At 35.8% G+C, this 115,343-nt stretch carries 105 protein-coding genes, 1 pseudogene and 1 riboswitch (2 of these 107 cut by a window edge); of the genes and pseudogenes, 33 read left to right on the top strand and 73 right to left on the bottom strand.

Features of this window, described 5'->3' with window-relative positions; translation table 11 throughout:
* Positions 1–37 carry the final stretch of a small, acid-soluble spore protein, H family gene (locus MKX83_RS13135; protein WP_341055756.1) on the top strand. 155 nt of this gene lie to the left of the window's left edge, so the window shows 37 of its 192 coding nt (coding positions 156–192); its start codon lies off the left edge, out of view; the stop codon is at positions 35–37.
* On the opposite strand, the gene MKX83_RS13140 is transcribed toward MKX83_RS13135, so the two are convergent.
* Positions 34–363 (bottom strand): DUF3889 domain-containing protein, encoded by a 330-nt coding sequence (locus MKX83_RS13140; RefSeq protein ID WP_095373126.1) that lies wholly within the window; start codon positions 361–363, stop codon positions 34–36. The genes MKX83_RS13135 and MKX83_RS13140 overlap by 4 nt on opposite strands.
* 869 nt (positions 364–1,232) lie before the next feature.
* On the opposite strand from MKX83_RS13140, the gene qoxA reads away from it, so the two are divergent.
* From qoxA to qoxD, 4 genes are read left to right on the top strand one after another with little or no spacing between them, the layout of a single operon-like run.
* Positions 1,233–2,147: a cytochrome aa3 quinol oxidase subunit II gene (gene qoxA / locus MKX83_RS13145; RefSeq protein WP_095373125.1), complete on the top strand. Its 915-nt coding sequence runs from the start codon at positions 1,233–1,235 to the stop codon at positions 2,145–2,147.
* 44 nt (positions 2,148–2,191) lie between these two features.
* Positions 2,192–4,138, top strand: a complete 1,947-nt coding sequence (gene qoxB / locus MKX83_RS13150; RefSeq protein ID WP_307313633.1) for a cytochrome aa3 quinol oxidase subunit I — start codon at positions 2,192–2,194, stop codon at positions 4,136–4,138.
* Complete coding sequence (qoxC, locus tag MKX83_RS13155; protein ID WP_095373124.1) at positions 4,138–4,734, top strand: cytochrome aa3 quinol oxidase subunit III; 597 nt, start codon at positions 4,138–4,140, stop codon at positions 4,732–4,734. The genes qoxB and qoxC overlap by 1 nt, the downstream gene beginning before the upstream one ends.
* Before the next feature lie 2 nt (positions 4,735–4,736).
* Positions 4,737–5,027, top strand: coding sequence for a cytochrome aa3 quinol oxidase subunit IV (qoxD, locus tag MKX83_RS13160; protein WP_341058629.1), 291 nt, complete (start codon positions 4,737–4,739; stop codon positions 5,025–5,027).
* 31 nt (positions 5,028–5,058) lie between these two features.
* On the opposite strand, the gene MKX83_RS13165 is transcribed toward qoxD, so the two are convergent.
* Positions 5,059–5,331, bottom strand: a complete 273-nt coding sequence (locus tag MKX83_RS13165; protein ID WP_341055757.1) for a hypothetical protein — start codon at positions 5,329–5,331, stop codon at positions 5,059–5,061.
* Positions 5,332–5,668: 337 nt separating this feature from the next.
* On the opposite strand from MKX83_RS13165, the gene MKX83_RS13170 reads away from it, so the two are divergent.
* Complete coding sequence (locus MKX83_RS13170) at positions 5,669–7,366, top strand: AAA family ATPase (RefSeq protein WP_341055758.1); 1,698 nt, start codon at positions 5,669–5,671, stop codon at positions 7,364–7,366.
* Positions 7,367–7,925: 559 nt separating this feature from the next.
* Positions 7,926–8,783, top strand: coding sequence for an ATP-binding protein (locus tag MKX83_RS13175; RefSeq protein ID WP_180316964.1), 858 nt, complete (start codon positions 7,926–7,928; stop codon positions 8,781–8,783).
* A 180-nt stretch (positions 8,784–8,963) separates the two neighbouring features.
* On the opposite strand, the gene MKX83_RS13180 is transcribed toward MKX83_RS13175, so the two are convergent.
* The 10 genes from MKX83_RS13180 to MKX83_RS13225 all read right to left on the bottom strand — a co-directional run bounded on the left by MKX83_RS13180 (position 8,964) and on the right by MKX83_RS13225 (position 19,076).
* Positions 8,964–9,743: a divergent polysaccharide deacetylase family protein gene (locus MKX83_RS13180; RefSeq protein WP_095373121.1), complete on the bottom strand. Its 780-nt coding sequence runs from the start codon at positions 9,741–9,743 to the stop codon at positions 8,964–8,966.
* A 57-nt stretch (positions 9,744–9,800) separates the two neighbouring features.
* Positions 9,801–10,880, bottom strand: a complete 1,080-nt coding sequence (locus tag MKX83_RS13185; protein WP_095373120.1) for a YkvI family membrane protein — start codon at positions 10,878–10,880, stop codon at positions 9,801–9,803.
* An 89-nt stretch (positions 10,881–10,969) separates the two neighbouring features.
* Positions 10,970–12,076 (bottom strand): o-succinylbenzoate synthase, encoded by a 1,107-nt coding sequence (gene menC, locus MKX83_RS13190; protein WP_095373119.1) that lies wholly within the window; start codon positions 12,074–12,076, stop codon positions 10,970–10,972.
* Complete coding sequence (locus tag MKX83_RS13195) at positions 12,073–12,909, bottom strand: GNAT family N-acetyltransferase (protein ID WP_341055760.1); 837 nt, start codon at positions 12,907–12,909, stop codon at positions 12,073–12,075. The genes menC and MKX83_RS13195 overlap by 4 nt, the downstream gene beginning before the upstream one ends.
* 3 nt (positions 12,910–12,912) lie before the next feature.
* On the bottom strand, positions 12,913–14,049 hold the full coding sequence (locus MKX83_RS13200; protein WP_341055761.1) for a M20 peptidase aminoacylase family protein: 1,137 nt from the start codon (positions 14,047–14,049) through the stop codon (positions 12,913–12,915).
* A gap of 12 nt (positions 14,050–14,061) precedes the next feature.
* The gene (locus MKX83_RS13205) at positions 14,062–14,907 is read right to left on the bottom strand and encodes a MurR/RpiR family transcriptional regulator (RefSeq protein WP_341055762.1); all 846 of its coding nucleotides are present in this window, start codon (positions 14,905–14,907) and stop codon (positions 14,062–14,064) included.
* Between the two features lie 396 nt (positions 14,908–15,303).
* Complete coding sequence (locus tag MKX83_RS13210) at positions 15,304–16,380, bottom strand: ABC transporter substrate-binding protein (protein ID WP_341055763.1); 1,077 nt, start codon at positions 16,378–16,380, stop codon at positions 15,304–15,306.
* Positions 16,377–17,177 carry an ABC transporter permease gene (locus tag MKX83_RS13215; protein ID WP_095373115.1) on the bottom strand — a complete coding sequence of 267 codons (801 nt, stop codon included), beginning with the start codon at positions 17,175–17,177 and terminating at the stop codon, positions 16,377–16,379. The genes MKX83_RS13210 and MKX83_RS13215 overlap by 4 nt, the downstream gene beginning before the upstream one ends.
* Positions 17,174–17,980 (bottom strand): ABC transporter permease, encoded by an 807-nt coding sequence (locus tag MKX83_RS13220; protein ID WP_095373114.1) that lies wholly within the window; start codon positions 17,978–17,980, stop codon positions 17,174–17,176. Before MKX83_RS13220 ends, MKX83_RS13215 begins: the two co-directional genes overlap by 4 nt.
* Positions 17,970–19,076, bottom strand: a complete 1,107-nt coding sequence (locus MKX83_RS13225) for an ABC transporter ATP-binding protein (RefSeq protein ID WP_095373113.1) — start codon at positions 19,074–19,076, stop codon at positions 17,970–17,972. The genes MKX83_RS13220 and MKX83_RS13225 overlap by 11 nt, the downstream gene beginning before the upstream one ends.
* Before the next feature lie 153 nt (positions 19,077–19,229).
* Between MKX83_RS13225 and MKX83_RS13230 the strand changes: the two genes are divergently transcribed.
* Both MKX83_RS13230 and MKX83_RS13235 read left to right on the top strand, forming a co-directional pair.
* The gene (locus MKX83_RS13230; RefSeq protein WP_341055766.1) at positions 19,230–20,306 is read left to right on the top strand and encodes an endospore germination permease; all 1,077 of its coding nucleotides are present in this window, start codon (positions 19,230–19,232) and stop codon (positions 20,304–20,306) included.
* A gap of 5 nt (positions 20,307–20,311) precedes the next feature.
* Entirely contained in the window at positions 20,312–21,760 is a 1,449-nt protein-coding gene (locus tag MKX83_RS13235; protein WP_341055768.1) for a spore germination protein, read from the top strand.
* Between the two features lie 287 nt (positions 21,761–22,047).
* Here MKX83_RS13235 and MKX83_RS13240 read toward each other — a convergent pair whose 3' ends face one another.
* Positions 22,048–23,175 (bottom strand): metallophosphoesterase, encoded by a 1,128-nt coding sequence (locus MKX83_RS13240; protein ID WP_341055769.1) that lies wholly within the window; start codon positions 23,173–23,175, stop codon positions 22,048–22,050.
* A 234-nt stretch (positions 23,176–23,409) separates the two neighbouring features.
* On the opposite strand from MKX83_RS13240, the gene MKX83_RS13245 reads away from it, so the two are divergent.
* The 4 genes from MKX83_RS13245 (at position 23,410) to MKX83_RS13255 (ending at position 26,073) form a co-directional block, all read left to right on the top strand.
* Positions 23,410–23,724, top strand: coding sequence for a hypothetical protein (locus tag MKX83_RS13245; protein ID WP_224936638.1), 315 nt, complete (start codon positions 23,410–23,412; stop codon positions 23,722–23,724).
* A 43-nt stretch (positions 23,725–23,767) separates the two neighbouring features.
* The gene (locus MKX83_RS13250; protein ID WP_224936639.1) at positions 23,768–24,787 is read left to right on the top strand and encodes an AI-2E family transporter; all 1,020 of its coding nucleotides are present in this window, start codon (positions 23,768–23,770) and stop codon (positions 24,785–24,787) included.
* A gap of 108 nt (positions 24,788–24,895) precedes the next feature.
* Positions 24,896–25,225 (top strand): transposase, encoded by a 330-nt coding sequence (locus MKX83_RS24655; RefSeq protein ID WP_251161713.1) that lies wholly within the window; start codon positions 24,896–24,898, stop codon positions 25,223–25,225.
* A complete protein-coding gene (locus MKX83_RS13255; RefSeq protein ID WP_373370910.1) occupies positions 25,222–26,073 on the top strand; it encodes an IS3 family transposase in 852 nt (283 codons plus the stop codon). Before MKX83_RS24655 ends, MKX83_RS13255 begins: the two co-directional genes overlap by 4 nt.
* A gap of 262 nt (positions 26,074–26,335) precedes the next feature.
* Here the strand turns inward: MKX83_RS13255 and sipW are convergent, their stop codons facing one another.
* From sipW to MKX83_RS13280, 5 genes are all read right to left on the bottom strand, one after another.
* The gene (gene sipW, locus MKX83_RS13260; protein WP_328198016.1) at positions 26,336–26,884 is read right to left on the bottom strand and encodes a signal peptidase I SipW; all 549 of its coding nucleotides are present in this window, start codon (positions 26,882–26,884) and stop codon (positions 26,336–26,338) included.
* On the bottom strand, positions 26,885–27,316 hold the full coding sequence (locus MKX83_RS13265; RefSeq protein ID WP_095373106.1) for a hypothetical protein: 432 nt from the start codon (positions 27,314–27,316) through the stop codon (positions 26,885–26,887).
* Between the two features lie 61 nt (positions 27,317–27,377).
* Positions 27,378–28,961, bottom strand: coding sequence for a M4 family metallopeptidase (locus tag MKX83_RS13270; protein WP_341055774.1), 1,584 nt, complete (start codon positions 28,959–28,961; stop codon positions 27,378–27,380).
* Between the two features lie 31 nt (positions 28,962–28,992).
* Positions 28,993–29,583, bottom strand: coding sequence for a CalY family protein (locus MKX83_RS13275; RefSeq protein ID WP_307313603.1), 591 nt, complete (start codon positions 29,581–29,583; stop codon positions 28,993–28,995).
* A 473-nt stretch (positions 29,584–30,056) separates the two neighbouring features.
* Complete coding sequence (locus MKX83_RS13280) at positions 30,057–31,016, bottom strand: MBL fold metallo-hydrolase (protein ID WP_328198013.1); 960 nt, start codon at positions 31,014–31,016, stop codon at positions 30,057–30,059.
* Between the two features lie 191 nt (positions 31,017–31,207).
* On the opposite strand from MKX83_RS13280, the gene MKX83_RS13285 reads away from it, so the two are divergent.
* Entirely contained in the window at positions 31,208–31,837 is a 630-nt protein-coding gene (locus tag MKX83_RS13285; protein ID WP_328198011.1) for a helix-turn-helix transcriptional regulator, read from the top strand.
* Between the two features lie 306 nt (positions 31,838–32,143).
* Here the strand turns inward: MKX83_RS13285 and MKX83_RS13290 are convergent, their stop codons facing one another.
* Positions 32,144–32,755 carry a superoxide dismutase gene (locus MKX83_RS13290; RefSeq protein ID WP_095373101.1) on the bottom strand — a complete coding sequence of 204 codons (612 nt, stop codon included), beginning with the start codon at positions 32,753–32,755 and terminating at the stop codon, positions 32,144–32,146.
* Positions 32,756–33,174: 419 nt separating this feature from the next.
* Between MKX83_RS13290 and MKX83_RS13295 the strand changes: the two genes are divergently transcribed.
* The gene (locus MKX83_RS13295; RefSeq protein ID WP_341055778.1) at positions 33,175–33,792 is read left to right on the top strand and encodes an NUDIX hydrolase; all 618 of its coding nucleotides are present in this window, start codon (positions 33,175–33,177) and stop codon (positions 33,790–33,792) included.
* A gap of 45 nt (positions 33,793–33,837) precedes the next feature.
* On the opposite strand, the gene trhO is transcribed toward MKX83_RS13295, so the two are convergent.
* The 6 genes from trhO to MKX83_RS13325 all read right to left on the bottom strand — a co-directional run bounded on the left by trhO (position 33,838) and on the right by MKX83_RS13325 (position 38,427).
* The gene (trhO, locus tag MKX83_RS13300; RefSeq protein WP_341055779.1) at positions 33,838–34,800 is read right to left on the bottom strand and encodes an oxygen-dependent tRNA uridine(34) hydroxylase TrhO; all 963 of its coding nucleotides are present in this window, start codon (positions 34,798–34,800) and stop codon (positions 33,838–33,840) included.
* A gap of 13 nt (positions 34,801–34,813) precedes the next feature.
* Positions 34,814–35,077, bottom strand: a complete 264-nt coding sequence (locus tag MKX83_RS13305) for a DUF1450 domain-containing protein (protein WP_095373098.1) — start codon at positions 35,075–35,077, stop codon at positions 34,814–34,816.
* Between the two features lie 92 nt (positions 35,078–35,169).
* On the bottom strand, positions 35,170–36,225 hold the full coding sequence (locus tag MKX83_RS13310) for an undecaprenyldiphospho-muramoylpentapeptide beta-N-acetylglucosaminyltransferase (protein WP_412728597.1): 1,056 nt from the start codon (positions 36,223–36,225) through the stop codon (positions 35,170–35,172).
* 47 nt (positions 36,226–36,272) lie between these two features.
* Positions 36,273–36,641, bottom strand: a complete 369-nt coding sequence (locus MKX83_RS13315) for a DUF4363 family protein (protein ID WP_307313588.1) — start codon at positions 36,639–36,641, stop codon at positions 36,273–36,275.
* Entirely contained in the window at positions 36,642–37,370 is a 729-nt protein-coding gene (locus MKX83_RS13320) for a DUF421 domain-containing protein (protein WP_095373096.1), read from the bottom strand.
* A 301-nt stretch (positions 37,371–37,671) separates the two neighbouring features.
* A complete protein-coding gene (locus MKX83_RS13325; RefSeq protein ID WP_341055780.1) occupies positions 37,672–38,427 on the bottom strand; it encodes an exodeoxyribonuclease III in 756 nt (251 codons plus the stop codon).
* A gap of 117 nt (positions 38,428–38,544) precedes the next feature.
* Between MKX83_RS13325 and MKX83_RS13330 the strand changes: the two genes are divergently transcribed.
* A complete protein-coding gene (locus MKX83_RS13330; protein ID WP_251161722.1) occupies positions 38,545–38,985 on the top strand; it encodes an OsmC family protein in 441 nt (146 codons plus the stop codon).
* A 54-nt stretch (positions 38,986–39,039) separates the two neighbouring features.
* Here the strand turns inward: MKX83_RS13330 and MKX83_RS13335 are convergent, their stop codons facing one another.
* Positions 39,040–39,909, bottom strand: a complete 870-nt coding sequence (locus MKX83_RS13335) for a LysR family transcriptional regulator (protein WP_224938343.1) — start codon at positions 39,907–39,909, stop codon at positions 39,040–39,042.
* A 116-nt stretch (positions 39,910–40,025) separates the two neighbouring features.
* On the opposite strand from MKX83_RS13335, the gene MKX83_RS13340 reads away from it, so the two are divergent.
* Positions 40,026–40,940, top strand: coding sequence for a DMT family transporter (locus MKX83_RS13340; protein WP_341055784.1), 915 nt, complete (start codon positions 40,026–40,028; stop codon positions 40,938–40,940).
* Positions 40,941–40,976: 36 nt separating this feature from the next.
* Positions 40,977–41,407 (top strand): annotated as a pseudogene (locus MKX83_RS13345) (terpene synthase).
* A 77-nt stretch (positions 41,408–41,484) separates the two neighbouring features.
* Here the strand turns inward: MKX83_RS13345 and MKX83_RS13350 are convergent.
* The 8 genes from MKX83_RS13350 to MKX83_RS13385 form a co-directional block, all read right to left on the bottom strand.
* Complete coding sequence (locus MKX83_RS13350) at positions 41,485–42,759, bottom strand: MFS transporter (protein ID WP_251161725.1); 1,275 nt, start codon at positions 42,757–42,759, stop codon at positions 41,485–41,487.
* Between the two features lie 161 nt (positions 42,760–42,920).
* Positions 42,921–45,293: a xanthine dehydrogenase family protein molybdopterin-binding subunit gene (locus MKX83_RS13355; protein WP_341055785.1), complete on the bottom strand. Its 2,373-nt coding sequence runs from the start codon at positions 45,291–45,293 to the stop codon at positions 42,921–42,923.
* Between the two features lie 14 nt (positions 45,294–45,307).
* Positions 45,308–45,781, bottom strand: coding sequence for a (2Fe-2S)-binding protein (locus MKX83_RS13360; RefSeq protein ID WP_095373088.1), 474 nt, complete (start codon positions 45,779–45,781; stop codon positions 45,308–45,310).
* Positions 45,774–46,667 carry an FAD binding domain-containing protein gene (locus tag MKX83_RS13365; protein ID WP_341055787.1) on the bottom strand — a complete coding sequence of 298 codons (894 nt, stop codon included), beginning with the start codon at positions 46,665–46,667 and terminating at the stop codon, positions 45,774–45,776. The genes MKX83_RS13360 and MKX83_RS13365 overlap by 8 nt, the downstream gene beginning before the upstream one ends.
* 18 nt (positions 46,668–46,685) lie before the next feature.
* Positions 46,686–47,135 (bottom strand): SRPBCC family protein, encoded by a 450-nt coding sequence (locus tag MKX83_RS13370; RefSeq protein ID WP_095373086.1) that lies wholly within the window; start codon positions 47,133–47,135, stop codon positions 46,686–46,688.
* A gap of 195 nt (positions 47,136–47,330) precedes the next feature.
* Positions 47,331–47,954: a nucleotidyltransferase family protein gene (locus MKX83_RS13375; RefSeq protein ID WP_095373085.1), complete on the bottom strand. Its 624-nt coding sequence runs from the start codon at positions 47,952–47,954 to the stop codon at positions 47,331–47,333.
* The gene (locus tag MKX83_RS13380) at positions 47,926–48,723 is read right to left on the bottom strand and encodes an XdhC family protein (RefSeq protein WP_322909451.1); all 798 of its coding nucleotides are present in this window, start codon (positions 48,721–48,723) and stop codon (positions 47,926–47,928) included. The genes MKX83_RS13375 and MKX83_RS13380 overlap by 29 nt, the downstream gene beginning before the upstream one ends.
* Positions 48,698–49,078, bottom strand: a complete 381-nt coding sequence (locus MKX83_RS13385; RefSeq protein ID WP_307313562.1) for an XdhC family protein — start codon at positions 49,076–49,078, stop codon at positions 48,698–48,700. Before MKX83_RS13385 ends, MKX83_RS13380 begins: the two co-directional genes overlap by 26 nt.
* Before the next feature lie 188 nt (positions 49,079–49,266).
* Here MKX83_RS13385 and MKX83_RS13390 point away from each other — a divergent pair, with 188 nt between their 5' ends.
* Positions 49,267–50,040: a class I SAM-dependent methyltransferase gene (locus tag MKX83_RS13390; RefSeq protein WP_341055789.1), complete on the top strand. Its 774-nt coding sequence runs from the start codon at positions 49,267–49,269 to the stop codon at positions 50,038–50,040.
* Positions 50,041–50,328: 288 nt separating this feature from the next.
* Here the strand turns inward: MKX83_RS13390 and MKX83_RS13395 are convergent, their stop codons facing one another.
* Positions 50,329–51,054 (bottom strand): AAA family ATPase, encoded by a 726-nt coding sequence (locus MKX83_RS13395; RefSeq protein ID WP_341055790.1) that lies wholly within the window; start codon positions 51,052–51,054, stop codon positions 50,329–50,331.
* Between the two features lie 124 nt (positions 51,055–51,178).
* On the opposite strand from MKX83_RS13395, the gene MKX83_RS13400 reads away from it, so the two are divergent.
* The 5 genes from MKX83_RS13400 (at position 51,179) to MKX83_RS13420 (ending at position 56,664) form a co-directional block, all read left to right on the top strand.
* Positions 51,179–52,243: an AbrB family transcriptional regulator gene (locus MKX83_RS13400; RefSeq protein WP_095373081.1), complete on the top strand. Its 1,065-nt coding sequence runs from the start codon at positions 51,179–51,181 to the stop codon at positions 52,241–52,243.
* 290 nt (positions 52,244–52,533) lie between these two features.
* Positions 52,534–53,481, top strand: coding sequence for a MerR family transcriptional regulator (locus MKX83_RS13405; RefSeq protein WP_224938355.1), 948 nt, complete (start codon positions 52,534–52,536; stop codon positions 53,479–53,481).
* Between the two features lie 46 nt (positions 53,482–53,527).
* A complete protein-coding gene (locus MKX83_RS13410; protein ID WP_224938356.1) occupies positions 53,528–53,692 on the top strand; it encodes a hypothetical protein in 165 nt (54 codons plus the stop codon).
* Between the two features lie 616 nt (positions 53,693–54,308).
* Positions 54,309–55,439 carry a CAP domain-containing protein gene (locus MKX83_RS13415; RefSeq protein ID WP_341055794.1) on the top strand — a complete coding sequence of 377 codons (1,131 nt, stop codon included), beginning with the start codon at positions 54,309–54,311 and terminating at the stop codon, positions 55,437–55,439.
* Between the two features lie 217 nt (positions 55,440–55,656).
* Complete coding sequence (locus tag MKX83_RS13420) at positions 55,657–56,664, top strand: LLM class flavin-dependent oxidoreductase (protein WP_095373080.1); 1,008 nt, start codon at positions 55,657–55,659, stop codon at positions 56,662–56,664.
* A gap of 159 nt (positions 56,665–56,823) precedes the next feature.
* Here the strand turns inward: MKX83_RS13420 and MKX83_RS13425 are convergent, their stop codons facing one another.
* Positions 56,824–57,393 carry a DUF1836 domain-containing protein gene (locus MKX83_RS13425; RefSeq protein WP_341055799.1) on the bottom strand — a complete coding sequence of 190 codons (570 nt, stop codon included), beginning with the start codon at positions 57,391–57,393 and terminating at the stop codon, positions 56,824–56,826.
* 132 nt (positions 57,394–57,525) lie between these two features.
* Here MKX83_RS13425 and trhA (MKX83_RS13430) point away from each other — a divergent pair, with 132 nt between their 5' ends.
* Positions 57,526–58,173, top strand: a complete 648-nt coding sequence (gene trhA / locus MKX83_RS13430; protein WP_445293185.1) for a PAQR family membrane homeostasis protein TrhA — start codon at positions 57,526–57,528, stop codon at positions 58,171–58,173.
* A 96-nt stretch (positions 58,174–58,269) separates the two neighbouring features.
* Here the strand turns inward: trhA (MKX83_RS13430) and MKX83_RS13435 are convergent, their stop codons facing one another.
* Complete coding sequence (locus MKX83_RS13435) at positions 58,270–59,700, bottom strand: aldehyde dehydrogenase (protein WP_224938501.1); 1,431 nt, start codon at positions 59,698–59,700, stop codon at positions 58,270–58,272.
* 24 nt (positions 59,701–59,724) lie between these two features.
* Between MKX83_RS13435 and MKX83_RS13440 the strand changes: the two genes are divergently transcribed.
* The gene (locus tag MKX83_RS13440; protein WP_341055801.1) at positions 59,725–60,399 is read left to right on the top strand and encodes a lysoplasmalogenase; all 675 of its coding nucleotides are present in this window, start codon (positions 59,725–59,727) and stop codon (positions 60,397–60,399) included.
* A 140-nt stretch (positions 60,400–60,539) separates the two neighbouring features.
* Entirely contained in the window at positions 60,540–60,689 is a 150-nt protein-coding gene (locus MKX83_RS13445; RefSeq protein WP_251161736.1) for a hypothetical protein, read from the top strand.
* 50 nt (positions 60,690–60,739) lie between these two features.
* On the opposite strand, the gene MKX83_RS13450 is transcribed toward MKX83_RS13445, so the two are convergent.
* From MKX83_RS13450 to MKX83_RS13465, 4 genes are read right to left on the bottom strand one after another with little or no spacing between them, the layout of a single operon-like run.
* On the bottom strand, positions 60,740–61,423 hold the full coding sequence (locus tag MKX83_RS13450) for an ABC transporter permease (RefSeq protein WP_341055806.1): 684 nt from the start codon (positions 61,421–61,423) through the stop codon (positions 60,740–60,742).
* Between the two features lie 12 nt (positions 61,424–61,435).
* A complete protein-coding gene (locus tag MKX83_RS13455; RefSeq protein WP_224938502.1) occupies positions 61,436–62,335 on the bottom strand; it encodes an osmoprotectant ABC transporter substrate-binding protein in 900 nt (299 codons plus the stop codon).
* Positions 62,336–62,372: 37 nt separating this feature from the next.
* Positions 62,373–63,026, bottom strand: a complete 654-nt coding sequence (locus tag MKX83_RS13460) for an ABC transporter permease (RefSeq protein ID WP_341055807.1) — start codon at positions 63,024–63,026, stop codon at positions 62,373–62,375.
* 15 nt (positions 63,027–63,041) lie between these two features.
* Positions 63,042–64,181, bottom strand: coding sequence for a betaine/proline/choline family ABC transporter ATP-binding protein (locus MKX83_RS13465; RefSeq protein WP_341055808.1), 1,140 nt, complete (start codon positions 64,179–64,181; stop codon positions 63,042–63,044).
* Between the two features lie 306 nt (positions 64,182–64,487).
* Between MKX83_RS13465 and MKX83_RS13470 the strand changes: the two genes are divergently transcribed.
* Entirely contained in the window at positions 64,488–65,015 is a 528-nt protein-coding gene (locus MKX83_RS13470) for a GbsR/MarR family transcriptional regulator (protein ID WP_233435238.1), read from the top strand.
* Positions 65,016–65,132: 117 nt separating this feature from the next.
* Positions 65,133–66,155, top strand: a complete 1,023-nt coding sequence (locus MKX83_RS13475; RefSeq protein ID WP_307313543.1) for a DUF1646 family protein — start codon at positions 65,133–65,135, stop codon at positions 66,153–66,155.
* A 301-nt stretch (positions 66,156–66,456) separates the two neighbouring features.
* Here MKX83_RS13475 and MKX83_RS13480 read toward each other — a convergent pair whose 3' ends face one another.
* Both MKX83_RS13480 and MKX83_RS13485 read right to left on the bottom strand, forming a co-directional pair.
* Positions 66,457–67,515, bottom strand: coding sequence for a DmpA family aminopeptidase (locus MKX83_RS13480; RefSeq protein ID WP_340978542.1), 1,059 nt, complete (start codon positions 67,513–67,515; stop codon positions 66,457–66,459).
* A gap of 49 nt (positions 67,516–67,564) precedes the next feature.
* Complete coding sequence (locus MKX83_RS13485; RefSeq protein WP_224938368.1) at positions 67,565–67,765, bottom strand: IDEAL domain-containing protein; 201 nt, start codon at positions 67,763–67,765, stop codon at positions 67,565–67,567.
* Between the two features lie 253 nt (positions 67,766–68,018).
* On the opposite strand from MKX83_RS13485, the gene MKX83_RS13490 reads away from it, so the two are divergent.
* Positions 68,019–69,197, top strand: a complete 1,179-nt coding sequence (locus tag MKX83_RS13490; protein ID WP_307313540.1) for an MFS transporter — start codon at positions 68,019–68,021, stop codon at positions 69,195–69,197.
* A gap of 158 nt (positions 69,198–69,355) precedes the next feature.
* On the opposite strand, the gene MKX83_RS13495 is transcribed toward MKX83_RS13490, so the two are convergent.
* The 23 genes from MKX83_RS13495 to MKX83_RS13605 all read right to left on the bottom strand — a co-directional run bounded on the left by MKX83_RS13495 (position 69,356) and on the right by MKX83_RS13605 (position 102,417).
* Positions 69,356–70,330 carry a bile acid:sodium symporter family protein gene (locus tag MKX83_RS13495; RefSeq protein WP_307313538.1) on the bottom strand — a complete coding sequence of 325 codons (975 nt, stop codon included), beginning with the start codon at positions 70,328–70,330 and terminating at the stop codon, positions 69,356–69,358.
* 119 nt (positions 70,331–70,449) lie between these two features.
* A complete protein-coding gene (locus MKX83_RS13500; RefSeq protein WP_095373069.1) occupies positions 70,450–70,737 on the bottom strand; it encodes a DUF3219 family protein in 288 nt (95 codons plus the stop codon).
* A gap of 230 nt (positions 70,738–70,967) precedes the next feature.
* Positions 70,968–72,320, bottom strand: coding sequence for an aspartate aminotransferase family protein (locus tag MKX83_RS13505; RefSeq protein ID WP_307313536.1), 1,353 nt, complete (start codon positions 72,318–72,320; stop codon positions 70,968–70,970).
* A gap of 16 nt (positions 72,321–72,336) precedes the next feature.
* Positions 72,337–73,803: a CoA-acylating methylmalonate-semialdehyde dehydrogenase gene (locus tag MKX83_RS13510; RefSeq protein WP_095373067.1), complete on the bottom strand. Its 1,467-nt coding sequence runs from the start codon at positions 73,801–73,803 to the stop codon at positions 72,337–72,339.
* A 210-nt stretch (positions 73,804–74,013) separates the two neighbouring features.
* Positions 74,014–75,597, bottom strand: a complete 1,584-nt coding sequence (locus tag MKX83_RS13515) for a PucR family transcriptional regulator (RefSeq protein WP_095373066.1) — start codon at positions 75,595–75,597, stop codon at positions 74,014–74,016.
* Positions 75,598–75,848: 251 nt separating this feature from the next.
* Entirely contained in the window at positions 75,849–76,532 is a 684-nt protein-coding gene (locus MKX83_RS13520) for a 4'-phosphopantetheinyl transferase family protein (protein ID WP_307313531.1), read from the bottom strand.
* Between the two features lie 20 nt (positions 76,533–76,552).
* The gene (locus tag MKX83_RS13525; RefSeq protein ID WP_095373064.1) at positions 76,553–77,941 is read right to left on the bottom strand and encodes a DHA2 family efflux MFS transporter permease subunit; all 1,389 of its coding nucleotides are present in this window, start codon (positions 77,939–77,941) and stop codon (positions 76,553–76,555) included.
* Positions 77,941–78,153, bottom strand: a complete 213-nt coding sequence (locus MKX83_RS13530; protein WP_095373063.1) for an MbtH family protein — start codon at positions 78,151–78,153, stop codon at positions 77,941–77,943. The genes MKX83_RS13525 and MKX83_RS13530 overlap by 1 nt, the downstream gene beginning before the upstream one ends.
* Positions 78,150–85,256 carry an amino acid adenylation domain-containing protein gene (locus tag MKX83_RS13535; RefSeq protein WP_341055826.1) on the bottom strand — a complete coding sequence of 2,369 codons (7,107 nt, stop codon included), beginning with the start codon at positions 85,254–85,256 and terminating at the stop codon, positions 78,150–78,152. The genes MKX83_RS13530 and MKX83_RS13535 overlap by 4 nt, the downstream gene beginning before the upstream one ends.
* Positions 85,257–85,271: 15 nt before the next feature.
* A complete protein-coding gene (locus tag MKX83_RS13540) occupies positions 85,272–86,156 on the bottom strand; it encodes an isochorismatase family protein (protein ID WP_341055829.1) in 885 nt (294 codons plus the stop codon).
* Between the two features lie 15 nt (positions 86,157–86,171).
* Positions 86,172–87,788, bottom strand: a complete 1,617-nt coding sequence (locus tag MKX83_RS13545) for a (2,3-dihydroxybenzoyl)adenylate synthase (RefSeq protein WP_322909463.1) — start codon at positions 87,786–87,788, stop codon at positions 86,172–86,174.
* A gap of 20 nt (positions 87,789–87,808) precedes the next feature.
* Positions 87,809–88,969, bottom strand: coding sequence for an isochorismate synthase (locus MKX83_RS13550; protein WP_095373059.1), 1,161 nt, complete (start codon positions 88,967–88,969; stop codon positions 87,809–87,811).
* A 21-nt stretch (positions 88,970–88,990) separates the two neighbouring features.
* Positions 88,991–89,764, bottom strand: coding sequence for a 2,3-dihydro-2,3-dihydroxybenzoate dehydrogenase (locus MKX83_RS13555; RefSeq protein WP_095373058.1), 774 nt, complete (start codon positions 89,762–89,764; stop codon positions 88,991–88,993).
* 444 nt (positions 89,765–90,208) lie between these two features.
* Positions 90,209–91,438, bottom strand: coding sequence for a Zn-dependent hydrolase (locus MKX83_RS13560; protein WP_341055833.1), 1,230 nt, complete (start codon positions 91,436–91,438; stop codon positions 90,209–90,211).
* 21 nt (positions 91,439–91,459) lie between these two features.
* Entirely contained in the window at positions 91,460–91,672 is a 213-nt protein-coding gene (locus tag MKX83_RS13565; RefSeq protein ID WP_095373056.1) for a hypothetical protein, read from the bottom strand.
* 13 nt (positions 91,673–91,685) lie between these two features.
* Positions 91,686–93,158, bottom strand: coding sequence for an NCS1 family transporter (locus MKX83_RS13570; RefSeq protein WP_224938384.1), 1,473 nt, complete (start codon positions 93,156–93,158; stop codon positions 91,686–91,688).
* A gap of 92 nt (positions 93,159–93,250) precedes the next feature.
* Complete coding sequence (gene hydA, locus MKX83_RS13575; RefSeq protein WP_224938385.1) at positions 93,251–94,660, bottom strand: dihydropyrimidinase; 1,410 nt, start codon at positions 94,658–94,660, stop codon at positions 93,251–93,253.
* A 24-nt stretch (positions 94,661–94,684) separates the two neighbouring features.
* On the bottom strand, positions 94,685–95,971 hold the full coding sequence (preA, locus tag MKX83_RS13580) for an NAD-dependent dihydropyrimidine dehydrogenase subunit PreA (protein ID WP_224938386.1): 1,287 nt from the start codon (positions 95,969–95,971) through the stop codon (positions 94,685–94,687).
* Positions 95,972–95,990: 19 nt separating this feature from the next.
* Positions 95,991–97,358, bottom strand: a complete 1,368-nt coding sequence (locus tag MKX83_RS13585; RefSeq protein ID WP_341055840.1) for an NAD(P)-dependent oxidoreductase — start codon at positions 97,356–97,358, stop codon at positions 95,991–95,993.
* A 704-nt stretch (positions 97,359–98,062) separates the two neighbouring features.
* The gene (locus tag MKX83_RS13590) at positions 98,063–98,461 is read right to left on the bottom strand and encodes a VOC family protein (protein ID WP_095373052.1); all 399 of its coding nucleotides are present in this window, start codon (positions 98,459–98,461) and stop codon (positions 98,063–98,065) included.
* Positions 98,462–98,753: 292 nt separating this feature from the next.
* Positions 98,754–100,640, bottom strand: coding sequence for a molecular chaperone HtpG (gene htpG, locus MKX83_RS13595; RefSeq protein WP_341055843.1), 1,887 nt, complete (start codon positions 100,638–100,640; stop codon positions 98,754–98,756).
* Positions 100,641–100,752: 112 nt separating this feature from the next.
* Complete coding sequence (locus MKX83_RS13600) at positions 100,753–101,538, bottom strand: SDR family oxidoreductase (protein WP_095373050.1); 786 nt, start codon at positions 101,536–101,538, stop codon at positions 100,753–100,755.
* A 12-nt stretch (positions 101,539–101,550) separates the two neighbouring features.
* Complete coding sequence (locus MKX83_RS13605) at positions 101,551–102,417, bottom strand: MurR/RpiR family transcriptional regulator (RefSeq protein WP_341055849.1); 867 nt, start codon at positions 102,415–102,417, stop codon at positions 101,551–101,553.
* Between the two features lie 223 nt (positions 102,418–102,640).
* Here MKX83_RS13605 and MKX83_RS13610 point away from each other — a divergent pair, with 223 nt between their 5' ends.
* Both MKX83_RS13610 and MKX83_RS13615 read left to right on the top strand, forming a co-directional pair.
* Complete coding sequence (locus MKX83_RS13610) at positions 102,641–104,017, top strand: aspartate aminotransferase family protein (protein ID WP_307313509.1); 1,377 nt, start codon at positions 102,641–102,643, stop codon at positions 104,015–104,017.
* 346 nt (positions 104,018–104,363) lie between these two features.
* Entirely contained in the window at positions 104,364–104,534 is a 171-nt protein-coding gene (locus MKX83_RS13615) for an aspartyl-phosphate phosphatase Spo0E family protein (protein WP_095373048.1), read from the top strand.
* A gap of 43 nt (positions 104,535–104,577) precedes the next feature.
* Here MKX83_RS13615 and MKX83_RS13620 read toward each other — a convergent pair whose 3' ends face one another.
* The 4 genes from MKX83_RS13620 to tenA form a co-directional block, all read right to left on the bottom strand.
* On the bottom strand, positions 104,578–105,393 hold the full coding sequence (locus tag MKX83_RS13620; RefSeq protein ID WP_224938395.1) for an ATP-grasp domain-containing protein: 816 nt from the start codon (positions 105,391–105,393) through the stop codon (positions 104,578–104,580).
* A 590-nt stretch (positions 105,394–105,983) separates the two neighbouring features.
* Complete coding sequence (locus MKX83_RS13625; RefSeq protein WP_307313502.1) at positions 105,984–108,116, bottom strand: peptidoglycan D,D-transpeptidase FtsI family protein; 2,133 nt, start codon at positions 108,114–108,116, stop codon at positions 105,984–105,986.
* A gap of 298 nt (positions 108,117–108,414) precedes the next feature.
* Entirely contained in the window at positions 108,415–109,695 is a 1,281-nt protein-coding gene (locus MKX83_RS13630) for an MFS transporter (protein WP_341055860.1), read from the bottom strand.
* Positions 109,696–109,995: 300 nt separating this feature from the next.
* Positions 109,996–110,685, bottom strand: a complete 690-nt coding sequence (gene tenA, locus MKX83_RS13635) for a thiaminase II (protein WP_095373668.1) — start codon at positions 110,683–110,685, stop codon at positions 109,996–109,998.
* A 122-nt stretch (positions 110,686–110,807) separates the two neighbouring features.
* Positions 110,808–110,917, bottom strand: a riboswitch (TPP riboswitch).
* A 336-nt stretch (positions 110,918–111,253) separates the two neighbouring features.
* Between tenA and trhA (MKX83_RS13640) the strand changes: the two genes are divergently transcribed.
* Entirely contained in the window at positions 111,254–111,889 is a 636-nt protein-coding gene (gene trhA, locus MKX83_RS13640) for a PAQR family membrane homeostasis protein TrhA (protein ID WP_307313496.1), read from the top strand.
* Between the two features lie 122 nt (positions 111,890–112,011).
* Here the strand turns inward: trhA (MKX83_RS13640) and MKX83_RS13645 are convergent, their stop codons facing one another.
* From MKX83_RS13645 to MKX83_RS13655, 3 genes are all read right to left on the bottom strand, one after another.
* Complete coding sequence (locus tag MKX83_RS13645) at positions 112,012–112,758, bottom strand: GNAT family N-acetyltransferase (RefSeq protein WP_095373044.1); 747 nt, start codon at positions 112,756–112,758, stop codon at positions 112,012–112,014.
* A gap of 137 nt (positions 112,759–112,895) precedes the next feature.
* Entirely contained in the window at positions 112,896–114,383 is a 1,488-nt protein-coding gene (locus MKX83_RS13650) for an AbgT family transporter (protein ID WP_095373667.1), read from the bottom strand.
* A gap of 345 nt (positions 114,384–114,728) precedes the next feature.
* On the bottom strand, positions 114,729–115,343 hold the end of the coding sequence (locus tag MKX83_RS13655; RefSeq protein ID WP_095373043.1) for a hypothetical protein. Its footprint extends 708 nt past the window's final position; the window shows 615 of its 1,323 coding nt (coding positions 709–1,323); its start codon lies off the right edge, out of view; its stop codon occupies positions 114,729–114,731.

The following is a 115,343-nucleotide window of genomic DNA, read 5'->3' on the forward strand; positions in this document are numbered from 1 at the left end:
ACTCGCACAATTAATAGAAGAAAATACAATACGTTAACGGTCCGTTTTTTTCGTTAAAATACGGACGATTTTCTCCGAATCTTTATCATATTCAATAAACACATAGAGCCCATATTCTATCTCCTGTTGACGCATCCAAAGTTTAAACTTTTCTATTTCTGTCTCATCCTTTACTTCTTTTCCAAGATGCTGATAATCAACAATATCTGCTGATGGGTATTTTTCCTTTGCGATCATCATCGCTTCTTTACCCCATTTCGCATAAGAAGGTGCATCATAAACGGCAAAGCTTGTTTGAGGGCTTGAAATAAATATATAGCTAAACAACACTATGACAATTGAGAGAAACACTCTTTTCTCCATTTTCTCCTCACCTCTTCACTTTTATTTTTTGATGGAAATATTTATAGTTTTACTATCTTTTCAATGTTTATTCTTTATGAAAGTTTTTTTGGAAAATGGGTTATATAATGAAAGAAAAATTCAAAGCAAAACTTGCTAGTGCAAAAGTAAATATCAATAGATAAAGAAAAGCGGGCAAGTTAATGGTTAAAACTTGCCCGCTTTTCTTTATCTATTGTTCCATTAACCCTTATATCGTAAATGTCAACATAGCCTTTAAAAAATATAAGAAAATGTTCATTATTATTTCATTTGATTAGTTTTAGTTATGATTATTTTAATAAAAGTAATCGTACAACATCTAAAACAAAAAGTGGAAGACATAAAGGCCTATTTTGTTCTCTCAAGTAAATCATCTATTTCAATTATTTCTATTAAATGATGAATATCATCAGTCGGGTTATATACACCGTCTAAAAATTGATCAATATCAAATTTCTTTAACAAGATAACCCTCCTCTTTTTTCATCCGTTTCAAAACCATTCGAAGACTTCACACTTTTTTTGTGGGTACTGTTAGTCAAATACGCAATATCATTTATATTAATATAATAAATACAGAAGCAACCTTTAAAATTTATTGAACGATACAATATTCATTTTTCAGTTTTTTCTTAAAATAGAGTATTTAAATAATATTATTTTTTCTTTTTACTTTCAGTTTCATGAACATTTTGTGACCAAATTCATCATTTGTTCATGAACATTTTGTGACACCTATCACATTCAATTGTTTTTAACCATTTATGATACTAACATAGGGTTACAGGCGTGATATTCACGTTCAAATAAAACAATAGATTTTTAGAAAGATAGAAAGGGGTACATCAATGAAATTGAAAAGGGCTCTTTTATTGGCTATAGTTGCCATTGCCGCTGTACTTGCTGGGTGTGAACCACTTACTGTTCTAAATCCTAAAGGTCCACAGGCCGAAGTCCAGGCTAACGATATTATGATGTCCATATGGTTAATGTCTGGCATTGTTATTGTAGTTTTTGCAATGCTTGCATATATGCTCATTAAATTTCGTTCATCTAAACAAGGAAAAGATTATGAACCACCTCACATCGAGGGAAATAAATGGGTGGAGGCAGTTTGTGTCGGAATACCTGTACTAATTGTTGCTTATCTATCATTTGTTTCTGTCCAAAGTAACTATAAAGTTGAAGCAACACCACCAGGGTATGAAGATAAGGAGCCATTAGTTGTATATGCATCATCATCTAACTGGAAATGGCACTTCAGCTATCCTGAAGAAGATATTGAAACAGTAAATTACTTATATATACCTACAGATCGAGCACTTGAATTTAAACTTTACTCATTCGGTCCAATTACCAGCTTCTGGATTCCACAACTTGGCGGACAGAAATATGCAATGGCCGATATGGTAACAACATTACATTTAGCTGCTGATCATCCTGGTGAATTCATGGGTAGAAATGCAAACTTCAGCGGAAAAGGTTTTGCTGAAAATACGTTTGATGTAACAGCAATGTCTCCAGTTGAATTTGAGGAATGGGTAGATGAAGTTCATCAAACAGCTGATCCAATTACTGAAGATAAATTTGAAGAGTTACTAGAGCCAGGTCACTTAGGTAAGATGACATTTACTGGCACTCATTTAGACTTTAGCCCAGCACCTGAAGGGCATGAACATCATCAATCAAATGATGAAGATTCAGAAGAAAATCATGAAAATCATGATGAGCACGAAGGTCACACTGACCACAGTAGCCATTAATTAGATGAAGTGTCTATTGACATCTTCTGAAAGGAGTATACAGGATGGAGTTCTTTGAACGTTTTGCCATACCACATCCAAGTCCAGCTATTTATGCTTCAATGGTAGCAATTGCAATTGTTTCTATTGCCATTGTAGTTGGGATAACATATTTTAAAAAATGGGGTTATTTATGGCGTGAATGGTTAACAACTGTTGACCATAAACGATTAGGTATTATGTATATTATTGCAGCGATCCTCATGCTATTCCGAGGAGGCGCTGACGCAATTATGATGCGTGCGCAATTATCAGCACCTGAGAACAAATTGCTTGATGCACAGCATTATAACGAGATATTCACTACACATGGTGTTGTTATGATTCTCTTCATGGCTATGCCATTTATTATCGGGTTTATGAACTTTGTTGTTCCACTGCAAATTGGGGCTCGCGATGTTGCGTTCCCACGTCTTAATGCACTTAGCTTCTGGTTATTCTTTGCCGGTGCAATGTTATTTAATATCTCTTTCGTTATCGGAGGATCACCAGATGCGGGTTGGACATCTTACTTCCCGTTAGCAGATAATGAATTTAGTACCTCTGTCGGTACGAACTATTATATGATTGCGATACAGATTGCCGGTCTAGGTACATTAGCAACAGGTATCAACTTTATGACGACAATCTTGAAAATGCGTGCTCCAGGCATGACATTAATGAAAATGCCAATGTTTACTTGGTCAGCATTAATTACGAACGTTATTATCGTATTTGCTTTCCCTGTATTAACAGTTGCGCTTGCAATGGGTACATTAGATCGTTTATTCGGTACACATTTCTTTGCATCAACAAATGGCGGTATGGATATGTTATGGGCCAACCTTTTCTGGGTTTGGGGACACCCTGAAGTATATATCTTAATCTTGCCTGCATTCGGTATTTACAGTGAGGTAATCTCTACTTTCGCTAGACGTAACCTATATGGTTATAAATCAATGGTTGCTTCAATGGTAATCATTTCACTATTATCATTCGTTGTATGGGTTCACCACTTCTTTACAATGGGTCAAGGCGCTTTCGTTAACAGTATTTTCTCTATTACAACGATGGCAATAGCAGTACCTACCGGTGTAAAAATATTCAACTGGTTGTTAACACTGTATAAAGGTAAAATCGTGATGACAACGCCAATGCTTTACTCAATGTTGTTTATCCCACTTTTCACACTTGGTGGTGTAACAGGGGTTATGCTTGGTATGTCAGCAGCTGACTATCAATACCATAATACAATGTTCTTAGTTGCTCACTTCCATATGGTAATCATTCCTGGGGTTGTGTTCGCAATGCTAGCTGCCCTTTATTACTACTGGCCAAAAATGTTCGGCTTCATGTTAAATGATCGTCTTGGTAAAATCGGCGCATGGATTATTGCGATTGGTACATTAGTTGCCTTTATGCCAATGTTCATCTCTGGTTTAGATGGTCAAGCTAGACGTATGTACACTTATTCTGAAGCAAGTGGATTTGGTATTTGGAATATGATTTCTATGGTTGGCGCCCTTATGTTAGCAGCTGGATTTGCGTTAATCGTTTATAATATTTACTATAGTTTCCGTTATGCACCAAGAGATATTGGATCAGATCCTTGGGATGCACGTACACTTGAATGGGCTACACATACGCCAGTTCCTGAGTATAATTTTGCAACTATGCCTAAGATCGATTCCTATGAAACATTCTGGGATTCAAAGAAAAAAGGCACACCGTTATTCCCAGATAAAATTGAAAAGATTCACATGCCGAACAACAGTGGTATTCCATTCATTATGGGAATTATCTTCTTCATGTGGGGATTCTCGTTCGTCTTTGCAATGTGGATTCCGTTAATTATTTGTACACTAGGTATTTTCGCTTGTATGGCTTATCAATCATTTGAAAATGATCATGGAAGATATATTTCTATTGAAGAAATAGAAGAAACAGAAAAAGAATTGGGAGGTAAAAGATAATGAAGATTGATCACTCTCTCCCTCTTGAGTACAGTACTGATGAAAATCGCTTAAAGATTCTTGGCTTCTGGATTTTCCTCGGTGCGGAAGTTATGTTATTTGCAACATTATTTGCATCTTACTTTATTTTGTCAGGTGGTACAGGTGATGGCCCATCGGGTGCTGAAATTTTTGAAATCACACCTGTATTAATTGAAACACTCGTTCTATTAACAAGTAGTTTCACAATTGGCCTCATGGTTCACGCGATGAGACTTGGTCGCCAAAAAGCAATGATGGGATTCTTTATTGCAACAATCGTACTTGGGGCTATCTTCCTCGGTGTTGAAATTTATGAATTCGTTCATTATGTTCATGTTGGCGCAGGACTACAAACAAGTGCATTTAGTGCAATCCTATTAACCACTTTAGGAACACACGGCGCGCACGTAACTTTCGGGTTATTCTGGGGAACATGTATCCTAATTCAAGTAAAGAAATATGGCTTAACACCAAGAACAACGAATAAGTCATTTATCTTCTCTCTTTACTGGCACTTCCTAGACGTTGTTTGGATCTTCATCTTCAGCTTCGTCTATCTGAAAGGAATGATGTAATGATGAAAGAATTATTCCCGATGAAACAAGTGATGGGATTTATCTTTTCACTCGTGCTAACAGCTGTTGCCCTAATGGTTTACTTCTTTGATATGTCATTTGCAGTTGGAATGACAATCTTAATTGTAACTGCTTTTATTCAAGCAGGGCTACAATTAGTACTATTCATGCATGCTGGTGAATCAGAAGATAAAAACGCCATCTATATTACAATTTACTATGGTGTATTAATTGCAATCTTCACCATTCTTGGTTCCCTACTAACAATGGTTTGGACTTACCAAATTCAATAAATAAAAAAGGAGCGTCCTCTTTCGGGCGCTCCTACTTTGTTTTAATAGATGTTGCTGTTACTTTTGCTAATGTATCTAGTTTAGATTTTCTTCTACCTGTCTTTTCTAATACTTCCTCTGTAGCTACAAAAAAGACGCCCATTAAAAAGACAAAAATGGCTCCCATTACCGTACCAATACCAATACCAGTTAACGTACTGGAAACGTTTCCAAAGAATCCGATCGAAAAGATGATGATTCCGGCAATCAATAATGTACCTCCATAATACTTAACTGCTTTTAACATATCTTTTGATGTATTCATTTCCATCATCCTCCTTTTCATCCATTATCCACCCTGTTCACAATTATGTCAATATTTTTTCGCGAATTTGACAAAATTATCTCTTTTTTCGGGTTGACTTTTCGATTAATTAGTTATTTTTTATTATATTATGCAAATAATTATAGTTTGATTTTACTTTTAGCCTTATTTTTGACAAAAATAACGGTTTCACCACTTATTTTCTTCACAAATTATGCATTATATTCCTATGTTAACAACGTTTTATACTAAAAATAGCTTTTCTCTCCCTTTATAATGGACATATATTTACATTACCAAAACATGTTTGATATTAATTTTTTTGGGGGTTATAAATTTGTCACATAAAATAAAACGTGCAACTCTCATTCTTATATCACTGTTATTTATGTTAGCTATTTTTATCACCTATTATTTGATGAATAAACCAACCACTCATACAATCCCCTTCTCTCAATTAGAAGCCAATATACAAAATTATTCCCAAGCTGACATTGAAATGAAGGAATATAAAAACGGAAAAATAGAAGTGGTAATAGACGAGAAAAAATTTATTTCTCATATCACACCTAATAGTGATAAAGTTGAAAACCTTGTCGCTACTTATCCAATAGAATATAAATATTCTGCGACTAACTCATATAGTATATGGATTATTATTGCTTTCTTATCATTATTAATTGCAACAGTTATTTATTTGTTTAAATCAGGAAAAATGGGTGCAACCAATCAACTAAAACAATCTGTATCTAAAGCGAAACCGCTCCCCTCGACAACATTAAATGATGTTGGAGGCTTGCAACCAGAAATGAAGGATGAATTATTACAAACCATATCATCCTTAAAGTCGCCAGCTAAAGCAGTAGAATTAGGGATTAAGCCTCCTAAAGGGATTCTTCTTTATGGCCCTCCTGGCACTGGTAAAACATTGCTTGCACAAGCAATAGCTAAGGAATTAAATGCGCAATTTTACTCTTCAAGTGGTTCTGCTTTTAATGAAATGTTTGTTGGTATTGGTGCTGCAAGGGTACGTTCACTTTTTCAAAATGCCCGCAAGAATCAACCTGCTGTTATTTTTATTGACGAGGTAGATGCTTTAGCAGGCAAAAGAAAGCCTCATGGCGGGGAAGAAAGTGAAAAAACATTAACGGAATTACTCGTTCAATTAGATGGTGGGCTATCAAATGATGGTATTTTATTTATTGCAGCAACGAACAGAAAAGATATGCTAGATGATGCCTTTCTTCGACCAGGCAGAATTGACTTCAGCTTTCATATTCAGTTACCTGATTTGAAAGGAAGAAAAGAAATCATTGATATTCATGCAAAAAATCGACAACTTGCCAGTGATGTCTCAGCTTCACTTACTGTTTTAGCTGAATCAACATCCGGTTTTTCTGGAGCTGATCTCCATTCTCTGTTTGAAACAGCAAGTAGAAAAGCAATACTCAATAATCATAAAGAAATTACAAAAGATGATCTCAATTTTGCATTGGACCGAACTATACTAGGAAATAGCAGCCTACCTTTACAAGATGTAAATATTAAGCGAAGAGTAGCCATCCATGAAGCGGGCCATGCCCTCATTGCAGCTGTGACAAAACCGGGTTCAGTTAGAAAAGCGACCATTATTCCTCGTGGCCAAGCATTGGGTTATGTTGCACCTATTCAAAAAGAACTCCATTTATCTACTTTTAGCGAACTGCTTGATCAAGTGGCAATGATTTTAGGTGGAGGAGTAGCAGAAAGACAACTATTAGGAGAGCATAGTATCGGTGTTAGCGGGGATGTCCAACAAGCAAAGCAACTATTAGAACAGATGGTTGAAAACGGTCTCTTAGAAGATGGATTCACCCTTTCTTTTGAATCAAAGCGTAAAGACGAATTATTACAATCACTTTATTTTCAAGCATTAAAACGAGCAGAGTCCTTACTACTCGAACATAGTAAGGCACATGCAGACATTGTTCACGCCCTCATGTCTTATGAAACATTAGATGGAGATGTAATTGAACAATTAGTACGAAACAAATGAAAATGCCAACACATATAAATGAACACTTTCAACCGCCTGTTGAAAGTGTTCATTTTTTAGTTCTTCCCTCTCCTCAACGATTCTATTATTCGACAAAATGAAGCAGGAATATCCAACTAAATGTATAATGTTTATATATGAATATATAACCATGTTAGGAATGATGCTTTTGTATGAATTCATCACAAATATTATACTGCATTTTTTGATTTTAATGATTATACCAATAACAAAAATAATTGTCCCTTCTAAATATCATCATAAAAAGAAAGTTGGCATTTTTTTTGTTTCTATTTTACTTTCCTTAACCTTAACTATTCTTTTTCCAGTGCATCTTTCTAACCATACTGTTTTTGATTTAATGTACATACCCATTTTTATTTGTTTTTTCTATGTTCATAAGTATACCGGCTTATGCTTATTATTTTTCGCTCTTATTTACCGTTTGATTGAAAGCGATACTAGCGATGTATTTCTCATAGTCAATTATCTCGTCCTCGCTTTCATATTTCATTTACTAACAAAATTTTACCAAAAAAGTTCTTTAAGAAAGAAAATATTGATAGGATTATTATTTTATATTCCTATCGCCAGTACTAGAATGATTATATTTTTTAAGAATCAAGAAACGCAATTTTTTATTCAAGCATTATTTCTTGTCTTCGTTTACGCTTTAACATTAATATTGATTATTTATATGATTGAAATGCACCAATCTCATTTATTAATGAGAGAGACGATCCAAGCGGCAGATAAACTCAATGCGATTAGTCAATTAGCTGCATCCATCGCTCATGAAATAAGAAACCCAATGACTACTGTAAAAGGATTTATGCAATTAATGCACGCTGAGCAAAATCTTACTAAGACACAAATACAGTACATCGAAGTCTCTTTAAAAGAACTAGAACGAACCAATCAAATGATTAATGATTTTCTCACTTTATCAAAACCTGCTAATAACACTGTAATAACATTTGATCTTATTCCTAACATTCAAGATGTAACTGAATTTATGAAATCATATGCCCATCTGTCTAATATTCAATTGCAGTGTAAAATAACCCACTACCCCATTTATATAGATGGAAATGCTAATGAGTTAAAACAACTGCTAATTAATTTTATTAAAAATGCTATTGAAGCCATTAATGAAAATGGTACGGTAGAGATTGAGGTTATTTCCTTAAAAAACAAAGTAAAAATTACGGTTCGAGATAATGGGAAAGGAATGTCAAAAGAGGAGTTATCACGAATCGGACAACCGTATTTTTCAACAAAAACAAGGGGAACTGGCCTTGGTTTAATGATTGCCTTTGATATTATTAAAAAAATGAATGGGAAATATGAAATAGAAAGTAATGAGAACGAAGGAACAGCCATTCATTTGTATTTTTCTACATCAGATTCTGTCTAACGATGTCGCATTTCCCTCAATGAAGAAGGAATATGTCACTTCTTGCGCTTGCCTAGGAAATAACAAGAGAATAAAGTCCTTATTTCCTTATGTATTAGAAGTGATAATCGCTTCATCTAAAATTATCACTTCTAATATATCTTTTCATAAGTTAGTTCTTAACTTCTCGGAACCATTCTATTAACGAAGCCATTCACTTCCTTCAATCTGTTCAGATAAAGGAATGATATGAGCCTTTTCTTTCAAATGCTCAATATGTCGATTTAATACGGTAACCATCATTGGTCCCGAAACGCCAACATGCCCTATCGCAATTAGGCGGTTTTCAGTTTTAAGTCTATTCTCCAGTCTCTGAGTTTGTTTTTCAATGTGACTGACGGAATAAGTGTCATCAAAAAAAAGATTGTTCTCTAGATAAGGTAAGTGTAGCTCTTCTGCTATTTCTGGTATGACACTCTTGCCAGTGGTTTTACTATCAAGATAATATAATCCCCTTTCAGCACAAACCTCTAGCACAATTTGCATAATTCTTTTATCTTCAGTGATTTTCGACCCCATATGATGATTCATTCCAACAGCATGTGGTACATTCTCAATTGCGTCCTCTACCCTTTTGCGAATTTCTTCATCACTCAGATCAGCAGTAATCGCTCCTGGACCTAACCAACTTTTTTTCCCTACTTTGGGCTCCATCGGCATATGAACGATTACTTCGTGACCTTTTTCAAATGCTGCATTGGCATCTGCAGTTGTTGAAGGCATAAACGGCATAATCGCAACAGTTAACTTTGCCTGTAAATTAAGAATATCTTCTGTTCCATTCATATGGTTACCTAAATCATCAATCACAATTGATAAAGAAGGCTTCCCCCCTTCATCAACTTGTGCGAAACTGCCTTTACTCATTAATGGAAATAACATGATATGAACTAGCAAGCTTATGAACAATAATCGTTTCATCTCATCACTCCTCAAAGTTAAATTTCCCATAACTTTGAAGAAAATTGCATTTGTTTTTTATAAAGCTGATTTTTTTTCTACTTGCGTGTAGGGCGTTTTTCTATTTCGAACCCACGCTATGATTACAGCAGCAATAAGAACTAAACCTAAATAACCAGTAATCGGATACAGGATACCAACTAAGTTAGTAAATCCAAAGAAACTAGAGACAAAAGATGTCAAACTAATGGCAAGAACTGCCCATTTAAAGTGTTTGCTTTCTCTTTTCACTATCCTTGAAGTAAAGCTATAGATCATTCCAACGGCAGTGTTATAGATCATTCCTAAAAGAATAATTGTCATCAACACACCAATGATTGGAGAGATTTCATTTGCTAAATAGAGCATCGGAATATCGAGTGTTGCCACATCTTCTATTCTTGTGAACATTCCGACATTAATGAGTATTAGCATAAGACCAAGACCCAGACCACCAAGAACTCCGCCCCAACCTGCTTGTTTCGCGTTTTTAGTTGTGCCACCCATAACCGCTAGCATCGCCACTCCACATGTAATGTTATAGGAAACATAAAGTACTGCACCTAGTAACCAATGTGGTGCTGCTGGACTACCTTCTTGAGCTACGAGACTCAATTGTGAGAAGTTTGCATCAGCTGTAAATAGAGCATACGCTGAAATAATCATGACAAGCATGAGAAGAAAAGGAGTGATACTACCGATTATAGTCATGACTCGATTCACGTTTACAAAACAAGTGAACACTGTTAACAGGACCATGATTAAACTTCCTATTTGACTCGCAATACCAAATTGTTGTTCAAATGTTGAACCTGCACCTGCAAACATAATTGTTGCCACACCGAATAAAAAGAAAGTAATAATAAAATCCACTACTCTTCCTATATATTTTCCACAAATATAGTGAACAACATCTTTGTGAGATTCTGTTTGTAGCCTACTACCTATTTGCGTAATATTCATACCGAGAAAAATGAATAAAATCGTAGCGGCTATTGTACCAATAAAACCTAACCAGCCAAAATTAGTGAAAAATTGCAATACCTCTTGTCCAGATGCAAATCCAGCTCCAATGATTGTACCAATATAAGCACCTGCTATTTGAATGATTTTTCTCATAAAACCTCATCCTTATATTGAATTTTCTGATATTTTATCATAATGAAAGCAGCTGCCTATATACACACAGCTGGCTTTCTTATTAGACATTATTGATATGTTTTTTCCATTATTGTATATTTTTCAATGACCGCTAAATCTGGGGCGTAACCTATTCCGTCGTTTTCAGGTACGGTAATATATCCGTCTTCGACAACAACCTCAGGTGTTATGATATCCTTTTCCCAATATCTTGAGGAACCTGCAGTGTCACCAGGCATAATAAAATTGGCTAAAGTGGTTAAAGCAACATTATGAGCTCTTCCAACGCCTGACTCTAACATTCCTCCACACCAAACAGCAATTCCTTGTTCTTGACAATAGTCATGAATTTTCTTTGCTTCTGTTAAGCCGCCTACTCGTCCAATTTTGATGTTAATGATTTTGCAACTACCCAACTCCACAGCTTTTCGTGTATCCTCCAACGAATGGATGCTTTCATCTAGACATATCGGCGTTTTCATTTCAGCTTGAAGTTTAGCATGATCAACAATATCATCCGAAGCTAAAGGTTGCTCAATCATCATTAAATTGAACTCATCTAATTGTTTAAGATGCTGAATATCTGATAAACGATAAGCAGAGTTTGCATCAGCCATTAGTAGAATATCAGGAAACTTCTCTCTCACTTGTCTCATCACATCTATGTCCCAGCCCGGCTTAATTTTTACTTTCATTCTTTTATAGCCTTCATTTACATAGCCCTCAATTAATTGTAGTAAATCTTCTACAGATTTCTGTATGCCGATACTGATACCTACTTCAATCTTCTTCTTTTCTCCACCAAGTGCCTTAGCCAAAGGGATTTGATTTCTTTTTGCATATAGATCCCAAACAGCGCCTTCTATTGTAGACTTGGCCATATTGTTTTTTCTAATAGAAGAAAAGATTTCATTTACTTCATCTGGATGAGTAATTTCCTTATTTAATAATGCTGGAATGAGAAAATCCTCAAGCATATGCCAATTCGTTTTAAAGGTTTCTTCATTATACCAAGGCACCTCAAAAGCAACAGATTCTCCCCAACCAGTATTACCTAATTCATCAGTTGCTTCTAATAAGATAAACTCTTTATCTTGAAAAGATCCAAAGCTAGTGGCAAAAGGTGCTTTCATTGTCATTTTTAGATGGCGTAACTTTACTTCCTTTAATTTCATTGATCTCTTCTCCTCACATCTAATTGTAATTTTTGTCTTTTGATAGTAATGATATAACTTACATGATTATTTTTTTGGACATCATACGCGGTGTACCCATGCTGAAATAATTGCTGAAATATCCTTCTTGTCACCTCTCGCCATTCCTTTGCTAGTGAAGGATTATGTTTTTTAATTTCCATAAACTCCGCTGGAATGGGGACAGCAATACTCATTTCATTATAATCAATGGTTTGTAAAGTTTGTTCCATATCGCTTATCGCAGGAAAATCGTTTCGATTGAAAACTTCAAATGGATAGATCGGTGTCACATCATAGTTAAGTTGTTGTTTGACATGTGAACTGCTGATTCGCCATTCTATGTTGAAACGATCGCTTGGTAAGCCTTTATTAATTCCATCTACCATTTCACCATAACAATTCACAAGATAATCATTACAAATACCATTTAGTTTTGATAAATTCAAGTAAGCATTCCTGCTTTGTAAAGGATCAAATGTCCAACGAATCAGATTGTACCCCATTTCCTCAGCAGCTTCCCTCTGTGCAACTTTTAATAGAGCACCAATTCCTTTATCACGATAGCTTTGATGGATACCGAGCATATGAGAACAAAGAAACGCTTCTCCATTTGCATAACCAGGAAATCCATAGCTAAATCCAATCAATTCATTTTCATCAAATGCGCCTAGCATGAGACCACCATTTTTTATTGCTGTTGCTGTTTGGTGGATAGGAATGGGATCCATTCCCCATACGTCTCGCTCTAACTTTTGGATTGTTTCCATCTCTTCTATCGTGGTCAATTTTTTTATCGCTAAGCCAGTGAGCATAGGTTACGCACCTTCTTTTTCTAACGTATTTAAGACTGTTTTGACAAGAATTTCAATACCCGTAAATATCGCTTCATGATTAAAATTCATTTCAGGATGATGTAACCCAGGAGTTAATCCACAACCAAGTCCGAGCATCGTTGCCTTCAATTCAGGTCTTTTCAAAGTATAAAAATGAAAATCTTCTCCTCCAGATGTGATAATTGGTGGTACCATTTTTTCTTTACCGATTGTTTCAACAATTGCCTGACCCATTAATTGCACTGCATCAGTATCTACTTGTGCTGCAGCAATATCAGCCGTTGTTTTATAATGAATTGCTACGTCGTGAAGAGAAGAAATGTGAGCAAAAATTGCTTCTACTTTAGTTGCTAATTGTTGCATCACTTCATTTGTTTGCGCTCTTAAATCTAAACTGAAATGTGCTTTACCTGGGATAATATTACTTGAGTCACCCCCGGCTTGGAACTTCGTCATTTTAACTGAATGTGGGACCATAGGATCTAATTTGAAACGATTCAATTCTTGAACAATCGCTGCACCTATTTCAATCGCGCTTTGCCCGAGGTGAGGTCTTGCTCCATGGGCATCTTCACCAATGATTTCTCCAGTAACGAACCGTCCAGCTCCGTGCATAATTGCTGGTGAACATTGACCATCTCTCAACTCCTGAATCGGCCTTACATGTACACCGTATAAATAATTCAAATCGTCTATTAATCCCTCTTCAATAAACTTTAATGCCCCGGTACCTTTTTCTTCAGCTGGTTGGAATAGAAATTTAACCCTACCTTTTTTCTGAGCATTCAAACGATGCAGTACAAGTAATGTACCAATCGCCATGGTCATATGTGCATCATGCCCACACGAATGATTGGCCTGCATTACTCCATCAACTTCCTGCCACAATGCATCTATATCAGTTCTAACGCCAATGGCTTTTTCACCGCTACCTATTTCGGCAATAAGTCCTGTCGTTTTAGGCAAGGTTTGAAACAGGATCCCTTCTTTTTTTAAGACTTCAGCAATAAATGTTGTCGTTTTTGTTTCTTGCCAACTGATTTCCGGGTTTTGATGGAGATGATTAAATATGTTTGTTAATTTTGGCTTTAGTGCTTCAAGTTCCTGCAATTCTTTCACCTCTTTAATCTGTTAACTAGATTCAAAATAATCATGGAATACTTTATCGTAGTAATCCTTTTCTTCTTTAAATGACTCTTTATTCTCTGTCATCATTGCCGCAATCAACGCATTCAAGAATGAAAAAAGCACTGGTGTAGAATCAAGTGTAGGTTTCCTCCCTGAAAATAGTGGAATGAGAATGTCGACATTGTTTTTTAATGGAGATAGTGGCGTGTCAGTAATGCCAACGACTTTGGCATTTCGACTTTTTGCTTGCTTGGTAAAATCAGTAGTGCTTTTCACATAACGATGAAAGCTGATTGAAACCACTACTGAAGTTTCATCCATCGAATGGAGAATCTTCAATAAATCATCGGACTCTGTTCGAATAAGATGGACATCATCCTTCACAAGCCCTAATGTAAATGCTAACCAGCTTGCAGCAGCAAATGATGTTCTTGCACCAATAATATAAATCTTTTGGGCTGATTTTAATTGCTCAATAGTCAAATCAAATTTTGCTTCATCTATTGTCTGAATGGCTTGGGTGATTCGCTCTGCATCCATGTTCATCACTTTTTCAAGAAAATGTGGTTCGCCAACAAATGGTTGCTTCATTTGAATATAAGAATCCAAGCTGCTTTTATCATGAAATAATTGCTCACGCACTTCTTTTTGTAATTGCGTATATCCTGATAATCCTATTCGATAACAAAAACGGATCACAGTGGTTTCGCTCACACCTGCTTTTTTACCTAATTCACTTGCAGACAATACGGCTATATCTTGATAATGGTCTAGTAAATAACTTGCTAATTTCTGCTGTGTTTTCGATAGTTTTTCATAACTCCCTGTAATAACTTCTTTCAGATTCACCTGAACACCTACCTCAAAATGAAGTCTGTACTTTTTATGCAATATATTAGAAGTGTTAACTTCTTGTTTATAGTAAATTATCACAATTTTTCAGTTATTTCAATGCTTTATAGAGAAAAAGTTTCAACTGCAATATATTATTTAGAGTAGTTCTTATTTTTTATCCAAGCATGACTATCTCCCACGTTCGTTACCCTTCCGATAAATTTAACGGCTCACCCTTTTTAAATGCCACCATTGTTTTCATCAAAATAATCATAAAGTACGAACAGCATTTATTGCCTATAAGCATTTCATTGTACTCTTCCATTAAAAAAGCGGACAAATTCCACCATTGAAATTTGTCCGCTTTGCGGCTGCTCTGACGATCTTTTCTGTTCTTCTTTATTTTATTGTTTATTTACGATGCATTTTAAATTCAAGAAACAGTTCGTTATAATAAGCAAGCATTTGTTTACCTAGGTTCTCGTATACTTCTAACTTAGCTGTTTGCTCTTCATCCGGATAGAAACGCTCATCACTCGTTGTTTCCTCATCCATATGAGGAAGAGCTGCTTTATTCGGTGTTGAGTAACCTACATATTCAGCGTTTTGCGCAGCAACTTTCGGATCTAGCATAAAATTAATAAATTGATGAGCCGCTTCTTTATTTTTTGTTGTCTTTGGGATGACCATGTTGTCAAACCAAAGATTCGATCCTTCTTCAGGAACCGTATATTCCAGTGATTCATTTTCCCACATCGCATCTTGGGCAGTTCCAGACCATAAAACAGCAACGGCCGCTTCATTATTTTGCATTAATAATTTAATTTCATCACCAACGATGGCTTTAATATTTGGTGTTAATGTATCCAGTTTATTCTTCGCTTCCAGTAATCTTGCTTTATCTGTTTCGTTTAATGAATACTCGAGACTATTCAGTCCAAAACCTATGACCTCTCTCGCTCCATCAACGAGTAATACATCATTTTTCAAGCTTGGATGCCAAAGATCGTCCCATTGTTTAAAATCAATTTCATCACTTACTTTATCAGGATGATATAGAATACCTACTGTTCCCCAAAAATAAGGAATAGAATATTCATTGTTCTCATCAAAAGCTAAATTAAGAAAACGTGGATCCATATTTTTCAAATTCGGCAGTTGTGCATGTTCAATGGGGAGAAGTAAATCTTCCTGTTTCATTTTATCAATCATGTATTCTGAAGGTACCGCTATATCGTATGAAGTCCCACCTTGCTCGATTTTTGTTAACATGGCTTCATTTGAATCAAAGGTTTCGTATATGACTTTGATACCTGTTTCATCTTCAAATTGGTCTAATAATTCAGGGTCTATATAATCTCCCCAGTTATAAACAGTAATCGTGTTCTCGCCTGTATATCCTTGTGCAGTATTTAAGCGGTGAACGATATACAACAAGACAAAAGAAACAATTAATACAAGTGACAAAGCACGTATGAGGTTTTTCATTTTCTAACCCCCATTCGACCTATCTTGCTCGTTTTCTTTGTTATAAAGTAATAACCAACAACTAAAAGCATGGTGAATAAAAATAACAATGCTGATAAGGCGTTAATACTTAGAGAAACCCCTTGTCTCGCCAACGCATAAATTTCTACAGAAAGAGTTGAGAATCCATTACCGGTCACAAAAAAGGTGACAGCAAAATCATCCAAAGAATAAGTAAGTGCCATGAAGAAACCAGCAAATATACCAGGGGTAATATAAGGTAATACAACCTTTGTTAACACATCTAATCGACTTGCACCTAAATCCAGTGCCGCATATATGATACTCGTACTCATTTCTTCTAACTTAGGTAATACCATTAGGACAACAATTGGTACACTAAAGGCAATATGTGCCAACAAGACGGAAATGAAGCCAAGCTTTATACCTATCATTGTGAAAAAAATGAGAAAAGATGCGCCGATAATGACATCTGGACTAACAATTAAAACATTATTTAACGACAATAAAGTATTTTTTGTTCTTCTTCTTCTTGCATAATAAATGGCCAGAGCGCCAGCTACCCCTAAAACTGTTGATATTGCTGATGAAAGCAAGGCAACAATAATTGTATTTAATACTATAATGAGTAGCCTAGTGTCATTAAATATTTCTTTATACCAATCCAATGTAAACCCTTCAAAGTGATACATATCACCGCCACTATTGAAAGAATAAAAAATCAAATAAAAAATCGGTGCATATAAAACCATAAAAACAATGATTAAATAAAGAGAGGACCATTTAAATTTCTTCATCTCATTTCGCCTCTCTTTCTTCTACCAGTAAGAAGCATAATGACAACCATAAAGATAATTAAGAAAACAGCAATGGTTGCCCCCATTCCCCAATCTTGTGTCACGAGAAAATGTTGCTCAATAGCTGTTCCTAATGTAATCACTCGGTTTCCTGCGATTAACCTTGTCAGCATGAACAAAGATAAGGCAGGGATGAATACGATTTGACATCCAGATTTCACCCCATCTAAAGTCAAAGGAAAAACGACACGAGAGAAGGTTCGCCAGCTTGAAGCACCTAAATCTTTTGAAGCATCAATAAAAGATGGGTTCAGTTCATCTAGTGCATTAAATATTGGTAAAATCATAAACGGTAAAAAGATATAAACAGAGACAAACACAAAACTAAAGTCTGTAAACAAAATTTGCTTTCCACCTACACCCATCACTTCAAGAAATTTATTCGCTGCTCCGTATGTGCCAAAAATACCAATAAATGCATAAGCCTTTAATAATAAATTGATCCATGAAGGAACGATAATAAGGAGTAACCATAGTTGTTTATGCTTTGTTTTTGTTAATAAATAAGCAGTTGGATAAGCGATTAATAACGTGAAAAATGTAATTAAAAACGCGTACCAAAAGGAGCTAAGTGTCATTTTTAAATAAACTGGTGTAAAGAATTTTTGGTAATTCTCTAACGAAAATTCACCTTCTATATTAAAAAAAGAATAATAAACGACTAGGACGATTGGTGTGATGACAAAAAGAGCAATCCATAAAACATAAGGAATTAAATAATAATTACGAGATTTAGCTTTCATAACTTCCCTCTTCATATGCTTCAAGACGCTTATCGAATTCCTCTTCTGTTTCACCAAGACGCATGACGTGTATGTCTTCTGGCTCAAAGTTGAGACCAATTTCACTTCCGACAATTGCTTTTTTTGTCGAGTGAACGAGCCACTCATTGCCATCTTCATCATAACAACTTATCTCATAATGTACGCCTCTAAATAATTGTGAGTCTACTTTCACCTTTAACTTACCTACATTAGGACTAGTAATTTCTAAATCTTCTGGGCGAATGACAATCTCAACCGTTTCATTTGGATTTAAACCGCCATCAACACAATCAAATGTTTTGCCTGTAAACCGAACGACATAATCTTCAACCATTACACCTTCGACAATATTAGATTCACCAATAAAATCGGCAACAAAACGGTTAATCGGCTCATCATAAATATCATTAGGCGTCCCACTCTGTTCTATTTTACCGTTATTCAGAACAAAAATTTCATCAGACATCGCTAATGCCTCTTCTTGATCATGTGTCACAAAAATAAAAGTGATGCCTAAATTTCTTTGTAATTCTCGCAATTCATATTGCATTTCTGTTCGCAATTTTAAATCTAGTGCAGATAATGGTTCATCAAGAAGAATAAGCTCAGGTTCATTAACAATCGCTCGTGCAATCGCAACACGTTGCCTTTGCCCACCTGACATCTCTTTTATCTCTCTTTTTTCATATCCTTCTAAGTTCACAAATTTCAAAGCTTCTATCACTTTTTGGTTAATCATTTCAGATTTTAATTTTTTTATTCTAAGTCCAAATGCCACGTTTTCAAAGACATTTAAATGAGGAAAGAGTGCATAATCCTGAAAGACAGTATTCACTTGTCTTTTATTTGCAGGTACTTCATTTACCTTTTTATTATTAAAATAAATATTACCTTTTGATGGCGAAATAAATCCGGCAATTAAGCGAAGTATGGTCGTTTTTCCGCATCCAGAAGGACCGAGCAAAGTATAGAATTTCCCACGCTCTATTTCAAATGAAACATCATTTAAGACAGCCGGGTCATTGTCATATTGCTTTGTTACGTTTTCAAAACGAATAATAGTTTGGTCTGACATTCCAATCTCCTTCTTCTATAAGATATTCCTTAGTAATTCTAGATTAAAAAAAACTGATAATCAATACACAATAATAAATATATATAGATATTTTTATCTGCGCATAATAATTGGAATAGCTGAAACAATAAGGAAAAAAACAGGTGAGTAATTTTGAATCAAAAACTAAGCTTTATTAGCATTGCCTATATTATGATTCTCGGCATCGGTTTGTTTGCTCATGTTGAAATTATTCCTGCTGTATTGACTACTTCTAGACGCGATACATGGATCAGTATGTTACTTGCCATTATTCCTTTGATTCTATTCACCCCTCTTATTTATAAAGTGGGACAAACAGTTAAAGGAACACCATTTATTCGAATTATTAGTGAACAATTAGGGAGATTCAAATTCTATATTTTATTCTTCCCTTTACTCCTATATTTAATAATTTCTGCCTTTGTCTCTACAAAAGAAATTATCTATTGGTCACAGTTAAGTTTCATGCAGAATTTCTCCAGTATGATCATTGGTGGTGTACTATTAATTGCCTGCTTCTATTGTAGTTTTTCCGGTGTAGAATCAATGGCCATTATTAGCCGCTTGTTACTACCAGTAGTCGTATTTTTAGGATTTTTTGTTTCTTTCGCCAATATGAAGAAAAAACATTATGAGTTGTTATTACCCATATTCAAAGAAGGTGTACTAGATATTCTAAAAGGGATGTTTTACACAAGCTTACCGATTATTGAGATTGCTTTTGTTTTATTTTTCCTACCCCATATGAAAGGAATGATTAAAATTAAACATTTAATCATTCTGGGTGTACTTATTATCGGATTAATGATTGGGCCGGCAATTGGAGCGATAGTGGAATTTGGTCCAAAATACGCTTCCGAATTTAGGTACCCAGCATTTGAAGAGTGGCGAATCATATCTATTGGAAGATATATTTCTCATACAGACTTTTTTGCAATTTTCCAATGGCTATCAGGTGCTACGATTCGAATTGGATTTTTTATCTACCTCACCTCTCAAATTCTTACGAAAGGGGAGAAAAACAGGACACCTATCTCTATCATCTTTATTTTGTTATTCATTGCAGTTGTTATGCCGTTAGACCAAGACCTATTTTATAATTTTGTTTTTCGTTATTTCTTACCCATATCAACGATTGTTCTACCTATTCAATTTATTATGGTTTCTATATATATCTTTAAGAATAAACAATTATTCCTAGGAGGTTAAAGAGCTTGTATGATCAATCCCTTTTTACAAAAGAAAAGTTAGCAGAAGTTTTTAATCATTCTGCAGATATACAGATCAAAAGCGTTCCTGTTCGGCATACTCCTAAGGGAGAGTTGATTATTATCTATTGTCGTCCCATTGTAAACATAAAGTTAGTCCACTCTCTTGTGCTTCCTTTTTTAATGGATGAGGATAATGACAATGAAAAACTTTATAACTACATACAAAGTGATTACAGTTTAAAAGCTAAATTAACAAAAGAAGAATTAATAAATCAAGTATTTTGTGGTAAATTAGCTGTGATATCAAACTTCCGTGAACGTATTTATTATTATGATGTGAAAGATGAGCCCAATAGACAACCCGAAGAATCTGTTATTGAAGTATCAGTAACGGGACCAAAAGACGGCTTTATCGAAAATATTGACACTAACCTTGGACTTGTACGTAAAAGGTTAAAAACCCCCTCGTTCGTTAATGAAGAGTTTGTAATTGGGCGTCGGTCAAATACGAGGGTTGCACTTCTGTATATTAAAGATGTGATGAATGAACAAATAATTAACAATGTGCGAGAGAAACTAAATCACATTGATGTCGATATTTTGCAGAGTCGTGATGAATTAGAAGAGTTACTTGTGGATAATAAATTCTCCCTACTACCACTTACAAATTTCTCAGGTCGACCTGATTTTGTTGTTGAATCACTCAATCAAGGAAGATTTTCGATTATTATTGATGGTGCCCCGACTGTGATTATCGCCCCCATCAACTTAAGCTTCCTTGTTAAAACAGCCGAAGATAGTAATATTAGCTTTTATTACTCCTCAGTAGAACGAATGATACGATTACTAAGCTTATTCCTGACCGTTTTTTTACCTGGATTTTATACGGCACTCGTTACCCATAATGTTGGGCAATTACCTTTGCCGTTAATTGCCACTATTACAGTTGCAAAGATGGGTTTACCGTTTTCCACACTGCTGGAAATGTTTACAATTTTTATTATGTTTGAGTTATTTAAAGAAGCGGGTGCAAGACTGCCTAAAGGAATTGGACAAACAGTTGCTGTTATAGGGGGCTTAATCATTGGTGATGCAGCGATCAGAGCCGGTATAACCTCGCCGACGCTACTCATTGTTGTAGGAATTACAGCCATCGCAGGGTTTACTCTCGTCAATGCCAGTCTTACGGGTAATGTCTTTTTCTTGAGAATGGCTGTTTTATTAATTAGTTATGCTTTTGGAATTTTTGGTTTTATTCTTTCATTAATTTGTGTATTTATCCACTTATCTACACTCAAATCCTTTGGTATGCCTTTTTTAACCATAGCAAGGCAAAGAAAGTGGTCAGAAGAACTAAAAATGTTCATTACACTTCCTTTTAGCCAGCAGAAAAAGAGAAACCTATCTTACGGTGTTAAAGACAAAACACGAAAAAATAGTGACAATGATTAAAGAAGGTGTTCATTCACAAACATACTACTTGCCTGATTTTTAGTGGTTGCCAAAGTAGAGAAGTTCGGCTCCGCGCATACTTTAGAAATCGGGCCAGATTATCAAAGATTACAGTTTTTAAAATTATCAAAATTAGGAAAAACTGCAACATTTGCGATAGCGTTATCATTTATACAAAATGAGACTAAGAAAAAAGGAGTTTTAAACTCCTCAACTTTTAACTGAAATCCTTCATATATTCACTTTATTATATATTGATTTTTCATTTGCCATTCTTCCGTTTACAATCAATGCGCGTGCCACTTGCGGAAACTCTTTAACTCATTATAGGGACCCTTCATTAATGCCTCTACTTGCTTATCTTTGGCGACATTAGGTACTTTTTTTCCTTTAACTTGCTTATAAATTGGGATTACAGAAGTAGCTCCTTCTTCAATAATCCATTGTTCTCCATCATAAGTTAACTCAAGTTCTATTCTTCCTAAATGATTTCCCCAATGCCCCGCTTGAACAATGAATGGTGTTGTCTGAGATTGAAGCCATTCATTCGGTTTTTCTGGGAAAATATTATGACTATGTCCAAATAGAATCACATCAATATTCTCAATTGATTTTAATTCATTGACACTATTCCCTTCTTGCTCCGCAAGGCCCTTATCCGCATTCACACCCACATGAGCCAAAGCTATGATGATATCTGCTCCTTTTGCTTTCATTTGGGGAATATACTGATTGGCCGTTTCAGTGATTGTCCTCATTTTTAACTTTTGCTTAAAGTAATTACTATTCCAATCGGCGACAATGGGGGTTAAAAAACCAATCACTCCAATTTTAATTGCACGTTCATCCCCATTTGCATCGACCAATGTCCGATCAAGAATCACATATGGGTTCATATATGAAACATCATCAAAGATGTTTTTCGTCATATCCTGATTGTATATATTGCTACTTATAATGGGAAAAGTCGCATCTCTTAAGCTTTCTGTTAAAAAGCCGATACCATAATTGAATTCATGATTTCCGAGTGTCATGGCATCATACCGTAGTGTATTCATGACATGAATAACCGGGTGAGTTTGTCCTAAATGCATCAATCTTGTTTGAAATATATAATCTGCAAATGCATTTCCTTCTAAGATATCACCAGTATCAAATAACAGGACATTTTTGTTTTCATTACGTTCACTTTTAATTAAGGTTGCGGTTCTAACGAGTCCAAAATCGCTAACAGATTCGCCTTCATCGTTTTCATCCATCATATGACCATGCATATCTGTTGTTTGTAGAATCCGTAATTTTACTGGAGCTGCTGATGTGGCATAAGCGCTAGGAAATAGCGATAAACCCAAGAGCCATCCAATGATAGGAAGTATAAAGAAAACGACAGTTATCTTTCGCATATGACTTTTCATCATTTCACCTCAACACATTTGATGAATTCTTATTTTGTCATGACTTACTTAAAATCATTCGATGGAAAGTAGAATTGTCCTAAACCACTTTATTCCAATTAGTACATTTATGACACGTATTGTGCATATGTTAGAACAAGCTATTATATTTTTTTATCTAAAGAAAAATATATGAAATTAAAAAAAAGTAGGATAGAATAATAAATATAAGGAAAGACTGAGAGGATGTAGGTTTTGTATAAGATATGTTTATCAATGATGTTCATTTGCTATATGTTCATTACGCCATTTTTAACTGAGGATATAAACGAGCATCGTTCTTTACATTATGATGATGATGTTCAAATAACGGCTACTTTTGCTACATTTAAAAGGCCTACAGAGATGGTTATACCAGAAGAAAATAATCCTATTGTACATAAAATCAATGATTTTGTTCGCTTAGAAGAACCCCATAGCATCATTCAGGAGAACCAACAATCAAAACAGGATCGATTTCAACTACCCGTCCAGTATCAATCCAGTTATTTATCTAATCTCCTTATATAAAAAGATGCTTTATTGTTGAAGATTTTATAGGGGGAATGTGAAAATGGAAAATTTCAAGAATTGGTTACAAAGTAGCGGGATTAAAAGAGTTATTATTTTTGCAATTCTCGTATTCGCTTTATTTTTAATGAGAAGTATGATTAATGTCATCCTTATTACGTTTATTATTTCCTTTCTAATGGACCGGTTAGTAAATCTTGTCTTGAAGAAAGTGAACATAAATCGAAAATTCACAGTAATCGGTCTTTACTTATTCATTATTGCGATATTTACTGTTGGAATCAGCAGATATTTACCAGTTATTATTTTTGAAATCTCGCAACTGATTGGACAAATGCAAAGTTTCTTTAGCCAAAAACATGACAATATTATCATGAACTATATTACAGAATTATATGAACGAAATGAAATATCATCTTATTTAGAACAAGGGGTAACCGTTCTACTTAAATACTTCTCTGATATAAGTTCATTTGGTATACAATTTTTGATTTCACTTATTTTAAGTATTTTCTTCGTTTTAGAGAAGCCGAAATTGATTGCCTTTACAAACAAATTCAAATATAGCAAAGTTGCACCATTTTATAATGAGATTGCTTACTTTGGTTCTAAGTTTGTTCAAACATTTGGCAAAGTAATTGAGGCACAATTTATTATTGCCCTTGTGAACTGTGCATTAACAACATTTGCACTATGGATAATGGATTTTCCCCATTTAATGGGATTATCTATTCTTATTTTCTTTTTAGGCTTAATACCAGTTGCGGGCGTGATTATATCATTGGTGCCATTAAGCTTAATCGGATATACGATTGGTGGATTCATGCTAGTCATTTATTTATTAGTCGTCATTATGATTATTCACGCAATCGAAGCATATATACTTAATCCAAAGCTAATGTCATCAAAAACCAATTTACCTGTCTTCTATACTTTTATCGTATTGATTTTCGGGGAACATTTCTTTGGCGTATGGGGACTTATTGTCGGTATACCAGTGTTCGTCTTCTTACTAGATGTATTAGATGTGAAAACGACAGGAAAAAAGTCGGTAAAAGTGTAAATATAAGATAAAAGCTGTGCATAATGTTAATGTCCCCTTTAAGTAGACATACAAAAAAACCTTCATGTTACCATGAAGGAAAGAATACTACTTGGAGGGGATTTTTCTATGGCAAAGAAAGGACAAACTTTTAATAGTTATTCGGAAGAGTTTAAACATAATGCCGTCATGAAATATGTGAATGGGTCTAAAAGTTATAAAGCATTGGCAGAGGAACTGGGAATCCGTCACTGTAGCCAGCTTAAAGTGTGGGTTAAGAAATGGAAAGAAGGAGCCCCGTTTGATGAGCGTAAAGGAGTTTCTAATCCTTTAAAAGGCAGGCCTAGGACTAAATTTAAGTCGGTTGAAGAGGAAAGGGATTATTTGAAAGCACAAGTTGAATTTCTAAAAAAGCAGTATCCAAATCTGGTAAAGGAGGAGAAAACCCCAGACGAATGAAATATGAATTGGTGGATGAGTTAAGGGTTACCTATCCGGTCTCCTGGCTGTTGGAGATTGCCTATATCAAACCGGCAAGCTACTACAAATGGAGAAAAAACAATCATAAACGAGAAGAAAAAGTTAGGGATGAACAAGAGATTCGAGAGCACATTTTGGGCATACATTTCATGCATCCCGAATATGGACGACCCCGTATTACAGACGAATTAAATGAAAACGGGTATTTAATTAATCACAAAAAGGTCTACCGATTGATGGCGGCAATGAACATCCAATCAGTCATCCGAAAAAAGAGAAAACGACATGGTCATATTCCTTCTAACCTCTTTCCTAACCGTCTGAAAAGGAAGTTCAAGGCGGTAGGACCTAATCAAAAAATGGTAACGGATATCACATTTGTGTCTGTTGGCGAAGAATATTATTATTTATCGGTCATACAGGATCTCTTTAATAACGAAATAGTAAGTTGGGAGCTAGCCCAAAGAAATGATTTGGAACTTGTGTTAAAAACGGTAGAGAAATGGACAAAGAAAAAAGACGTGGCTGGAGCCGTTCTCCATTCGGATCAAGGCTTCCAGTACACGTCAAAAATATACAGCAACCGATTAAAGGATTATGGCATCGAAGGCAGCCACTCTCGCAAAGGAAACTGCCTAGACAATGCCTGTATAGAATCATTCTTTTCACACCTCAAAACCGAGAAGCTGTATATAAGTAAGTGTAAGGGAGAAGAAGAGCTAGAGCAAGCTCTTGAGGATTACATTTACCATTACAATTACAAACGAAGACAAAAGAAACTAAAGAAACGCGCGCCGATTGAATATCGACACGCGCTCACTGCTTAGCTTTTTATGTTGTCTACTTGACAGGGGCAAGACCATAAAGCACGGCTTTTATTCTTCATTTTTCTCCTGAAGCTTTTAGCTGTGAATGACGGCATTATCGTTAAATCAGTTGAATTTGTACACCCCCGATTAATGTGGGGTACCCCTTCATTTATATTACCTCCGCACGAATCTTTACTTTAAAATAAACTCAAGGGCTAGTAACAATCGATGAGAAATATAAAAAAGAAACCTCCTAGGTAGTTGTTCTCGTGAGGTTTCCTTACTGTTGATTTTGAATGGACTTTAAACCCGTTATAATTAAAAATAAAGCATATATAAGTAAGAAAACACCTGGAACAATTAATAATAACGCGCTTCCCTCCCTAGACTGTGCGAATTGTGTAAAATAGCCTGCGTAAGGGATAGTAAAGCCGGTATACTTAGCTGTTACATTGTCGGAAAGTACGAGATCTTTATCAATTGTATTATTATTATCTCCTTTTGTTTCATACATGGTGTGCACGCCACTATGGATAACATTATGAATACGATGGGTAACAGGAATGCCTTCTTCACTTTGAAAAGTGATAATATCTTGCTTTTGTAAAGATTGCTTTTCATCCTGCTCTAATGGTTTAACGGCAATAACTGCACCTGTTTGAAACGTTGGTTCCATAGAACCAGATAACACAGACTTTAATTGGTACCCTAAAATTGTTGGTTCCCCGCCTGATGCTTTAGCAGCAACAACAACAACCGCTAACACGATAACTATCACCATTAAGAAAACTGTCAAAGACGTACTAAACCAATTAAGTACCTTTCTCATTTATTCAACTTCCTCTTCTTCCAGTGTTTGTTCAATTTCGTCATCAGAAGATGGTTTTTCGTTACTAACTTCCTCTTCTTCCAGTTCTTCTTGGTTATGTTCAACATCGACTTTTTTTTCTTCTTCTTCTTCAGTACTTTCGTTTTGCTCCTCCTGCTGTTGCTTATCTTCTTTTGGCATCTTTTCATCCTCTTGCTTTTCTATCCCTTGGTCATTTTCCTTTTCATGCTCATTTTCTGTCTCTCGTTTTTTCTCACTATCGCCTACTTCTGCATTAGATGACCAGACTTTACTCTCTACATTTACATCAACGGAGGTTGAATATGTATAACTTGCTTTTGTTTGTCCTATTAAAACTGAATGGAAAGTCAAAATGAGAGAATAGATAGACAGAACAGAGAGTAATAAAACAATTTTTCCATTGCGCTTCATGTTATATCCCCTTTTCTTTCAAGGGCTGGGGAACAAAGATCATTTCCCCAGCATGTTTTAATTACTGAACGCCAACAGCGTTATAAGCTTGTTCAACTGCAGTAACTGCCGCTGAATCTTCACCATAGAGATCTTCTGCAGCATCGATGGCAGCTTGTCTCATCATGGCAAATGTTGAATTTGGTGTTAAATAAACCGATAAGGCCCGATAATAAATTTGTTCTGTTTTTTCTCGGCCAACACCAGTTACTTCCACTCCGTAATGCTCTCCCCCTTCAGAGACAAGGTAAGCAGCTTTATTATTAATACTACTATTAATATGGACACCACCATTATCAAGAGAGCCTGTATACCTTCTATCCCAATGATCTGGATAAGGTTGTTGTGTTCTATTCTCAATTAAACTAGCTGGGTCTTCCATAGAGCGTAATCCAATCGCCCCATTCGCCATAATATCTTCACCGATAATCCAATCATCTCGATCGACCATAGCACCGAATATATCAGCAAATGATTCATTCAACGCACCTGATTCATTGCGGTAAATTAACCCTGCTGTATGTTGAATGACACCGTGAGACATTTCATGTGCAGCCACATCGAGACCACCAGCTAGCGGATGAAATCTAATACCATCACCATCTCCATAAGACATATATACACCATTCCAAGAAGCATTGTTCCAATTATCCCCAACATGTACACGGGAGAGTAATCTTTGCCCTTGATCATCTACAGAGTTGCGATCAAAGGTTTTTTGGTAATAGTCGTATGTCTTTTGAGAATTGGCATGAGCATCAACTGCAGCACCATCGGTAAATAACTTACTTCTACTAACAATATCTTCATTAATATTATTATCATAATCGTATGTAATGACCCCATCACCTCTTGTTTGGTCATACATTTTAAACAAACCATCAATGTAAGATGCCTTAAACATTTGTTTATCTCCGAATACACCATAACCAAATGCCGTTATTTCATTTGCTGCATTAAAGGAATCAATAATCTGCCCATTCTCTATATTTACAAAGTAATGCCAATACCCTACTTCCGGAGAGGTGGTGGAAGCTTTCACAAGATAAACAGGATAATAGTTATCATTAAACTTGTAAATGAATTTTTCTGCTGTTACTTCACTATCATATTGTTTTACTTCGCCAATTGATGCTTCTATTCCTGCTGTTGCAATGGAAATAGCCTTTTTTTCACTTATTTGTTCGGATGAAGTTTTTATTTCAACATCGATGTCTGAAACGACTTCACCATAAAAAGTAACTTTATCAGTATCTTTTCTAATATTAAAAGTTTGTTCTGCTCCATATATAGGAATACCTTTATATAATTGTTGCAAACGATAGTGATGAAAGTTTTCATTTTTAATAAATTCATAATCTTTTATTGTGAAATTTTCGCTCATTTGTTTATTAGATAAATTGAATTGCTTACTTTTAGAAAGTAGATAGCTTTCAAGTATTTGTTTAGGCTCAACAGTCTCACTTACCTTCATATGCTCAGTAAGCTGAGATGATTCGCTATACAGTTTGGTTTGTGATTCATTTGCATAAACTTGCCCTTGAATAGGACTCGCTAGCATCCCTAAAATGAATGCTGTTGATAATACTTTCGTTTTTATCGACATGCAAAAACGCCTCCCCATTGCTTATTTTAATTTACTTCTCCTCACCAGCTGTTTGTGAAGCATTAAATACCCATTCTAGATTTAACTGGTCCCCTTGGAATTGGTTTTGATCTTCACCGTTTTCAATAAATTCGAATTGTACCCATATTTCATTTGTTTCTCCTGGAGCTAGGCCACTATTCTGCTTCCATAAAGGATCCCATAGGTCTCTTTGAACGATATCAGGGTCCATATTTTTCAATTCATACAAAGTTGTCTCAAAAATAGGTTCAGACTCTTTCTCCCAATTCCACAAAAAGTTCACACGAATATGTTTGCCAAAATCTTCTGTATTATCAGATAATTCATCCGATACTTGGTAATTTGTAAGCAGGTGAACGGATTCAATTGGCAACGAACCACTATTACTTAAAACAAGCTCTCTCGTGACTGTGTCACCCGGTTTTATGTTCTCAACTTGAAACACAACCTCAGGATTAATTGATAAGTCTAGTGTGCCAGCAGCAAATACATGATTCGTCGCTACTTCATCGGAAAAATAGGCAAATGTCCCTCCTCCAACCAGAGCCAATCCAAGTGCTGCTGACATCATCCCAGATGCAAGCTTTCTTTTCACTCCCATAGTAAATCTGCTCCTTTCAACCCTTTATTTTGACTTTTCTTCATTTGCTGAGACTTATAAGAAAAGCTTACGTCAAACATAAAGGAATCAATGGTTGGAATTAAGTTTCCTATGCCCTATTTAAATATAGTCATATTCCTTCATTTTTCACATTTTTAGTAAAAATGAGGTATTTATTACCATTATTATAGGCGGAAAAAGTGATTTTTCAAGCTTACTATTAGCAACCCTGTTATATGCCAAGCTTGTTATTCCCTTTGCCCTTCTCCTACCTATAGTACTTAGGTATTTGTCTCATCCAACACCAAAAGTTGAGATTTAACTATGCCGTTTCTCTATTATTCTATGATTGTCACAAAGAGTTGTATATAGGGTTATTTAATATCAAGTGGACAGATTTTTAAAAAACAAAAGGGGATTGGACCTCATAAAATGTTCCATATGAGAAAATCCATTTCCCCTATAAAAACTTTTTACTTAATGTGCTTAACAGTTTTATACCGCCAAACTCCATTTTCCATTCCCTTCTCTACTTTGTTCTTTTCTTCCAAATAATCTAAGTGACCAATCACCTCTGACATTACAAGGCTGAACTGCGTATAATATTTGTCAGGGTAAAAATGTTGGGCAAGTGCACTCGCTGTTTTTTCTTCTTCAGAAATATAGGACAGGAATTTTTCAGCTTTTCTTTCTATCCCTTTCAACCTTTTATGTATAAGTAAATGTGGCTCCGTTATACGTTCCCCATGCCCACTATAACAATAGTCAATATCATAGGTTAAACATTTTTGCAGTGACTCCACATACTCAAGGACCGTCTTTCTTCTTTCACCATTCATATAAGGTTCAATTAAAGCATTACTTGATATATGGGCGATAAGGTGGTCTCCACCTAACATCACATTGTTTCTTTCATCTATTAAAGCGATATGATCAGGGGCATGTCCTGGTGTTTCAATTACTTTTCTATTAATAATATAATCATTTTCACTTAACGTTCTATAATCAGCACGCAATCCCTCGTTTTGTTTTTCTATGACGATATTCTTAAGCTGCTGTACTCTTTGTTCACCTTCCGTCCCACAACCCATCTCACGATATAACCTTTCATAAAAAGAAGTTCTTTGTTCAAAAAATGACTTTTCCCTCTTTAACCGAGGAATCGCTTCAGCATGAACATAGACGGGGATATTATGCTTTTCAATGATTCTAGGAATCAAGCCTATATGATCCTCGTGTGAATGAGTAAGGATGATTTCATTGATATCCTCTAACAGAAATTGATGGCACTGTAGTGTTTGAAGAAATTGCTGCCAACATGCTTCATGATTAATTCCAGCATCTATTAATGTTAACCCTTTACTGCCTTCTACAATAAAAAAATTAAAAGACCGCAAATCACTGTTTGTCGGTATGGTTATTGGATAAATCATGACCTTATTCCCCCTACTAAACTATTTACCTAAAAATGATTGAGTGAGCACTCAATCAAAATGTCTTATTTCTCTAAAAATTTCACTGGCAATGATTATCTCTTAAGTTTTTTTATACAATATAGTATAATAAGTATGATTGTCAAACCGACCATTGCCACGCGAATATTGTCCATACTTGAGGTGATAGAATGGAATTTCATGCAGAAACAACAAAAGATAAAGTGTTATTTTTATTAAAAAAAGAGTCTTCCATGTCTGTCAACGACCTTAAGGAACGCCTGAATATTAGCCATATGGCGGTGAGAAAACATTTAACCGGATTAGAGAATAGCGGTTTAATCGCATCTATAGAAACGAAACAAGCGCTAGGTCGCCCGACTCAATTCTACTATTTAACAAGTAAAGGCGAACATTCTTTTCCGAAAAATTATGAAGGTCTATCACTTGAATTTCTCAATGATATCGAAGAATTGTATGGCAGTGAAGCAATTGAAAACTTATTTATGAAACGGGAAAAGCGACTAGTGGAAGAGTACGAAAATAGATTACTAGAACAAGCGCCTGATATGAAAATGCAAACATTATTAAACATTCAAAATGAAAAAGGCTATATGGCATACTTGTCAAAAACAGGAACAGACGAATATGAGCTCACAGAGTTTAATTGTCCCATTCTTTCCATAGCCCAATCTTATAAAACAGCTTGTCATTGTGAAACCCAATTGTTCAAGCAAGCATTAAACACAAATCAAGTCCACCGTGTAAGATGCAAAACAGAAGGGCATGATCATTGCCAATTTAAAATTAAATTTAATTGACTGAACTATTACTTGATGGAGTAATAGTTTTTCTTTTTTATTGACACTGGTCGGTTGATTGTTTTGTGGATTTTTAGGGCCTCCCTTTTTGTATGTATCTTCTTTTTATGACATGTCGAATAGGAACAGCAGAGTATATTTTTTACTTTGTGTTTGTGGTTTGTGTGTATTTTCTATTTGTCCCCTCTTTTTCCTAGATTCCTCATAGGTTGTGTGCTTTTTGTTTTTAGCTTTTAAATGCTTCTACCTCTCATTATGTATATAAAAAAGACCCAAAATCAAATTTTGGGTCCCTCATCAACATCCTTATTTTGATGCTGCGAATAATTTGTTTACTTCATCCCAATTCACAACATTGAAGAATGCTTGAACATAATCTGGGCGTTTGTTTTGATATTTTAAGTAGTAAGCATGCTCCCAAACGTCAAGACCAAGGATTGGTGTTTTACCTTCCATTACTGGGCTATCTTGGTTTGGTGTGCTTGTAATAGATAATTGACCATTTTCAGATACTAACCATGCCCAACCAGAACCAAAGCGTCCAGCTGCAGCTTTAGCGAATTGGTCTTTAAATGCATCATAGCTACCAAAAGCTTCTTCAATTGCACCAGCAACGTCACCAGTTGGTGCACCGCCACCGTTTGGAGAAAGAAGTGTCCAGAACAAGCTGTGGTTTGCATGTCCGCCACCGTTATTACGTACAGCTGTACGAATATCTTCAGGAACAGCGTCTAAGTTAGCAATTAGTTCTTCAATAGATTTGCTAGCTAACTCGTCATGTCCTTCTAATGCAGCATTTAAGTTGTTTACATATGTTGCATGGTGACGATCATGGTGGATTTCCATTGTTTGCGCATCGATATGTGGTTCAAGCGCATCATTTGCATAAGGTAATGCTGGTAATTCGTGTTTAGCCATTTTGAATTCCTCCTAATATGTAAAATCTATTTACACTCTATATTTTAGAATACCTTATCTACTTTTTCAACTAATAAGTATAAAAAGTAGCTAGAAAATAAAACTTCCTATTTCTACCTCCTTTTGTTAAAATTGGTATAAAATGAGTATGAGGATGATTTTATGAAAGCAGTCCTCCTTTGATATCGATGGTACGTTAGCCAAAACATTAAATTTTTACGCTGCGTTAAACAAGATGTTTAACAATTTAATGAGCATACACTTTCACATCATGAATGCCTATCAATGTTAGGACCATCAGAAACAGGGATTTCTGAAAACATCTAAAGCTTACCAAACGACGGAGTTTCGATCACAAGCAAATATTGAATTGGATGATTAACTAACATGGTGTAAAGGTTATCAAAGGGGATGAGATAATGAGCGACCAGTGGTTAACATGGGCGAGGAAAATCCAAGCGATTGCACAATCTGGCTTAGCCTTTTCGAAAGATATCTATGATATTGAAAGGTATGAGCAGTTAAAAGAACTGAGTGCTGAGATCATAGGTGAGTACTCAGGACAATCAACAGACGAAATTGTGGCCGTATTAAGTAATGAATCAGGCTATCAAACACCGAAAATTGACGTTCGAGGCGTTGTTTTCAGGAAAAACAAAATATTGCTAGTGAAAGAAAATGTTGATAACAAATGGTCCTTACCAGGTGGTTTTTGTGATGTTGGCTTATCTGCAAGTGAGAATGTTATAAAAGAAATTCAAGAAGAATCAGGTTTTATTTGTGTTGCGAAGAAGCTCATTGCCTTGTTGGATATGAATAAGCACCCGCATCCCAAACAAATCTTCCATTATTATAAAATATTTATTTTATGTGAGATTACGGGCGGACAAGCTACCTGCGGAATAGAAACCGAAGCGATTGATTTTTTTCCTGAAAACAACTTACCTCCACTATCCCTTAATCGAAATACGGAAGAACAAATCAAAATGGCATTTGGCTTCCTTAAAGATCCTCATACATTCCCCATCATCGATTAATCAAAGAAAAAAGCCCATTCCCATTTTTGGTTATGAGCCTTTTTCTTATGCGTCAATTGTTATCTTCTGTAATCGCTCTTGCCACTCTTCATCTGTTAAACCATTTTCTTTCACGTATAAATTATCAGGGTGTGTGCGGCATTCATCCGAACAGCTCCGTAAATATTTATGCTCGTTTTCTTCTGTCGTCATAAAACGTTTATCACATTCAGGATTAGCACAATTGACATAACGTTCACAAGATTCACCAGTGAAATAGTCTTTTCCGACAATGGTATGTTCTTTCTGATTAATTGGCACACTGATTCTTTCATCAAATACATAACATTGACCGTCCCATAGTTCTCCTTGAACTTCTGGGTCCTTACCATATGTGACAATGCCACCATGTAGCTGACTCACATCTTCAAAACCTTCTCTTACTAACCAACCAGAGAATTTTTCACAACGTATGCCACCTGTACAATATGTTAAAATCTTCTTACCAGAAAGTTGGTCTTTATGTTCACGTATCCAATCAGGTAAATCACGAAATGCTTCAACATCCGGTCTAATCGCCCCTCTAAAGTGGCCGATATCATATTCATAATCATTTCTTGCATCAATAACAACAGTATCCTCTGCTTGCATTGCTTCAAAGAATGCTTTTGGCTCTAAATATTTGCCTGTGATCTCATTAGGATTGAGATCATCCTCAAGTTTTAATGTCACTATTTCATTACGAGGTCTGACATGCATTTTCTTGAATGCATGGCCATTCGTTTCATCAATTTTAAAGACCATATCACTGAAGCGTTTGTCGTTTTTCATCATATCTATATACGCATTTGTTTGTTCCACTGTGCCTGAAACCGTACCGTTTATACCTTCTTTGGCAACAAGGATTCTTCCTTTTAATCCGAGCTCACGACATGCTTTTAAATGATGTTTACTAAAGGCTTCAGGATGTTCGATTGTTACATATTTATAATAGAGTAAGACGCGGTATTGATTATTTTCTTCTGTCATTTCTTCCACCTGCTTATTTCTGTTCTTTCATTTGCGATAATAGTTCACTGGGCGTTTCACATTGTATAAACTCGCCATTAACTATTGCATATGGACTTTTCTTGCATTGCTTACAATGTGATTGGCATTCATATTGTTTGTAAGATACCTCTTTACTAGAAAGAAAAGGACCAAATAGCGTAAAGTCTTCATCAGTATAAAAACGATCGAGGTTCTTTTCACAAAATTCTATCGTAACTTGTTCTTTTTTCGAAAAAATTTTATTAAATAATCCCATTTACAACATCCTTTTTTAGATGTCTATTTCATATTTATCCGTAGAATACTATACCATGCTTTGACAAGCATTTTCAAATAGATTTGTAACCATTACCTTTCCCTAATCTCATTCACTATAACTTTTAAACCGTTCGTCAAAGGAGATTTGCTCATACTAGCAATCATTTCTGCTCTATCCAATTCCATTTGTCTTAACGTATGTAATAAGGAACCAATTGCTTCTTCCTCAACTACTTTAGCGAATCCTTTTTGTGCAAAAGACTCAGCATTTAACAATTGATCTCCTCTACTTTGTTTTTTAGATAGGGGAATGATTAACATGGGCATATTTAGTGCTAAAAATTCAAATAACGCATTGGATCCACCCCTTGTGATTACACAATGAGTAGCGGCAAGGATATGTGGTAATTCCTCATGAATATATTCAAATTGTTTATAACCTGCTTTCCCTAGTAAACTTTCATCAACTTGACCTTTTCCACAAATATGCACAACTTGATAGTTACCTAATAGATTCGGTAATTCCTTGCGAACTTGTTCGTTTATCTTTTTAGCACCTAAACTACCACCCATAACAGTAATAATTGGCTTTACACTAGAAAAATGAAGCAACTTTAGGGCCGTGTTTTTATCGCCGTTAAATATTTCTGGCCGTATTGGTGAGCCAATGGCAAACACTTTTTCTCGCGGAAAATAAGCTTTCGCTTCTTCAAACGAAGTGAACACCTTTTCAGCAAACCGTTGGGCAATTTTATTTGCTAATCCGGGTGTTAAATCACTCTCATGGATAAATGCTGGTATTTTTAGCATTTTAGCAGCAATTATTACGGGGACTGATACAAATCCACCCTTTGAAAAAAGCAAATCAGGTTTTATCTGTTTTAAGATTCTCCTTGCGTCAATTACACCTTTCATGACGCGAAAGATATCCCTTACATTCTCTAAGTCTATATATCTTCTTAATTTCCCACTGGAAATTGAAAAATAAGGGACCTCGGTCTTTGCGATCAACTCCTTTTCAATGCCTGTTTTCGAACCTATGTAAAAAAAATCGACTTCGTTCTGTAATTCTGTAATAAGGGCGAGATTAGGGGTAACATGCCCCGCTGATCCCCCTCCTGTTAAAACTACTTTTTTCTTAGCCAACATAAATCATTCTCCTCATTCTCTTATTTAATGGTCTTACTGTTATTTTATTTTCCTAACCCCTCCCATGCAAATTTGATTTCTTCTATTTCAGCCTGAGCTCCTCCCTCATCATGAACATCAATAAAGCCAATTGCGCGGTTTAAACTTGTGCCTATTTGATTCAGTTCATTTTTCTCTACAGAAAACTGCACTCGCATCTGAACAGTTAAAAACCCTTCTTTGGCTCTATTGATTTGTTTTTTTGCACTTTTCCAATCACCTTCGTGAATTGATTGTTCAACTAAAGAAAGCGTCCCTATTACATCATCCCCTTCAACAAGTGGTTGTTTAAGAAAATCTCCAGACTTCATTGTAAAAATAAAAATAGCCAATATAAGTAATGGAATCAATTTATAAAGAATAAACTCTTTCATTTACTTCAATCCTTTAAAATCTGTTATATCTACGGGTTTTTTCATTTTATCATGATAAGCGTCAATAAAGAGCATCCCGTTGCTATCAATAATCGCTAGAAAGATATCACTAATTTTTGTATATCCACGATTTTTTAATTCTTTCATCAGCCATTCCTCAGATTTTTGCAATTGCTGCAAATTATTGCGGACAAGCACACCATCATAAATTAATTCCGTCCCTATTCCTTTATATGTAGACTTTAACTGTAAATCTCTTGGGGTAACTGGTAAATAATCCGCTTTTTTTAACACGGATATTTGCCCATCTTTTTCTACAATTGCATAATCTACCTCTTTTAAATCAAATATCCCTTTTTCTCTTAGTTGTTCTTGGAGATCAGAGATACGGTAACGCAGTTTCTTCATAACTTCATCCATAATTTCCCCATCCATAATAACGATGACAGGCTCCCCATCGAAATAGATTGATGCTTGTCGCCACTTCATTGTTACTTTTTGCAGACATAATACAAGAACCGTCCATGTAAATAGCCCCACCCAATATGGCCAAGCATCTGTGGCGATGTCTGCTGAAAGATTTGCGGCCATAGAACCAATCGAGATACCTAAAATGTAATCAAAGAATGTGATTTGACTCACTGTTTGTTTACCTAAAAATCGTGTAAATATAAGTAATGTACCAAAAGCAATAATCGACCTTACAATAACGACCGATGTCTCATTCATTGACTTCACTCCTACAATCATTGCCTTTAGTATGAGCAGAACTAGAAAAAGTATCCAGAAAACCATTGAAGTTTGAGGGGAGTAAATAGATTTTTTACAAATGAAATTTTTTTGTATAGATACAAGGGTTCTTATTTAAAGAATCAAGATTCTCGCACCATCTTCACAAGTTTTGCTTGCTTAGTTAACATCTATTTAATTTTACATTTGTTAGTTGCACAATAGATTGCTTTATCCTTTGTCAATTAATATGAACAACACAAAAAAATGAAGCCTTATTAGACTTCATTTCATTTTCTCCCTATATATCTAATTCTAAGAAAATCGGACAATGATCACTACCCATTGTTTGACAGTGTGCACCGGCATCTTTGATTTGTGCTTTTAATTTTTCCGACACGATAAAATAATCAATTCGCCAGCCAATATTCCGCTCTCTCACTTTGGCCATGTACGACCACCATGTATAGACATCTGTCTTTTCTGGATAAAGGTATCTAAAAGTATCGACAAACCCTGATTCAAGGAGAATTGTCATTTTCCCGCGTTCTTCATCAGTAAATCCTGAATTTCCAATATTGGACTTTGCATTCTTCAAATCAATTGTTTGGTGTGCAACATTTAAGTCCCCTGTATAAATCACCGGTTTTTCCGCCTCTAACGAAAGCAAATATGTTTTTAATTCATCTTCCCATTGTAAACGATAGTCTAATCGGGATAGATCTCTTTTTGAATTCGGTGTATATACATTTACAAGGTAAAACGTTTCAAATTCCAACGTGATAATTCTACCTTCTTCTTGTTCTTCGTTTTCCCCTAAGCCATATTTTACTGATAAAGGTTTTTCTTTCGTAAAAATAGCGGTTCCTGAATAGCCCTTCTTAACAGCATAATTCCAATATTGATGATAGCCTTTTAAATCTAATTCAATTTGACCCGCTTGAAGCTTTGATTCTTGTATACAAAACACATCCGCATCCACTTCTGCAAAAAAGTCGAGAAAGCCTTTCTTCACACAAGCACGCAAACCATTTACATTCCATGACACAAATTTCATGTTGCTAAACTCCCCTTTTTCTCTATCTGTCCCTTCTTATTCTATAGGAAGTTTGTCTTTGATAAAAGCCTTGTGATTTGCTATAGTTTTTACGTATAGTTTGAAGGAGGAATACTAATGGCCGATCATCAATTTCATTTAAAAGCACACTTTCCAGGATTACGAAATAGCGTCGGAACAATCGAAAGTGGACAACTGCGTACAAAAGTATCTATTCCACCTGAAATGAACGGTCCAGGAGTAGGGACTAACCCAGATGAAATGCTTCTAGGTGCTGCTGCCACTTGTTATATCATTACCTTAGCTGCCATGATGGAAAGAAGTAAAGTAGAGAAAAATGATTTATCGATGGAATCAACTGCAATTGTTAACGAAACGAATGGCGTCTTAACTTACAAGAAAATCATTCATAAACCAACCATCGTACTTACTAACCGTGATAATGAACGTGACAGAGATCTTGCTCTGAAATTGGCTAAAAAAGCAGAAGCATCCTGCATGATTTCGCGCGCCATACAAGGCAATGTAGATATTGAACTAGAAGTAACCATTAAATAAAAGTATCGTTTTCAATCCACGTCTCTTACAGGTTTTCCCTAGAGGCGTGAGGATTTAATAAAACGACGCCAACCACCTCTCCGTGATCTCTACAAATCTTTTGGCTGCTGGTGACAGATTAAACTTCATCGCTAATCCTAATATGCGATAGCTTTCTTCCTTTAATGGCATTACCACACAATTTTTAGGAATGGTTTCTAATAATAATTCTGGCAATATGCTTACACCAAAATTATGAGCAACCATTGACTTAATTGAATCTTCCGCCATTAATTCAAAGCGAATATTTGGTTGGATCTCCGCTTTAGCAAATAAATCTTTTACTTCATGGTACCCCCCATATGTCGGCATGATAAAAGGAATATCCTTTAACTCTTGTACGCTTATCTCACTTCTTGTTGAAAAAGGATGATCTGTTGACACAATACAACGCAAACGGTCCTTTTTTAACGGAATAACATCAAAATGACTGGAGCTATCGACATTAATAAAGCCACAGTCTAATTTTCCATTAAGAATCCAACGGTCAATCGCTTCATAATCTCCTTCAATTAATTCAATACGGATATAAGGATAACTTTGCTCCATTGATTTAATGATTTCGGGTAACCAAGTAGATGAAACACTCGTAAATGTACCTACTTTTACTGTTCCTTTCATCAAACCCGTTATTTTTGCTGCCTCTTGTTGTACTTGTTCGTCATAGTGTAACACCTTACGAATACTTACAAGCATGCTTCTTCCTTCATTCGTCAATGTTAGCCCACCTCTTGAACGATGAAAAAGCGTGAAACCTAATTCTTTTTCTAAATTAGCCATCGCATGACTGACTGCAGATTGTGTCATCCCTAGTACTTCTGCTGCTTTCGTAAAACTTTGAAGCTCAGAAACCTTGCTATAAATCTCATATTTAACTAAACTCATCTCGCTACTCCTTTTCATGAAATTATTTCATATAAACAATGAAAAAGATTCGTTTTATTAATGTTAATAGATTCATTATAATACATGTAGAAAATCATGAGAATGGAGAAATGGTTATGAGTATGCACACGAAAGCAACGATTCTTTTAGTGGTGGTGAATTTTTTCTGGGGATTATCTTATATTTTTATGAAGATGGGAATCGCGTCGATTGAACCATTTAACCTTGTCGCATTAAGATGTTTAATTGCCTTTGTAATTGCCGCTACCTTTTTTTATCGTTCTTTACGGCATGTAAATATGGAACTTTTATTTTACAGTTTTCTATTAGGCTTCTTATTATTACTTGTATTCTCTTTAGTTACTGTTGGCTTGACGATGACAGATGCTTCTAATGCCGGATTTTTATTAAGTATGACGGTCATATTCGTTCCGGTGATCCAAAGTATTCTGCAAAGAAAGTTACCAATCGTGCCAGTTAGAATTGGCATCATCATTACATTTGTTGGTATTATCATCATGACAATTACACAATCATTATCATTCAATTACGGCGATATTTTATGTATGCTTTCCGCTCTCGCATACGCTATTCAAATTCTGATTATTGGAAGAGTCACTAAGGATCATGAACCCATTACAGTTGGTATCATGCAACTCGGCTTTGCTGGTATACTCGCTCTTGTTTTAAGTAGCTTTTTTGAATCACCAATCCTCCCCCAAAACACAGTTGCTTGGATGAGTATACTTGGACTAGCGATCCTATGTAGTGCCTTTGGCTTTATTTCCCAAGCTGTGGCACAAAAACATACATCACCAACACAAACGAGTTTAATGTTTTCGCTAGAACCTCTCTTCGCTGCCGGTCTAGCTGTTATTATTCTTGGTGAAGCATTTACCATTCGAGATATCATAGGTGCTTTTTTAATTATTTGTGGTGTGATTGTTGCGACATTAGGGAGCTATCGAGTGCCTGTTAAGGTAAAAACTGAGCAAACAATGGAACAAAAAACAGAAAAAATTCTACTTTAGTACAGCCATTAACTTAATATGGAAAGGAGGAAGTTTATGTTATCACTTCGTAGAGTCTTAAAATTACGTGATTTAGAAATCTTTCATGTATGGAAGCAAGAACATTTCTTATCTTATGTAATCATTGAAGATACTAGAAACCATTTACAAATGATGATAAAAAACAAGAGCCGCTATGTTATATGGAAGATGAAGATATTGATGAGATACTAAATGTTTTCAGAATTTCTATTATTAATGATGAAAAGTTAAACGAAGTGGATTCGGAAACACTACGAATATATTTTTCGGACTTCGTTAACAATACTCACTTAACAAATTTTATTATGAAGGAATATATTCAAGAAGATTTGTATGAGAACGAAGACGATATAAAATCCTTTAATAAAATCCTACAAAGTAATGGTTCAAATTATATAATAGAAGAATTTGATGAAAAAAATTGGATTTATTTATCACAAGACTAAGGTTTCTTAAAAAAATAGAGCCGTTCACTTTGTTCAGAACGACTCTACTTTTTTAATTTTTTTAAAATGATTCTATATCAATAACCTTTTTTCATCAAATACACACATAATAAAAGTGAAAGAACGATAAAACTAATTAACGCCATAAAACCGCCTGTAAAAGAGCCTGTTGTTGTACTGAAAAAGCCAACAACCATTGGCCCAGCAGCTGCTACTAAATAAGATACACATCCGAATGTACCGCTTATTCTCCCCATCACTTGGGATGAAGCGACTTCATGGAGCATCGTCATGGTTATCGGTGCTGGCATGTATAATACACTTAATAGAATAATTGTAAGTAGAATAACGATTGTAGTATTCGTAGTGTATAAGAAGCCTACGAAGCAGCCTATGATGATGACACTTGCTACGGCGACAAATATAGCCCGTTTCATCCATCTATCAGAAAGATAGCCACATACTAATTGAACGATGATGGCAAGAGCATAACCCGCTGCATTAATCATAGCTGAATTAACAAAATCAATCCCCTTTGCTTCTGTTAAATAGCTTGGCAAAAATGTAGAAAATCCAAAAAAACCGATTGAGACGCAAGCATATACTGTTGTTAATATCCAGAACAGAGGACTAGTTAAAACAGATTTAACACTTCCTGTATCGATGTTAGCAGTCTTTTTCACTCCTTGTCCCTTTTCTATATAGTTCACTTCTGCAGCATTAGTTGCATAATGTTCAGATGGTTTGTTTCTAATCATAAAAATAAATATGGCCAAACAAATAAAAGAAATAATCGCTAGTGCGAAATAACTTTCTCTCCATCCAAAAGAGGCGGCAATTAATGCGATCGCTGGAATACCAATAACTGGTCCGATTGCATTCCCTGTAAACCAAAAAGACTGAGCTTTCCCTTGTTCTTGTTGCGGAAACCACTTAGCAGTTAAGGTAAGTGCAATGGGGTATAAAACACCTTCACCTACCCCTAGTAATGCTCTTGACCATAATAATGCCGTAACCGATGTAGCTACTCCACCGATAATCATCGCTATACCCCAAATGGCTATACCAATCATTCCACTCTTAAATGCGCCGATACGGTCGACTACAAATCCCCAGAAAAACTGCCCTAATGCGTATGTAATTAAAAAGACAGAACTTAATGTTCCCTTGATCACATTATCACTAATAGCTAAATCTTGTAAAAACTGTCTTTCTGCAAATAGTATATTAATATTAGATTTATCGATCATTGAAACCGTGAACAGTAGCATTAATGGTAGTGAAATATAAATCCACCTAGCATTTGTTGCCTTTGTCATGTTTTCTTCGTGTAGTACATTTGCCTTTTGCATAGTTGAATCACTCCTTGTGAAAATTGGCATGTTAGTAGAAGAGTGATATAATAAATACACTCTTATTGATGGCTTTCCTAGTAATCTTTAAGATAGAACAGGTATCTTGCAATCAAAGGGATTTCCCACAAAATCCTTTGGAAGATACCTGTTTTTTTCCTTTAATTTGTTTGTAGTGTTTGAAAAGATGCCTCTGCTTCCTTAATCCATGTTCTTAACTTATTTGGACTGATAGGTAAATCATTTGTTTTAATTTCTAATGGATGAAGTGCATCTACAATTGCATTTGCTATTGCAGCTGGTGGCGCGATGGCACCCCCCTCACCTACACCTTTTATCCCTAGGCGATTTCTTGTTGATTTGAATTCCTGGTGTGCTTTTGCCACCGTTGGTACTTCCATCGATGTTGGTAATAAATAATCCATATAAGTACCGGTAAGCAATTGCCCTGTTTGGTCATAGACGATTTCTTCGTAAAGAGCTGAACCAATTCCTTGTGCAATACCGCCTTGCACTTGACCATCAACAATCATCGGATTAATAACCGTACCACAATCATGTACAACACTATATTTCTGTAAATCTACAAAACCTGTTTCTTTATCAACCTCCACTTGTGCCATATGAATCGAAGCAGCAAATGTAACGGTTGGAGGGGCAAAATAATGTGTTACTTCTAAGCTTGCTTCCATGCCTTCTGGTAAATTCCCTAATTTAGCAGGCAGCGCCGCTCGCCCCACATCTTGATAGGTGACAAACTTTTCAGGAGAAGTCTCTGCATATATTTTCCCTTCATCAATGACTAAATCTTCATCCGTTTTTAGCAAATGTGCAGCGATTTTTAACACTTTCTCTCTCATTTTTAATGCTGCCTCATAAATAGCTGAACCTGCATTTACTGCGCTTCGGCTTGCGTAAGTTCCTTGACCCATTGGCAACACAGTTGTTTCGCCAACTCGAACAGTAATATTTTGCGGATTTACACCCAATCCGTCTGCTGCAATTTGTGAAAATACTGTTTCATGCCCTTGTCCTTGAGGGGTACAGCCTAAATAAGCTGTTACATGACCAGAAGGGTCAATAGAGATATGTGCCCCTTCATAAGGTCCTGCGCCCGTACCTTCTACGTAAGAAGAGATGCCGATACCAACTAGCTTACCTTCTTTCTTCTTCTCTTCTTGTTCTTTTCTAAAAGCATCATAGTCAACTAAATCAACTGCCTTGCGTAATGCATCAGGATAATCGCCACTATCATAAATAAGCTGATGGCCATCTTTTACAAGAATTCCTTGATCATAAGGCATGTCTTCAGCTTGGATCATATTTTTCTTCATAATTTCGATTGGATCTACTTTTAATTTTCTTGCGACGATGTCGATAATTCGATCCATTACAAAGACTACTTCAGGTCTACCTGCTCCCCTAAATGGCACATTAGGTGTTTTGTTCGTTAAGATGACTTCACATTCACTATCATAATTAGGGATTTTATAAGCCCCTCTTAAATGATAAGCACTATTATAAGCACAAGTTAAGGCGAAGAAATTAACAGCACCACTATCAATCACAAAAAAATCCTTAATTGCCGTAATCGTTCCATCCTGTTTAAATGAAACTTTCACATCATGGATTTGATCCCTCGATTGCCTTGCACTTGTTAAATGCTCCATTCGGTCCTCTACCCATTTTATCGGCCTCTGCAATTTTTTAGCCAAGTAAGGAATAACAATTTCTTCTGGGTGAACTCCACCTTTTGGTCCAAATCCGCCTCCAACATCAGGTGCTGTAACACGAATACTTAGATCGGGTAATGACAAACAATGTGCTAAAGTAGATCTGATTTCATAAGGCATTTGCGAAGAAGACCAAACTCTCAGCTCTTGATTTCTTGTATCAAATTTCGCCACTACTCCTCTTGTTTCTAACGGATTTGATCCGAGTCGGGGGGTGCGAATTTTTTCATTCATTATATAGTCCGCCTCGGCAAATGCTTGCTCAACATTACCTGTTGTCACATGAAAATGGGACTGAATATTATTTTCTAAATGTTCTTGTATAAGAATTGCATCCTCTTTTCGCGCCTCATATGGGTCAACAAGGGGTTGTAGCGGCTCATAAGTTACTTCAACTAGATCAGCTGCATCTTCGGCGATGTAACGGGTTTTCGCCACAACAATTGCTACAGATTGGCCAACATATGTAACTTTCTTCTTAGCTAAAATATCTTCATAGTTAAAGTTGATTGTTGGCGATATAGCCTCAACCAAATTGGGTGGTAAAAAACAATGTGATTCAAATTGCGTCAATGGTTTTAGGTCTTCAATATCATTTGCAGTAAATATCCCATAAACACCCTTTAATGCTTTTGCAGCCTCTATATTTATGTCCACAATCTTCGCATGTGCATGAGGGCTTCTTACAAATACTGCCTCTGCCATATTGGTTAAACTAATATCACCTACAAACATGCCCGTTCCAGTTAAAAGGCGATAATCTTCCTTTCTGTGCATGCTTTTTCCGATATATTTATGCATGTTTCTCCCTCCTTTTATACCGTTTGATGTGTAACTTGCTTTACTGCTTTAACAATATTCGCATAGCCTGTACAACGGCAAAGATTTCCTGAGATGGCTTCTCGAATTTCTTCTTCTGTCGGATTCGGATTTTCTTTCGTAAATTGCGTTAATGTCATTAAGAACCCTGGTGTGCAAAATCCACATTGGAGGGAATGGCAATCCGTAAATGCTTGTTGAAGAGGATTTAATTGTCCATCTTCACCAGCAAGCGATTCAACCGTTTCAATTGTAGCCCCATCTGCTTGAACAGCTAGCATTAAACAACCTCGAACCGCTTCACCGTTTAAAAGTATTGTACATGCCCCGCATACGCCATGCTCGCATCCGACATGTGTGCCTGTTAAAAATAATTCTTCTCTTAAGAAGTCTGTTAATAAGAGCCTAGGTTCTATATCTCTTTCCACTTTTTCACCATTTACATTTAAAGAAATATTTACTTTATCCAACCTTCTCTTCTCCTTCCCATGCTCTTGCTATTGCTTCTTCTATTGCACGTTTTAATAGGGTACCAATAAGTTCCCTGCGATAATCAGCACTTCCGTGCAAATCTCCTTCTGGGTCCACACACTCACTCGTTAATTCAGCTATTTCTTTTAATAAAGCTTCTGTCACTTCTTTTCCTATTAATAATTCCTCAGCTTCTTCTATTATAAGAGGAACTGGATTGACACCACCTACAGCTAGTTGTGCCTTTTGAATAAGTCCTTGGTTATCAAGTTCAATTACTGCTGCAGCAATTGCTAAGCCAAAATCTCCATGTCTCCTCGCCACTTCTACAAAAGAATGCCCCACTCTCTCTCCTTGTGTCATAATTGGAAAGCGGATTTCTTTCACTAATTGATTTGTTTGTAATGACGTCAGGAGATAAGTGAGAAAAAAATCTTCAGGACCGACAACTTCCTCTTCATCCACTGAAGCAATCACAATCTCACCTCTTAATGTTGTCAATACACACGGTAGTTCTGCCGAAGGATCACCGTGAGCTACACTGCCACCAATTGTCCCACGATTGCGAATTTGTTTATGACCTACCCACTTAATTGCATCAATAAGCAACGGACATTTTTCTTTAATTAATAGTGAATTTTCCACTTCCACATGCCTTGTCAGTGCACCAATGGCAATATATCCATCCTCTTCACGAATATAATTTAACTCCTTTATTCCGCTCACATCGATTAAAAACTCAGGGGTAGATAGCCTCATATTCAGTACAGGTATTAAACTCTGTCCCCCAGAAATGATTTTACAATCATCTCCGTATTCTTCTAGATAGGTTAATGCCTCATTAACACTTGACGGTTTTAAATATTTAAATTTTGATGGTTTCATGCTTGTGCCACCCTTTCGTTACGCCTTTTGTAAAGTGATTTGTTTCTCAACATCTTTAAAAAAGTTTCCAGCAATAAATTTCGCCACACCGCTCATTACTCTGCTTCCTACACCAGCAATCATGCCGCCAACTTCAGCATCACATTCCCATTTCACTTCACATTTTTCTTCATCAATTGCAGTAATATAGCAATCCATTTTTGCTTTAACAAATCCTGGTTTCCCACTCCCTTCTGCTATTAATTGATAGTGTACAGGTGCTTCGATATCTTCAAGTTTTACATTCCCTTTGTAATCCCCTTTAACTGAAGCGATGCCCAATTTCATTTCAACATCATAGGTTCCGTCCTCTTTTAACAGTAGGCTTTTGCATCCTGGAATAGCTTTTTCTAATATTTGAGGGTTATGAAGTGCATCCCAAACATCTTTATTATTTTTTTTCATTTTCACTTGACCTGATAAGATCATTATTTTCTCCCCTTTACACTTTTTGAATTGTGCTAATAGTAATAATATTAATTTTTTCAAAAAATTTTGTCAATAAAATACGGATGTTTTTGTTTTGTTAACTAAATAACGTTTATTATATAAAACATAAATGTGTAAATAAGTTTGTTTTAGATAAAGAAATCTATTTTTTGTTTTGAATGTAAAACTACAATTTTATTTTAGCTTTTCATACTCTTTTATTGTGTCTATATCTAATAGAATACCGCGATCATTCACTGCTATTTCTTCCTTATATGGGATGGTCTGAATAAAGTTCTTTCCACTTTGTTGTTGAATCGATTGAATCATTGTATTATTGATGTTTGCAAAATAAACAGGATGGCCAGGCGTTTGATCATATGATGGCCTTATAGATATTGGATGATTTTTATCTCTCGCTAACTGCTGCCCTCTTTGAATAATCATTTCACTTGTTTCCTTTTCTATAAAGGGGGTGTCTCCTAAAAATACGAGTGCATCTTCCTTTGGAAAGGCAACTTGGGTAAGTCCTTTGTACAGTGAAGACGATTGACCATTGGCATAATCCGAATTATAAGCCCAAGAAAAGGAAGGGTCGTTTATCTTTATTTCTTCCATAATGGTAACTGCATCATGACCAATAACAGCTATCACTTCTTTACAATGTAACTTTAATACTTGTTCAATGACATAATGAAGCATAGTTACCCCTTTAAACGGCAGCAACTGCTTCGAGCGCCCCATTCGCGTAGATAATCCTGCTGCGAGAATAATTGCTTTTATTGGACGTTTATGATGATTGGTGGATAAATTCCGCACCTTGTAGAAAGCCTCCTTTATGTCTTGTTCTAACTGCAATCACTTCAGCAACAATACTAATAGCAATCTCCTCAGAGGATACGGCTCCAATATCAAGTCCAATTGGACTATGCATTCTTTGTAAGTCTGTATACGTGAAGTGACAACCTTCCAAATAAAGCTGCTCGAGGATTTTGATACGTCGTGATTTCGGCCCTAAGACGCCTATATAAGGAGCCAGTGAAGATAAGGCAAATTTTAATGTCTGCTTATCTTTCTCAACATGATGATTCATAACGACAATATATGTACGATTTGTTACACGAATACAACCTGAGAAATCCTCTGGTCTAGCTATTATTCTTTCGGCATGAGGAAACCTTTCTTCATTGTTATAAAGGCTTCTTTGATCAATGACAACCGTTTTCATCCCGCATTCTGCTGCATATTTAACAACTGGTATCGCATCATGTCCTGCACCAAACACCATCAAAGTAGGTGATGGAACAAATACATCGAAGAATATGTCTACATCTAATTCATTCTCATCTTGTATCATTAAACTTTCTGATTGCGGGTTGGATTGCCCTAACTTTTCTTTAGCAATGGATAAAGCAGCCAATTCCAATGCTTGATCATAGAAAGATCCAATTGGGGGTTGATTTTCTAGATAGCAAATCCGATAATTTTTTTGTGACAAGCTAGCTTCTGTAATGGTCATTAAAACAGCAGCTTGTTGTTGGTCAATGGCATCTAGCCAAGCATCAAAAGGAGGCAATTTCTTTTGCACATTCATCCACCTCCTCAATATTCTGTATTGTATACATTAATGGTTCAATATAGATATGAACCGTTCCTGGACAGCCAAGACCTAACCCCCATACCTCGTCTTCATCTAATTGATACGTTTTAATTATTGGGGTTTTTGTCTCTATTACTTCCTTGGCTATTTCTGCTACATCTGCTTCTAAACAGCCCCCCGATATTAATCCGACAGTAACTCCATCCTCATCGATTAGCATTTTTGCCCCTTCTTTTCGATAAGCCGATCCTTTTACTTTAATAACTGTTGCTAGCGCACAAGGAAGCTTCTTAGCTTTTAGTTTTTGTATTGCCCTCATCACTTCCAGCTGTTCATTTGTCATCGACATCACCCTCCAATGCGTATATATTTAATAGTAAAGATGAAAATTGGAATGTTTTACCTATAAAACAAAGTTTCCGATATAGAATAATATAATCGTTACTTCTTGACTATGTCAATTAAATTTTTAGAAAATTTACAATAGATTACTATTTGAAATTTTTGACTTTTTATTATAGAGGTATTCATTTGAAAAATCCTACATTATCCAATTATTGGCTTTCTCCTCACTCCCCTGAATGGTATAGGCAAATAAGCAAGAACGGGAATGCATACATTTATCCATGGCAATCTACAATTGATTCACCTATTGCAGAGAATATCTTTGATCAACTCGTCTGCTTACATACAAAAGATAAAGTTGCCCTTGATTTTGGCTGCGGTGAAGGAAGATTCACAAAAAAATATGCTTTATATGCCAAGCAAATGATTGGTGCCGATTCTTCTACGCAATTTATTCAGAACGCAATGAAGACAAAGCCCGATAATACATCCTTTATTGTTGCTAATTCAAAACATGTACTTCCTTTTAAACGAGCATTCTTTGATATTGCTATTATCCGTAAAGGGCCTACTTCCATTTATCATCATTTACCTCTTTATGTAAAAGAAGGAGGGCTCATTTTAGGGTTGCACCCTGGTGAAAATGAAGGAAAAGAGTTATCAAACTGGTTTCCTAAACTTTTTCCAAACAACCAACATAACATACCCATTCAACAACATCTCACAAAGATCTTTACAAAGGCTCCTTTCAGGAAATTTGAAATTCACCCGTATCATACGATTGAGTATTTACATTCACCCCTTGATCTCATCCACTATCGTTGCTTTGGACAAAAAAAAGAAATCTATGAATTAGTTAGCTCCGACATACGAGAGATCACTAACATTTTCAAGAAACATCAAACAGTTAAAGGATTACCTATCACCTATGAACGATATATAACAATAGTACACGTGTAAATCCCTTACAATTCTATGGATTAAAGTCATTATTAGAGTAAATATTGGCCACCCTGCAAGTAGGTAGACCCAGTTTTTATTCTCTAAGGGATAAAAGTATGATTCTTAGGTATGTGTTACTTATAACTCTAGCATGTCTTTTATTTTCATCTTTTTTTGCGGTGGTCATAATTGCTGGATTCTTCTAAAGACAAGATTGGTAACCTTATATAACACGATGAGTGATCTTTGATGGAATATAAGATAATAAAAGACTAATCAGTACTTGTTTATACAGCAAGGTACTGATTAGTCTTCTTCTTTAAATATTTCACGTAAATATCTCTCTCTATTTTCCAAGAAGTATTTCGTTATTTGGTAATGATCTGTTTCTTCATACGTTGTTTCCGCAATGCTACCTTCATCGAAATTTAAAATTGTTGCTCCTGGAAAGCCAAGTAGTATCGGAGAATGGGTGGCAATAATTAATTGGCTTTCTTCTGCTGAGACAATATCATGCATGATTCTAAGAAAAGCAAGCTGCCTTGCAGGCGATAATGCCGCTTCAGGTTCATCTAACAAATAAATACCCTCTCCATCAAAACGATTCAGAAAGAGTGATAGAAACGATTCTCCATGTGATTGTGCATGTAATGACTTGCCACCATAACCACTATATCCTGTTGGGCATTCCCGTTCTAATTCATCAATATGTGAAGAAAACTGATAAAAAGATTCGGCTCTTAAGAAAAAGCCATTTGTTAACTTCGGCATCCAAGAAAGCCTAATGTGGGCAGCTAAGGAAGATTCGGAGGCATGTAATTCATAACTATTACTTCTACTCCCTCCAGCCACATTAAAACCGCATTGATGGGCAATGGCTTCTAATAAGGTTGACTTGCCAGAACCATTATCACCTACAAAGAATGTTACAGGTGACTTAAATTGAATTTCATCCATTGATGCAATCGTGGGAATGGATAAAGGATAGGTATTTTCATGACTACTACTTATTTTCTTTATTCTTCTTAGCAAGGTCTCTCCTCCTGTTTTTAGGATGTCTCACCTAAGCATTTACTAAAAATATGCCATTGTCTATGGTATGATAAACATATCTTTCCAGAATCGAAATTTCTCATAAGAAAAAGAAGGTCTGCACATGAACAAAAGCTATTCACTATTGCTAGCAGTTATTATTGCCGTAGCAGGTGGGGGCATCTTCACCCTACTTCATATCCCTGTAAGCTGGCTATTAGGATCCATAACAAGTATTATGCTTTATTCTATAATATCAAAGAAGACGTTATACTGGCCAAAATCTTTTAGAAACATTGGGATCTTTATAATTGGATACAGTATGGGCCTTTCATTAACAAAAGAAGCGATGGTGTTCATCTTGCACCAACTACCCTCCATGTTATTTTTAACAGTACTTATTATTGGGTTCAGTTTAATCACTTCATTCTTCATAGCAAAATTAACCGGTATCCATTATCCATCGATATTGCTTGGTAGTATTCCTGGCGGTTTGTCACAAATGCTCGTATTAGCTGAAGAAACAAAAGAAATGAATGTGACTGTTGTTACTTTCTTACAAGTAGTAAGATTAATACTTATAATCTTTTTTGTTCCTTTTCTCATATTTGGTCCGTTCTTCCATAATGGCGGTAATATTTTACCAACCTATGAACATACGGCTAGTTGGCAGCAGTTACTACCTGACATTATTCCATTTATGATTCTATCATTTATTTTAGCTATTATTTTTAAGAAATGGAACGCACCAACCCCATTTCTTCTCGGTCCTATTATTGCAACAAGCCTCATGACACTGCTTAATATCAATGGTCCTGAATTACCTAACAGCTTACTTGAGATTGCACAAGTTTTTATTGGTATTAACATTGGTCTCATGATGCATCCAGAAAAACTTGAAAACAAATGGAAATTATTAAGCTTAGGTGCATTGAGCAGCGCTTTATTAATTGTCATTTCGATGGTTCTCAGCTTTCTTCTTAGTCATTTTTATGGGTTTTCCCTTGCTACAAGCTTCTTAAGTTTATCACCTGGCGGAATGGATCAAATGGCTATTATTGCCCATGAAGTCGATGCACAGTTAGCTGTTGTAACCGGCTATCAACTCTTTCGGGTATTTTTCATCTTCTTTATTGTACCACCTTGTTTAAAATATCTATTTTTTCGATATAGGAAAGAAAAAGGGTAACCAGTTGGTGACCCTTTTTGCCTATCCCAAATGATCTACCCTCATCTCAGGACCATTTACCCATTCCTTCCTAAATCTGTTTTTTATCTACAAAATTCATTGTCAAAATAGTCAATTTCCTTATAAAGTGCCTACATTTGTGGAATAACGTCTTGTTTTGATATCTTTTGTCAGCAGGCAGGAAAAGACGGGCTACAATGCGGAATAGCTAATTATACGGAATTTATTATGTAGTTCGGAATCCCCTTCCGAAAGATGAAAAATTACACTATGATGAAAGGGAGTTATTCATGAATCAAATTATGCAAGCATATACCATTAATGAAGTATCTAAACAATTAAATATTCCGCCGGGAACACTAAGACAGTGGGAAAAAGATTTAAAGGATATATTAGTTATTCCCCGATCTAAAAATGGGGCAAGATATTATACAGATGAAGAAATTAGCTTACTAGACACCGTGAAAAAGATGCGTAATCAAAATTTAAGTCAAAAAATGATTCGCAGATTACTTAAGCAACATCTTGATTCAGAGTCAATAGCAGACCAACAAGAGAACCCCTTAGAAACATCATTGAATCCTATACTACATGAAGCAACAACTGAGCAAGATCATCATCCTCTCAATATCGAACAACTATCTATGGTCATGACACAATTCCAGGACCATTTATTACAAGAGATCAAGCAAGAATTAAAAACGAACTTTAAAAAAGAAGTTGTAGAAGAAATGAAAATGGAGCTTTCCAAAAATTCTCTTCATACTGTTAAAACCATTTCAGACTCCATCTATAAATCCAACGAGAAGACGAAAGCAGAAATTCAAGAAATGACTGACGAATGGAAGCATGCTTCAAAACAAAGCTCCGGAGCGCTCGAAACCTTGTCAAAAAGAGTTGCGAAACAGTCGAAGCGAACGACAGACCAGATGCACTATATCACGAACAAAATTACCGAATCCTCAGAAGCATCCTCTGAAGAGTTCAAAACAATGATTCATTATATTTCTAGCTCGCAAGAATTAACAGGTACAGAATTTAGCAATGAAATAAATGAATTAAAAGAGAGCATGAATGCAGATCGTGATATTTATGTCGAAACAATGAGAAAAGAACATGAAGAATATTTACATCGATTACGTGAGCGAGAAGACGCATTTCAAGATATGATGCTATCTTTCCGAGATGCCGCAGCGAGTAAGCAAGAAAAGAAATGGTGGCAAAAGTGGAAAAAATAAATTCGTAGGGGCGAGTATCCCCTCAATATAAAGGGGTTTTTATCAAATGAAAAATCAGCAAAAAGCGCATCATGTGGATGAATTATTAGTTACAATGGACAATGATCATCATCGTGTAGATTTTCGTCTAGATGAACTGGAATCGAAAATGGAGATGTTAAAAAGAAAACTTGAAAAATTTGAACACAAAATGCAAATGCTTAAAGACTAACACGCCTGATAATACCCTCTAAAAGAAGCTGGGACATATATATTCTAGCTAAAGATTTATCCGAATGAACAGGAGTATACAACTTCTAATCATTCGGTTTTTTTGTGTGTTTTATATCCTATATGAAAAGAGTAGTGGAATGGAGAGGACACTCGACTCCTGCGGAAAATAGAAGGAAAGCTGAGACCCGGCAGGCAATGCCGAGGACGCTCAAGCCCCTCACCGCGGAAAGCGAGGGTCTGTTTGTGCAATGGAACGGACTTGTTTTCATCTGATTTTTTATAGATCCTAATTTGTTATTGTTCGTTTTTGAGGTTAGGTCATTTAGTTATGTTCCAGCCCTTTTTTAGTTAATCTTCTTAAAAGCGGTCCCATTCCCCATTTATTCAGGGTATTATCTCTCCATTCAATGACTTCTCATACTATTAGAAGCCAAAACATTTATCCTTTAAAACAAAACTATATTTTCATAAACAGATTATGTTATTCTGTAAATAACAGGAAATACATCCTTGGTGGATAATTATGGATAAGTCGAATGAGTTGTTACCTATGTTTAACGAGACTATAATTTAGGCAATAAAGAGTAGTATCAAGGTTAGAAAGGAATTCTATTTTGAAAAAGATTAGTATATTTTTCTTAATATGTTTACTTATTTATATAAGTTGGCCGTCAATTCGTGAAGCTCTAGGGGATAAAACCAACGAACACTTGAAAGAAATTCAATCATCTATTGAAGAAAAAGATGTTCAAGGCTTTACAGAAGATGCTGTTACTGCTTTTAATCAAATGATTATCAATTTTGAACAATGGATCCAGCCTTCACCTAATGACTCTCCTCCGGCAGAAGATGAATCAATCGAGAAGCCCGCATTATCTGAACCTGATAGCCAAACAATCTCAGTCTATAATTTTGAAATCGGTGAGAAGAAAGCGGAAGTTGAGAATTCATTAGGATCCCCACAAAGAATTACAGCAAATGAATACGGTAGTAAATGGCATGCTTATCATGATAATTATCATCACTTCATCATGATTTCCTATGATGAAAATGAATTAATTAATGGCATCTATACGAATCAAGATTTAATTACTTCTAAAAACGGCTTTCAAATGAATATGACAAAAGAGGAAGTAACAGAAATATTTGGGGAACCGATTAGCGCGATTCGTAAAGGTATAACCAATTATCAATATGCAACCGATAGTAATTATGCACTTTATGAGGTCGATGATAGTTATTTAACCGTTTTCTATGATATTCATGAAAATAACCAAGTAACTGCCATTCAATTAATTGGTAAAGAGCTTGAACTTAATAAAGTTGGTTTCTATGGTGAAAAAAGTGCAGCTTTAAAGGAAGGTTTTGAATTCCAGTTATTTGATTTAACAAATGCTGAGAGAGTTAATTATCGTTTACCTACATTAACTTGGGATGATCCCGTGAGACAAACAGCTAGAGATCATAGTGCTGATATGGCTGTTAATAATTATTTCGGTCATGATAACTTAAAAGGTGAATCACCGTTTGACCGGATGAATGCGGATGATATTCTGTTTCGAACAGCTGGCGAAAACTTAGCCTATGGCCAATTTAGTAGTATTTTTGCCCATGAAGGCTTAATGAATTCTGCTGGACATAGGAAAAACATCCTTAAAGAAGATTACCAGCTTCTTGGTGTTGGGGTGGCATTTAATGATGATAACCAGCCTTATTTCACAGAAAATTTTTATACGAAAAGATAAGCATGCAGAACTGCTCTGACATGCTCTTTTTCATACTGCAAACCATTTAATATAACTATTCACACTTAAGACAAACGTTTAAATGAGCTTTGCTTTAATGATCATATCAGGTAACATTTTATAACCGAATCATTCATTTTAAAAGCAGATAATTTCATTCATGTAATAGAAGTTGCTACAATATGTACAGATACTAAAAAGAAAGTAGCTGAAAACGATGTCAACGATAAAATATTCTGTTTTAGATTTAGCACCAGTCCTTGAAGGTGGATCACCTAGTGAGTCATTAGCGAACTCGCGCGATTTAGCCAAACATGCAGAAAAATTAGGTTATACGAGATATTGGCTGGCCGAACACCATAATATGCCGGGCATTGCTAGTTCAGCCACATCTATTGTCATAAGTGATATTGCCCGCGCTACCAATACAATTAGAGTAGGATCTGGGGGCATTATGTTACCGAATCACTCTTCTTTAGTGATTGCTGAACAATTCGGTACACTCGAATCACTTTACCCAGGAAGAATTGATTTAGGCTTAGGTCGTGCGCCAGGTACTGACCAACTTACTGCGGCGGCATTAAGAAGGACTCGACGAACAGATGCCGAAGATTTCCCTCAACAAGTGGAAGAATTGAGAACTTACTTTGATCCTTCACGCTCGGAACAACCATTACCAGTTAGAGCGGTTCCAGGAGAAGGCTTGAATATTCCAATATGGTTACTCGGTTCAAGTGGGTATAGTGCGCAACTTGCGGGTCAGCTAGGTTTGCCTTTCTCTTTTGCTAGCCATTTTTCACCGGACAATACATTACCAGCAATTGATCTATACCACCGGAGCTTTAAACCATCTGATGTATTAAAAGAACCTTATGTAATGGTTGGTGTGAATATCATTGCAGGGGAATCAAACGAAGAAGGACAATACCTAGCAAGCTCTCTTTATCAATCTTTCTTAGGCATGATGCGTAATAAACGTGGAAAGATGTTGCCTCCTGTTGAGAATATGGACGAAGTTTGGACACCTATAGAGAAACAATTATTACAACAACAATTAGGTTCTTCCATTATTGGTGGTCCTGAGAAAGTGAAAGAAAAGCTTGAAATATTCCTTGGCGAAACTGGCGCAAATGAGATCATCGTCAATGCTCAAATCTATGACCATGATAAAAGAAAAGCATCTTATCAGCATGTGGCAAATGTAATGAAGGAAATAAACGCTTAAGAACTTTGAACATCGAAAGCAAACAAAACTACTTGAAATCTAGTTTGCATGTTTGCTTTCGAACCCATTGTTCTCTTTCATATGCGATCGTACTTAGAAGTCTGGGTTACATGGTTTTAGTTGTGGTACGGAGCACCCTTCCTCATCCATCATTTTGATTCACTTCCGATCTTCTTCCCTAGAAAGTGAATCAATTTTTGCTTCAGCTAAGCGGCGATAAAGATTGCTCATATGAACCAATGAGTTAATCATTAATACCTCTTTCATTTCATTGTTCGGTTGGGGGATTTTTTCATTATAATTTTGAGCAATCGATTTCTCCATCCAGTCAACATTTTCATTAAATTGTTCTTCATTCTCATTTATCATGTCAACATACATATCATAAACGTCTTCTATATTCACTCCTTCTTTTTGCACTTCCTCGTTCAGACTCTCTAACGTTGTTTTAATGTCCTGAATCGATAATATACCTTTCAGTTGATAAATAAGGCTCATCGTTAATATATGTTCTTTACTGTAACGCTTATTTTTAATGGGTGGTAATAGTTTTCCTTTGGCATAATTATTAATCATTGTTTTTGTTAAGATTTTCTCATCTTCATTTCGTTTATAAGAATGGTAGTTTTGTTCAAACAGTTGTATGACTTGATCCATATATAAAGCGATAGACGGAATGTCTTCCATGCGAATCGGCTTTCCTTGTCTGATTCTTTCTTGTTTTTCCATCATTTATCCCTCATTATTTTTCTTCCTATCATACATCCTATCAATAGAAATGTAAATGTTGACTATATATTATAGTTAGTAGTAATATTATATGTAGTATTAAAAACTACTTATAATATTATTAGGGGTGTTATCATGTCGTTTATAAGAGAACCCATCAATAGCTTAACTCATTTCGTTGGCGCAATATTGTCATTTATAGGTTTACTGGCGTTAATCATCAAAGCATCATTACATAACGGAACAAACATTGCCATATTCTCTGTTACTTTTTTCGGTATTAGTATGATGTTACTTTATCTCGCTTCCTCCACTTATCATGGGGTAAGAGCAAAACAAACAGTTATTGCTTTCTTGAGAAAAGTTGACCATTCCATGATTTTCGTGTTAATTGCTGGTTCTTATGCACCTTTCTGTTTAATCGCACTTGATGGCGTATTAGGAATAAGTTTATTCGCTTTCGTTATAACGACATCCATTCTAGGTGTATTATTTAAAATGGTCTGGTTTAGTTGTCCTAGATGGTTATCCACTTTTTTATATATTCTTCTTGGTTGGGTTATCATCATCGCCTTCCTCCCATTAAGTAAAGCATTGAGTACAGCAGGACTCGTATGGTTAATTCAAGGGGGCGTATTTTACACAATCGGTGGCGTTATTTATGCGGTCAAACCTAAATTCATGGAATTTAAACATATGGGGTTTCATGAAATCTTTCATATCTTTATCTTATTAGGAACGCTTTGTCACTTTATTAGCGTATATGGCTACGTTCTTTAATTAATTGAATGGCCATAGGAATATTATGTTTGTGTATAAAATGAAGGGCTAAGTGAGATAGATGTCTATTCTGCTCATTTAGCCCTTCTCTATTCATTATTTAATTAGCTTTTTCAATAGCTTTAATGATTTTTCACTCGGATACCGAAATGGAAAATCCACTTTTGTTGTTTGCTTTAAGACGCTTTTATAATGCGTAAATGTATCAAAACTTGCCCGTCCGTGATAAGATCCAATTCCACTATTGCCTACACCACCAAATGGTAAATGTGGGGAACTTAAATGCATGACTGTATCATTGATACAACCACCACCAAAGGAAATTGATTGCAAGATTTTTTGCTGAACTTTTTTATCATCTGAGAAAAGGTAAAGTGCTAGCGGTTTCGGTTGTTCATTTATTTTGCTAATGACATCATCTAATTCCTTATAACTCAATACTGGAAGAATCGGTCCGAAAATTTCATCTTGCATAATTGGATCTTGCCAATTAATTTCAGTTAAGATGGTCGGTTCGATCAGATGATTTGATTCATCCACTCTCCCCCCATAAAAAGATTGACCATTAGTTAAAAATGTAGCAAGCCTCTTAAAATGCTTCTCATTGACAATCTTTGTATAAGCCGTATTTTCGATTGCATTCTCTCCATAGAGACTTTCTATCTGAGCTGTAACTTCCTTAAGAAACTTGTCATGAATCTCTTGATGGACATAAACAAAATCGGGTGCTACACATGTTTGTCCAGCATTTAAGAATTTCCCCCATACTAACCTTTTGGCTGCATGGTTTATTTGGGCATCATGATGAATAATTGCTGGACTTTTTCCTCCCAGTTCTAACGTAACAGGTGTTAAATGATTAGCGGCTGCTTTCATAATGTGTCGACCAACTGCTACACTCCCAGTAAAGAAAATATGATCCCAAGATTCTTCTAACAAATTTTCACTAACTTCCACGCCACCTTCCACAACTGTAATATATTCAGCTGGAAAATGCTCCTCAATAAGATGAGCAATTAAACGAGAAGTGTGAGGTGTTAATTCGGAAGGTTTGATGACTGCTGTATTGCCTGCAGCGATTGCACCAATTAATGGCGCAATCGCTAATTGAAAAGGATAGTTCCATGGTGCAATAATTAATGTATTACCATATGGCTCAGGATAAATCATGCTTTTTGAACCGAATGTAGTTAAAGATGATTTTACTTTTGCAGGTCTCGACCACTTTTTCACATGTTTAATTGTAAATTTTATTTCCTCTAGTAAAACAGCAATCTCTGTTAAAAAGGAGTCAAAAAATGATTTCCGTAAGTCTTTTTGCAAAGCCTCCGCTATGCTGTTTTCGTTCTTCTTAATTAAACTTCTTAATGTATATAATGCGTCCAATCGGTATGTAAGTGCTTTTGTTTTACCCGTATGAAAGAATGCTTTTTGCTGTGCTAAAATATTCTTTTCCATGCTCTTCCCTCTTTCTACTTTCAATTTTATATACCTCCTGCAGGAAAATGGTTTTACTCTCTTGAATATATACTAAAAAATGAGGTGAATCCTATGCGAAAAAAACTGCCATATTTGATTCTTCTATTTGCTGTTCTTTATATATTTTTTATACCTGAGGAACCGACAATCCTAAAAATCTTTTTCAAATTAGTACCGATGATTCTTATTATTCTATACACCTATCGCAATCGGCAAGAAACTAAACCTATTCACTACTATTTTATTTTTTCAGGTCTTATTTTTTGTATGTTCGGTGACGGTCTACTCATTTGGTTTGTGGTTGGATTAACCGCATTTTTAATCGGTCATATATTCTATACGATTGGCTTTTTTAAGATTTGGGAATACTCTTTAGCTAGGTTTCTTTCTTTTATTCCTATTCTTGCCTATGGCATCTTTATGAGTTCGGAATTTGTGAAAGCACTTCACAACCGCAATGAAAATGAATTGATTATACCAGTCATCCTCTATATCGCGGTCATATCATTGATGTTTTGGTCTGCTATTATGTCAGGGCAATTATATGCCATCATTGGAAGTTTACTCTTTGTCATTTCTGATAGTGTATTAGCATGGAATAAATTTATTTCTTCCATTCCTTTTTCCGGAAGTATTATTATGATTACCTATTATTTAGCACAATTTTTAATTGCTTTTAGCTTGTTTCATACAGTAAAACAAGTGAAGATACAGAAACCAAATTCACCCATAGCAACAAAAGGATAATTTTTCAAATTTATGTTAAAATAAAGAAATAACCTAAATTGGGCATTAGCATAAAATAACAATAAGCAAATTTATTTCACTCTCCCTTTTAGGCTTAACTAGCTATACTCTATCTTACATTGTAAAAGGAGGATACCAGTATGAACAAGAAACAACATTCTTTTCATTCACAAGATAATGGCGAAAATCATGAAAATGAAATAGAGACAGTTGAGACGGCTGCTGAAAGAATTGAAAGAAAACCAGAATTTGATACGTTCGGGACGGGGTTAAATGGTTACGGAAATTAAGAACAAAAAAATGATGGTGATTCATTTTAATGATGAATCACCATCATTTTTTATGCCGTAACCTCTTCTTGCTCATTACTATCCTGTTTCTTCTTCTTCACTGGCATTAAGCTTCTTTCCAACCAGCCCATTATCACATCTGCAATTACTGCCATAAATGCTGTTGGAATAGCTCCAGCTAAAATGATTGCCGTTCCGTCTTGCGCATTTGTTCCACGCATAATAATATCACCAAGTCCCCCAGCACCAATAAAAGTACCTATTGTTGCAATACCAATCGTAATGACTAGAGCTGTGCGAAGCCCTGCCATAATGACAGAAAGAGAAAGTGGTATTTCTACCATTCTTAATATTTGCCATTTTGTCATACCCATTGCTTTACCTGACTCTATTAAAGTATGATCTACATTCCTAATTCCTGTGTAAGTATTCTTAATAATTGGCAATAAGGAGTAAAGGAAAAGTGCAAAAACGACTGTATTTGTTCCAAGGCCCATCACAAGCATTAATACTGCGAGCATAGCGAGTGCAGGAATCGTTTGAATAACATTGGCTAACGAGAGAACTACACTGCTTAAACGTGAATATCTTGCTATTAAGATGCCAACCGGAATACCCACGATCGCTGCGAATAAAACCCCGTAGGCTGACATTAGAAAATGTCTAAAGAACTGTTCCCATACATAAGAACCGTTATTTGTAAAATAAGTAATTAAGTCAGAAAACACATCCATTTATGCCACCCCCTATTCCTTATCACGGAAATAATTATTTTCTTCTAAAAACTCTTCAGCAATGATTGCGGGTTCTCTTAATTCCCCATCTGCTGCATAATTTAATTCTTGCATTTTTTCTGTACTGATTTCTCCAACTAATCTCTCTAATAATGGATCAAGTTCAGGGTATTTCTCTAAAATTTCTTTACTCGCAACAGTAGATGAATCATATGGAGGGAAGAAGTTCTTATCATCTTCTAATACTTTTAAATTAAAGGCTTTTATACGTCCATCCGTCGTGTAAGCTAAAACGACATCCATTTCGCCCGATGCCGCTGCTTGGTAAACAAGTCCAATTTGCATAGGATACACATTCGAAAAATCAAAGCCATATGTTTCAACAAAACCATCATATCCATCTCCTTCACGATTCAACCATGAAGTATCTACACCGAAATTTATTTCATTTGCTAATGCCTCTAAATCAGATACCGTTTCTAAATCCTCTGCTTTTGCTAATTCATCAGTTACGGTAAAAGCATACGAGTTCTCAAACCCAAATGAATCATACCATTTTTGATTAAATCTCTCGTCAAACTCTTCTTGGACAACTTCCATTGCCTTATCAGGGTCAAGTACTGGCTCCATTCCTAATGGTCCTGCAATATCCGTGCCTGTATAGCGAGTAGCTGATATATCTACATCATTACTCACCATTGCCTGGTGAAGCACAATAGAAGACCCAAGATTATTGACCATGTTTACACTGAGATCGGTTTCTTCTTCAATTAACTGTTTAATGATTTGACCGACAATTTGTGATTCAGAGGTGACCACAGTCCCTACTGAAATAGAATCTTCACTAGATCCGCTTAAACCAGGAAGTGAACAGCCTGATAATAAAAGAGTCATCGTTAACATCATCGTCATGAAATTTTTTTTGCTTTTTATCAAACTAATCACCACCTTATGCTGTTTTTTCTTTGTCACGCATTGATTTAGGCGTAACCTTAAATTCTAATTTTCCAAGTATTAAATCGACTATTAATGCGAGTATGGTGACAGGAATCGCACCTGCAATGATAAACTCAGTTTGATATAAATTTAACCCGCTAAAAATAAAATCACCTAAACCGCCTGCACCAATAAACGCAGCTAATGTAGCCCACCCAATTAAATATACTGTCGATACACGAATACCCGCCATAATAACAGGGATGGACAGTGGTAGTTCAACATATCGAATTCTTTCCCATCCAGTCATGCCCATCCCACGACCAGCTTCTAATAAGCTTTTATTAACATCTTTCACACCTGTATATGTGTTTCTTAAGATAGGCAGGACTGAATAGAAAAATAAAGCAATAATGGCGGGGATTTTACCTATTCCAAGAACAGGAATAAAAAACGCTAAAATTGCGAAACTCGGAATTGTTTGAATCGTACCAAGCACTCCCATTACGGGTGATGCCGCTTTATCGAATCTTGTAAGAAGTATACCTAAAGGAACAGCTACAATGACACCAAGAGCTGCAGCAATGACTGATATATATAAATGCTCCCAAGTTTTGATCAATAAATCCGAACCGTTATTATTTAAAAAGTCTATGATGGCACTCATTTATATCTCCCCCTTCTACTGTGCACGTTCTAGCTCTTCGTCTCCCCAAATAGAGTCATAAACGATATCGACTAAACTTGTTCTTGTCACAATACCGACAAGATGTCTTTGCTCATCTACAACCGGCACATATTTAAGCCCTTTCTTTAATATTTGCCTGATCGTATCACGTACAAGCGCATCTTTATACACAGAAAATGTATCAGGGATTAAAATATCGGCTACATCTTTTGCTTTTTTCCTGTTTTGATCAATGGCTTCCACATCAATATATCCTTCTAAAACTCCTTCTTGATCAATAACCAATAGTGAGTCTACACGATTTGTTTTCATAACAGTTATCGCATTAGATAATTGCTCATCACTTGTAATCGTTACAGGATGCGCATTCATTATTTGCTCCACTGTTGTAATGTTTGGTTTTGCTTGCACTAATCTTTCTTTTCCAATAAATTCTTCAACAAATTCATCGGCAGGTTCACGTAAAATTTCGTCAGGAGTCCCACATTGTACAAGCTGTCCATCACGTAAAATGACAATCCTGTCTGCTAGTTTAAGCGCTTCGTCCATATCATGCGTAACAAAAACAATTGTTTTGTCTAACTTCTTCTGCAAGTTTTTAAACTCATCTTGGAGGGCATCTCTCGTAATTGGATCGAGTGCACCAAATGGTTCATCCATTAAGATTAACGGTTGATCAGCAGCTAACGCTCTCAAGACACCTATACGTTGCTGTTGCCCTCCACTTAATTCATGTGGATATCTCTCTAAATAATCAGGAGTCATATCAACGAGAGAAAGAAGCTCTTCTGCCCGACTTTTTCTTTTTTCTTCTGGCCATTTTAAAAGTTTAAGCACAAGTGAGATGTTTTCTTGAATAGTCATATGTGGAAATAGACCAATTTGTTGGATGACATAACCGATTTCTCTTCTCAGCTTAACCGGATCTTTTTCCATAATGTCTTCATCATTAATGAAGATTTTGCCTTCTGTTGGTTCGATTAAGCGGTTGATCATTTTCATTGTTGTTGTCTTCCCACAACCACTTGGGCCGATAAATACAATAAATTCACCCTTCTTAAATTCTAAATTTAGATTAGAAACGGCTGTTTTACCGCCTTTATACTTTTTTGATACATGCTCAAATTTCAGCATTTATAACACCCCCATTTTTTCTCTACCACAAACAATACCCAGTTCTCCGTAATATGAATCCTCTTGTCAGACTTTTTACTTACATAACGTAGTATATTATAAACTTCATGAAATAAAAAGTTTACAAATTGTACATATTTTATAAAAAATAGTTAAAATAAATATTGTATAATGTTTTTACTCGTTATATCTTATAATAGCTACGTAATCATACGAATTACTCCCAAAGGTGTGATTATGTAAATTTTTACAAATATGATACATTGACATTAACTAAATGATCCTTATATTGAAAGGGTGATTGGATTGAGCGAAAGTTTTGAGCAAATTGAATCTATTTTTATTGATAAAATAGCTGATAATATGAATACGTATGGTGTTTCCTCAACTGTTGGTAGAGTGTTAGGAATTATTTATATGCACAGAAAACCGATGACACTTAGCGAATTATCGGAAGCAACGGGCATGAGCAAAACACGAATGAGTCAAGTAGTAAGAGAAATGGTGGAGTTAAATATAGCGGAAAAAGTATTTGAGAAGGGCATCCGTAAAGACTTATACAACGTTGAACAAGACTATTACCAAACGTTCGTATCACTATTCACTTCCAATTGGCAAAAAGCGATACAAAAGAACAAACAATTTGAAAAGAAAATAAAAGAAGAACTACACCTTATCACATCAAAAAAGGAACTGACCGCCGAAGATGAATTAAAGATAAATGAATTATTAGCCGAAGCAAAGGAATGGATGGAATACTACAAATGGCTAGCTAATCTTGTGGAGTTTTTTGAAAGTGGGGAAGTATTTAAACATGTACCGAAGCCATACTAAAGAATTTGCTATACCCTTTCTTAAATATTTCTTGTAAAGTTTGTCCTATCTTCTCATATATATAACATATCCAACCGTTTCTAAGGTTAGGAAAAACAATTAAATGGGGATTGTTATATGTTAACTGGACTGATCATCATTTTTTTACTTGTGTTGTTTCTGCCCTTTAGTTCGAAAGTAGTCGAAGAAAATTTAGAAATATTTCTTTTCATTATGGGCGTTTTAGCTGTTTTTATTAGTCAAGTCTATACGGAAGCATTATTTTTTAAGGCAGCAATTGCACCAATTAACATCGCAATAGCGGTTTTTATAGCAGGTGTGTTATTCAAGTGGTTTCGACGCGGACTGCAAAATTCAATCGTCTATGTTAGTGAACGCGTACCCTTTTGGTTTTTTATTTTTTTCACAGTGATCTTTTTAGGACTGATTTCAAGTGTTATTACTGCAATTATTGCCGCACTCATTCTTGTCCTTATTGCTTCTTCACTTCCACTACATAGGCAATCACTAATCATTTTTGTTGTTCTTTCCTGTTTTTCTATTGGTCTAGGTGCATCTTTAACACCGATTGGTGAACCACTTTCAACAATCGCTATTAGTAAATTAAATGAGGATTTCTTCTTTCTTATCAATTTAGTTGGTAAAGAGATTCTAATTGCCTTGTTATTCTTCGGTTTCCTAGCCGCTATTTTTGTTAAACCACCCAACCAAACAGATAAATTCAGCAAAATGGTGCACAACGAGGAAGAAGGCTACGGTGAAATAAGTATCCGTTCTTTAAAAATTTATTTCTTCGTAATGGGGTTAACATTTTTAGGTGCAGGATTTGAACCACTAATTAGTCAATATTTGATCAACCTATCGCCTTCTGCTCTGTACTGGATTAATACATTATCTGCAGTACTTGATAATGCGACATTAGCTGCTGCGGAAATTAGCCCTTCTATGAGTAATCAAACCATTCAAGCGATATTACTCGGCCTTTTAATAAGCGGTGGGATGCTTGTCCCCGGCAATATCCCGAATATTATTGCAGCCGGTAAATTAAATATTACGAGTAAAGAATGGGCGAAAATCGGTTTACCTATAGGACTAGTATTCATGCTTGCTTTTTTTATGGTGCTATTGTTTATTCAATAATTAATCGCCTTTAGATAATATAGCTTTCTTTAACATATACGATTGACCAGTTGTAGGTTCTATCTTATTAAACACTGATTATTTATATGAACAAAACTTCACATAATAGAGTAATAGCGGAGACAAATTGAATCATAAATGTCTCCGCTTCAACATTTGTAGTTTAATAAATAATGGTCTGATCATTTTTTGATTGCTGTATTATTCAACTAAATTTATTTCGAGGATTATTTTATGTATTCCTTTTTCATTTGTATAAGTATGAATAATGTCAAATCCACTTTTAATATTCACTCCTTATTTAAGCTAAATCAAATAAGGAGTGTACAACCGTTTCATTTCTTCCAATGGTCGTTTCAGCTTGGGATAATGAGTTCATAATTGCTTCTTCTGTTACTTCTGCTGCTGCTGCAAACAGCTCATTCATAATTGAATGATCTTCTCTTAAAGTTTTCATCGTATGCAAATAAGATGATTGTTTGTGCTTTATTGTATTTGCAGTAGAAAAAGCAATAACGATATCTCCACTACCATGACTATAATGGCTACCCGTCCTACCCAGTCCAATTCCACATCTTTTAGCAACTCGGTGTAATTGTCTATCACTTAACGGAGCATCTGTTGCTAATACAATTATAATTGATCCGTCAGCTGCTTTATCTAACTCTAAAGGATAATGTAGGTTGTTTTTAAAATAACGATTAAAAGGGAATTCAGGTTTTCCTCCAAAATTACTTAAGACAAGACATCCTACATGAAAGAATCTCCCGTCATTTACTGACAATTTTCTAGAAGAAGTACCTATCCCTCCTTTATAGCCAAAACATACCATTCCCTTACCTGCACCAACTGCACCTTCTTCCACTGGATTTGTTGAAGCGTTCAAGATGGCTTCTATAGTATCTTTAGGTGTAACAACCATTTCTCTTATTGAATTCAGTAGACCATCATTACACTCTCCAGTGACAATATTAATCGTCCCTGTTGTATCTCCAATGTCTTTATTTTCTTGTAACATATATTGCAGGGTACCTTGTGTAACTGCCGGGACTGAAAATGTATTGGTTAACATAATGGGTGATTCTATCTGTCCTAATTCATTTACTTGTACCAGCCCAGTGGTTTTACCAAAACCATTAATAACATACGATGTGGCCACTACTTTTTCTTTAAACAAATTACCACCATGTGGTAAAATGGCTGTGACACCTGTACAGGCATATCCTGTTTCCGTCTTTTCATCAATGGTTTTATGACCGACTCTCACCCCGGGAACATCAATCAAGCAATTATTTTCCCCTGTTGGTATACTACCAATGATTATTCCTCTTTCTCGTATTTTCAATGCTTTTCTCTCCATTTCTTTCAATACCAAAAAAGCAACCTTCCTTGAAGAAGGTTGCTTTTTTTTATTCATTCGTTAACTTATTTAATTCATCAGTTAATTCAATAAATCTCTCTTCGTTTCTTTCTTCAAGAGCGTTATCAATTTCTTGGCGGAGCTTTTTCATTCTGAAGTCAAGTATAGCCTTATTTAACACTTGTTCCGCTACGACTGAGTATTGGTTTTCATCGGTTTGGACTGTTGAGTTAAGCGTGTACTTTTCCATTTTGAAATCAACCCCTTGACCTTTTTTCTATTATAACAAAAAATTTCTGATAATTCAAACCTTAAATGAAATTTATCTTATACTCTATTATTAATTGTTGTTAATATAAATATTACCCCGTACTATCTTGATTTAAACCTTTTTAAAATATGTTTATTCACTTCCTTGCAAATATAATTTTCTTTACTATAATGGATATTTAGGGAATCAAAATATATCTATTGGTATATATATTTATAAATGAGGTGGGGTTTTGGATCAATCAACAAATTCATTACAAAAAGAAAGAATTTGGACTAAGGATTTTACATTAATTTGTTTTGCAAACTTCTTTGTATTTTTAGGTTTTCAAATGACATTACCAACATTGCCTTTGTTTGTCGAAGAACTTGGTGGCAATGACCAATTAATCGGGTTAGTCATCGGGATATTTACCTTTTCATCCCTTATTATGCGTCCTTTTGCGGGACATGCGTTAGAATCAAAAGGCAGGCGGTTTGTCTTTCTTATTGGACTAGCTGTATTTGTTCTTTCCGTTGGAGTCATTGGCTTTATTACGAGTATTGCCTTTCTCCTTATACTCAGATTAGTTCAGGGTTTAGGATGGGGATTCTCTACAACAGCTTCAGGGACAATCGCAACAGATCTTATTCCACAGAAAAGACGTGGCGAAGGGATGGGTTACTTTGGACTATCAGGTAATCTCGCTCTTGCCTTTGGTCCTACTTTAGGATTAGCACTCATTGGTAATATTAGCTTTACTTCCTTATTTCTAATCTGTTCTTTATTAGGACTCGCTGCTTTCATCCTTTCATCATTCATAAAATATAAACAAGTAGATTATACTGCTAGCGTAGTAGAAAAGAAAAAGTTTGATGTTTACGAGAAATCCGCTCTGCCCCCTTCCATATTAATCTTCTTTGTAACCGTTACATTTGGAGGGATTGCTACATTTCTACCTATCTATTCATTACAAAAAGGTATTGATGGAATTGAATGGTATTTCTTTCTCTATGCTTTAGCTCTGCTCATCAGCCGTACTTTTGCAGGTAGAATTTATGATAAAAGAGGGCATCAAGCTGTATTTATTCCAGGTGTGCTCCTTATTATTGCTGCCATGCTTCTACTCGCATGGTTACCGAGTAATGCGATTCTATTTACTGCAGCCATATTATATGGTTTAGGTTTCGGTACGATCCAACCAGCTTTGCAAGCTTGGTCTGTTAAAGAAGCACCGGTCAATCGTAGAGGAATGGCTAATGCCACGTTCTTTTCTTTTTTTGATTTAGGAATCGGTATTGGATCAATTATGTTTGGGCAAATCGCTTTTTACTTAGGATATAGCTCTATCTATATCGTTGCTGCCATTTCAGTTGTTGTTTCTCTATTCATCTATATTGGTATGTTATTACAAATGAGAAAGAACCGCTAACAATCTTGTAAAAAAAATAAGCCTAATAGAAAGCCCGAAAAGACATTTTTTCATTGTGATTAAAATGTTTTTCGGGTTTTTAATTATGACTTATACCAAAAACTATTATCTCCAAGCTTCGAGATTAGACCACCTTCATAGGACTGTCTCTTTTATCTTCACACGGCCTCTTTCCTCACATTCAGTCGATCCTTTTCTTCAACCTTATTTATAATCATCCCAAATAAAGCTGCTAATATTTGTTGAAATAGCATGCCAATAACAACAGGCACGGCCACTGGCGGTGGGAAATAGGCAACTGCTAATACAGAGCCTGCACTAATGTTTCGCATACCACCATTAAAAGTAATCGCAATCACCGCTTCTCTATTTTTCCCTACTATTTTTCTAGCAATTAAAAAAGCTACTAAGTATCCTGTAAAGGCTATAAAGAAGACGGTGACAACTAATGCTAGTAAACGTAAATCGAAGGCAGTCAAGTAGGATGAAACAACGGCACTATTAATCATTACAACAGTCGCCATACCTATTTTAGAAAATGGAGCAAGTCTTGCACTAAGTATGTTTGAAACCTTCTCTTTTGCGATCGAATTAACAATCATTGCCAAAATAGATGGAATGACAATCATCATGATTAACCCACTCACCATGCTTATGACATCCATTTCCACTTTTGCTCCTACTAAGAGCTTTAGTGTAAGTGGCACAAGTATTGGTGATAATAACGTATCAACGAGAATAATCGTTAAAGTCAATGGAATACTGCCTTTGTAAATGGAAACCCATATCAGGCTTGAGATTCCTGTAGGTATTGCCATCATTAAAATTAGACCAGTAATTGTATAAGTATCATTTGGAAAAGTAATATGACCAACAGTAAAGGCCCATAATGGCATAAAAATATGTAGAACAAATAAGACAATAAATAGTGGCAAAGGATGAGTGATGGCTTCTTTCATCGATGTAAAATTTGCTTTCAAACTACCTGCGAATGTCATAAATGCAAAGATCCATGGGATAAGACTATCTAGATTTTTTAAATAGATAGCAAAGCATATACCCAATATGACACTAGTAGGAGTAATCAAGGGCATCATTTTATCTAGCTGACTGTTTATTTTCGTTAATATCATCCCTCACTCCTTTCTCTTTTTTATACATATATATTTTAACACTTTTTAGCAATGAATTTTTCGATAAAATAAAAACGTAATATTATGCCTTTATGAGCACAATATTACGTTATTCTTGATTATTCACCTAAAACTTCCCGTAAGGTTACATGATAGTCGCCAATTTCACCTTCACGATACAGATTTGTTACTGATGTATAATATTGAGTTATTGCGGCCTTCATTCTAAAATTATTCGCCGGAACTTGCACATCAAAATTTTCTTCATATAAAAGCACAGCAATATCATGATAGTTCTCACTCGTTACTTTAAAGTCAATGGCAATTTGTTTTAAACCATTTACTGAGGTTTCCTTATATTGATTAATAGGTAATGTATAATTGTTTAATTGTATCTCTTGAACCATTATCATCTGCTCCTTCCTTACAAATTTTATTCTAGCAAATAATGAGTGGATGTTATATTGATTTGCTTATTAAATACCAATGATACAACCTACATAGAAAAATGAATGGTGAGAAATATATTCTCATAACAAATAAAAAAACTAGCTAATGACTTCTTAACACCGTTCATACATACATCTATGGAAAAAAGCACTGGTTGCAATCAATGGCAAGCCAGTGCAGCATATATTTAAAGTTGGTTCATTTGCTCTGTTAATGTATCAATTAAAAAAGTGATATCACTATCAGTTATATTTAACGGTGGGGCAAGTGTAATAATATTATTATATCCAGCAACAGTTGCTCCGTTTTTACCTATTAGTACACCTTTCTCCTTACATCCGGAAATGATCTTATTCACATACTCCACAGCTAGCGGTTCCTTCGTCGCCTGATCCTCTACTAACTCAATACCTATTAATAAACCTTTTCCTCTCACATCCCCTACATAAGGGTGATGTTGCAGCTTTTGCAGTAATGTCCTCTTTAGCGCATCCCCAGCTGTTTTCGACCGTTCGTACAGCTTCTCATCTTCCATAATCTCCAGGTTTTTCAATGCTAAAGCGCAAGCAGCAGGGTTTCCTCCAAAAGTATTCACATGGCGAAAGTAATCATATTCTTCTGTTCCTTTGAAATAATCATAGATTTCTTTTTTCACTGCGGTAGCTGACAATGGTAAATACGCACTTGTTATCCCTTTTGCCATCGTAATAATATCTGGTGAGACCTCATAATTCATAAATCCAAACGGTTCACCCGTGCGACCAAAGCCATTAATAACTTCATCACTAATGAGCAATGCCCCGTGCTTCTCACAAACCTCTTTTACTCCTTTCATATAGTTTTCTGGTGGCATAATAACCCCGCCACCTGTAATAATTGGTTCCATTATGACAGCTGCAACGGTCTCGCTTAGCTCCCATGTCATTACTTTATCTATATCCTGTACTGATTGAAGCTTGGTAGATGCCAAGGTTTCATCTTCCGGTTGGCGATACATATCAGGTGGTGCGACATGAATAAAGCCAGGTGCGAGCGGTTCATATTTATATTTTCTTTGCGCCTGCCCTGTTGCTGCAAGTGTTGCCATCGTATTCCCATGATACCCACGATACCTAGAAATAATCTTGTAGCGTTCATGTTCTCCCTTTTGTTTATAATACTGTCTAACGATTTTAAATGCGGTTTCATTCGCCTCTGAGCCACTATTTGAAAAGAAGAATACATAGCCGCCACCGAGCATTTCATTTAGTTTTTCAGCTAATTTTATCGCTGGTGTATGGCTTTGTGATAAAGGAAAATAACTCATCTCTTTTAATTGTTCGTATGCTGCTTCTGCGAGCTCTTTTCTACCATAGCCTGCATTAACACACCATAAACCTGCCATTGCATCTAAATAGCGATTACCTTCATGATCAGTAACCCAAGCACCATCTGCTTTTTCCGCTATAATTGTGCTATTAGGGCTAAATGGTTTCATCGCGTGCCAAACAACCTCTGCATCTTTCTTAAGCAACCCTTTCTCTTCCTTAATTTCAGCCATGCACTTTTCCTCCTTATTAATAATCAAAACGTGAGGTAATCATCTTCTTCCGGGTATAAAAATTAACGCCATCTTTCCCGTTTACATGCAAATCACCATAAAACGAATCCTTCCACCCAGAGAAAGGAAAAAAGGCCATTGTTGCTGGGACACCAATATTGATCCCTAACATACCTGCATCCGCTTCTTCTCTGAACTGACGAACAGCACGCGCATCTTTCGTATAAATCGTTGCGCCATTTCCATATCTTGATTGACTAATATAAGCTAATCCCTCATCTAAATCTTTCGCTCTCAATAAACTTAGGACTGGGGCAAATATCTCATCCTTCGCAATGGTCATATCAGGTGTGACTTGATCAAAAATTGTCGGACCTAAAAATGTGCCGTTTTTCATTTCAGTCATAACAGCTCTACCATCACGTAACAGCTCTGCTCCTTCTTCAATGCCTTTCTCAATATATCCTAAAACTTTCTGACGATGAGAATCTCTTATAACTGGTGTTAGCAGGACTTCTTCATTAGAGCCTTCACCAATAATTAATTCATCTGCTGCTTGTGAAAGCTTTTCCACAAACTCAGATCCATCACCTACCACAACAACTGCACTACAAGCCATACAACGCTGACCAGCACTGCCAAATGTGGAGCTTATAATATGACTAATCGCTTTCTCCATATCCGCATCTGGCATAACAATATGATGATTCTTCGCTCCTGATAATGCTTGCACTCTTTTACCGTAAGAAGCCGCTTTTTCATAGACATATTTCGCAACCGGTTGAGAACCAACAAATGAAATTGCTTTGACGAGGGGATGTTCCAGTAAGCCATTAACTACATCATGCGCACCGTGGACAACATTTAAGACGCCAGCTGGTGCACCAGCTTCCATAAACAACTTCGTCAACTCATTAGATAAAATAGGCGTTCGCTCTGATGGCTTAAGAACAAAAGTATTGCCACATGCAATGGCAAGTGGAAACATCCACAAAGGAACCATCATTGGGAAATTAAATGGTGTGATACCAGCGACAACTCCATGTGGGTAACGAAACATTTGTGAATCGATGTCTTCTGCAATCGTCGACAAAGTTTCTCCCATCATTAGTGTTGGGGCTCCAGCGGCAAATTCCACACATTCAATTCCCCTTTGCACTTCCCCATATGCTTCTTTATATGCTTTACCATTCTCTTCTACGATTAATTTTGCTAATCTTTCATGGTTTTCCGTTAACAAATGATGATATTTATAGAGAATTCTCGCTCTTTTTGGAACCGGTGTTTTTTTCCAAGTTTGAAAAGCATTTGCTGCTGCCTTTACTGCTTGATCAACATCTGATTTCATGGATATAGGTACCTTTGCAATAATTTCCCCAGTTGCTGGATTAGGCACCTCCATTGTTTCTGTAGATTGTGAAGGTACCCATTGGCCATTAATAAAATTCTGTAAAGTTTTCGTTCCCTGTTCAATTACGCTCATCATCAAACCTCCTATTAAAGATTGATTATTCTGATTTCATTATCTCTTATTTATTATCCCTTTTTCATTAGACATACTGTAAAAAGGATAACGGTCATTCATAAACAAACGGTCTATATGAAAGAATAGGGTAAATCTTGAAATCAGTGCCTCAAAGGAAATCGTAACAAGCAAAATAAACCGACTACTATAGAGACGGTTCATTCTTTTTTACTTTATTTGTTTTAAATCGATTGGTCGCTGGATAAAATCATAGCTTAATAGCATAAATTCCAATGCCAATCTTTTCTCATGACTCATAAAATCGGAGCCTAATAACTGCTCAATTTTTTCCAACCGATGATATAAAGTTTGTCTAACAATATACAATTTCTGTGCCGTATCTTTTTTTGAGCCATTACAAATTAAGTACATTTTTAATGTTTCCATTAACTTTGATTGATGTGCAGTATCATATTCAACAATCGGTCCTAAATATTCTTCGATCATTCCTTGTAAGTTCATATGCCTACTGGCAACTGAGATAATACGAAATATATGTAAGTCATCATAAAACATACTTGAATACGAACGATGATAAAATTGTTGATTCACTTGGATTGTTTCTAATGCCGTTTGATAACTCTCATGCACCGCATTCAAATCAGATACATATTTTCCAATTCCAAAATTAAAAGTCGTGTCTGATTGCAAATCCGAAAATAATTGCTTCATTTTTTCAATTGCTTGTACTACTCTCCTCTTCCAATCAGTTAATCCTCTTTCATTAAATAATATAAATACAATTGCTTTGTGCTTCTCAACGGCTAAGAAAGAAAAACCTTTTTGTTCTAATATGGAGCGAAAATACAACTTGAAGTAAGTTAAATTTTCTAACATTTCCACTTGATAGACACATACAACCGCCCCTCGAGGTGCATTCGGTAAATAGGCAGATACATGGTTTAGTAATGAAGGAGTCGTTTCCTTACCTTCTAACCAAGAATTTACCCACTCACTTTCTTCTAACCTTCTTTTTTCCTCTACATATAATTCACGAATAAAGAATTGTGCTAGAGCGTTAGCTGTTCTGTCTACAATTAGCTGATCATATTCTGTTAAGTGATGAGATGAAGAAATGATGATAAGTTCAGCAAATTTCTCTCCTAAAAGTTCAATAGTAGCTCTTACGACAAAACGTGAAGGTTCTTGTTGGGCTTGTACCTTCTTTAGGATATTTTCTCTTTTTATTTCCGGTAGTACAGGATAAAACTTCGTACTTTCATCTTGAAATAATAATAGAATTTGCACTTGCAATTCTTCATAAATGACCTTCAAAAGTTCATCATAATGATTAATAGAAAGAAGTTTCTTATTTAAGATATGAGAGATTTTTTCTAAATTAGCTAACATATCATATTGCTGATTAATTAAAGATGTATGAATGTCTTGCGTGATTTCCACGAAAGGAACTTCCTTTAATATGAGTATAATGGGGAAATTCGCTTTGTTTGCCATAGAGATAATTTCATGAGGTATGCCCTTCGTATAAGTGCCATATTCAATACATAAGCCTGCTGCATTCGACTTAATTAACTGTTGTACAATTGAGATAAATAATTCCTTTCTCTCTCGCCATGCAACAGCGGTTGAAAGGATTAGTTCATTTCCTTTTAAGAGATTCCCTATTTTTGTTACCTCAACAATATGAACCCACTTCACTTGATCTACTAACCCATCTTTCCCTGCAACTATTTCTATTTGATCGAAATGCTTCCTTTGCAAGATATCATTGACGGTTAAATAGGATTTCATTCTCGCCCTCCTAAATTCTGAATATATAGAATATTAATAGATAACTAGACAAATTGTCAAATATAATAGAAATATTTAATACATTCAGTAAACATAAGAGGCCCACTCCCATGAAAATAAATGTTTATTCTTTTTACACATTTCTTAAACGCATTGCAACAATTCTTCTGATCAAACGCTCTTCATACTCAGCAAGATTTCTTTATGTATTCCGTCATATAAATGAGGTTCATAAAATGAAACCCAGCGCTTTATACTGTTTGTACGCTGGGTTTGATAATTTCTTCAAATGTGACAAGTTGTAGATGATGAGGAAGTTTTTCCTCGGGTGACAATGTGCAAATTGATAAGCTATATTGCTTTAGGAGGTTATATACCTTTACTTTTCCCCCTGGATACCGTTTTTGTTGATGGTTGACATCGAATTCACTCCGATTTTTTTCTTCGAGTTCTATTTCTTGGAGGTCTATATGTAAACCAGTACCGATGGCTTTTAAATAGCTTTCTTTTATCGTCCAACGATTAAAAAAATCTTTCGCTCCCATACACTCTTCTTCCTCTCGAAACAATAGGGAGTGTAACTCTGGCTTTGGTTTAGTTATTTTTTCTAAATCTATCCCAACCATTCCATCAGTTCCAACGGCACACACACACCAATCACCTGAATGAGACAAGCTAAAAGGGGGAAAAGGGTCCGCGTTCAAAAAAGGTTTACCGTATTTGCTGAATTCGAGCTTAGTAAAATCAACTTTAGGTAACTTCTTCATAAGTATTTTCCTTAATAATAGATAACCTACTAACGTACGATATGCATCTTCTATTCTTCTATAACGGTGGATTTGTGTTCTTTTTAATGGTGGTAAATAGTCGCTATAATGATGTAAAGTTACCTCTGAATGTACTTGCGGTAATCGACAAGCAAAAACTTCAAGCATACCTTCCCCTCCTTCTTATACTAGCTTGCTTTTTTCATTTTTGGTGAAGTTGACTTAATGGCAGTTTGACTATTGATCGCAAACAAGCACGCAGCAAGTAGAAGCATAGCACAAAAAATAATTGCCACTTGATATAATTGCTCATTTCCGATTGAGAACATGCTGATAATTAAAGAAATACTCACAATTCCCATTGCTGCACCCAAGCGGTTCTGCACATTAAATAATGTGGTTGCTTGTGACATCTTTTCTTTATTAATATGATGGAATGCCGTATACTGCATGGCAATCACGGCATGTCCTAACGTCAGTCCAATTCCAAATAAACAAATTTGTAAACCGATGATAGAACCAGTAGGGCCTATCCAACTGATGAGTAGGAAAAAGACACTGGATAATAAGAATCCATAAACAATCACACGATAAACGCCGAGAAGTTTTAATGTCAGGGGCATTACTCTTGATGCCACCATTAAACCAATCGCTTCAATAAAAATAGTTAATCCACTTTTTAATGGTGATGCACCAGTTGTATATTGATACATAATCGGGAACAAATACAAGAAACCTTGTAAGCCTGCCGCTCCAAGAAAAGAGAGCATGCTTATTCGTTTAAATGTCTTTTCCTCCAATAATTTTAAGTTCAATAATGGTTGATCTGCTTTTAATGCATGAAAAACATATGTAACAATCATTATTAGCCCAATCATCCCAAAAACGATTATTGGCAGACTCATTCCTGCTGTTAGTCGATTCAACGTATACATAAATAATGGAAAACCAATCACCATTAATAATAAGCCTTTCACATCTAGCTTTTTACCCATATACTCATGTTTTTCCTGTAAAAATAGTGCACCGATTATAACGATGAACAAGCCAATCGGAATATTAATTAAGAAGATCCACTGCCATGGTAAATAAGTAACGATTAACCCACCAATTATCGGACCAAGGGCAGGTGCTATAGCAATTGGAATGACGAAAGACCGCGACAGTTTCGGACGTTCTTCAATGGAAAACGTCCGAAAGATCATCGCCATGCCTATAGGGGCAAACAAGCCGCCTCCTAATCCTTGCAGAAACCGGGCTATGTTTAACATCGATACTGAATCTGCTAAAGCACACATATAAGAAGCGAATGTAAAAACGAGTGAGCTAACCATAAACATCTTTTTACTTCCAAAACGATCACCTAAATACCCTGCACAAGGTAAAATCATGCTAACCCCAACAAGATACCAGACAGTCAATCCACTTAACTGAGCGGATGTTACGCCCAGTTCAGCAGCAATCGAAGGAAGGGCAACATAGACGATTGTTCCGTCTAATGCCGCCATAAACATAGCTAGTATATACACTGTACATAATGCTCTTCTTTGGTATTTAACTTTTCTATCCATTGTCATTACAGTGATAGACTTTCCTTCTCTTTTTCATTTGGAAGTAGACTTTCCCAATGCTCTTCAATATATTGATGGCAGCTTGAAAGGGTAGTTTCCCCCCAAACCACTTGCCAGCCTGTAGGCACATCAATATAACTTGGCCATAATGAATACTGCCCTACATTATTCATTAAAACAAAATACAAAGAATCTTTTTGATCAAATGGGTTACTCATGTTTGTAGACTCCCTTCTAAATGCTTGTTTTCAATTAAACACTTTAACTCTCTTGCGATTCCTTCTCCTATTTCTGCTAAAGGTTCTGGTTGACACATATCTTTATGACGGCAAGCAATATCATATTGTCGCATCCTGCCATGAACATATGGTAACCATCTCGCTGGATCATCATTTTTAAACCACTCTGGAACAATTGTTGACTTGAAGAAAATCATATCTCCCTCATATACTTCTGGGTCATATTCTGACATGATACGAACGGAATTTTGATAGGTTTCTTTAAGATTTTCGATTGTTTCTTCATCCAATGATGCAAGTACACTCCCCTTTTCCTGAAGTAATTCTTTAACCGATTGTATTGTTAATTGATCGCCTTTCACTTCTTGAGGATCATAGCCCCCAAGTGCTAGCATCGCAATTAACGCATCATCTTCTGCTTCTTCTTCATTCATAGAAATGAAATGACCTGGATAGGAATCCATCATGACTAAAAACTCAATTTTCTCGCCCTGCTTTTGTAATTCAACTGCCATTGCATGAACAACGTTGCCTCCTAACGACCAGCCAAGTAAGCGATACGGACCTTTTGGTTGAACAGAACGAATCTCTTGGATATAATCCTTCGCCATTTCAACTAAACTTGTAGGTTTATTTTTCTTCTCTTTAATCCCTTTTGCTTGTAGGCCATAGATAGGAAAACGACTATCTAGTTTCGACATCAATCCAGCATAGCACCAGCTTAAACCACCTGCTGGATGCACACAGAATAATGGCGTCTCACTTCCTGTTTTTCGTAAACCCAATAATGACTGTAATGAAGCGCCTTCTTCTGCATCACCTTCAATCACTTTTGCGAGTTGCGCTGCAGTTGGTGCTTCAAATAACACACCAATGCCTAACTCTTTGCCGAATGTTGATTCTATTTTTTTCATTAATTGAACAGCTAATAACGAATGCCCTCCTAAATCAAAGAAACTATCATCAATACTTACTTCAGTTAAATGTAGGATTTCTGCAAATAACTGCGTAAGTATTTCTTCTTGTGGAGTTCTAGGTAGATGCCTATCTCCCTGCATTGTCTCCATCTCTGGTTTCGGGAGAGCTTTCAAATCTAATTTCCCGTGGTTCGTTAATGGAATATCATCTGTTCTAACGAAGTGATTCGGAACCATATATTTAGGCAATCTCATTTGTAAAAATTGTCTCAGTTCTTTGTAATCAATCTCATTGTGAGAGATGAAATAGCTAACCAATTGCTTATCACCATGCATCGTTAGTACTGTTGTTACAGCTTGTTTAATTGCAGGATACTGAAGAAGTGCTGCATTCACTTCACCTAACTCGATGCGGAAACCACGAATTTTCACTTGATGATCGGAGCGACCAATATAGTCAAGTGAACCATCTTCTGTCCATTTTGCTAAATCTCCCGTTTTGTACATTCGACTTCCTGCTGATCCATATGGATTAGCGACAAATCTCTCCGCTGTCAGTGCTGGTTGATTTAAATAACCATGAGCGAGTCCATCCCCACTAACATACATTTCTCCTATTACACCTTTAGGAACAGGTTGAAGGTAATCATCTAATATATACACACCTAAATCAGGGATACCTTCACCAATTAAACTACTAGCAGATTGTCGAATTATGTCTTTCGTTAGTTCTAAGTAACTGACGTGAACGGTTGTTTCTGTGATACCGTACATGTTAATAAGCTTTGTTTTTGACATTGCATGCAGGTTATACCAACTTTCCAATCTTGGTAGTTCCAACGCCTCTCCACCAAAAATGATATATCTGATTCGCAACATATCCGATAAATCAATTCTTTCTTTTTCAGCTTCCATTAATTGATAGAATGCAGATGGTGTTTGATTTAATACAGTCACTCGTTCTTTAACTAATAATTGTAGAAAAGCTTGTGGGTTTCTAGTCGTCTCGTATGGGACAATAACTAGTTTTCCACCATATAATAATGCACCCCATATCTCCCAAACAGAGAAATCAAAAGCATATGAATGGAAAAGTGTCCAAACATCATCATGATCAAAAGAAAACCATTGATTCGTTGAGGCAAACAGTCTTACCACATTGCTATGTGGAACTAGCACACCCTTTGGCTTACCGGTAGAACCTGATGTATAAATAATATAAGCTGGTGAACTCGGATATATCTCATTCCCCTCAATTTCTTCTAAGTTAGAAGTATCATACAATGTCAATGTTTGATGTAATTCTAGATCAAACACAATTTGATTCCCTTGTTCTACCTGTTTTTTATCAGTAATCATCATAGCCGCACCAGCATCACGATGGATATATTGTTTGCGATCTTCTGGGTAATCCGGATCTATTGGTACGTAGGCTGCACCGGCTTTCAATACCGCTAAAATACTTGTAATTAACTCCAAGGACCGTGGTAATGATATGGTGATAAAATCATTTGCTTTTACACCTTTATCAATTAACATTCTAGCAAGCTGATTTGCTCTTTCATTTAGTTGTTGATAACTGATTGATGTCTCATCATATGTTACCGCTATTTCATTGCGGTATTGTTCTACCATTTGTTCAAAGTTATGAACGATATGTTCTTGTTTCGCTGTTACTTTCTTTGATTGTAGATGTAATAACTCATTTTTTTCTGTGTCTAATAGAATCGGTAACTTTCCAACAGATTGATTCGGCGTAGCAATGATTGAACTTAAGAGAGTCAACCATTGTTGCAATAAATGTTGGATTTGTTCATGCTTATAAAGGTCTTTTCTATATTCAATCGCACCTTCCAATGTATCTTGATTAAATCCTTGCCAAAATTCAAAAGTTAAATCAAATTTCGCTGTGTTCGTACCGTTAATTTGAATTTCTGCATCCACTCCCTCCACTTTAAATGACGGTTGTGGTGTGTTTTGCATAATAATCATTGATTGGAATAATGGATGAACTTTATTAGAACGGGTTGGGTTAATCGCCTCTACCACTCTATCAAACGGTGTGTCTTGCTGATCATAAATACTCATATTTTGTTTCTTCACGCGATGTAGTAACTGTAAAAATGATGGATTGCCTGAAACATCTGTACGTAGAACAATTGTATTAACAAAGAAGCCAACGATTGCTTGTAATGACGGCTCATTCCTCCCAGCTACTGGTGTACCAAATGGGATATCATCACCAGCGCCTAAACGATGATACAGTGTTGCTAATGCTGATTGTAGAACCATAAACAACGTAACATCTTCATCTTTTGCTAACTGATTGAGTTGTCGATAAAGGTTTTTGTCCATCTCAAAAGTCAATCGTCCACCTTCAACCATTCTTTTTTCTGGTCTTTCAACCCCAAGTGGTAGTGGGATGGCCTCAGGTATGTGGGCTAATTGTTTTTTCCAAAAGGCAAGCTTTTCCTCCATATCATCCACTAACATTTCCTGTTGCCAGAAGGCATAATCACCATACTGAATAGGTAATGAAGATAAAACTGGCTGATCACCCTTAACAAAGGCCTCATAAGCAGTTGATACATCTTCCATAAATGGTGCAATCGACCACCCATCAGCGAATAGATGGTGATAAACAATACATAATATATTCTCTTTTTCATTTATTCTAAATAGATAGCTATGCCAACCTAATTCATTTTCCCAATCGATTGGCATTTTGATCGCTTCATCAATCTCATGATTGAGCTCATTTCGATTAATCGTTTTTTCATAGTATTTCAATGTTGCTTCATCAACTGATAATACCCTTTGATATACTTCACCATCTTTTGTTTCTATGACAGTTCTCAACGCTTCATGCTTTTTCATTACCTCAACTAAAGATTCGTATAAAGCGTCCTTTCGGAGTGTGCCTTTCAACTTGACTACTACAGGAATATAATAAGTAGAACCTACATTTTCTGTTTGTTCGATAAACCATAATCTTTTTTGTTCATGACTCATTGGAGCATACTGATCTCTCTTATGTGGCTTTAACTTTCTACCTTCAAACTTGTTGTCTGATTGTTCTTTCACTTGTTCAACAATAAATTGGATTGTTGGGTTTTGATAAAATGCTGAGAATGATAAACTTAGACCGAATTCCTCACGAAGCTTACCCAGTAATTGGGAAGCAAGTAATGAATGACCGCCAAGAGCAAAGAACGAATCGGTTTCGCGTATTTCATTCAACATTAATATTTGGCGGAAAATATTATAAACATCCTTCTGCAAAGGAGTCCAACATTCGTCATCTGTATAGCTTGCGTTACTTTCCAGCGGATTAGGTAATTCACGCAAATTTAACTTTCCATTAAGCGTCAATGGGAAAGCGTCCAAATACATAAAGAAACTAGGAATCATATAATCTGGCAAAAACTCACGTAAGTATGAATTGAAATCTTCACTTGTTTTCTTCACGTTCTCTGCCGCTATTATATAAGCCGTAATACGTTGATCTCCCGGTTGATCTTCTCTTACAATCACTTTACAGCTTTTCACATTAGGGTGTGCTAACAAGTGATGCTCAATCTCGCCTAATTCCATCCGATGTCCACGGACTTTTACTTGATCATCACTTCGTTTCACATAATGAAGTTTTCCAGATAAATCTCTTATGCCAATATCACCTGTTCGATACATTCTTTGGCCGTTTTCAGTAAATGGATTAGCCACAAACCTTGAGGAGGTGAGCGCTGGCTTACGATAGTAACCGTATGTAACAGCCTCTCCCGCAATATAGATTTCACCTGGTCTACCCGGAGCAACTAGTTGCAGGTTTTCATCCAAAATGTAAATTTCTGTGCCTGAAAGGGCGTCTCCCAGTGGTGGTGAAGTAAAACCATCAACTGACGTTAATACATAATGTGTAGACCAAATTGTCGTTTCAGTTGGACCGTAAACATGATGTACTTCTTGACATAACGTTTGCATTTGCTTAGCTGTATGTGAAGGAAGTTTCTCTCCCCCAACTAATACTTTGACATCCTGTAATTCTTCTGTTATAAATGGCAGGATCATTTGCCAATGTGTCGGTGTTGCTTGAACCGCACTAATGTGCTTTTCCTTTAATTCTTTTACAATATTTGGCGGATCAGAAATGACTGCATTCTTAGCGATCACACATGTGCCCCCAACCGTGATGGGTAAAATCAATTCTAATATAGAAATATCAAACGAAATCGTCGTTAAAGCATAAAAGCGATCCATATGGTTTAACTGTAAATGCTTATTCATTGCCGATAAGAAATAAGAAAGTGACTTTGCAGGTACGAGAACACCTTTTGGATTACCAGTTGAACCTGAAGTATAAATCATATACGCTGGATCTCCACTATTTACGGGAGGTAGCAAAGTTTCACTCTTATCCTTAAAAACATCGATGGTCATAAGATATGGTTGGAAACTTTTTGGTAGTTTCTGCTTCCCTTCAGTATCAGTAAGAATTAGTTGTGTTTGACTATCTTTTAACATATAGTTGAGTCTACTCTCAGGATAATCGATATCAATTGGCACATAGGCACCGCCAGCTTTCCAAACAGCCAATATGGCAACCAAAATATTGGCAGAACGGCTTACAGCTATCCCCGCAATAAAGGGATAATGGTACCCCGTGCTAATCATTTCTTTTGCTAATGCTGAAGTCATCTTATCTAGCTGTTCATATGTCCATATTTCCCCACTATATTCTAATGCCGGATGCTGAGGATATTTCTTTACCATTTCCTTGAATTGAATAAGCGGATGAACGCTTTCAGCTGTCTCACACCCTAAATCTTTTCGCATCAATGCGTTTTCTTCATCTAATAATAAATTAATCTTCCAAATAGGTTGCCCGCCATCAATACTTGGTAGCCTCTTTAGCCAATGGATTATTCTACTTGCATGTTGCTCTACTTCCAATTGCTGAAACTTCGTACCATTTGCTTCAATATCTACTCTTAGACTGCCATCTCTATCTTGCTCAAACATATTCATATTCATTAAATCAATCGGACCTGTGGCTAATTTATAAGTAGTGGCAGCGACATCGCCAAAAATCGGTTGATACGTAAACGGCATAATATTTACTTGAAAAGAGTTCAAAAAACTGCTCTGTCCAATAGTTCCTAAATCTCTTTGTAATTGTTCTTGACGATAATGTTGATGTTTACTATTCTCTCTCGTTTCATTTACAACTTCTTTCACCAGACTCATAAAAGTCGAATCATTAGAAAATGATAGCAGTAATGGTAGAATATTCATTGTTGTTGCTGGAATATTCATCGCAACTGTTGAACGATTCATCATCGGTAATGTTAATAAACTCTTGCGATCCCCCGTTATCTTATATTGATAAACCCCCATAGCTGCAATCACGAGATGTGGCCACGCGATTTTCCATTCTTTTGCCTTGTTTTTTATCTTTTGAAACTCTGTGGCTGTTAATTTTTTAGCAATTTTTATCGTAGATGTTGCCTCAGAAGATTGAAGCTCATTCTGAGACAATGAAACGTCGTGTGTGACTCCTTTATATTTTTCCTTCCAATATTTTTGATCTTCCATATATAACGAAGATTCTTTATACTTGTTCTCTTCTTCAATTAATAGTGACAATGGTTTAAAAGCAGGTTCTGGCTCAAACTTTTCTTTTAGATATGCTGAATAAGTACTTGCCACTTTGTTTGTTATCAATGAAAATCCTAATGCATCACAAGCAATATGATGTATTTTCTGATACCAAAGATATTCATCACTTGCTATTTTAAAGAGAATTTGCTTATATATCGGACCTTTTTTCAAATCAATTGACAGGGATAAGTCATCATTCATGAGATCAATAGCTGTTTGCTTAGGGGTCTTCATTAGACTCACATCGATATATTGAACAGGCACTTCATTCGGTTTTTGAAGAACTTGATATAATTTTCCATTCTCTTCAAAAAAGGTAATGTGGAGGCTGTCTGCTTCTTGAACAGTACTCTTTATACTTTCTATTAATAACGACACGTTTATTCGCCCGTTTATTTCAACATATTCGCCAGTATTATAAGCTGTCTTTCTTTCATCTAATTCATGGGCGTACCAAATACCTGCTTGGGCATCTGTTGCTTGCAGTTTGGTTGCTTCACTGATCATTACATGCTCCTCCTTTTAAGAATAGACTTCGTCTGTTTGTGGAAACATTTCATACCAAGCTTGTAGAGTTGGATTTGATGCCATTTTCATAAAGTTTACATCTGCTCCTTCAGCTCGCCATTCTTCTACTAACGTCATCATCCTAATGGAGTCTAACCCTAAGCTCACTAAGTCATCATCATCCTTGATTTCACTAGGGGAGATATCTAGTATCTCTGCTACTTTTGCCTTTATTTCACTGTGCGCACGATTAGATGCGTTTTTTCCTGATAAATCATGAAGTAGTGCTTCTGTTAATAAAACCTTCCCACATCTAGTTGCTGTATAATTTAATGCCTGTACATGTTCCTCATAAGAGAAATCAGCTACTGCATCGGCAATTAGAAATGGTTGGATATCATACATAAATGCTTCCATTGCCGTAGCTAAACAACCTATATGTGCATACACACCACATATAATAAGTTGATCACGACCATCTTCTTTCATACGATCAAGTAAATTTGATTTCTTAAAAGCACTATATCTCCATTTTGTTTGAATCGTATCATTGTCTGTTGGTGCCAACTCAGGTACAATACCTGTTTGCGCTTCATCTTCGGTTAGTCCTGGCCCCCAAAAATCGGTTAATAAGGCACGGTCTTCATCTTTTTGATTACCTGGTTGTGCCGTATAGACAATGGGTATATTTTTACTTTGACAATAAGCTTTTACATGAGCAATCTTTTCAATTACTCCCTCAATCAATTGAGAACCATTCTCATAATAGTTGATAAAATAATTTTGCATATCATGAATTAGCAGTACTGCGCGCTTATTATCAAGCTGCCAATCTACTTTATTTATTGGTAAACTATTTGCCTCAGGTAATGGATAGGTTTTGATTTTTGGTATTGACATAGGGAATCTCTCCTTTTATATTTTAGTAGCTAATTTTTCTTGGATGATTTCTCTTAAGCTTTTTTTACTTACTTTTCCAAGTGGTGTTTGTGGAAACTCATGTACAAATTCAAAACGGTCAGGTATCTTAAATGCGGCAATTCCTTTTAATTGTAGAAACGACTTCAAAGCTTGACCTGTCAGCTGTTCGTTTTGCGAGATAATAAATGCACAAGATCTTTCACCAAGGAATGCATCTGGCATACTGACAATTGCTGCATCTAATACATCTTCATGTGAGAGCAAATAATTCTCAACCTCTTCAGCAGCAATCTTTTCTCCACCACGATTAATTTGGTCCTTATCTCTTCCTTCTACGATTAAATAACCATCTTCCGTTTGTTTAACAATATCTCCTGTCCGATAAAAGCCATCATGAGTAAATGCTTTTTCGTTATGAGTCTCTGCATTGTAATAGGCAATTATCGTGTAAGGTCCTCTTACTTGTAAATGGCCCGTATCACCAACGGCAATAGACTGATCCTCTTCATCTACAATACGAATCTCATCAAATTCAGACATTGGTCTCCCTTGTGTATAAACGATTTTCTCATCTGTATCATCTAATCTCGTATAATTAACCAATCCTTCAGCCATGCCAAAAACTTGTTGTAGTGAACAGCCGAAGCTAGGTCCCACTTTTTTCGCTACTTCAGCACTACATTTTGCCCCACCTACTTGAATCACCTCTAAGCTAGTAAGATCGTAATCTCTTGACTTCTTTGCCTCAATCCAAATAATTGCTAGCGGAGGAACGAGTGATGTAAAGTTGACTTTTTCTTTTTCGATTAATGGAAATGCCGTATCTGGACTAGGATCGGGACTTAAAATGATGCACCCACCAGCATATAAGACACCAAAAACACCAGGTGAACTCATCGTGAAGTTATGTGCTACTGGTAATACAGCTAGATATTTCGTCCTTTCACTTAATTCACAGATTTCTACACTTTTTCGAATACTATATAAATACTCATCATGTGTTCTCGGAATTAACTTAGGCAACCCAGTACTTCCACCAGATAATTGGAAAAATGCTAAGTCGCTACCCGAAATATTTGGTAGATTCACAGATTCTTCAGACATTAGTGCTTCAACGTTTAAAAACTCCTGCTCATCTCCTGCGACAATAATATGTTGTAATGTATTGACTTTTCCTTTCACTTCTCTGGCCATCTTCACATAATCATGTCTATCAAAAACATCAGGTATCACATAAGCAACGGCTTTTGTATGTTCACAAAAGTAAGTAATTTCTGTTTGTCGATGCAATGGCAAAGAGAAAATAGGGAGAGCCCCCATACGGAATAGCGCAAAACAAACTTCAAAAAAGGTAATGGTATTGGTAAGTTGCAATACTACTCGATCTTGCTTCTTTATCCCAAGATGGATGAATCCATGGGCTAAGCGATTGGCTCTATCATTTAACTCTTCATACGTAACTTTACGATTTCCTTCAATCAGTGCAATGGATGTCGGTGTTAATGTTGCCATCCTTTCTAATACTTCACCAAAAGTTTCACCAGTCCAGCATCCATTTGAGCGATATTTTGTTGCCAATTCATCTGGCCAAGGTGTATATCCTTGTAACATTTACAACTCTCCTTTATGAATTATTCAATACCTAATGCACTTAACATCGTTTTTAATTTTGCGGCCGTTTCATCACATTCTTCTTGTGGTACTGACTGAGCGACAATTCCTGCTCCAGCAAATAACTTCATTTTTCGTTGACTCAGTTCTGCACATCTAATCGAAATCGCCCACTCTCCATCACCGTTCCTTTTACTATAACCAATCATCCCTGTGAAATAATGACGATTATATGGCTCGAGTTCATTCAACAATTGAAAAGCTTCAACTGCTGGAGTACCACAAATAGCTGGTGTCGGGTGAATACTCTCGGCTAATTGAACAGATGAAACGCCTTCGTCATACAACTCCCCTTCTATTTTTGTTGAAAGATGCCACATCGTTTTTGTAGAAATAACAGAAGGTCGAGCGGGAACAGTTAGTGTTCGACAATATGGCTTAAGATTTCTTTCAATCGCTTCAACGACAAGGCGATGTTCATATAAATCTTTTTCAGAGCAACTTAATTCTTGGGCCATCCTTTTATCATCCTCTTCGTTCGCCATCCTCGGTCTTGAACCTGCTAAAGGATTGGTAATCACTTTTCCTCCCTCTTTTTTAATCAGCAATTCCGGGCTAGATCCTATCAACGTATTTTTTTCATCTGATAAATGAACCGCAAAATTAAATTTATCTTCATTATCTGCTAATAAATTCTGTAAAACATAACGAATATTCACGTTTTTACTAAACTCAATTTGCATTAAACGGCCTAAAACAACCTTTTTAAGCTCTGCATTTTTTATTCTCGCTACAGCCTTTTCGACCATCATCATATATTCCTGTGGTTGTGGATGAAAATTCACCTTATTAGGTAATGGGAGTCGATTTCCTTCTTGATATCTTGTACTAGTCAACGGTTTCTCCAACATCACTTCTTTAGGGATGAATAAGGTTGCCACATCCTTTTGATCGAAAGGAAAAGCTGCTATCATCAGATCATGATGTCCATATGTCCGGGGACACTTCTGCCAAAGTAAATCCACCCGTTCACTAAAGGATTTTCCTTCCTGTTCTTCCGTATGTAATTCAACTTCCTTTCCCTTTGCTAAAATATGTTTTGTGGGAAAACCAAGGAAACTATCGCCATTATTATATAAATCCGCCATTTTATTGACGCTTTTTTCTTGTAATATCGCCATTAATATTCACCTCTTTTTTCGTCATTGTGCACCTAAGCTCGCTCCACCATCTATCACAATATTATTCATAGTGATATGACTTGCCTGATCTGAAACGAGGTAAAGAATCGAATCAACAATATTTTCCGGAGTGGCAATCCTTTGTAATGGAATACCTACGCGATATTCTTCTTGAACACCCTTAATTCCTTGCTCAATAGCACCGTCCTTCCAGAAGTCTCTTTGCATATCTGTGTCAGTGGCACCTGGCGAAACAATATTGCAACGTATATTGTATTTTGCAAGCTCTAACCCTAAACATCTTGTAAACATGAGAGAAGCAGCTTTTGATGCACAATACGCTGACATAGATGTTCTCGGTACAGATGCTGCGTTTGAACTAACTGTAACAATTGCCCCAGATTGTTTGGCAATCATCACTTTACTCACCTCTTGGGATAGATAAAATACTCCATTTGTATTAATAGAAAAAGTATGTTCCCATTCATCCATTGTCATAGATTGAATCGGATTTACTGATATCACTCCAGCAACATTGACAAGAATATCAATCGTTTTATATTTTTCTATTACTAGTTGTATCGTATCTGTTACATGTGCTTTATTTGATACATCACAGATGTAGCCTTCAAATGTTTGATCCCGGTTTGATAACTCTTCCGATAGTTGTTTTAGTTTTTCTGCTTCGATATCTAACCCAACCACTTGGCAACCTTCAAAACAGAGACGCTTGACTAAAGCGGCACCCATTCCTTTTGCTGCACCTGAGATGACTGCAACTTTTCCTTTAAGCATCAGAACACCCTTTCTCAACAGATAATCATTCTCAATTAAAATTAAAAAAGAAAGCGTTCATTTCTTTCTTAGATTGTTAGAAAAAAAATTACACTTTTAATGATAATGATTCTCATTATCACATCACAATATTAACAATAGTACAGATTCCTAATATTCGTCAAGGAGGAAAAAAATCCTATTTCTATGAAATCGAATGGTTTTTTATCGAATCGAATGGTTTGTAATGGAAAATTAAGGATTGAATGACGATCGATTGAACCAAAAAATTTTATAAATGTAGGAAAAGTTATTTAAATATCTATAGTAAAAAATACAGGTGGCTTTTTGGGAATTCATTCATTTTTCTTTTAAAAAACCTTTATTTTCTAATAAATTCCAGATAAAAAAAGAAACGAACTCTAAGTGAATGTCACTGTTAAGTTCGTTTCTTTGTTCATTCATTTATTTTACAAGTTCCAATACAGCCTCTAACATTACATTGACACCTGCTGCACAATCGTCATATGGAGTAAATTCATCTTCACTATGGCTTTTTCCATTTATACTAGATACAAATAACATAGCAGTAGGAATCATACTTGCGATAAACTGAGCATCATGCCCTGCACCACTAGCCATTTTTTTATATGGTAATCTCTGTTCTTTTGTCACATTTTCTAGTAATTGAACCATTTCATTATCAAAATGGACGGTCGAGCGATCCCAGAGTTTTTCAATGAATACAGTACATCCTTCACTATTTACGGTTTCTTGTACTTTTTTTATTTTTTCTTCTACAATTGCTGTTACTTCAGGTTCCTTATGCCTTGCTTCAATCGTAAAAATCACTTCATTTGGAATAACCGTATGAACATTAGGAGAAACATCTAGTCTTCCCATAGTAAATACGAGGTCATCTGGTAAACTACTTAATTCATTTCTAATATCTTGAATAAAGTTATTGGTTGTAAATAGTGCATCTTTACGTAAATGCATAGGCGTCGTGCCTGCATGATTAGAGTCACCTACGATTTTAATTTCATAACAGACCATCCCTACTACACAGTCAACTACACCAATCTTCAACTCTTCATGCTGAAGAACCGGCCCTTGTTCAATATGTAGCTCTAAAAAGGCATGCGCTTCTTTTAATCTATTGGCCTCAGAGCCATTGAAACCGATCTTCGCCAACTCTTCTTTAAAGACCTTGCCATCAGCATCTTTTTTGTTCAACATCTTTTCACTATCAAACTTTCCACTTAAAACTCCGGAGGACATCATTGAAGGTTCAAATCTAGCACCTTCTTCATTCGTAAAATTAACTAACATAATAGGAATCTTAGGTGTAATATTATTGTCAACAAGTGTTCTCACAATTTCTAAACCAGTAATTACCCCTAAAACACCGTCGAAACGACCTCCGCATTTTACTGAATCAAGGTGGGAACCGATGACCACCGGTGGACGCTCTTCTAAACCTGGTAAAAGAGCATACATATTACCCATATCATCAATTTTCACTTCCATTTTCAGTGCTTCACAGCAGGTTTTAAAATATTCTCGTGCTAAACGATCTTCTTCTGATAGAGCTAACCTTGTTACACCATTATTCTCTGTCCTACCAAAATTCGCGAAATGTTCAATCGTTTCTGTTAATCTCTCACTATTAATCCTTACTTTTTGTTTCTCCAAAATGTCATCTCCTTCAACAACTTATTTACGATTAATTAAATGGACAGAAAAATACTTGCGTGCATCAGCTGTTAATATGTGTAACGTTTCAGAGTAAATCGTTGAACCTGTAATTCTCTCAAACTCCACAAAGGCACCACTTAAATTCTCTGTAATGCTTTTAATTGTATAACCGTTATTTAACAGGACATCAATGCTTGTTTTTTCTTTCATATATTCAATATGCTCAGACATTTGACCATCTCCTTTATTGGACTTTTTCTTTGACTTTAGTATTTACTATTTCCTGTTCATCAATAGATAAAACCCAATCTCTTCCGACTGTAATTCCCAGATATTTCTCGTCACTAGGATCATTCATTTCGCTTTGCTTGTATTTTTTAAACCACCAGTACTTCGCTAAAACATAATATAGAACAGCTCCAACGACAAAACCTACAATGGAAGAGTAGGTAGACAATAGATTGGCACATATCCCCCCGACAATCCAAGCAATTAGTCCAGCGCCATTAAAACCTGCAAAATATTTGAATTGCCCTTCATTCTCATATAATGCTGGCACATTCACTCTTCTCTTTCTTAATAAATAATAATCAGCAAATAATATACCAACGATAGATGTTAGGATTCCCCCAATGACTAATAACGCTTGATTAAGCACATCAAACAAGCTCCATGGCTGCGCAAGAGTACCAATAATTCCTGCAAAAATGACTCCTACCCAAAAAGGTACTTTCGGCCCGCCTACATTAGAGAAAACAGTTGCTGCTGGTATAATGTTGGCCGAAGTATTTGTAGACCACTGTGCTAAAACAATCATTAATAGAAGAATCCCTAAAATAAAACCACTAGCTGACTCTTGTAATGCCACAATTGGATCTGATGTGCTAACTGCCATATATGATACAGCGCCAATCGCAATCATGAATGTATTCACAATTGGCATCACGATGATATTACCAATTAACTGAGATTTATTGCGTTTAAACCAATTCCTCTCATTTCTAGGGGCTTTAAAGAATCTTGATAAGCTTGGCATATCTGCTGCAAGTGTAGCCCAAAAGCCCATATTTGCCATAATTACAACCATGAAAGCTGTAAAAGCAGTTATACCTGTCGCAGGACTTTCCACCCAAGTCCAGACATCTTTACCTTGGCTTGTTGCATTATCTGATAATGTAATATACATCCAACATGAGATTATAATAATAATAGGGGCAGCTAAATCAGCAAACCGTTCAATCGATTTAATTCCTAATGCTGTATTGATTAATTGTGCAGCAGCAAAAAGAATAAAGCATACGAACCACTGATCAAAGCCAAAAAGAAGATTAAGTATCCCGTTAATAGCGGAAGCACCAAAGTAAGTGTTTATGCCAAACCAACATGAAGCAGTTATCCCCCTAACAACTGAAGGAATATGTGTGCCAATTGTTCCAAACGGCGCCCGCATGTATACAGGAAAAGAAAGTCCATGTTCCACACCAATATCACCAATTAAGGACATCAATATCCCAATGACCACTGAGCCGATAATGGTTGCTAACAGAACCATAGGAAGCGATAAATGAACAATTCCGCCACCACCAATAGCAAATGCTGCTAGCACAATCGCCATACCAATCCAAATAACTGCAAAACCAAAGGTACCAATTTTCCTTTCCTTATAACCAATTGGCAATAGGTCCGGTGATTTTAAATAATTATCTTTCTTCTCCAATATGGACACCCCCTTAATATGAACAACACATTTAGTAAAGTTCTTGAAGTTGGATACCCTGCTGAAATCATTTCAGCAGGGCGCAATAAAAGTTAAATCATTGTTGGTCGTTTTTCTAACGTTTCTCCATATTTAGCACGCTTAATAAAATTACCCTGACCTGCTTCACCTACAAATTGTTTATCTTTGATGATAAAGTTACCCCTAGATAACACTGAAATAGGCTCTCCTGTAATTTTCATGCCTTCAAAAGGATTGTAGTCAACTGCCATATGATGCGTTTTCGCCGACAACGTCCGTTCGACATTGCCATCATAGATAACAAGATCAGCATCAGCGCCAACAGCTATCGTACCCTTTTTCGGATATAATCCAAATAATTTAGCTGCACGGGTTGAAGTAATCTCTACAAATTGATTAAGTGATATTCTCCCTTTTTTCACACCTTCTGAAAATAAAATACTTACGCGGTCTTCAATTAATGGACCACCATTTGGAATCTTAGAAAAATCACCTTTTCCTAAGTCTTTCTGGCCAACAAAATCAAAAGAACATTGATCAGATCCGAGTGTTTGTAATTGTCCTGTCTTTAACGCATTCCATAAATGATCTTGATTCCATTTTTCTCTTAATGGCGGTGACCAAACATATTTAGCTCCTTCAAAATCTGGTTTCTCCAAATAGGTTTGATCCAAGACCAAATATTGCGGACAGGTTTCACCCCAGATATCGATACCTTGACTTCTAGCTTCAGCTATTTTTTTAGCCGCATCTGCACACGAAACATGCACGACATATAATTGGGATCCAGCAAGTCCGGTAAGTGTTGCAGCTCTTCCTGTTGCTTCTGCCTCTGCTTCAGGGGGACGAGTTAAAGCATGATAAATAGGGTCTGTATTTCCTTTTGCTAATGCGTCCTTTACTAAATAATCAATTACATCACCATTTTCAGCATGCACCATGACAAGTGCCCCAAGTTCTTTAGCGGCAAGTAAAGTTTTATATAGTGTCTCATCATCTGCTTGGAATTGATTTTTATACGCCATAAATACTTTTAATGAAGTTATGCCTTCTTCCTCAACCATTTTCGGTATCTCTGCTAATACAGCGTCACTGCTCTCAACAATTTGCAAGTGAAAACCATAGTCAATGACCGCTTTATTTTTTGATTTTTGATGCCAAGTTTCAACGGCGCTACTGAGTGATTTCCCTTTTGTCGTTAAACAAAAATCAACAATCGTAGTTGTTCCACCAAATGCGGCAGCTTTTGTACCCGTTTCAAAATCATCTTTAGTGACCGTTCCACCAAAAGGCATGTCTAAGTGAGTATGGGGGTCAATCGCACCTGGGAAGACATAATGTCCTTTTGCATCAACGACTTCCGCACCACTCTCTTGAAGATTCTCTCCGATTTGCATAATTGTTTCATCTTCAATTAGGATATCTGCTTTGTAAGTATCTGTTGCTGTAACAATTACTCCATTTTTTATGAGTTTTTTCATAAGTAACCACCCTTTCTCACTCTTTTACTTCGCTGTACTATTTGCAACATAGCTTATATTTGCAATGGCTTCTTGCCTTTCATTCCAAGTCATCGGTGGTAGTTCATTTCGTTTTTCGACCATATCGATTGCTCCATCTACAGGACAAACAATCGAACATAAATTACAACCGACGCAATCTTCTTCGCGAACTTGGAGATAAGGCTTACCATCAGTTCCGGTCAGCATATCAATACATTGATGGGAGGTATCCTCACAGGCAATATGGCATTTATTACAATTGATACAAACATCATTATTAATGTGTGCGACAATTTGATAGTTTAGATCTAAATCGCCCCAATCAGAATATTTGGGTACAGACTTACCGATGATTTCATTTACCGAAGCGATCCCTTTACGATCTAAATAATAATTCAGCCCATCAATCATATCTTCTACGATGCGGAAGCCATGATGCATGGCCGCTGTACAAACTTGTACGCTTGTTGAACCCATGAGCATAAACTCCACAGCATCTTGCCAATTAGATATACCACCAATTCCTGAGATTGGCACACCAATTCTACTATTACGTGCACATTCTCCAACCATATTCAGAGCAATTGGTTTCACTGCAGGTCCGCAATAGCCACCGTGGGCACCCTTCCCTCCAACATGCGGAATGGTATTCCACGTTTCAATATCTACACCTGCTAAACTATTAATCGTGTTAATCATACTAATTGCATCTGCACCACCATTAACCGCAGCCTCAGCTGTTGCAGTTATATCGGTGATATTTGGTGTAAGTTTCACGATTACCGGTGTCTTCGCTACTTCTTTTACCCAATAGGTTTGTTGCTCAACAAGTGCTGGTACTTGACCTGAGGCTGCTCCCATTCCTCTTTCAGCCATCCCATGCGGACAACCGAAATTTAATTCAAGTCCATCGACACCCACTTCTTCCACCTTTTTGACAATTTCATGCCATTTTTCTTGTTTCGGTTCGACCATCAACGAAGCAATGATTGCATGATTAGGATATTTCTTTTTTGTTTCATAGATTTCTTTCAGGTTTACTTCCAACGGTCGATCAGTAATTAATTCAATATTATTAAACCCTGCTACTTTTTGACCATTAAAACTCACTGCTGCAAAACGCGAAGAAACATTTAAAATGGGGTCACCTAATGTTTTCCAAACTGCACCTCCCCACCCAGCTTCAAAGGCACGCTGTACTTGATAACCTGAATTGGTTGGCGGAGCTGAAGCTAACCAAAATGGATTTGGGGATTTAATTCCAGCTATATTTGTACTTAAATCTGCCATTATTTCACCTCCAAGATATTTAAGCAGTTTCTATCGTTTCTTTTAATAGAGAGCGGTGGATGCTTATGGCACTCGCTTTTCCTTGTTGTGCAGCAGACACAACCATTGCTTCACCTTGTCCTTTACCAAATATACAATCTCCACAGGCAAATACTTTACTGTTAGATGCTTGAAAGGTTTCACTATCTATTGTCACAACACCACCATCGTGACTAATTTCAAATTGTTCAATTAAATCAATATAACGACTTTGTCCGATCGCTTTAATCACTGCATCTACTTCAATCGTAAATTCAGAATCAGTTAAGGGTACAGGACGTCTCCTTCCATCTTCACCAGGTTCCGATAAAGTCATCTTGACACATTTAATACCTGTAACTTTCCCTTGCTCATCTCCTAAAATTTCAACCGGAGCTGTTAACCAGCGAAATTCGACACCATCCTGCTTTGCAAATTCATATTCAAAATCATAAGCGGTCATCTCAGCCAGCGTTCTTCTATATAAAATTTTGACATTATCCGCTCCTAATCTAACTGAACAAGTTGCAGCATCGATAGCTGTATTACCAGCCCCGATTACTGCTACCTTTTTTTTGTATATGTCATCATGAATAGGTGCTGTCTTTGTTTCTTTTACAAATTCAATCGCATCATGAACGCCATTTAAATCTTCACCAAGAATGCCTAATTCTGGTACAGATGACATACCAATGGCTAAAACAACAGCATCATTCTGTTCCAGAATTTCTTTAGCAGAGATATCTACCCCTACTCTCGTATTTGTAACAATGTCTACATTCAATTTTTTTACTTGTTCTACTTCCCAAAAAGATATTTTCTGCGGTAATCTAAATGAGACGATTCCGTAAGTATTTAATCCTCCCGCTTCACTTTCTGCTTCGTAAATCGTTACTTTATAACCCATTCTTGCTAATTCTCTGGCTGCTGATAAACCGGCAGGCCCACTTCCTATAATCGCTACTTTCTTTCCATTTGGCTTTCCAGCATGAAACAGGGTCGCTTCATTCTTAATTGCCCAGTCCGTTGCATACCGTTGTAAATTTCCTATTAAAATAGGTTTAGTAGAATGATTGAGTACACATGCGCCTTCACAAAGTTCTTCTGTCGGACAAACGCGTGCACAACTAGCTCCTACAGGATTAGCAGACATAATTGTTTTTGCAGATCCAAATAAATTATCTGTGGCAATTTTTTTAATAAAACTAGGGATATCAATTCCCGTTGGACACGCTTGAATACAAGGAGCATCATAACAATACAAACATCGATTGGCCTCATCCAGTGCATCATGCTTAGAAAAAGGTGGTTCTACTTCTTCAAAGTTCCGCTTTAGTGTTGCTAATGTCTCTTTTCGGTCGCTTTTCACTATAGAGTAACCTCCTTAAAAGATAGCATCTTTGAATGTTAGTTTTTCTAACATTAATTAAACTGAATTGTTAGAATCTTATAATCATTTTACTGTGTTCTAATCGATTAATCATTATACAATTCGTAAAATAGTTCACTAGTCTTGCTTGTCAAAATGTAAAAAGCAAAGTTTTGTAAGCGCTTCACTTAATACTTGTTCCAAATAGTTTTTTCTTTCTAATTTTTGAATGTTATTTATCCTTACATACCCTGTAAATATTAGTGTTCTTTTACATTCTGAAATGGCAAACATAAGCAATTTATTATGTCTCACAAATAATAATTGACTAATGCTTGTTTTAAGATCTTGTAAGAAATAGAATCATAAACCTTAAATATTAATGTAAAGAATTATTAGGGAGAGCCTTTACAAGACCCTAGAGATGTTTTTTTAAGAGGATACGAGTGGAAAGGACTTTGCAATTCACTATAATGTTATTTCTATTTATTTTTTCTGTATGGAAAAACGAAAACAGTAGTGAGCTCATACAAAGCAAGTGTTTTTCAAAGATCATTTTTTACAGACTTCTTATGTTTATTAGGTATATACCTATTTCTTAATTATTGATCTACTTTAAATTAACACTGTTTTTCGTGACCTTGTTGTTTTTTACATAAATGAAAGAGAACCTCTCTCGTTGTTCCCTTTCTTACCAGACTTTTTCAAACTTTTATTGTTCCTTTGATCGTTTTAATACGTTCTTGCTCTTCTCCCTTATCTAAGTATTCGAAAAAACCAAGTCGATTTCCCCATGGGTCTGTGAAAGTTCCCCATTTCACTGGTACTTCAGGTCTTGAATGTATTTCAAACCTATTGATTTTTAAAACTTCTATAAGTCTGTCTCTTTCAGCCTCAATATTAGTAACTCCTAAACGCAGAGGTCCGTTACCCTCGGAAAGAGTTCCTTCTGCGACCTGCAACCAACATCCAGGAATGAGTTCCCACTCAGCGAACCCCTCATGTGGAGTAAAATCAGGCTTCTTATTAAGCAGTGTTTCATACCACTTTTGCCCTTCTTCAATATTGGCAACTCTAACTTGAGTAGTCATTTCAAAAATCATTTATATCCCTCCTAAATGTAAAATTAAATATAATACATCTTGTACTTTCCGTTATCACTATGAAAACGATTTTAACGAATAATAAGCTTATCAATTTCCTGGAAACAAGTCATTTCTAATAGCTTTAACAAGCACTAATTGTTCCTTTGAAAGTACATTTACCCCTTCTTACAAATTGAAATGCTTCCTTAACCACGATGAAGTTAACCCAAAATAATCGGAAACGGCGTAAATTAAAATAGACCCGAATAATCGATCGGGCCTAATGTTGAAAAAATTATTTCAAAGGAGATTATTGCATTACCTTACAGATATCATTTGTGAACGCTACCGGGTCTTCCACAGATAAGCCTTCAATCAGTAATGCTTGGTTATAAAGTAAATTGGTATATAAAGCTAATTTTTCATCATCATTATTATTAAATGCAGCTTGGATACTATTGAAGACAGAATGGTGGATATTCAGTTCAAGTACTTTATCTGCTTTGACATTTTGATTATCTGGCATCATACTTAATACTTTTTCCATTTCAATGGTTACTTCACCATCAGCTGATAAACAAACAGGATGAGATTTTAGTCGTTTGGATGCACGGACCTCTTTTACTTTACCAGTAAGTATTTCAGACATTTTCGTTAATATTTCTTTATTTTCTTTTACTTCATCTTCATTGTCTTCTTCTTTGTCTTCCGCATCAATTCCTAAATCTCCACTAGATACTGACTTAAACTCTTTTTCTTCATAGTTAACAAGCATTTTAATTGCAAATTCATCAATGTCCTCTGTAAAATAAAGAATTTCATATCCTTTATCGGCTACGATTTCTGTTTGTGGTAGCTTGTCAATACGATCAATTGAATCACCTGTAGCATAATAAATATATTTTTGCTCTTCTGGCATTCTGCTTATATATTCATCTAATGTTACTAGTTTTTTCTCTTTGGACGAATGGAACAATAGTAAATCTTTTAATAAATCCTTATGTGTACCAAACTCATTGTACACACCAAACTTGATTTGGCGACCGAATGATTCATAGAACTTCTCATATTGTTCACGTTCATTTTTCAATAATGTTTTTAACTCGCTTTTAATTTTCTTATTAATATTTTTGGCAATCAATTTTAATTGACGATCATGCTGGAGAATTTCTCTTGAAATATTTAAGGATAAATCTTCAGAATCAACCATCCCTTTAACAAAGCTGAAATGATCAGGTAATAAGTCTGGGCATTTCTCCATAATTAACACGCCATTTGAATATAACTCTAACCCTTTTTGATACTCTTGAGAGTAATAATCAAAAGGACGATTTTCTGGGATAAAAAGAATGGCATTATATCGAATGGATCCATCGACACTTACATGCACATGCTTTAATGGCTGATCAAACCCATACCGTTTCTCTTGATAGAAGTTTTGATAATCTTCATCCGTTAATTCATTTTTGTTTTTACGCCAAATTGGAACCATGCTATTAATGGTTTGTTCTTCTATGATCTCTTCAAATTCTTTGTCATTATCTTCTTTCGGTTTACTCGTTGTGACATCCATTTTGATTGGATAACGAATGAAATCAGAATATTTCTTAATAATTGATTTTAATTGATATTCATCAAGGAAATCATCAAAGTTCTCTTCTTCTTCATTTTCTTTTAATTTAAGTGTGATGGTTGTACCTACTTGATCTTTCGTTGTTTCCACAATAGTATATCCATCGGCCCCTTGAGATTCCCAAAGATAAGCTTGGTCACTATGCAAAGCTTTGGACAATACTTTTACCTCGTCTGCTACCATAAATGCTGCATAAAATCCGACACCGAACTGCCCAATAATATCATGACCATCTTTTGCTTCATTCTCTGATTTAAAAGCAAGGGATCCACTTTTAGCAATGACACCTAGATTATTTTCTAGTTCTTCTTTTGTCATTCCGATACCTGTATCAATAATGGTTAATGTGCGTGTTTCCTTATTAGGAATCACCTTTATGTAATAATCGTCTTGTTCGAAAACAAGTTGGTCGTCAGTCAACGCCTTATAATAAATCTTATCAATTGCATCACTTGCATTAGAAATTAATTCACGTAAAAACACTTCTTTTTGTGAATAAATAGAATGTACCATCATATCAAGCAATCGTTTCGATTCAGCTTGGAATTGAATTTTTTCTGCCATCTTCACAGTCTCTCCTTTATCATGAATTTTTCAAAGACTAAATTAGCACTCTATCTTATAGAGTGCTAATACTATTTTAATATCCTCTTTTTTCCCAGTCAATAGTTAATATTTATAAAGAACGCACCATTCCGCCATCTATTAAAATAGAAGAACCCGTTACGTAAGTATTAATATCTGAACATAGGAAAGTGACAAATTGAGCAAATTCTTCAGGCGTGCCATAACGACCTAACGGGATCGATTGTACTGATGCTTTTTGCACTTCTTCTTTCGAAATCCCCTTTCTATTAGCCGTTAATTGATCAAGATAGTCAATACGATCTGTTGCTATTCTACCTGGTGCAACCGTATTGATTAATATTTGATGCGGAGCCAATTCATCAGCAAGCGTTTTAGTCAAACCAACAATTCCTAAGCGAAATGTATTAGATAATAATAAACCTGGGATTGGTTGTTTAATAGATGTGGAAGCAATATTGATGATTTTCCCGCCATGTTTCTTCATTTCAGGCAATACACTTCGGATCGTTCGTACGTAGCTAAGTAAATTTAATTCGAACGAACGATACCAGTCATCATCCGATAAATCCTCAAATCCGCCACCAGGAGGTCCTCCAGCATTATTGATAAGGATATCAATGGTTCCATATGTAGCTTTTGTCTTTTGAACAAGTTCTGTAATATCTTCCTGTTTTGTAATATCACACGCTTGGTACTCCACTTCCATGAAACCACTTGATTTTAGCTCCTGTTGTACGACTTGTAGTTTACTTTCATCTCTACTCGAAATCATTACTTTGGCGCCTTCCTTAGCTAATTCAAGGGCAATCGCCTTTCCTAAACCTTGACTGGAAGCTAATACTAAAGCTACTTTACCTTTTATTTTTAAATCCATCGACTACTCCTCCTATTTCTTTCTATAAAATATATCAAACCGCTCCCATAAGTCTTCTAACTTCTCTAATCTTTCTTCTACAACTTCTGTCCGCTCTTTCCCTAAATAAACAATTAAAGCATTAATTAAACTAAGTGGTGCGGTAAAGGAGTCGATAAACGTTGGAAGCTTGCTAGAAGCAGTTAATACTACGTCTGCATATGGCACTAATGGTGACGTTAAATGATCAGTAATAGCAATCACTTTTGCTCCATGTTCTTTTGCATATTGCACTTGTTCAATTGTATTCATTGAATAACGAGCAAAGCTGATACCAATCACTACATCATGCTCATCCAACTTAAATAACTGTTCAGATACAGTGTCAACAGCACCGATTAATTCACTATGTCCAAGGATGATATTTAAATAATATTGCAGAAATACACCTAATGACCGAGCACTACGATTGGCACTGATGTATATTCTTCTTCCCTCTAATATATATTGTGCTGCTCTCATAAATTGTTGTTCATCTAACTTTTCCATCGTCAATTGAATGTTAGCCATATCATCCTGGAACAGAGAGACAACCCCTTCTCTTTCGTGTTCATACACATCTGATGACATTCTCAATCTCTCTGTTGTAGTGAGTTGTTTTTGGATAGAGCTTTGCATATATTGCTGTAGATCAGAGTAACCAGTAAATCCAAGAAAAACGGCAAATCTAACAACAGTAGCTTCACTAACTTTCGTAGATTTGGCTAGTTTAGCGACAGTTAAGAATGGAATTTCATTTTTATGATCTAACATGTATGTAGCAATTTTCTTTTGAGATTTACTCATTATCGGATATTGATCCGTGATTAACTTTTCGATATTCTCCATTTTGTAAGTCATACCTTTTCTTCAAAATTAACAGATTTCTTTCTCATACATTTTATTATACGTGAAAAGCTTAAAAATTGATAATCTGTATAACCATTAATGAATTATTTATTTCATTTTTATTAAAAATGAAATTAACACTTCACAAATAGGTTTTTTCAGCGTATCATGTTCTATATATTTCTTATATTAATAAATATGAAATATACATTTCATTATAGAGGTGAAAAATACAGTGAAAACAAGTTCATTAGATGATGTACACGAACAATTAAAAGCAAAAACGAGTAAATCATATCAATTCTCTTTAGATGCCCAAAGCTATATGCCAGGCGGTGTAACAGCAAATATTAAGTACTTTGATCCATACCCAATTGTTATGCAAAGGGGTAGTGGCGCTTATTTATTCGATATTGATGGCAATGAATACATCGATTACTTATTATCTTATGGCTCTTTAATGCTTGGTCATGGTCACCCAAAAGTGCAAAAAGCATTAGCTGACCAAATGCAAGTGAATGGTACACATTTATTCGGGACGCCTCATCAACTTGAACTCGAAATGGCAAAAAAATTACAAGCACTCTATCCTTCGATGGAAAAACTTAGATATACAAACTCAGGTACTGAAGCAACTTTATTATCAATAAGATTAGCCTATGCTTACACTGGTAAATATAAGATTGCTAAGTTTGAAGGTCATTACCATGGCGGATATGATCAAATGCTTATTAGTGTTAATCCAAAAGTAGATCAAGCAGGTCCAGCATCAGAACCAAATGCTTTAATTGAATCTAAAGGTGTTGACCCCTATCACCAAACTCATACGATTGTTTTACCTTTTAATAATTTGGAAGCAACAGCAGAAATTTTGACAAAGCATAAAGATGAGGTAGCAGCTGTGATTTTAGAACCTGCTCAAAGTGGCTTTATCCCTGCTACACAAGAATTTATGACTGGATTAAGAAAAATAACGGAAGACTTAGGTATTGTTTTAATCTTTGATGAAGTAAAAACCGGCTTTAGATTGGGGCTTGGTGGTGCACAATCCATTTATCATATTTCACCTGATGTAACAACGTTAGGTAAAGTAGTTGGAGGAGGTTTTCCTGTTGGTATGGTTGGAGGTAAAGAAGAGATTATGATGTGTTGTGCCCCTTCTACCTTCTCAGATGTTTTTGACCATAGTACAGGTAAGAACTCCAGTGCCAAAGATGTTCTTTTCCATAGCGGGACATATAATGGTCACCCTTCAATCCTTGCTGCAGGGATGGCAACCATTGACGTATTACAAAATGAAATCTCTACTGTTATAGCTAGAACACATCGTTTAAAACAAGAACTAACAAGTCTTTTTGATAGAAAAGGATTAGCGATGCAAACCATTGGACTCGGTTCCATTTTTAACATCGTATTTACTGATAAAGAAGTATGGAATTATCGCGACTTACAGCAAGCGAATTTTTCCTTACGTAAAAGATTAGATCTATTATTATTAATTAATGGTTTATATACAAAACCAATGAATCGTTTCAGCCTATCTACAGCACACACTGATTTAGAAATTAATAGAACCTTAGAGATATTCGAAAAAGCTTTACAAGATTTATAATCATTAATTGTTTCCAGTGTATAAGCACAAACAAAAACTCCTAAAAATTAGTTTTTGTTTGTGCTATTCATAATTTACCTATTTATCGTTCTCTATCACCATCTGATGCTCATCAATGATTTATTAAATTTTCTCTCTTTTTCATTCTTTTTCCTCTCGTGCTAGACGAAAGTAGAATTCTGCGAATGACACCATTTATCCTTTTACTAGATTTATAGCATTTTGATTCAGGCTATAAAAACTGCAGCTCTGTTATGACTTAATCAGATAACTATTGATTGTATAATATGTAAAAATATGTGATAATGTAATTAGTTATGATATTTTGAATTCGAGGTAATGACAGATGCAGGTAACTTCTATAGATATTGAAAGTCAGATAAAAGATACAAGAGAAATGCTTTTAATTATCGGGGATATTTTTGGCCTATCAGACCCGTTCACTATTCAAATAAGCGAGGAACTCGACCTCTTAATCAATATGGTACAAAAAGAAAAGTACGCAGTTAATAAATAAGTAAAAGCCTAGTTTCCTACGGAAAGAAATTAGGCTTTTACCATTAAGAGACAACTTTATTTCCTGGTGTCGGCGATGTTGGGAATGGTGGTAGAAATTGTGATAATAAATATTGATAAATCGTTTGTTCAACTGATTTTCCTAGTTTATTTAATCCTTGATTCCCAAATAACACATTAAATTCGATAATATAGTATTTCCCTTCGCTCACCATGACATCAAACCCTGCGTGATTAATACCTAATTGACCGGCAATATCTAACACAAGGTCGATAGCTTCTTGGGGAATAAAATCGGCACATAGTTCTCCACCTTGTGCAATATTATGAAGAAACTCTCCTTCTAGTCCCACTCTCCAATAGGCGCCCAATACTTCATTCCCAACCACACATATACGTAAATCTTTTCCATCATTCGGTAAATATTCTTGGATATATAAAGCGTCCACTTTCTCACAATACGTTAGAAAGTCTTCTCTCGATTGGATGAGGAAAACACCTTTTCCCATAGAGTTTCGTGATTCTTTTGCTACAAAAGGAAAGGGAAAAGTATCTAAAACATACTCAATATTGCTCCTTGTATTAGCAAGGATTTCAGTATAGGGAGCATGCTCAGGACTCACCGACCAAAGGGCCCTTGTCATTTCAATTTTACTAAAACCTAGCTGCATTGTTTCTATGCTAGGAAAAATCTTTTTCTTCAACCCATACACAAGTGACGGTACTTGCCACGTTTCAGGAAATAACACGATGTCAGCTTGCTTTATTGCATCTATTTCTTTAAACATATGTTCTGGCTTTATATAGTGCACATTGGGCATACCAATCGTGCGAAATGCATTAAAAGAAACAATTTTCATTGATTCATTCACCTTCATTATTCAATTAGTTTTTCCGTATTACAGATGTTAAAAAATGTATTTAAAAGAATATAAAACTATTAATATCATAGCATTTTTGTAAAAAAATACAATAAAATTTTTAAAGAAATATTATTATTAAAATTTCTAAATATTTATTGTTATTATAAGGAAAAAGAACAAGGTATAATCAGAAAAACAGAACCAATTTTTTTAAAATGAAAAGAGTTGAATGCATTTACACTCACTTTCTTCATTTTTATTCATTTCGAATGCCAAATTTTAAAAACAACTGAGTCAAAAGATTCTCCTGTTTCAATTTCTCGTGTAAGACATCTACCTTAAATTAAACTGGATGGCCTGTTTTGTTAGTCCTTCTAAGGGAACCACCCTCTCTTAAATTATTTAAAGGCAAACCCCATTATCTTACATTCGTTTTACTACGATTCCAACTACATAACCACCTTCACTAGCAAGAGAGAGAGAGAGAGAGTATTTTTTTGCTTAAAAGATTCATCATATGTCACCATAAAAAAACACCCCAAGCGTTAGACTTCGGGGTGCATATGAAAAGCTCTATTCTATTTTATTTAAAGTTCTTCATTTTCTTCGCCTTTTTTAGTCTTCATTTTAAAATAAGCATCAAATACCTCATCAGCAATATGAAGGTTAATCTTGGATTTATCTGAAGACAACCATGGAATGACAACTGAAATGGCAATTTCAGGATTATCATACGGCGCGTACCCGACAAAGGTTAAATTCCAAGTATCTGGATTCGATTGCACCTTAAGCGGCCCCCCGTAGTAAGCTTGGGCTGTTCCTGTTTTACCTGCAATCTTATACTTTTTATTTGTAATCCCACTATTTGCTGTTCCCTGCGGATGGTTGACTACTTGGATAAACCCATCTTGTACATGTTCAATCCATGCATCCTTCATCGTAATTTTATTCAAAACATTCGGCTCAATGGATTTATAAACCGCACCAAGTTGATTATTCTCAAGATTCGGTTCACGAATTTCCTTCACAATCTGTGGTTGCATACGGTAACCACCATTTGCTATCGTTGATACATATTGCGCCAATTGTAGCGGACTATAAGTATCGAATTGTCCAATGGCAAAATCAAGTGTATTCCCTCCATTAGGAGGAATTGGTGATTGTCCTGTTACTTCACCTGGTAAGTCGATACCCGTTTTCACCCCAAGACCGAACTGGTGAAAATTATATCGTAACTTTCTAATACCTTCATCTTTATCAATACGTAGTTTACCTCGCGGAATGTATTCTTGTTGTCCACCAATTCTCATCGCTATTAGAAACATATAAACATTTGAAGATTTCCTAAGGGCCGTTAGATCATTAATGGCACCAAATCCTGCCGTATTCCAAGATCGTTTAGGTTGTGTTCCGTCAAAATACAAAGGTCTATCTACCAAAACACTCCAAGGTGAGATTACTCCTTCTTCGTAACCTGCTAACACTGTTGCGCCTTTTATAGTGGAACCCATTGAATATTGACTTGTCATATTACCTAAGGCGTAATCCATGACTTCTGTTTCACCAGTTTTTTCATCTTTGACAAATTGTTTGCCAGCCATTGCGAGAACCTCACCTGTTTGTGGGTTCATCGCTGAAACGAAGCCACGATCTAAATAGTAATTACTTCCCCTCAGACTTCGAACATGCTTTTCAATGATTTTTTCTACCTCTTGTTGGAATTCGATATCAGTTGTTAAGACAAGGTCTTTTCCTGCTTGTCCTTCTCTTACCACATCTTGCTTTGTTACTTCACCCGTTTTATCTGTGTAATTTTTCATGATTTTCTTTTGCCCTTGTAAAACAGACTCGTATTGCAATTCTAAATAACTCTTGCCGACACGATCATTGCGACTATAACCTTTAGATTGATAATATTCGAGCATTTCACTAGGCAAGCCCTCTTTTGAACTTGAAACATTTCCAAGTACAGAACTTAATGTTACTTCTCCATCTTCGTCCTTTAAAGCATTATAACGTTCCCAGTCTACCGTTGTATCAATACCAGGTAGTAAATGAAGATTCTCACTAACAAGAGCAAATTCATCTTCATTAACATTTTTGTTCTTAATAAAATGAGGTGTCAACATTCGACTACTTGCCATTTCTCGAAATATCGCTAAAACTTCTAGTTCATCCTTCTTAAAAGCATTCAGTTCTTCTTCTGTTATTCGTTCCCGCGTTCGTTTATATATTTCTTCATCTACTTCTTTTGCTGACATATCACTTGCTTGCAATTCATCTTTTTCTTTATCCGATACTTTTTCTGCTGCTTCATTCGGATACTTTATTATCCAAAAGTCTTGTTTATCTCTTTCCGTAATCGCCTTCAAGTCTTCTTCCGTGTCTTTTTTAATCATTTTCGCTAAAAGCTCTGATGTCTGAATCATTTCTTCTTGAGTTGTAGATTGAGAGCGAGTATAACTTATGGCTAATTGAGGCTTATTCCCTACAACCAGTCTACCTTTACTATCATAGATCTGCCCCCTAGGTGCCGTGCTTGCTACTGGCACCTCCACTTCCCGTTCAATCTCTTTTTTATAATTCTCCCCGTAAACAATTTGAACAATACCTAAGCGGAAGATTAGAATCGAAAAGAGGATAAATACTGCAAAAAACATTAAATTAATCCGAAAAACCATTTTTTTATTTCTTTTCTTTCTTTTCTGCTCTCCCGCCATCATCAACACAACCAATCATCAAAGTATGAATGTTCTTAATTATTACTATATGTAACTATTATATTTCAAAAATATATTATCTATTAAAATTAGATTAATAATATAACCTATCTTACAACAAATATCCAATTTTTTCAATTGTTATGAAGAAATATTTGATAAAAAAAGATCAATTTTACACTTTCAGTAACATTTTCTAAAAAGGACGGTAGATGGTGATCAAATCAGGTATCCACTTGACTGCCTTTTAAGTGATGATTGTTCTTCATTTTTATTAGCTAAATAAAAAAATCGATTGTTAACCAACCGATTTTTTCATTTGACTCATTTGTAGTTTTTGACGATATACTACTGGCTCATATAACATGAATACTCCAATTAACCCAATAATCGCAAAGCTTAAAGGAATATAGAGTCCATATTGATAAGCGGTTGTAAGGTCAAAATTAGCAAAATGGTCCAATACTTTCCCAAAAAGAGCTGGCAGCAACACTGCGCTAAGAAAGCCACCCGTATTGGCGAAACCGGAAATAAGCCCCACTTCCTTTATATGAAAGGACTGTCTAACAACTGTAAAGGTTAGAGCACTCGCACCATTTGCATAGCCTATGATCACGAATAAAAGAATGAATAATAAATACGGTGGCTCTCCATTCAGCAATACTAGTGTGATCCAAGCAGAAACCGACAGCAACTGCACGATAACATACGGTAATTTGACACTGTCAAAAAAAGTAGATAGATAGGTTGTTAATGGCGCTCCGATAATGGCACCAAATAAGCCGTACATAATTACTTCACTTGCACTTGATCTTGATAAACCGTAAATGTCCATACCATAGGGAACAGCCCAAGAGCCAATAAAGCCAATATATGTGCCTACTACACCAAAATGACAAAGGAATGTCGCCCAAGCTTGGCGATTGACTAGTAATCTTCTTATGATGACTAATAACGGTTCATTTGTTTCTTTTTGATTTTTTTCTTCTTCCATTTGAAATTTCTTCTTAGGATATTTTATTAAAACAACATAGAGTCCGATACCGAGGGTGAATATTACGATGCCAACAATTAAAAATGGAAGTCTCCACCCTAATAGAGAAATGGTCGAACTAAAAGGAACTGTTGCCAATAAGAAACCTAAACTTCCTGTCATTCCAGAAAATCCCACTAGCATCGAAAACTCCTGCTGCTTGAACCAAATGCTCAATACAAGAACTAAATTGACCCAAATAGTAGCATCGCCAATTCCACATAATAGCCTAGCAAAGATAAGCATATAACTATTATCTACCGAACTATAGAGGATGGTACCTAGTCCGTTTAGCAGCGTTCCAGCGACTAGAAATACATTTGGACCAAATCTATCAGAGAATAATCCGATGGGAATTTGCAATCCAGCATAAGCAAAAAATTGAATACTCGTTATCAGCCCAATCGTTGCTGCAGTTAAATGAAATTCTTCCATTAATTGATCAGTAATTAAACCAGGTGCTGTTCTTTGACTAACCATAAATAAATAGGCTAAAAGTAAAACACCAAATACAACCCATCTGTACTTACTTTGTTGTTTATTCATTATTTAAACGCCTTCCTCAATTTAACATTCGTCTCTCATTATACGCTTATTGTCTTTATATATATATAGGAAGTTTATATGTCTATGAGGGTGGAGAAGTAGAAGTCATTTCTATTGACTAGATGAGTAGTTGGTGAAGATCTAACTTCTTTTTTAGGAAAATCCGATATGGCAAACTGTCTTAATTGCATAACAAACCTGATATTACAACGATTATAAAGGGTATGATGTTAACAGAATTGAGTTAGTATGAACTAACCTTATTCTGTTAACACTATTCCCGCTTTCATTTATGAAGTTTTATGCATATGTTTTATCACTTAACCACTTTTCTTGGGTATAAGCCATTTCCCAAAAAGCTAACTCATATTGACAGCTAATGGTAAATGCCATTTTCATTTTTTCTTTTTCTGTTTCAGATGCAATTTCAGCAAGCCGATCAAGATGATGAATTTGTTCCAGTACAAGTTTAACAAACCATTCTCCACCGTATGTATCAATCCAGGTACGATAGATTTCTTCTTTTGGTTTTGCCCCTTTAAAGCTCTGCCCAATATCATAATAAATCCAATAACACGGAAGCAAACTAGCGATGACCTCGCCAACTGTGCCTGTCTCTGCTACACGATATAAATGGGATGTATATGCATAGGCAGTAGGAGCGGGTCTAAACTGGTTTAACTCTTCTTCAGAAACTTTTAATACCTCCATAAATTTGTTATGTAACCCTAGTTCAGCTTCATAGGTACCTTGCGCATGCGAGGCCATTCTTGAGGTCATATATAAATTCTCTGCTTTAGAAGCAGCGATTGCTTGCACACGAGCAAAATGTGATAAATAGTAAGAATCTTGTAACACATAAAAGCGGAAACACTCAATTGGTAAATCTCCCTTAGCAATTCCTTTAACGAAAGGGTGTTCAAAATTCGCTTCCCATATATCATGTACTTCTTTCCTTAACGATTGTGTAAACGTTTCTTTTGTTGTCATCATTTCTACCTCTTCTCTTTTTTTATCGAGCATAAAAAATCCAGAAAAGCGAAAAACCACTTCCTATAAGAAAGTGGTTACTGTATACATCATTCATTTAGTTATAGTTATAACGTTAACTAAATTGATATACGCCACTTCCCTACGCTGGTATCAACCAGATCAGGTTCTAAGAGTCTTAAAGTTATTGCACTTTAATCTCAGCCTTTTAAAGGCACCCCTAGTGGATTTATTCAATTATGCTTTCAAAGTTATGTTATCATCTTATCAATAAATGTCAACTGCAAGTTTAGGAATTGAGCAATGTCAAGCTTCTCTTTCAGTAACGATTATGAACAAGTTGGATGAATGCTGTCGTTACCTAAACACTTCAACTGATCTAACACCGCGGCTTAAATTGGCATTGACTCAAGGATGGATAACTCCAAATATTCTCCATGCATTTACACTCTCCACCCTCTTCGCCTAGTGAAGTTTTTCTTTATAATGAAAGCTTACGACTTTTTATCAGCTAAAAAAATGTTTATACTAGAATTATGATTTTGGATAAAGAATGGGTGAATACTACTTGGAAACACATATTTTTTCAAAGGGAGAAGAAATCGCCAACGCGATCGTACACGGAATCGGTGCGCTATTAAGTATTGCGGCTCTCGTCATTTTAACTGTTTTCTCATCCTTATATGGAACAGCTTGGCATATTGTCAGCTTTGTTCTTTTTGGTACAACGATGGTTATTTTATATTTCTCATCAACTTTGCTACATAGTTTACCTGCTGGAAAAGCAAAGGATGTATTTGAGATTCTCGATCATTCTTCCATTTACTTTTTTATTGCTGGAACGTTCACACCGTTTCTATTTATAACAGTTAAAGGAACCTTAGGATGGACCTTATTTGGTCTTGTATGGGGGCTAGCAATTGCTGGAACAGTTTTCAAATGTTTTTTTGTTAAAAAGTTTTTAGTCTTCTCCACATTACTATATGTTTTGATGGGCTGGCTAATTATATTTGCCTGGGAGCCTCTGGTTACACACTTACCTACACAAGGAATGATTTTCCTCATTATCGGTGGCGTTCTATACACTGCTGGTTCAATATTTTATGTATGGAGAGGATTTAAGTACCATCACGCATTGTGGCATGTTTTTGTTCTTGCTGGTTCGATTATGCATTTTTTTGCTGTTCTCTCTCTTTTACCTTGATCAAAATTTACCTCTTTATAAATGATCTGCAGATGGCTACTCTCACCACCTGCAGATTTATTAATATCAGTTTGTAGAGTTTTTATCACATTACTTGTTCTATATTAATAATAAACTACTACTTATAATAACTTCATTACTTCATAGCGAAAGCTCAATTTTTTATACCCTTGTTTACGATACATATCCTTTGGCGTGTCATTGCTGTCGGCTACAAGTATAACCCTATGATTGCTAAATCGCTTCATTACTTCATATTGCAAGCTTGCAGCAATCCCCTTTAATCGGTGAGCTGGTAACACACCTACATTATCAATTTCAGCTGTACACTTATTAAAAAATACTTGTAATGAACCTGCTGGCACACCATGATCATATGCGAGTAACTGTAATGTATCTTTTGCATTATGATGATAGGAATGCATGCTTCTATTAAGGTTCACATATTCCTCACCATAATCTAGATCAAAGTTTCTCTGCAATTGTAGATATTCTCCTAAATTATCATTTGTCACTTCCTCAACCACGATTTCGTTCTTTCTATCTTTATAGATAAATTGAAGAGGGTTAATTTCATATAACTCCTGACACCCGATCGTATAGAATTGTTGATAAAGGTATAATAAAACATCCTCTTGAATCATTTCGTCTGCTGGTAAATAAAACTTCAAATGTTCTTGTTTATGCTCTTTCTGATAGTCTTCCAAATACATTTGTGCCAGTTGAAAATCTTGCAAACTAGGATTTATTTTAAATTGGATAAAGTTTGCATCATATTTAAAATAGAACTGTTTTGTGCCATAGTGATCAAAATTGGCTTTTTCTGCTATTAAATTACCATCATGATGTATATCTCTGAAACTAACCACTGACCATCTCTCCCCTACTTATAGCCCTTAAGTATAACGATTAATTCCTTACGGTAAAAAAATACCTCTATCTATTTTATCATTTTTCACAAATAAAGAAGCCCGAACATTTATGTTCGGGCAACAACACCGCATTATTACAAATACATTTCGATACCGGGTCCAATCGGAATACCGAATAATCCAAAAATGAATAGCATGACTACCCAAATTACTAAGAAAACCATTGAATAAGGAATCATTAAGGAAATAAGCGTGCCTAAACCTGCTTTTTTATCGTATTCTCTCATAAAAGCAAGAACTACAAGGATATACGGATTTAGTGGTGTAATAATATTTGTAGTTGAATCGGCAATTCTATACGCTGCTTGGATAAAAGCAGGGTTATAATCAAGTAACATAAACAATGGAATAAAAATTGGGGCTAATAATGCCCATTGAGCAGACCCACTAAAGATTAATAAATTCAGAATAGAGACGAAAATAATAAATCCAATAATAACAGGAATACCAGTTAAATTGATGGAAGATAAGAATTCCGCACCATTGACTGCAATCCAAGTACCTAAATTGGACCAGTTAAAATAAGCAATAAATTGTGACGCAGCAAATATAAGGACGATATAGCCTGCCATATCTTTCATCGAATCTGCCATATACTTTGGAATATCAGCACTTTTTGTGATTTTCTTTACTGTTACTCCGTATGCTGTTCCCATCGTTATAAAGAATAATAAAACAATTGGGATAATTCCACTTAAAAATGGGGAAGGAATCATACCACCTTCTTCGTTTCTAAGAGGGGAGTCTGGCCAGAAGATAATTGTAAGTAAAATAGCAATATATGCTAGACCCGCTATAACGGCATTTCTTAACCCTTTTGACTCGATAGCTGAAACCGGTTCAAAATTCTTTTTCAAATCCCCATCATATTTTCCTAATCTTGGTTCAATTACCTTTTCAGTTAAGAATCCACCAACTAAAGTTAAGAGAACAGTAGAAATCGACATAAAATACCAATTATCAACAGGTGATACAACAAATGAAGGATCGATTGCTTTAGCAGCCTCAGTAGTAATTCCCGCCAATAATGCATCTGTTCCAGCGATTAAGACATTGGCTGAAAAACCTGCACCTACTCCAGCAAAGCCGGCTGCTAAACCAGCTAATGGATGCCTACCAACAGTGTAGAAAACCATCGCAGCTAACGGTGGTACAAGTACGAACGCCGCATCTGAAGCAATATTCCCCATAATACCAATAAAGAAAACAGCATAAGTGACTAATGACTTTGGTGTACTTAAGATCGACTTTTTAATGGCTGTTTCTAGTAAACCAACTTTATCAGCTAAGCCTACACCAAGCATCATAGCTAACACAAGGCCTAGTGGGGCGAAGCCAGTAAAGTTAGACAGCATCTCAGTTAATATAAACTGCAATCCTTCACCAGAAATTAAACTTTTTATTGCCAACTCTTCCCCTGTTCCTGGGTGCTCAACAGTAACATCAAATTGATTAACAATGAACGTTAATATCATTACAAACGCTGCGAGATAAACGAAAATAAAAAATGGATCTGGTAGCTTGTTCCCTATCGTTTCAATGCCTGACAAGAACTTGGACATCAAGCCCTTCTTTTCTTGTTCGTTGTTTACATTTGCTTGCAAATTATTTCACTCTCCTTACTTCGAAATTTATCGGAATTTATCCTTAACATTTCCGTTATTATATCATCACATTTATATTGTGAATAGTCTTTTTTTAATCTTTTTTGTCTTTTTTATTAATTTTCTAATAAATATCATTTTTATTTACAAATAAAAGAATATATAGGAATTATATGGTTGATAATGATTCTCAATGTTCGTCTTTTATTAGGTGTTATTTAACTTAAACGATAATAAAAACCTAAACAACTGGAAATAAGTGATATTTCTAGTGTTTAGGTTCAAATCATACGGATTTATTTTTTATTGTTTGGCAAACTGATTAAAGTTTATTTGATAAATTTTTCGTGGTCTCCCTCGATGACCTGTCTCTTCTCCTATAATTTCAGCTAAACCTATCTTTTCCATCTCCATCAATATTCTTCTTGCGTTGCGATCAGTGCTTTTTAGCCAATGAGATAAATCTTGAGAAGTAATCTTATTTTTTTGGTAGTGTAATGATAAAGACTCAATTTTTGCAACAATCTTACTACTTATACCTGCATCTTTAAATATTTTTTCCCAATCATTTCCGTAAATCCTTGAATGAAAACTTATTTCTTCTTTTTCATTATTAATAATTGTTAATTCTTTCTCTTCATTAACAGAGATAACAATAGGGCCCTTAAATTCACGGGCATGAGAGAAAGCCATACTCACATTTTCCTCAGCCTCTAATACCGTTAAGCCAAAGCCTACACCTATGCGAACACGTAACCGACTATGAACAAAAATCTCTTCACTGATCGTCAACATCGATTGGTCTCTCATAAAGAGCTCAAGCTCTCCTCGCGTAGTAAAAATATAGTGAACGCCATCATCCATCTGGACTATCGAACCATTCATTTGTTCACCAACGTCAAGCAAGACTTTCTTTAG

It is taken from the genome of Cytobacillus sp. FSL M8-0252 (assembly GCF_038007345.1).
Taxonomy (GTDB): Bacteria; Bacillota; Bacilli; order Bacillales; family Cytobacillaceae; genus Cytobacillus; species Cytobacillus kochii.

What these genes read in the sequence shown, in the direction of transcription:
- tenA (WP_095373668.1), bottom strand. Translation starts at nt 110,685, where the DNA reads ATGACAACAAAAGAAACGTTTACACAATCGTTAAGGAAAGAAGTACAT.
- MKX83_RS13475 (WP_307313543.1), top strand. Translation starts at nt 65,133, where the DNA reads ATGTTAACTGGACTGATCATCATTTTTTTACTTGTGTTGTTTCTGCCC.
- MKX83_RS13275 (WP_307313603.1), bottom strand. Translation starts at nt 29,583, where the DNA reads ATGGGAGTGAAAAGAAAGCTTGCATCTGGGATGATGTCAGCAGCACTT.
- MKX83_RS13465 (WP_341055808.1), bottom strand. Translation starts at nt 64,181, where the DNA reads ATGCTGAAATTTGAGCATGTATCAAAAAAGTATAAAGGCGGTAAAACA.
- MKX83_RS13210 (WP_341055763.1), bottom strand. Translation starts at nt 16,380, where the DNA reads ATGAAAAACCTCATACGTGCTTTGTCACTTGTATTAATTGTTTCTTTT.
- qoxC (WP_095373124.1), top strand. Translation starts at nt 4,138, where the DNA reads ATGAAGATTGATCACTCTCTCCCTCTTGAGTACAGTACTGATGAAAAT.
- MKX83_RS13500 (WP_095373069.1), bottom strand. Translation starts at nt 70,737, where the DNA reads ATGGTTCAAGAGATACAATTAAACAATTATACATTACCTATTAATCAA.
- MKX83_RS13515 (WP_095373066.1), bottom strand. Translation starts at nt 75,597, where the DNA reads ATGAAATCCTATTTAACCGTCAATGATATCTTGCAAAGGAAGCATTTC.
- MKX83_RS13445 (WP_251161736.1), top strand. Translation starts at nt 60,540, where the DNA reads ATGAACAAGAAACAACATTCTTTTCATTCACAAGATAATGGCGAAAAT.
- MKX83_RS13440 (WP_341055801.1), top strand. Translation starts at nt 59,725, where the DNA reads ATGCGAAAAAAACTGCCATATTTGATTCTTCTATTTGCTGTTCTTTAT.
- MKX83_RS13480 (WP_340978542.1), bottom strand. Translation starts at nt 67,515, where the DNA reads ATGGAGAGAAAAGCATTGAAAATACGAGAAAGAGGAATAATCATTGGT.
- MKX83_RS13510 (WP_095373067.1), bottom strand. Translation starts at nt 73,803, where the DNA reads ATGAGCGTAATTGAACAGGGAACGAAAACTTTACAGAATTTTATTAAT.
- MKX83_RS13295 (WP_341055778.1), top strand. Translation starts at nt 33,175, where the DNA reads ATGAGCGACCAGTGGTTAACATGGGCGAGGAAAATCCAAGCGATTGCA.
- MKX83_RS13335 (WP_224938343.1), bottom strand. Translation starts at nt 39,909, where the DNA reads ATGAGTTTAGTTAAATATGAGATTTATAGCAAGGTTTCTGAGCTTCAA.
- MKX83_RS13340 (WP_341055784.1), top strand. Translation starts at nt 40,026, where the DNA reads ATGAGTATGCACACGAAAGCAACGATTCTTTTAGTGGTGGTGAATTTT.
- MKX83_RS13620 (WP_224938395.1), bottom strand. Translation starts at nt 105,393, where the DNA reads ATGAAAATTGTTTCTTTTAATGCATTTCGCACGATTGGTATGCCCAAT.
- MKX83_RS13320 (WP_095373096.1), bottom strand. Translation starts at nt 37,370, where the DNA reads ATGAATGAGACATCGGTCGTTATTGTAAGGTCGATTATTGCTTTTGGT.
- MKX83_RS13605 (WP_341055849.1), bottom strand. Translation starts at nt 102,417, where the DNA reads ATGACTTACAAAATGGAGAATATCGAAAAGTTAATCACGGATCAATAT.
- htpG (WP_341055843.1), bottom strand. Translation starts at nt 100,640, where the DNA reads ATGGCAGAAAAAATTCAATTCCAAGCTGAATCGAAACGATTGCTTGAT.
- MKX83_RS13355 (WP_341055785.1), bottom strand. Translation starts at nt 45,293, where the DNA reads ATGCATAAATATATCGGAAAAAGCATGCACAGAAAGGAAGATTATCGC.
- MKX83_RS13615 (WP_095373048.1), top strand. Translation starts at nt 104,364, where the DNA reads ATGCAGGTAACTTCTATAGATATTGAAAGTCAGATAAAAGATACAAGA.
- MKX83_RS13165 (WP_341055757.1), bottom strand. Translation starts at nt 5,331, where the DNA reads ATGAATACATCAAAAGATATGTTAAAAGCAGTTAAGTATTATGGAGGT.
- MKX83_RS13600 (WP_095373050.1), bottom strand. Translation starts at nt 101,538, where the DNA reads ATGGATTTAAAAATAAAAGGTAAAGTAGCTTTAGTATTAGCTTCCAGT.
- MKX83_RS13555 (WP_095373058.1), bottom strand. Translation starts at nt 89,764, where the DNA reads ATGCTTAAAGGAAAAGTTGCAGTCATCTCAGGTGCAGCAAAAGGAATG.
- sipW (WP_328198016.1), bottom strand. Translation starts at nt 26,884, where the DNA reads ATGAGAAAGGTACTTAATTGGTTTAGTACGTCTTTGACAGTTTTCTTA.
- MKX83_RS13565 (WP_095373056.1), bottom strand. Translation starts at nt 91,672, where the DNA reads ATGTCTGAGCATATTGAATATATGAAAGAAAAAACAAGCATTGATGTC.
- MKX83_RS13250 (WP_224936639.1), top strand. Translation starts at nt 23,768, where the DNA reads ATGGAAAATTTCAAGAATTGGTTACAAAGTAGCGGGATTAAAAGAGTT.
- MKX83_RS13180 (WP_095373121.1), bottom strand. Translation starts at nt 9,743, where the DNA reads ATGAAACGATTATTGTTCATAAGCTTGCTAGTTCATATCATGTTATTT.
- MKX83_RS13630 (WP_341055860.1), bottom strand. Translation starts at nt 109,695, where the DNA reads ATGAATAAACAACAAAGTAAGTACAGATGGGTTGTATTTGGTGTTTTA.
- MKX83_RS13255 (WP_373370910.1), top strand. Translation starts at nt 25,222, where the DNA reads ATGAAATATGAATTGGTGGATGAGTTAAGGGTTACCTATCCGGTCTCC.
- MKX83_RS13485 (WP_224938368.1), bottom strand. Translation starts at nt 67,765, where the DNA reads ATGGAAAAGTACACGCTTAACTCAACAGTCCAAACCGATGAAAACCAA.
- MKX83_RS13520 (WP_307313531.1), bottom strand. Translation starts at nt 76,532, where the DNA reads ATGCTTGAAGTTTTTGCTTGTCGATTACCGCAAGTACATTCAGAGGTA.
- MKX83_RS13285 (WP_328198011.1), top strand. Translation starts at nt 31,208, where the DNA reads ATGGAATTTCATGCAGAAACAACAAAAGATAAAGTGTTATTTTTATTA.
- MKX83_RS13525 (WP_095373064.1), bottom strand. Translation starts at nt 77,941, where the DNA reads ATGACAATGGATAGAAAAGTTAAATACCAAAGAAGAGCATTATGTACA.
- MKX83_RS13305 (WP_095373098.1), bottom strand. Translation starts at nt 35,077, where the DNA reads ATGGGATTATTTAATAAAATTTTTTCGAAAAAAGAACAAGTTACGATA.
- MKX83_RS13460 (WP_341055807.1), bottom strand. Translation starts at nt 63,026, where the DNA reads ATGAGTGCCATCATAGACTTTTTAAATAATAACGGTTCGGATTTATTG.
- MKX83_RS13315 (WP_307313588.1), bottom strand. Translation starts at nt 36,641, where the DNA reads ATGAAAGAGTTTATTCTTTATAAATTGATTCCATTACTTATATTGGCT.
- qoxA (WP_095373125.1), top strand. Translation starts at nt 1,233, where the DNA reads ATGAAATTGAAAAGGGCTCTTTTATTGGCTATAGTTGCCATTGCCGCT.
- MKX83_RS24655 (WP_251161713.1), top strand. Translation starts at nt 24,896, where the DNA reads ATGGCAAAGAAAGGACAAACTTTTAATAGTTATTCGGAAGAGTTTAAA.
- MKX83_RS13535 (WP_341055826.1), bottom strand. Translation starts at nt 85,256, where the DNA reads ATGATCAGTGAAGCAACCAAACTGCAAGCAACAGATGCCCAAGCAGGT.
- MKX83_RS13650 (WP_095373667.1), bottom strand. Translation starts at nt 114,383, where the DNA reads ATGTCCAAGTTCTTGTCAGGCATTGAAACGATAGGGAACAAGCTACCA.
- MKX83_RS13140 (WP_095373126.1), bottom strand. Translation starts at nt 363, where the DNA reads ATGGAGAAAAGAGTGTTTCTCTCAATTGTCATAGTGTTGTTTAGCTAT.
- qoxD (WP_341058629.1), top strand. Translation starts at nt 4,737, where the DNA reads ATGAAAGAATTATTCCCGATGAAACAAGTGATGGGATTTATCTTTTCA.
- MKX83_RS13530 (WP_095373063.1), bottom strand. Translation starts at nt 78,153, where the DNA reads ATGAGTAACCCATTTGATCAAAAAGATTCTTTGTATTTTGTTTTAATG.
- MKX83_RS13550 (WP_095373059.1), bottom strand. Translation starts at nt 88,969, where the DNA reads ATGGCGATATTACAAGAAAAAAGCGTCAATAAAATGGCGGATTTATAT.
- MKX83_RS13365 (WP_341055787.1), bottom strand. Translation starts at nt 46,667, where the DNA reads ATGAAACCATCAAAATTTAAATATTTAAAACCGTCAAGTGTTAATGAG.
- MKX83_RS13290 (WP_095373101.1), bottom strand. Translation starts at nt 32,755, where the DNA reads ATGGCTAAACACGAATTACCAGCATTACCTTATGCAAATGATGCGCTT.
- MKX83_RS13270 (WP_341055774.1), bottom strand. Translation starts at nt 28,961, where the DNA reads ATGTCGATAAAAACGAAAGTATTATCAACAGCATTCATTTTAGGGATG.
- MKX83_RS13420 (WP_095373080.1), top strand. Translation starts at nt 55,657, where the DNA reads ATGTCAACGATAAAATATTCTGTTTTAGATTTAGCACCAGTCCTTGAA.
- MKX83_RS13425 (WP_341055799.1), bottom strand. Translation starts at nt 57,393, where the DNA reads ATGGAAAAACAAGAAAGAATCAGACAAGGAAAGCCGATTCGCATGGAA.
- MKX83_RS13495 (WP_307313538.1), bottom strand. Translation starts at nt 70,330, where the DNA reads ATGATATTAACGAAAATAAACAGTCAGCTAGATAAAATGATGCCCTTG.
- hydA (WP_224938385.1), bottom strand. Translation starts at nt 94,660, where the DNA reads ATGAAAAAACTCATAAAAAATGGAGTAATTGTTACAGCAACAGATACT.
- MKX83_RS13385 (WP_307313562.1), bottom strand. Translation starts at nt 49,078, where the DNA reads ATGACAAATGAACAGCTGGAAGTGATGAGGGCAATACAAAAACTAAAA.
- MKX83_RS13625 (WP_307313502.1), bottom strand. Translation starts at nt 108,116, where the DNA reads ATGGCGGGAGAGCAGAAAAGAAAGAAAAGAAATAAAAAAATGGTTTTT.
- preA (WP_224938386.1), bottom strand. Translation starts at nt 95,971, where the DNA reads ATGGCAGATTTAAGTACAAATATAGCTGGAATTAAATCCCCAAATCCA.
- MKX83_RS13350 (WP_251161725.1), bottom strand. Translation starts at nt 42,759, where the DNA reads ATGCAAAAGGCAAATGTACTACACGAAGAAAACATGACAAAGGCAACA.
- MKX83_RS13545 (WP_322909463.1), bottom strand. Translation starts at nt 87,788, where the DNA reads ATGTTACAAGGATATACACCTTGGCCAGATGAATTGGCAACAAAATAT.
- MKX83_RS13455 (WP_224938502.1), bottom strand. Translation starts at nt 62,335, where the DNA reads ATGACGATGATGTTAACGATGACTCTTTTATTATCAGGCTGTTCACTT.
- MKX83_RS13370 (WP_095373086.1), bottom strand. Translation starts at nt 47,135, where the DNA reads ATGATCTTATCAGGTCAAGTGAAAATGAAAAAAAATAATAAAGATGTT.
- MKX83_RS13185 (WP_095373120.1), bottom strand. Translation starts at nt 10,880, where the DNA reads ATGAGAAAAATCATTCAAATAGCAGGTGCTTATATTGGTACAATCATT.
- MKX83_RS13225 (WP_095373113.1), bottom strand. Translation starts at nt 19,076, where the DNA reads ATGTCAGACCAAACTATTATTCGTTTTGAAAACGTAACAAAGCAATAT.
- menC (WP_095373119.1), bottom strand. Translation starts at nt 12,076, where the DNA reads ATGAAATTAAAGGAAGTAAAGTTACGCCATCTAAAAATGACAATGAAA.
- MKX83_RS13280 (WP_328198013.1), bottom strand. Translation starts at nt 31,016, where the DNA reads ATGATTTATCCAATAACCATACCGACAAACAGTGATTTGCGGTCTTTT.
- MKX83_RS13325 (WP_341055780.1), bottom strand. Translation starts at nt 38,427, where the DNA reads ATGAAATTTGTGTCATGGAATGTAAATGGTTTGCGTGCTTGTGTGAAG.
- MKX83_RS13450 (WP_341055806.1), bottom strand. Translation starts at nt 61,423, where the DNA reads ATGGATGTGTTTTCTGACTTAATTACTTATTTTACAAATAACGGTTCT.
- MKX83_RS13400 (WP_095373081.1), top strand. Translation starts at nt 51,179, where the DNA reads ATGAACAAAAGCTATTCACTATTGCTAGCAGTTATTATTGCCGTAGCA.
- MKX83_RS13590 (WP_095373052.1), bottom strand. Translation starts at nt 98,461, where the DNA reads ATGATTTTTGAAATGACTACTCAAGTTAGAGTTGCCAATATTGAAGAA.
- MKX83_RS13240 (WP_341055769.1), bottom strand. Translation starts at nt 23,175, where the DNA reads ATGAAAAGTCATATGCGAAAGATAACTGTCGTTTTCTTTATACTTCCT.
- MKX83_RS13405 (WP_224938355.1), top strand. Translation starts at nt 52,534, where the DNA reads ATGAATCAAATTATGCAAGCATATACCATTAATGAAGTATCTAAACAA.
- MKX83_RS13410 (WP_224938356.1), top strand. Translation starts at nt 53,528, where the DNA reads ATGAAAAATCAGCAAAAAGCGCATCATGTGGATGAATTATTAGTTACA.
- MKX83_RS13220 (WP_095373114.1), bottom strand. Translation starts at nt 17,980, where the DNA reads ATGAAAGCTAAATCTCGTAATTATTATTTAATTCCTTATGTTTTATGG.
- MKX83_RS13330 (WP_251161722.1), top strand. Translation starts at nt 38,545, where the DNA reads ATGGCCGATCATCAATTTCATTTAAAAGCACACTTTCCAGGATTACGA.
- qoxB (WP_307313633.1), top strand. Translation starts at nt 2,192, where the DNA reads ATGGAGTTCTTTGAACGTTTTGCCATACCACATCCAAGTCCAGCTATT.
- MKX83_RS13215 (WP_095373115.1), bottom strand. Translation starts at nt 17,177, where the DNA reads ATGAAGAAATTTAAATGGTCCTCTCTTTATTTAATCATTGTTTTTATG.
- MKX83_RS13505 (WP_307313536.1), bottom strand. Translation starts at nt 72,320, where the DNA reads ATGGCTGAAATTAAGGAAGAGAAAGGGTTGCTTAAGAAAGATGCAGAG.
- trhO (WP_341055779.1), bottom strand. Translation starts at nt 34,800, where the DNA reads ATGACAGAAGAAAATAATCAATACCGCGTCTTACTCTATTATAAATAT.
- MKX83_RS13540 (WP_341055829.1), bottom strand. Translation starts at nt 86,156, where the DNA reads ATGTCAATACCAAAAATCAAAACCTATCCATTACCTGAGGCAAATAGT.
- MKX83_RS13195 (WP_341055760.1), bottom strand. Translation starts at nt 12,909, where the DNA reads ATGCTCACTGGCTTAGCGATAAAAAAATTGACCACGATAGAAGAGATG.
- MKX83_RS13265 (WP_095373106.1), bottom strand. Translation starts at nt 27,316, where the DNA reads ATGAAGCGCAATGGAAAAATTGTTTTATTACTCTCTGTTCTGTCTATC.